Here is a 112,895-nt window from a genome sequence, read left to right on the forward strand (position 1 = left end):
CGGGTCGTGGTTCGGTGCCTACGCGCTGACCGCCTGGGGCTACGCGATCTGACCCACCGCCCCGACGGCGGGTGATCCACAGCTCTGACAGCCTGGGGCCATGCGATCTGACTCACGCCGAGCCGTACAGCGGCCCGAGCCCCCCGCCGACCTCGACCCGCTGCTGCGCGACCGCTGGAGCCCGCGGGCGCTCGACCCGGACGGCGCGGTCACCGAGGCTGCCCTGGTGCGGATGCTGGAGGCGGCGCGCTGGGCGCCGTCGTACGGCAACACCCAGCCCGCCCGCTACCTCGTCGGTCCACGCGGGACGGACACCTTCGACCGGATCCTCGCCCTGCTGGTCCCGGGCAACCAGGCGTGGGCGCACAACGCCGGTGCGCTGGTCGTCGCCTGCGCCGAGACCGAGAACGACAAGGGCCCGGTGCCGTACGCGGAGTACGGCGTCGGTTTGGCCACCGAGAACCTCGTGCTCCAAGCGGTCGCCGAGGGCCTCGTCGCGCACCAGATGGCGGGCTTCGACGCGCCCGGCGTGACCGCCGCGTTCGACCTGCCCGCGACGATCCGGCCGCTGGTGGCCGTGGCCATCGGCGTGCTCGGCCCGGTGGAGCTGCTGCCGGAGGACCGGCGCGAGCGGGAACTGGCGCCACGGCACCGGATCCCGCTCGCCCAGACCGCGTTCACCGGCAGCTGGGGTCACCCGTTCGTCCCGGACAACCGGTAAGGCCTAGCCCAGTCGCCGGACCAGCCTGCTGACCACACTGGACACGGTGAGCCAGAACGCCGCGGCCAGGCTGTAGTTGACCAGAACGCCGAGCTTGCTGTCCGCGGGCGTGAAGAGGTTCTTGAACGCCAGGGAAAGCGGCTCGGCCAGTTCGCGCATCGCCGTGCTGATGGGGTTGTCCGGGTTGGCGTTGCCCATCACCAGCACGACGTGCACCACGATGACCAGGGCGATGAGCGAGCCCGCCCAGCGGACCAGCCGAGCCAGGAAACCGACCGCCGACGAGCGCAGTTCCGCGCCGCGGTGCCGGGTCCCGCTCGGCTGGTCCACAGTGGGCTCGGGCTCGGCCACCCCGGTCGGGCGGCGGGAGCGGCCCAGTGCCGCGCCGAAGACCACCGGTGCCGCCTAGCGCACGAGCCGCGCGACCAGGCTGGCGACGACCAGCCAGAACACCGCGGCCAAGCCGTAGTTGACCAGGACGTTGAGCGTGGGGTTGGCGATGGGGAACAGCCCGGGGAAGAACAGCGCGAGCGGTTCCGCCAGGGACTTGATGAACTGGACGAACGCGTTGCCCGCGTTCGCGCCGAGGACGACCAGTAGGATGTAGACGACCTCGATGATCGCGAAGAGCGCGCCGATGCCGGTGATGATCCGCGCGGCGGACCCACGGGTGCTGGTGCCGTGCCACCTCCGAGTAACCATGCTGGGAAAGTGCCCCTGACCTCGGGTGTCGTAACTGCTCCGAATGGCCCAACGCGATCACCGGTCCACCATGTGGACTTCTGATTCCACATCCATCCGCGCGTCGGTCTAGTCTGGCCTCGTGGCGCGCGTGCTCCTGCTTCTCCGCCGCGACGGGGTCTGACCAGACCGGCTCCCCGTCGCGGAGTTCGGTGTTGCCGCCGGTCGCCGTCCCCTGGACGAACCACCGACCACAACGGAGAACCCCGTCATGAGCAGCGACCCCGCGGCCATATCCACCTCCAGCAGGCTGCGCACCCCGACCCGCCCCGCGCCCGCCGACCAGGCGCCGTGGAACCCGCAGCGCGGCAGTTCGATGCCGGTGCACCGCTACCGCCCGTTCCACGAGCTGGTGGAGCCGATCGAGCTGGCCGACCGCACCTGGCCGAGCAAGCGCATCACCAAGGCACCGCTGTGGTGCGCGGTCGACCTGCGCGACGGCAACCAGGCGCTGATCGACCCGATGTCCCCGGCCCGCAAGCGCCGGATGTTCGACCTGCTGGTGCGCATGGGCTACAAGGAGATCGAGGTCGGGTTCCCGGCCGCGAGCCAGACCGACTTCGACTTCGTGCGCGAGATCATCACCGAGGGCGCGGTACCGGAGGACGTCCGCATCCAGGTGCTGACCCAGGCCCGCGCCGAGCTGATCGAGCGCACCTTCGAGTCGCTGGAGGGGGCGCACAGCGCGGTCGTGCACCTGTACAACTCCACCTCGATCCTGCAGCGGCGGGTGGTGTTCCGGCAGGACCGCGCGGGCATCAAGAAGATCGCCACCGACGGCGCGGAGACCGTGCTGGCCTTTGCCGAGAAGTACGGCGAGACCGACTTCCGGTTCGAGTACTCGCCGGAGTCCTACACGGGCACCGAGCTGTCCTACGCGGTCGAGGTCTGCGACGCGGTGGCCCAGGTGTGGCAGCCGACGCCGGAGCGGCCGATGATCGTCAACCTGCCCGCGACCGTGGAGATGGCGACGCCGAACGTCTACGCCGACTCCATCGAGTGGATGCACCGCAACCTGCCCAACCGCGAGTCGCTGATCCTGAGCCTGCACCCGCACAACGACCGCGGCACCGGTGTGGCCGCCGCCGAGCTGGGCTACCTGGCGGGCGCGGACCGGATCGAGGGCTGCCTGTTCGGCAACGGCGAGCGCACCGGCAACGTCGACCTGGTGACGCTGGGCATGAACCTGTTCAGCCAGGGCATCGACCCGCAGGTCGACTTCTCCGACATCGACGAGATCCGGCGCACGGTCGAGTACTGCAACCAGCTGCCGGTGGCCGAGCGCCACCCGTGGGGCGGCGACCTGGTGTTCACCGCGTTCTCCGGCAGCCACCAGGACGCGATCAACAAGGGCCTGGACGCGCTCGACGCGCAGGCCGAGGCGGCGGGTGTCCCGGTCGGCGAGCACCCGTGGGAGGTGCCGTACCTGCCGATCGACCCGAAGGACGTGGGCCGCTCGTACGAGGCGGTCATCCGGGTCAACTCGCAGTCCGGCAAGGGCGGCGTCGCCTACATCATGAAGACCGAGCACCAGCTGAAGCTGCCGCGCAGGCTGCAGATCGAGTTCTCCCAGGTCGTGCAGGCGGTCACCGACAGCGAGGGCGGCGAGGTCAGCCCCAAGGAGATGTGGGACGTCTTCGCCACCGAGTACCTGGACCGGGTCAGCCCGCTGCGGCTGCGCCGCAACAAGGTCTCCGCCGACGGCGACGGCCGCGACGAGATCAGCGCCACGGTCGAGGTGGAGGGCGAGGAGCACGACGTCACCGGCACCGGCAACGGGCCGATCGCGGCGTTCGTCGACGCGCTGGCCACCGTCGGGTTCGACGTGCGGGTGCTGGACTACTCCGAGCACGCCCTGACCTCCGGCGACGACGCCCGCGCGGCCGCGTACGTGGAGTGCGCGGTGGGCGGCAAGGTGCTGTGGGGCGTGGCCGTCGACAGCTCCATCGTCACCGCGTCGCTGCGCGCGGTGGTCTCCGCGGTGAACCGGGCCAACCGGTAGCGAGCACTCCCCAGCGGGCCCCGGGACGTCGAAGTCCCGGGGCCCGTTGTGCATTAACCAACATTTCCGGGAATCGTTGAAGATCCACTAAGGACAAATCCTGGACAACGGGTCGGTCACCACGCCGCTTCGTTAACACCTCGCTGCGGCTGCGCGATCGAGCAGGTGGCGACGGCGCACGGGCATTCACGCACTACGAGCACTCGTAGTGGAAAAGAATGGCCGCCGCAGACTCGCCACGGGCATTCTCGCGGCGAGGTGGTGCACATGGGCGAGCACGGCGTGAGCCGCGTGTGGCGGCGCGGGCGCAACTTCCTCGGCAAACCGGTCGAGGACTTCTGGAACCGCACCGGCGACGCGGGCGAGGCCGTCGTCGTGGAGCGGGTGTCGAACGCGCTGCGGGTGGCCGCGACCCGCGGGGACGTGTGGCACCCGACGGTCGTGGTGCGGCTGAGCGCGGGCGACTACGACCTGCTGGAGGGCAGCTACGACGAGGTGCGCGGCAGGCTCAGCGGGCTGATCTGCGGCCGCCTCGACTACCGGGGCGTCTCGGTCGGCGTGGTGCGGATCGTGCTGGAACCCGTGGGCCTCAGCGGAAGCGAGTCGTTCACGATCCTCACGGCTGGCGACCGGGACGCGGTGTTCACCCGCGCCGAACCGCCGCCGCAGCCCGACCCCGCACCGCGGCAGCAGTCGTTCCCCCGGCAGCGACCGCGCCCCGACGGCAGGCCGACCCACGCCCTGCGCTCCTTCTCGGACGGTTCGCGGATCCCGCTCGGCGGGGTGCCGGTCACCCTCGGCCGGGCGCAGGGCGCGCCGGGGCGGCTCGACGACCCGAAGGCCAGCCGCAGGCACTGCGAGTTGGTCGTGCGCGCGGACGGGCGGCTCACGTGCACCGACCACTCGTCCAACGGGACCAAGGTGGACGGTCAGCGAATAACCGGAACCGTGACGCTTTCCGTGGGACAGGTACTTCGCGCGGGCCGCACGGAGTGGGTTGTCGAACATTGGTGAGCGACCGGTCTCGAAATACCGCGCTACCGATGTCGAAGTACGAACACTCGTAATCGCCCACCTGGTAGCGGATACCGAATTCCGTGCCACGGTGTGTCCGTCACCCGAGAAGAAGCCCGCCGACAACCAGGGAGTTGAGCGAAATGCCGCTGCGCCGGTCGGGCGACTTCCTCTACTGGTGCGCGGGCGCCGACCCGACGGTGGTCGACCACGCGCACCTGGGCCGCCCGGAACGGGTGCGCTACGGCAGCATCGGCATGTCCGTGCTGCTCACCGGCACCGCGGGCGGGCTGTCCATGCTCATGGTGCTGGGCATGGTCAGCCACGGGTTCCGGCTCTGGCACCTGCCCGCCGCGCTGTTCTGGGCGCTGTTCATCTTCAACACCGACCGCTGGCTGGTCAGCTCGATCAACTACAACGACCCGAAGCCCGAGGGCGCCACGTCCAAGCGCGACACGCGCGGGGACTTGATCAAGCGCCGGTTGGGCAGGCTCTGCACGGTCCTGGCGCGCATCGCGATGGGCGTGCTGATCGCCTTCGCGGTGTCCGAACCGGTACTGCTGACGATGTTCGAGAGCGAGATCACCCACCAGCTCAGCATCACGAACCGGCAGAACGAAGAGGCGACCAAACAGGCCATCGAGGCCAAGTACGCGGGTGACTTCGCGACCATCGAGGCCAAGTACAAGGCCACGCAGGACGCGGTGGACAAGGCCGCCGCCGAGCTCAAGACCGCCGAAGCGGAGCTGACCAAGGAGAACGCGGACGGCAACAACACCGGGCAGGGCTGCTCGCTGAAACGGGGCAGCCCCTGCAAGGCGTACCAGGAAGCGGTCGAGCTCAAGCAGGCCGAGCTGCGGAACGCGCAGGCCAACCGCGACACCGCGCGCGAGACCTACACGCGGGACACGGCGGCGACCCGGGCCAAGGTCGACGGCGAGATCGGCGCCAAGAAAGCGGATGACAACCCCGACGGCCTGCTCGCCCGGCAGAAGGCGCTGGCCGACCTGACCGCGGCCAACCCCGAGTTGGGCACCCGGGTGTGGCTGATCCGCGGGGTGTTCCTGCTGGTCGACCTGCTGCCGATCCTGCTCAAGACCTTCGCCTCGACCAGCATGTACGAGCGTTTCGTGCGCACCGCCGCCGCCGACCTGCTCGCCGGGAAGCAGCGCGCCCGCGCAACCGCCGACGCCGCCGACACCCGGCGCGCGGAGGCCGACCGCGTGATCGACCGGGCGCGCATCGACGCCTTCCAGGACGTCCGACTCGAAGAGGTCGCCGCGAGCCGCGACCTGGACCTGTCCGGGATCAAGCTCGACCTCGACCAGCAGCGGATCCAGCTCGAACTGGACCACGAACTCGAAGTGCTCCGGATGCGCTGGCGGCACCGGGAACGGGTGGACGCCGAGGGGCTGCTGTTCGAGGGCACCGAGGTCCACCCCGGCAAGCACGACCCGGCCCTGCACGACGTCACCGAGCCGGGCGATGACGGCGACCCGTCGGGCGGTGTCCAGGGCGACCACCCGACGGACCCGCTCGGCGGCCCGTCCGGCGGTGCGGGGAAGCGGCCGAAGCCGGACCCGCGCAGCGTGCTCAACGACCGCTGGGTCATCGTCGGCCCGCTGCCGGACTCCGACCAGGCCGGGTTCAGCGACCTGAAGCTGGCCTACGACCTGCACGAGCCCGAGCGCGAGGTGGTCGTGAAGCGGGCGCTGACCATCGGCGCCAACCGGCGGGCGGCCGCGTACTCGATCAAGAAGGACCAGCACTTCCACGCCAAGGTGCGCAGCAGGCACGTGGCACCGCTGCTCGACCTGGGCGAGCACGAGCTGTTCGGCCCGTTCGTGGTCACCCCGCGCTACCCGACCACCCTGGTCAAGCGGCTGCGCGACGAGCCGCTGACGCTGGAGTGGTCGCTGCGGATCATGGAGCAGGTGCTCGGCGGGCTGACCGACCTGTGGCGCACGGCGAACTGCGTGCACCTCGACATCAAGCCCGCCAACATCGCCCTCGACGACAACGACGACGTGAAGCTGATCGACTTCGGGCTGGCCAAGGCAGTGCGCGGCACCGACGACCTGGTCAGCGGCGAGGAGTCCAAGTTCACCCGCTGGTACGCGCCGCTGGAGCAGATCCTGCGCGCGCCGAACTGGGTGTCCAGCGCCTGCGACGTGCGCGCGGTCGGCGCGGTCTGGTACGAGATGCTGACCGGTCTCCGGCCGCTGCACCGGGAGGCGCGGGCCACGGGCACGAGCCCGCTGCGGATCACCACGGAGCAGTTCGTCGAGCTGCTGCGCACCACCGACCCGATCCGCCCCAAGCGGCTCTACCCCGGCCTGCCCGCCTCGGTGGACTCGCTGGTCATGCGGTGGCTCAGCCGCGACCCGGTCGACCGGGTCAGCGGGCCGCTCGGCGACCGCTCGCACGCCGAACTGGCCCGCGAGGCGCTGGCCGCGGTGCGCGCGGACGTCGAGGCGCGCGGGCAGCTGTTCGACCTGATCCCGGGCGTGCTCGGCGCCCAGCGGGTCGGCTCGTCCACCGACGTGTACCGGCGCGGCGCCGACGAGCAGCAGACCCGTCAGCGCTAGATCGCGAGAGGAGAGCCGGATGGACCTGCTGTCTTTGGTTGTGGGCTTCGCCCTCGGTGTCGGTGCCGCCGTGGCGGTCCACCTGGTCCGGGCGCGCGTGACCCGCCCACGCCCGGTTCCGCCGCCGCGCGTCGACGAGGAGCTGGACGTCCCCGAGGTCGTGCGGCCCAAGGAGTCGGGGCCCGCGGCGGAGTCGGTACCCGTGGCTCCGGTCCCCGCGGAGTCGTTGCCCGCCAAGGAGTTGGCGTCCGCGGAGTTGGAGCCCGCCACCGAGTTGGCGCCCACGGTCACCGAGCAGCTGCCGGTGGAGACCACCGAAGTCATCCCCGCGGACCCGGTGACCGAGGCGCTGGCGGTAACGGAGTTCACCCCGGGCACGGGCCTGGCCTGGCTGCGCGGCGACGGCGACTTCCTGATCAGCCGGGCGACGACGCTGGTCGGCCGCAGCGCCACCTGCGACCTGGTGGTGGACGAGGACTTGGTCAGCCGCAGGCACTTCCGGGTGGTGCGCGACGAGCGGGGCTGGTGGCTGGAGTCGTTCGACACGCCCAACGGGACCTACCTCAACGACCGGCCGATCCGGCCGAACACCCCGGTCCGCCTCCAGGGCGGCGACCGGATCGGCCTGGGCGACACCGAACTCACCCTGATCCTGCCGACCACCGACACCCCGGCGGAGTCCGGGATCGCGTTGTCGTTCAACAGCTTCGGCGCCAGCATCACCGGCGGCAGGCGGTCGAACCAGGACGTCTGCCACTGGGACAACACCATGGTGGCGGTCGCCGACGGGGTGGGCGGGCGGCCCGCGGGCGGGCTGGCGGCGAAGCTGGCCGTGGATGGCATCCGGGACGCGGGCCAAGACCAGGACCTGCTCGCCACGGCCCGGCGGGTCAACGAGGTCGTGCGCGCGACGGGCGAGGAGAACGTCCTGGCGACGGGCCTCGCGACCACCCTGGACGTCGCCGTGCTGCGGCCCGGCCCGGAGGGGTACCTGGTGGCGGGTCTGCACATCGGCGACGGCACGGTGATCGTCCAACTCGGCGCGGAACTGGAGGACCTGGTCGAGGCCCACTCGTCGACCGCGGTCGGCTCGGGCGCGGGCGGGAAGCTGCTGCGCGCGGTCGGTCTGGACGAGACGATCCGCCCGGACCGGTGGGACCGACCCGCGCGGCTCGGCCAGCGGTACCTGCTGGCCAGCGACGGGCTGGTGAACGCCCTGGGGCACCAGCCGTTGCGGCGCGCGCTGGTCCGGCTGCGGGCGGACGAGCCGCGCGAGTGCGTGCGCAGGCTGCTGGAGCTGGCGGACCGCGCGGGGGCGGCGGACAACGTGACGGTGGTGGTCGCCGATGTGACTCCCACCGAGGACCGGTGATCGAGGTTGGCGACCCTGACCATCTTCACCGGCACCAGACCGCCGTGGCAGGTTCCGGTGGACACCGTGGTCTACCTGGACCGGTTGTACCTGACCGGTTTGCCTGGCGACCCGACCATCTCCCGGCAACCGCACGCCCCGAGCCTCTGCCACCGCGCCGGGGATTGGTGGCTGGACAACTACTCGCAGGCGCACAACGCGTACGTGGCGGTGCACCCGCGCCACGAGCAAGGCCGGATCGTCGTGCCGCTGCGGTGTTCGGTGCGCCTTGGGGACGGGGATTCGGAGGTGTGGGTCTGGAGCCCGCAACACCGGTTGCGACTGCGGGTGGCAGGCTCGGCTTTCCTTTCGGCGCAACGGGAACAGGAGGACGATGTGTCCACAGAGGTGGGTGTGCCCGGAGCGCACGACCGCGTGACGGAACTGTGGAAGCGGGTGCCGTTCCACCGGGTGGTGCTCGCGGCGTACTACCGGCCGTACTTCGCGCCCGGCCTGGTCCGCCCGGCACCGCAGAACCGCGAACAGACCCGCCGGTGCGTCGGCCAACCGACCTGCACGCGGTTGGACAGGGCGTTGCGGGAGACCATGAACGCGATTTGGGGGGAGCAGGGGCACGCGGCGGAACTGCCCGAATACCTGATCAGCCAGCGGTTGTTGAACGCCACCGACCAGGGCCTCGTCCCCCACACCGACTGCGCCCACCGCCGCAGCCAGTGACCGCGCCCGGATTCTTGGAGGGGACCTGACGCCACTGCGTGTTTGGCCGGTACTTCGCCCGCATCGGCCGCAAGTCGGCGAGGTTCGCCGGGTTGATCAACGTATGCCTCCGGCCCCCGGAATCCACTTTAGTCGGAGGCACCGACAGTTCGGTGTGGAAACGATCCAGCCCTGTGGACAACTCGCGATCAAGGGGCGGGGTGCGCCGGATGGGGCGAGTTGTGCACAGGGCTAGATCATCATCAGGCGGTTCTGTCAGGGGACGCCGGTAGAATGGTTACCGGGGGCCGGAGGCGTGCCATCAGGCCGGAGCCGTCAAGCCGGATCCGCGGTCGCGGCGCCGGTGGGGTCGACGGTCAGCTCGTCCTTGTTCTCCGGGAAGTGGCAGGCCGCCTGGTGGCCGGGGGCCAGGGAGATCAGTGGCGGCTCGGTCGCCTTGCAGACCTCTTGCGCCTTCCAGCACCGCGTGTGGAAGCGGCAGCCGGTCGGGGGGTTGATCGGGCTGGGGACGTCGCCCTGCAACCTGATCCGCTCGCGGTTGCCGCGCCGGGCCGTGTCCGGGATCGGGACGGCCGAGAGCAGGGCCACCGTGTACGGGTGCATGGGCCGCTCGTACAGCGCGGTGCGGTCGGCGATCTCCATGATCTTGCCCAGGTACATCACCGCGACCCGGTCGGACACGTGCCGCACCACCGAGAGGTCGTGGGCGATCATCACGTAGGTCAGGTCGAACTCGTTCTGCAGGTCTTCCAGCAGGTTGACGACCTGGGCCTGGATGGACACGTCCAGCGCGGACACCGGCTCGTCCGCCACGATCACCTTGGGGCGCAGCGCCAGCGTCCTGGCGATGCCGATGCGCTGGCGCTGGCCGCCGGAGAACTCGTGCGGGTAGCGGTTGTAGTGCTCCGGGTTGAGGCCCACCAGCTCCAGCAGGTCCTGCACCGCGCGCTTGACGCCGTGCTCGGTCTCCACGTTCTGCAACCGGAACGGCGCGCCGACGATCGTGCCGACGGTGTGCCGGGGGTTCAGCGAGGAGTACGGGTCCTGGAAGATCATCTGGATGTCGCGGCGCAGCGGGCGCATCCTGGCGGGCGTCAGGTGGGAGATGTCCTGGCCGTCCAGCTCGATCGTGCCGCCGGTCGGCTCGATCAGCCGGGTCAGCAGCCTGCCCGTGGTGGTCTTGCCGCAGCCGGACTCGCCGACCAGCGACAGCGTCTCGCCGCGGCGGACGGAGAAGGTCAGGCCGTCCACGGCCTGCACCGCGCCGACCCTGCGCTGCAGCAGGCCGCGGCGGATCGGGAAGTGCTTCTGCAGCTCGTTGACGACCAGCAGGTCTTCGCCGAGGCGGCGGTCGGCCGCCGGGTTGTCGGTCTGGGTGCTCACGGCGTCCTCGCTCACAGCTTCGGCCTGATCTCTTCGTCCCAGATGCGCAGGCGGTCCTCCGCACCGAGGTGGCAGGCGATGTGGTGACCGCCGCCGAGGTCGCGGAACTCGGGCCGCTGGGTGAAGCTGAGGTCCCCGTTGCGCCCGGCGTAGGCGCAGCGCGGGTTGAACGGGCAGCCCTCCGGCACGTTGATCAGGCTGGGCGGCGAGCCCTTGATCGGCTGCAGCCGCTCGGAGCGCTCGCGGTCCAGCCGCGGCATCGAGCCGAGCAGGCCCCAGGTGTAGGGGTGCTGCGGGGAGTTGAAGATGTTCTCCGCCGAGCTGTACTCGACCGCGCGACCCGCGTACATGACCATGATGTCGTCGGCGAGCTCGGCGACCACCCCGAGGTCGTGGGTGATGATGATGACCGCGGAGTTGAACTCGGCCTGCAGGTCCCGGATCAGGTCCAGGATCTGCGCCTGCACGGTCACGTCGAGCGCGGTGGTCGGCTCGTCGGCGATCAGCAGCTCGGGGTCGCAGGACAGCGCCATGGCGATCATCGCGCGCTGCCGCATACCGCCGGAGAACTGGTGCGGGTAGTCGTCGACCCGGCTCGTCGGGTTCGGGATGCCGACCCGGCCCAGCAGATCGATCGCGTGCTTGCGCGCCGCGGCCTTGCTGACCCGGTTGTGCACCCGGTACGCCTCGATGATCTGCGTACCGACCGTGTAGAACGGGTGCATCGCGGACAGCGGGTCCTGGAAGATCATCGCCATCCGCTTGCCGCGCAGCTGGCGCACCTTGTCCGGGTGCAGGCCGACCAGGTTCTGGCCGTCCAGCAGGATCTCGCCGGTGATCTTGGCGGTACCCGCCTTGTGCAGCCCCATGACCGACAGGCTGGTCACGCTCTTGCCGGAGCCGGACTCGCCGACGATGCCCAGGGTGCGGCCGCGGTCGACGTCGAAGCTGAGGTTGTCGACCGACCGGACGACGCCGTCGTCGGTCGGGAAGTGCACCCGCAGCTCGCGCACCTGGAGGAACGGTCCGCCCGCCGAGGCGGGTCGGGTCTCGACGCCGCCTTCGAGGCTGTTCTCGGAAATCTGGCTCACTTTGCGCGCACCCTCGGGTCGACGACGGCGTAGAGGAGGTCAACGACCAGGTTGGCGATGACGACGAAGAACGCGGCGAGGATCGTCACGCCCATGACCTTCGGCAGGTCGTAGTTGGTGATGCCCTCGATGGCGTACTTGCCCAGGCCCGGCAGGCCGAACGCGCTCTCGGTGAGCACCGCGCCGCCGAGCAGCAGTCCGACGTCGAGGCCGAAGATGGTCAGGATCGGGGTGAGCGCGCCGCGCAGGCCGTGCCGGACCACCACCGTGCGCTCGGGCAGGCCCTTGGCCCGCGCCGTGCGGATGAAGTCCTCGTTCATCGTCTCCAGCATCCCGGCCCGGGTGAGGCGGGCGTACTGGGCGGAGAACAGCAGGGCCAGGGTGATCCACGGCAGCAGCAGGTTGTACGCCCACTCCCCCGGGTCCTCGCCGAGCGGGACGAACCGACCGCCGGGGGCGGTCCAGCCCAGCGAGTAGCTGAAGATCGACAGCGCCAGCACGCCGGTGAAGTAGATCGGCAGCGACACGCCCGCGAGCGAGACGCCCATCGCGAAGCGGTCGAAGATGGTGCCCTTGCGCAGCGCGGACAGGGTGCCGACGGCGATGCCGCCGAGCAGCCACAGGACCGCCGCGCCGACGGCCAGCGACAGCGTCACCGGCATCCGGTCGAGCAGGTCCGGCCACACGGGCTGGTAGTTGCGGAACGAGTACCCCAGGCAGGGCGCCGGGCAGTGCTCGACGCCGGTGCCGTAGTTGAACTCGGCACCCGCGAAGATGCCCTTGAGCCAGTGCCAGTACTGCACCGGGATCGGGTCGTAGAACCCGAGGTTGTGCGCCGTCTCCCGGACGGTTTCCGCGGTGGCGGCCCGACCGACGTAGCGGGTGGCCAGCGTCTCCGGGGTGGCGCCGATCCACTTGGGCAGCACGAAGAAGATCGAGAACGTGACCGCGCTGACGATGATCAGCAGGACCAGCGCCGCGAAGAGCCGCCGGATGATGTATGTGATCACAGTGGCCGGCACCGGCGGCGGGCCGGGGAGGTCGTCCCCGGCCCGCCGCCTATCGCCTTCACCTGCCTAAATCCGATGGGGTTTGCCGACGCCTACTGCACGCCGAGGGACAGGTAGTCGTACTGGCCGAAGGCCTCGCTGACGAACACGTTCGTCAGGCCCTTGCCGCGCAGCAGCAGGCTCTTGCCGTGCACGCCGGGCAGGATGACCGCCTCTTCCATGACGCGCTTGTCGATGGCGCCCCAGTCGGCCTCGCGCTTGGCCTTGTCGGTCTCGCCGATGGCCGCGTCGAGCATGGTGTCGACCTCGGGGACGCGCACCGAGAAGTTGGTGGAGCCACCGGTCTCCCGGATCACCCGGCTGTCGACGATCTCGGCGAGGAAGCCGTAGCCGTCCGCCCAGTCGGCCTGCCAGCCGTTCTGCGCGAGGCCGAGCTTGTTCGCCACGGTGTAGGGCGGGTTGCCCGCGAACTGCGCGAAGTAGTCGCCGCCGGGGTACGCCTTCAGGGTCAGCTTGATGCCGACCCGGCCCAGCGCCTGCTGCAGCGCCTCAGCGGTGGCCTTCTCGCGCGGCCGCTCCGAGCGGTAGGCGATGTTGGTCTCGAAGCCGTCGGGCTGGCCGCACTCGGCCAGCTTCTCCTTGGCCTTGGCCACGTCGCCCTTGTTGTCCGCGCCCGCCGGGTACAGGTCGAACTTCTGCGAGCCCGGGATCGACGGCGGGATCATCTGGGTGGCGATGTCACCGCCGGAGAACTGGCCGCCGAACGCGGTCTGGTACGCGGTGCGGTCGGTGGCGTAGAGGACGGCCTCGCGGCACGCCTTCTTGTCCAGCGGCGCGACGGTCGGGTTGATGCTGGTGTACCACAGGCGCGTGGTCGACGGGTTGTCCGCGGTGGCCTTGAGCGCCGGGTCGCCGAGCACGCGGCTCAGCGAGGCCGCCTGCACACCGGTGCCCTGCACGTCCAGGTGCAGGTCGCCCTGGATGAGGCGGTTGTCGATGTCGTCGGCGTTGACATTCATCGAGACCTCGTAACCGTCCGGCAGCGCCTTGCGGTTCGGGTCGGTCGACGCGTCCCACTGGTCGTTGCGGACCAGGGTGAAGCCCTTGTCGATCTCGTTCTTGTCGAACTTGTACGGGCCCGTGGAGACCACGTGCTCCTTGTACTTCTTGCCGGTGTCCTTGGCCTCGGGGACCGGGACGGTCTGCGGCAGCATGGCGAAGTAGTCGAACCCGCCGAACGGCTTCTTCAGGTGGAAGACGATCGTCTGGTCGTCCGGGGTCTCGATCGCCGAGTCGACGTTGACGCCCTTGTCCTTGTACGGGCCCTTGTAGCCCTCGGGGAACGCCAGGTTGCTCTTCAGGTAGGACGGTCCGTTGGGCAGGACCTCCTTGTCCGTGGACCGCAGCACCGCGTACTTGACGTCCTTCGAGGTGACGGCGCTGCCGTCCTCGTACTTGACGCCCTTGCGCAGCTTGTAGGTCCAGGTCTTGCCGCCGTCGCTCGGCACGCCGAGGCTCTCGGCCAGGTCGGGAACCAGTTCCTGGCTCGCCTTGCCGGGGCCGGGCTTGAACATCACCAGCGCGCGGCCGTAGAGGCGGGCGAAGTTCCAGCTGTAGCCGTAGTAGGTGTCACCCGGGTCGACCGAGTCCCACTTGTCGGCGTTGGCCAGCTTGATCACGCCCCCCTTCTTCTCGGAGGCGTTGAAGACACTGGTGAGTGCCGCGTTGAAGGCCGGGGTGCTGGTGCTGCCACCACCACCGCTACCGGGGTTGCTGCCGCCGCCGGTGCTCGTTCCGCCACAGGCGGAGAGCCCCATCACGACAGCCGCGCCCGCGGCGACCGCGGTGACCACGCGCTTGCTGTTCATAGTGCTGTTGCACCCTTTCTTTCCGAAGCGAATCGAGACACCGGTTGAGTGCGATTCCCTAGCGGGCACGAGGATCGAGGGCGTCGCGCAGTCCGTCGCCGAACAGGTTGAACGCGAGCACGGTGATGAAGATGGCGAGACCGGGCCAGAGCGCGAAGTGCGGCATCGTGTAGAAGCGCGAGGCCTCCGACAGCATGCCGCCCCAGGTGGCGGTCGGGGCGTTGATGCCGACCCCGAGGAAGGAGAGCGCGGACTCGAACAGGATGTTGGTCGGCACCAGCAGCGTGGCGTACACCAGGATCGGGGCGACCAGGTTCGGCAGCAGCTCGCGGAAGAGGATGTACGGTCCGCGCGCGCCCAGGCTGCGGGCGGCGTCGACGAACTCCCGTTCGCGCAGCGACAGCGTCTGCCCGCGGACGATCCGGCCGATGTAGGGCCAGTTGAAGAAGCCGATGATGAAGATCAGCATCCCGATGCGCACCATCTCCGGCGAGAGGCCGAAGACCGAGTCGGGCAGCACGCCGACCAGCGCCATGGCGAACACCAGCAGCGGGAACGCCAGGAAGATGTCCATCGCGCGGCTGATGAGCGTGTCGACCCAGCCGCCGAAGAACCCGGCGATGACGCCGAGCGTGGTGCCGATGGCGACCGAGACCACGGTGGCCAGCAGCGCGATCAGCAGCGAGATCCAGGCGCCCGAGAAGATCCGGGCCAGCAGGTCGCGGCCGTTGACCGGCTCGATGCCCAGCGGGTGGTCGGGGCCCATGCCGCCGAAGAAGCCGATCGGCGCCAGGGTGCCGTTCTGGGTGTCGATGAGGTCCTGGTGGAACTCGTTGGGGTGTACCCAACCGAACACCCGGTCGGCGAGCAGGCCCGCGACGGCGAACAGGACCAGCAGGACGATGACGATCGCGCCCGCGATGGCGACCTTGTCGCGCTTGAGCCGCAGCCACGCGATCTGACCGAGCGACCGGCCCTGGATGGCCTTGGCGCTCACGCCCTTGAGCGCGGCCTCCGGGTCCGCTTCGGCGGCCGATCCGGTGACCTCGGGAGGAGCCGTCATGCCGCCGACCGTCCCCGTCCGGGCGTCTGCGCGACAAGTCGAGAGCGGCGCGATTCGCCGTTCTGTCGACCAAGTCGCGCGGATCGCTGGTAAGCCATCACGCACTCCTCGTGTCCGGTCTCACTGTCTCCGGGATCTCACCGTGTGGTGGCAGACCCTAGCCGCTCAGCTGTGCATCCCTCAGACACATGAGGTCACGATCCGGCCAACTGCCATACACAGAATCACCGAATCGCCACGGTGACGACACGGCGCGTGACATTCGGGCGAGTTTTGTCCGCTGAACGGACGGACGACGACAGTGAGCGGTCACACAGTCACGCGGATCGACGCTCGGTGACGGGTCCGATCGACCGCGAACCACCCCTCCTCGAACCGCTGCCACCGCAGCAGCTCCGCCCGGGACGCCTCGCCGTCACGCGCGACGGCACGCGCCAACCGGGCCCGCGGATCAGCCAATTCGCACCAGAGCAGTGCGGACAGCTTGTCCGCTATGGACAGACGACCGGACGAGACACCTTCCAGCACCAGGGTGTCCACGAGGGGGATTTCCACCCAATCGCCCGGTTCGGGAATCCCGTTCCGCCAACGAACCCTTTGGTAGCGGCCGGGGTCGCCCGCGGCGAACGGATCCAGGACGCCGCGGGCCAGTCGCGGCCACCACGAGACGGGGTCGTCCCAGGTGGCGAACTCGTCGGTGGAGACGACGTGGGCGCCCGGGATCCGCGCGGCGAGGGTGCTCTTGCCCGAGCCGGAATGGCCGTCGACCGCGATGAGCCGCACGCCGCCCAGCCGGGGCGGGGCGCGGAGCAGGTCGAGCACCTCGGTGGGGCACTCCGTCCCCACGGTGGTCAGACCGTGCGGCGGCCGGACAGCGCGCGGCCGAGGGTCAGCTCGTCGGCGAACTCCAGGTCACCGCCCATGGGCAGGCCGGAGGCCAGGCGGGTGACCGTCAGACCGGGGAAGTCGCGCAGCATCCGGACCAGGTAGGTCGCGGTGGCCTCGCCCTCGGTGTTCGGGTCCATGGCCAGGATGACCTCGGTGATCTCCTGCGCGGAGATGCGGGAGAGCAGCTGGCGGATGCGCAGCTGCTCCGGGCCGACGCCGGAGAGCGGGTCGAGCGCGCCGCCGAGCACGTGGTAGCGGCCCTTGAACTCGCGGGTGCGCTCGATGGCCAGGACGTCCTTGGGCTCCTCCACCACGCAGACCGCGGTGGGGTCGCGCCGGGCGTCGCGGCAGATGCGGCAGGTGGTCTCCTCGGAGACGTTGCCGCAGACGTCGCAGAAGACCACGCCCTCCTTGACCTTCTGCAGCGCGTCCTGCAACCGGGACACGTCAGCCGGTTCGGCGGCGAGCAGGTGGAAGGCGATCCGCTGAGCGCTCTTCGGGCCGACGCCGGGCAGCCTGCCCAACTCGTCGATCAGGTCTTGGACCGGGCCCTCGTACAACGCGCCCTCACAGCCCCGGCAGGCCGAGGCCGCTGCCGAGCCCGCCCGCGAGCGGACCCATCTTCTCCTCGGCCAGGCGCTGCGCGTTGCCGCCCGCGTCGCGGACCGCGGCCACGACCAGGTCGGCGAGGGTCTCGGTGTCCTCGGGGTCGACCACCTTCGGGTCGATGACCAGGCCCCTGAGCTCGCCCGCCCCGGACACGGTCGCGGTCACCAGACCGCCGCCCGCGGTGCCGATGACCTCGGCGTCGGCCAGCTCCTGCTGCGCGGAGAGCAGCTGTTCCTGCATCTTCTGCGCCTGGGCCAGGATCGCCTGCATGTCGGGTGCGCCGCCTCCGGGAAACACCGCGGCCCCTCTCATCTCGTCGATGGTGCCGACACCAGCTTAGAGGTCGCTCGACCGTGGCAGGCGGGGGCGGTGTGCCAGAGTTTACCGGTGCTGACACGACGTGCGGCGGGTCTGGTCTTCGCCTGCGCCATCGCGGTGTCCGCGTGTGGCGCGGAACCGACGGCGACCCCCGGATCACCGGCAACCGTTCCGACGACGAGCACCACCGTCGCTCCTACGACAACAACGGCTGTGGCGCCGACGAGCACAACCACGGTCACGACTACTACTACGACCACCACCGCTGCCGCCAAGCCCAAGACAGCGACCACGCAACCACCGGTGTTCAACGGTGACAAGGTCGTCGTGCTCGACCCGGGCCACAACGGCGGCAACGCGAGCCACGCCGCGGAGATCAACCGACTGGTGCCCGCGGGCCGCGGCAAGTCGAAGCCGTGCAACACGACCGGCACCGCGACCGGGTCGGGCTACGCCGAGCACGCCTTCACCTGGGACCTGGCCGGGCGGGTGCGGGACGTCCTCGTCGCGCACGGCGTCAAGGTGCTGCTGACCCGGCAGGACGACCGCGGCGTCGGCCCGTGCGTGGACAAGCGCGCCGCGTTCGGCAACGACTCGGGCGCGACCGCCGTGGTGTCGCTGCACGCCGACGGCTCGACCGCGGCGGGCGCGCACGGCTTCCACATCGCCTACTCGGCGCCACCGCTCAACGCCGCCCAGGGCGAGCCCGCGCTGCGGCTGGCCCGGCAGCTGCGCGACAGCATGGTCGGGGCGGGCCTGGCGACCTCCACCTACATCGGGTCCGGGGGCCTCTCGCCGCGCGACGACCTCGGCGGGCTGAACCTGTCGACGCGCCCCGCGGCGCTGGTGGAGTGCGGCAACATGCGCGACCAGGCGGAGGCCGCGGTGCTGGCCAGTCCGGCGGGCAGGCAGCGGTACGCGGAGGCGATCGCGAACGGGATCCTCGAATACCTCGGATGAGCTCGCTGTGACAGGCTGGAGATCATGTCCGGGATGCGGGTGCTCGACATCGACGACCAGGGTCGGCTGCTGATCGCGGTGACCGACGGTGACCGGCGCAGGCTGGTCGAGGCCGGTGGCAAGGGCGCGGCGGGTGAGCTGACCGCCGCCACCGACCTGACCGCGGCCCGCTACCTCCCGGGCGAGCGCAAGGTCGTCGTCCAGCACGGCGACCCGGGGCAGCTGTCCCTGCTGAAGATCGGCGGCAGGCTCAGGCCGCTGGTCGGCTCCCCCACCCACGCGACGGAGCTGCTGGCCGTCCTGCCGGGTCGGATCGTCTACCGCACCAACCGCAAGCACCGGCTGCTGTACACGGTGGCCATCCGCAACGTGCTGGTCGGCGAGGAGGTCGCGGTGTACGACCGCGGCGGCGCGGTGCTGGAGGCGGCGGTGAGCCCCAACAGCCGCTACATCGCGATCCGCCTGCCCCGCAAACTCGTCCTCGTCGACACCATGCCGGTGACCGAGGACGACCACGTCCGGCTGATCTCCCCGGAACCCGCCGAACGCGGCAGGCGCAACCTCCGCTGGCTCCCCGACTCGACCCGGCTGGTGGCCACCGAGTACGAGGCGGACACCGCCCGCGTCGTGCGGTACGACGTGGCGAGCGAGAGCTGGCACCCGGTGGTCGTCTCCCTCGCCGCGGACACGACCGGGTGGGTGGCCCCCGACGGCCGCCGCGTGGCGGTCGCGTCGGCCAACCGCTTGGCGTTCCACCAGACCGAGAACGGCCGCTTCCTGCGCGCGGCGGAGCTGCCGGCGGAGATCACCGAGGACGGGTTCCTGTGGTCACCGGACTCGCGCGCGGTGGCCGCCACCACGGCGACCGGCGAGATCGTGCGGGTGACGGCCGACTCGGCGGGCGTGGAAACGGTGAGTGCCTGAATTTTGTCGCACAGAGCGCCCGAACGGGTGGACACTGACGCCCATGGTGGACAACGGCCCACGGGACCTCGACGAGCTGACCGCGTGGCTGGACCAGGGCAAGGCGGTCAAGTACCTGCACTTCTGGGGCCACCGCCCGAACCCGGACGGCAGCGTCGGCAAGGGTTGCCTCAGCCAGTGGTGGCCCACCCCGTTCACCCTGGACGGCCGCCGCTTCGCGTCGGCGGAGCACTACATGATGTGGCGCAAGGCAGAACTGTTCAACGACCCCGAAATCGCCACACGCGTCCTGACCGCCCGAACCCCAGCCGAAGCCAAAGACCTGGGCCGCCGAGTCCGTGGCTTCGACGACGAGCGGTGGACGGCCGCGCGGTATGAGGTGGTGCTGACGGCGAGCATCGCGAAGTTCGGCCAAAACCCGGAACTCCGCCGGTTCTTGCTGAGCACGCGGGGGCGGGTGCTGGTCGAGGCCAGCCCGCTGGACCGGATCTGGGGAATCGGCCTGGCCGCGGACGACGCGCGAGCGGCGGACCCGAAGACTTGGCTGGGCCTGAACTTGCTGGGCTTCGCACTGGGTGAGGCCCGCGCGGTCCTCTCGTCGACGGTGTGATCTCCACCAGCAGCACGCCATTCGACGAGCCCGGCGCGAGCAACGACTGCAAGTGATCGTCCACCGCGAGCCCCAAAGGACGGCCCCCGCCTTTCCGCGGGTGTGTTCAGGTCGGTGTGCTCACGTTGACAGTGGCCCGCCGGAACATGAGTCACACGGTCGTGGCCGATCTTGTCGGCGTGAGTCAACCCACGGTCTCACGGGTCTTCCGTCGGTTCCTCCCACTGATCGGCCAAGCGTCATGCCTTCACGTCCCATCTTTTCCTGGGGTGTTGACCGGCCGCGTGGGGATCATCGACGGCACCCTGCTTCCCACGGGCGACCGCGCGGATCACAGGGACGACCACTCCGGAAAACGGCGCCGATCCGGGCCGAACGTCCAGGTCATGTCCGACCTCGACGGCCAACTCCTCGCGGTCTCCATGCCGACCAAGGGATCCACCCCCGACCGGCGAGCATGCACAATCACCGGATGCGAGGATACGCTCGCCGAGTACGACATACTCGGCGACAAAGCCTATCGCGGCACGAGCGTGATCGCGACCATTCAAAAACCGTACCGAGGCGACTTCTCACCCGGCCACATCGACCACAACCATCAACACTCGGCCAGACGAGCAGCGGTTGAACGATGCATCGCCCATCTCAAACACCGGAAAATGACCTCAACCCGATATAGAGGCCCTTACAAGGAGTTCCCCGCGGTCATCCGGATCATCACAACACTCGAGTTCTACCGACTCGGCTGGTAAGCCAGATGAATAGCGCTCTGAGTCAGCGGGGCGTGCTTGCCGGGGGTTCGCGCGGTCAGGACTCGACCGGGCGGGCGCCGAGGGTGTCGGCCAGGAGTTTGAGCATGACCGCCTCCGGATCCGCTTGGCGGGCGCCCGGTTCCGGCTTCTGCGCCGCCTGCGCCATCATCTCTTCCTCGTCTTCCGGTTCCGGGGGCAGATCCGGTTCCGGTGGGGGTGGGATTTCCTCCACCGGCGGGCGCGAGGGCTGGGTCGGGGCCGCGACGCGGCTCGGGGGTTCGAAGGTGCGCGCGGGGGGTTCCGGGGCCGGGCGCGCGGGTTTGGCCGCCGCCGCGGGGGCGCTGCCCGGTTCGGCGTGGATCACCCGGACCTGCCACCGGCCACCCAGGACGGAGCTCAGGGCGGTGGCGATGGCGTCGGTGTTGCGGGGTTCCGCGAGGCGGCGGGCCAGAGGGGCGGCGGGGTGCCCGATGACGACCGTGTCGGCTTCCACCGAGTGGACGGTCGCGTTCGTCAGCATGGCTTCGGTGCTGCGGCTGGACTTGCGGACCGCGGCCAGCAGCTCCGACCACACCCGACGGACACCCGCCGCGTCCATGCCGCCCGCGCCGACCGGTTCGGCGGCGGGCTCCGGCTGGGCGGGGGTGGCGGGCGCGGGGGGCGGCGGTTCGGCGGCGCGGGGTGGCGCCTGCTCGACGCGCGGCGCGGGCTCCGCGGCGCGCTGCGACGGGCGGGTGATCACCGGGCGGTTCGACGCGGCGGGCGCGGATGCGGCAGGCGCGGGCGGTGGGGTAGCCGCGACCGGCGCGGGCGGTCGGGCCTCCGCCGCCGCGGCGACCACCGGGGCGACCGCTCCCGCGCCGGTGACCAGGCGGCGCTCCACCTGTTCCAGGCGCTGCAGCAGGGCCGAGTCGGCGGCGGCGTCCGTGGGCACGGCGGCGGGCAGCAGCATGCGGGCGCACAGCAGCTCCAGCAGCAGCCGCGGCGCCGTCGCGCCGCGCATCTCCACCAGGCCGGTGTGGACGATCTCCGCGTAGCGGGCGAGGGTGGCGGCGCCCAGGCGCTCGGCCTGGCCGACCATGCGGGCCAGTTCGTCGTCCGGGGCGTTGACCAGCCCCTTGCTGGCGGCGTCCGGGACGGCGCGCAGCAGGACCAGGTCGCGCAGGCGGTCGAGCAGGTCCGAGGCGAACCGGCGCGGGTCGTGGCCCGCTTCGACCAGGCGGTCGACCGTGCCGTAGACCGCCGCCGAGTCGCCCGCGCCGAGGCCGTCGACCATGTCGTCGATGAGGGCGACGTCGGTGACCCCCAGCAGCGACACCGCGCGGTCGTAGGTGACGCCCTCGGGGCCCGCGCCCGCCAGCAGCTGGTCCAGCACCGACTGGGTGTCCCGGGCCGAGCCGCCGCCCGCGCGGATGACCAGGGGGAAGACCGCCTGCTCCACCTTCGCGCCCTCGGCCGCGCAGTTGCGCTCCAGCAGGTCGCGCATGGCGCTGGGCGGGATCAGCCGGAACGGGTAGTGGTGGGTGCGGGAGCGGATGGTCGCCAGCACCTTGTCCGGCTCGGTGGTGGCGAAGATGAAGACCAGGTGCTCCGGCGGCTCCTCCACGATCTTCAGCAGGGCGTTGAAGCCCTGCGTGGTGACCATGTGCGCCTCGTCCACGATGAACACCCGGTAGCGGGAGTGGGCGGGCGCGTAGAAGGCGCGGTCGCGCAGCTCGCGGGCGTCGTCGACACCACCGTGGCTGGCCGCGTCGAGCTCCACGACGTCGACCGTGCCCGGCCCGTTGGGCGCCAGGCCGATGCAGGACTCGCACACCCCGCACGGCTCGTCCGTCGGCCCCTGCTCGCAGTTGAGCGAGCGGGCCAGGATGCGCGCGCTGGACGTCTTGCCGCAGCCGCGCGGGCCGGAGAAGAGGTACGCGTGGTTGACCCGTCGGGCCGCGAGCGCGGTGCGCAGCGGGACGGTGACGTGTTCCTGCCCGACGACCTCGGCGAAGGTCGCCGGCCGGTACTTGCGGTAAAGGGCGAGCGCCACGCTCTGACACTACCGGTCACCGCCGACACTCCCCGTCGGGGGAATCGGACTGCCGGGAATCCCCCGCGCGCGCACCGCGTTGCCCGGTAGGTGCCCATCCCGTACTCGGTCCTCGACCTCGCGCCCGTGACCAGCGACTCCACGGAGACCGCGGCCCTGCGCAACAGCCTCGACCTCGCCCGGGTCACCGAACGCCTCGGCTTCCACCGCTACTGGGTGGCCGAGCACCACAACATGCCCGGCATCGCCAGCTCCGCGCCCGCCGTGCTGCTCGCGCACATCGCGATGGCCACCGAGCGGATCCGGGTCGGCTCGGGCGGGGTGATGCTGCCCAACCACGCGCCGCTCGTCGTGGCCGAGCAGTTCGGCACGCTGGAGGCGCTGCACCCCGGTCGGGTCGACCTGGGGATCGGGCGGGCGCCGGGCACCGACCAGGTGACGGCGCGGGCGCTGCGCCGCACCGGGGGGCCGCTGTCGGTCGACGACTTCCCGGAGCAGCTCACCGAGCTGGCGAACTACTTCACCGGCCGCGACGCCAACGGCGTGGCGGCCGTGCCCGCGCTGGGCAACCAGCCCGCGATCTGGCTGCTCGGCTCCAGCGGCTACAGCGCCCAGGTGGCGGGCCACCTCGGCCTGCCGTTCGCCTTCGCGCACCACTTCAGCGCGGAGAACACGCTGCCCGCCCTGGCGCTGTACCGGGAGCGGTTCCGGCCGTCGGCGGTGCTGTCCGAGCCGTACTCGATGATCGCGGTGAACGTGGTCTGCGCCGAGGACGACGAGACCGCGCGGCGGCTGGCCGGGCCCGCGCTGTTGCAGTTCCTGCAGCTGCGCAAGGGGAAGCCGGGCCGGATGCCGACGCCGGCGGACACCGCGGCCTTCGCGTACACGGACCTGGACCGGCTGTTCCTCGAGGAGCGCCTGGCCAACCAGGTCGTCGGGGGTCCGGAGACGGTGCGCGCCGGGCTGGCGGAGCTGGTGGCGACGACCGGGGTGCAGGAGCTGATGATCACCACGAGCGTGTACGACCACGCCGACCGGGTGCGCAGCTACGAGCGCGTCGCGGAACTGGTCGGCCTCACGCCCGCCGCTGACGCGGTCGTCCGGGCATAAGGCGGACCCCGCGCACCTGCCAGAGCCCGCTTATCCTTGCTGCCTTCCGGCCCTGGGGAGGTTCGCGAGATGAACACCGCACGGGGTCCGCGTCCAGTGTAGCGGGAAGGCTTCCCGGCACCGGTCGCGGACCCCCGGCGGGGTCAGTACGACGGCCGCAGCCACGCGGACGTGTTCGAGCCCGCGGCCTGGGCCAGGCTGATGGCCGGGATCGCGGTGAGCAGCAGCGCGCCGATGATCGCCACAGCCTTGACCTGCTCGAACAGGTCGAAGTTGAACGTCGGGATGATGCTGAAGATGGCCAGGTAGACCAGGCCGATGACGATCTCGACGATGTTGCCGCCGATGAGCAGGCCCCTGCCGGTGCCCTTGAGCACCTGGGCACCGCCCACCGCCAGCAGGCCGACGCCCGCGAACTGGACCAGCACGATGAGCACGGCGACCGCGATGCCGTCGGACTTGCCGTCGAAGGCGCTGATCGCGATCAGCAGGGTCAGGATGCCGGTGATGGAGGCCTGCACGAAGGCCAGCACGGCGGCCGAGGTCGCCGAGCCGGGCCGCGACCGGGGACCGACCGCGCCGACCGGGTACTGACCGGGCGGTGGCGGCGCGGGGAAACCGCCAGTCTGCGGGTAGGCGGGGGGCTGCTGGGGGTATTGGGGCGGTTGCGGGTTGAAGTTTCCGCCGCTGTAGTCCTGCGTCATGACGTTTTCCTCGACTGGTCGCCAGGGCCGATCCGGTTAACCATGAGCATCGCTGCGGCACGGAGTTTGTGACGGTTCGCGGCCGGATTGGCTCCGGACAACTAGTGGACAATCCGGCCACCGGGGTGTGATCGGGACCACGCGGCGGGCCACACCGGTTGTACTCTGTACGCCGTCAATCCGGCTTTCGGGGAGCGGAGCGGATGAGACGACCACAGGACCTGCACACGACCATCCTCGCCGTCGACGTGGAGCGCTTCGGCGACCCGCGGCGCACCGACCGGGACCGGTCGATCGTGCGCGCGGGCCTGCACGACGCGCTGCGCCGGGCGATGGACCGCGCCCGGATCCCGTGGGGCGAGCACGAGAACACCGGCGACGGCCTGTTGATGCTGCTCTCCGGGGTGGCCAAGGGCGAGCTTGTCTCGTCGCTGCCGCACGAGCTGGCCGCCGCGCTGCGCGAGCACAACGCCGACCACAACCCCGAGGCGCGCATCCGGCTGCGGGTGGTGGTGCACGCGGGCGAGGTCGGCACGGACGCCGAGGGGCGGGTCGGTAACGACCTCAACCACGCCTTCCGGCTGCTGGACTCGGCGGCCCTGCGCAAGGCGCTGGCCGACTCCCCCGGCGTGCTGGCGGTGGCGGTTTCGGACTGGTTCCACGAGCACGTGCTAAAGCACCAACCGGCCGCGAATCCGGCCATTTACCACCCGAGCACGGTGCGGAAGAAGGAAACCCGGACCACCGCTTGGATCGCCACGCCGGACTACCCCACGATCCGCAGCACGCGACCAAAAGTGCATTTTCCTCACCTTAGAGTCCCGGCTTTGCCGAAGATTTCGTTGCCCAGGCCGAAATGGGAGCCGGTGGGGCTGGCGCTGCTGCTGTGCCTGGCGCTCACCACGAACGTGCTCGCCAGCGCCACCGCCCCCGTGGCCGCGTGCGCGAACCCGGTGCAGCTCAACGTGTTGACCTCCACCGAGCTGGCGCCGACGCTGCGGCAACTGGCGCTGGAGTTCGAGCGCGTCGCCAACCGCGCCGACGACGACGGCTGCCGCAAGGCGCGGGTGCTCGTCGTGGCCGACACCTACAGCGGCGCGGTGGACGCCCTGGGCCGCGGCTGGGCCGGGATCAACGACGCGCGCGACCACGGTCCCGAGCCGCACGTGTGGATACCGGACTCCAGCACGGACGTCGCCCACGTCACGGCCCGCCTGGCGGCCGCGGCCGGGATCGGCGCCGTGCCGCAGCCGCGCCCGGGGATCGCCCGGTCGCCGCTGGTGCTGGCCGTGCCCCCGGACGTGGTCGGCGACCTGCGCCCCGACCGGCAGCGGTTCGACTGGGCGAGCGTCGACCGGGCGCGCGACACCATCGCCTTCGCCCGACCGGACCCGGACGCCTCCAGCGCGGGCATGCTGGCCACCATCGCGCTGTACCGGCACCGGCTCGGGCGCGGCGTGCTGGACACCGCCGCCATGTCCGACGCCGACGTGCCCCGCCGGGCGCACGACGTCGAGCTGACCGTGCCCGCGACGGAGCAGGCGGACAGCGGCGCGCTGCTGTGCGCGTTGCGCTCCTCCCCCGGCCGGATGGCGGTGCTGGTGTCGGAGAAGGCCGCGCTGGACTACAACCGCGGCGCGCTGGTGAACACCCCGTGCGCGGGCACGAAGCCGGACCGGCCGCTGACGCTGCTGTACCCGAGGGACGGCACGCCGGTGCTGGACCACCCGTACGTGGTGATGCGGTGGACGGACCGGCCGGAGAACCCGCGCCGCGCCCAGGTCATCGACCAGTTCCACGGCTACCTGCTGGCGCGGGCGGCCCAGGAGACGCTGCGCAACGACGGATTCCGCAACGTCAACGGTCGTCCCGGCCCGTACGAGGGACCCGTGCAGGAGTGGCCCGCGGCGTTGGAGGTCGGCGCGGACACCGACGACGAGGCCGTGCTGCGAACGGCGCGGAAGGCCCGCGTGCCCGCTCGTGTCCTCTTCGCGGTGGACACCGCGGCGTCGATGTCCCAACCGTCCGGCGACGGCACCCGCGGGCAGGCGGCGGCGAACGCGATCCGCGACCTGCTGCCGCTCTTCGGCGCGCGCGACGAGGTCGGTCTGGCCACGTCGTCCGGTGTGGTCGTCGAGCTCGGCAGGGGCAACTCGACGGCGGTGCGGTCCACACTGCGACCCACGCCGCCACCGTCCCCCGGCGCGACCGACGTCTACGGACTGCTCAACGCGGGTGTCGACCACCTTCGGGCCAAATCCGAACAGACGGACAACGACCTGCTCATCCTGTTCACCGACGGCGCCACCGCTAACCAGGCGCTGGTCGACCTGACCGAGCTGAAAAGGCGGGTGTCCGCGCCGAGCCCGAGCACCGAGGTGCTGGTGGTGTCGCTGTCCACCGACCGCTGTTTCCTGACCGGGCTGCGCGAGGTGGCGGACGCGACCGGCGGCTGGTGCCTCGACGCCGCGGGCGCGGCCGCGCTCGCCGACCTCCCGTCCCGGGTGGCGGCCGGTCTCTGGAGGAGGGACTGATGATCAGGCTGCGCTACGCGGTGCTCGCGCTGGCGGCCACCGCCGGGCTGGTGGCGAGTTGCCTGGACTCGACCGGGCAGACCGACGACCGGGTGGACGCGCGCGGTCCGATCACGTTCGTCGACGGGCGGGACAACACCCGGGGCTCGCAGATCAAGCAGATGGTCGAGCGGTGGAACAACGGCCGCGGGTTCAAGGAGCAGGTGACGTTCGTCGAGCAGTCCCCGGCCTCCGACGCCCACCGCGCGTCGCTGGTGGCCGCGGCGGAGGACGTGGCGCTGCCGGGTTCGCGGAGCCGGTGCAACGACGTGATCATGGTGGACACGGTGTGGACGGCCGAGTTCGCCCGCGCCGGGTACCTGCGCCCGCTCAACGGCGCGGAGTTCGGCATCAACCGGTTCATCGAGTCCGCGGTGGTCAACGCGACCGTGGACGGCACCCTGTACGCGATCCCCGCCCGCTCCGACGGCGGACTCATCTACTACCGCAAGGACATCCTCGACGCGGAGCACCTGCCGCCGCCGAACACCTGGGCCGAACTGGCGGGGATGGCCAAGCGGCTGGGGCGCGCGCACGGCATCGGCGGCTACGTCGGCCAACTCGCCCGCTACGAGGGCCTGACGGTGAACGCGATGGAGGCGATCTGGGCGGCGGGCGGCAACCTGGTCGGCTCGGACGGTCGCATCGCGATCGACTCGCCGCAGGCCAAGGCCGGGGTGCGGACGCTGGCCGCGGGGTTGAGCGAGGGCTGGATCCCGCGCGAGACAACGGGGTTCGCCGAGGAGGAGAGCAGGCGGTACTTCCAGGAGGGGAAGGCGCTGTTCCTCCGCAACTGGTCCTACGCGTACCCGCTGCTGAACGCGCCGGGGTCGCCGGTGGCGGGCAAGGTCGGTGTCACCTGGCTGTCCAGCCCGAGCGCGCTCGGCGGGTGGAACGCGGCGATCTCGCCGTGTTCGCGCCACCAGCGCACGGCCCGCGACTTCATCCGGTTCCTGACCAGTGAGGACGAGCAGCGCGCGCTGTTCACCGAAGGCGGTTTCGCGCCGTCGGTGAAGAGCCTATACCAGGACCCGATGCTGCTCAGCCAGTACCCGCACCTGGGCGTGCTGTACGGCAGCATCCGCGGCGCGCTCGACCGGGTGCGGACCCCGGACTACGACCGCGTCTCGGACATGATGCAGGAAAGCCTCCACCGGGCGCTGGACCGCGTGGTAGCGGTCGACCCGACAATGGACGGCCTGGCCGAGGAGATGCGTTCCACGCTGCACAGCGGATAGTTCCCGGAATAGCGGAACGAGTCCGAAGACCGCCGAGTTAGCAAAGTGCTAATAAATTCAGCACATCTTTAGCGCGCCCGCCGGCAGCGCGGATACCCTGGGACACAAGGGGAGACAGGACAGGCCACCGCGGTTCTTTGGGGGATCCGCGCATTCTCGACCGCGTCCCGGTCGACATTTCCGCACGCCTATCCCGTCACCCCTCGCACGCAGAGCGATCCCCTGCGTGACGCTTCATGGAATGAGGGGATGAATGACCACCACAGAGTTTTCCGAGAACTTCGACGTCGGTGACGTGGCCAATCCGGACGCACCGGACCCCACCCCGGAGGAGATCACCGACCCGACCCACCCCGACCACGTCGAGCCGTTCACCGCGGCCACCCCGGTGCCGGAGGGGGTCTGACATGAGCCTGCTCAGCGGCTACGAGCCCGCGCGGTCCTGCACCGGGTCGCCCACCACGGGCGCCCGCGCGCTGATGTCCTGGTACCTCGGCGCCTACGCGGGCCGCGGCGGCCGGAACCTGGGTATCTACAACTGCCGCAGCGTCGCGGGGACCAGCACCACCAGCCTGCACGGCGAGGGCCGCGCGGACGACCTCGGCGTGCCGGTCGGCGCGTCGTGGGCGCAGGGGCTGGCCGACCAGTTGCGGCTCAACTCGGCGGAACTGGGCGTCCAGTGCGTGATCTACAACCGCCGCATCTGGTCCGGCGCGCACGCCGCGGCCGGGTGGCGCCCGTACACCGGCGCGAACCCGCACGTGGACCACCTGCACGTCGAACTGTCCTGGAACTCGGCCCGCGGCCTGACCCCGGAACGCGTGCAGCAGGTGCTGGGCGGCCAACCGGCACCGCCGTCCACACCCCCGACCACGCCCCCGCCCTCGGCACCCCCCGGCCACCCCACCATCCGCCGCGGCGCCAAGGGCGACCCCGTCCGAGAACTCCAGCGCATCCTGAACGCCTGGTACCCGACCCTCCCGCAGCTCGCGGTGGACGGCGACTTCGGTCCGGCCACCGAGGCGAGGGTCAAGCACATGCAGGAACGCGCGGGCCTGACCGTCGACGGCATCGTCGGCCCCAAGACCTGGGCCCGCCTCCTGGGCGGGTGACAGGTCCCGGTGGGCACCACCCAGACCGCGGGTGGCGCCCACCGGGATCCACCTGGTCGGGGGACGCGCAACCCACCGGAGTCGACGGGGTGAAATCCCGCCCCCACGAGCGAAGCGCGCCGTGGCGCTGCGCAGAACCGTTGGTAGCGCGCCGGTCGCGCCCACCCCGCGGTCGAGGCCGGGGCGTTCACGCTGGTGGTAACCATGCCAGGGCCCCGTTTTGGCCGGTCAGTCCACCATCCGGTACCCTCTCCCACGGAGGATTCGCATAGTGGCCTAGTGCGCACGATTGGAAATCGTGTTGGGTGTTAAAACCCTCGGGGGTTCAAATCCCCCATCCTCCGCTCCGACGGAACACCGGTCGCCCATTGTGGTGGCCGGTGTTTCTCGTTTCCGGGGGTCAGCCCGCCACTCGGGGGTGGGGGTGCAGGTCGGCCAGGTCGGCGGCGGTCAGGCCCGCGGTCCAGCCGGAGGTGTTGGTGATGGTGGCGCGGCGGGTCCGGATACCTGGGTAGAGGGTGTCGAAGCGGGTGTCGACGGCTCGGCGGCGGGCGGTGAGGACCGGGACCAGGGCGGTCGTGGCCAGGCGGGTGTGGTCGCCCGCTTCGGTGAGGCGCTGGTGGACCCGGTGGGCGTAGGCGACCAGGAAGGCGTGGCGGTACGCGCGGCCGGTGTCGGGGGCGTGGGACATCGCGCGGGTGGACTGGACGTGCAGGGACGTCGCGAGGAGTTCGGTGATCTCGAGGTCGGTTTCGTGGCCGACCAGGCCGACGCAGCCGAGCCGGGGGTAGAACACCGAGCGGCAGCGGTTCGCCTCGGCGACGGCGTCCACAAGCTGTGCCTTCGGCGCCAGGTACGGGCCGCGCAGCCACAACCGCCGAGCCGCCGCCTCCTGCGGTTCGGCGGCGGTGACCACCGCCTGCTCGAACGCGTACCGGGCCATCAGCTCCTGCGCCTTGGCCGAGAGCGCCTCCGCCTCGGCCGCGTACGGTGTGGACTCCGCCTTGGCCAGCAGGCCGCGGACCCGGGCGAGGACCCGCTGGTCCACCCCCGGTGCCGCGACCTCGGTGGCCGGGTCGAGCGGACCGGGCACCAACCGGGGCAGCTGCGGCAGGCCCATCAGCGCGCCCAGCAGTTCCACGACCCGCCGCAACGCGGACTCCAGGGGACCCGTCAGCCGGACCGGTCCCGCGCCCGCCAGGGACGCCAGCTGGCGCCGCCACACGGGGTGCAGGTCGCGGTAACGCGCGCACTCGGCGACCACCGCCGAGCTGGCCAGCGGCACAGCCGACCGGGGCACCGCCGCGACGACCTCGGCGGGCTGCCAACCGCGCCGCCACAGCAGCTCCAGCGCCCGGTCCAGCGCGGACGCCGCCGCCGCCGTCGCCACCTCGCCCCCCGCCGCGGCGACCACGCGCACTTGGTCGAGCCCGCCGCTGAGCGCGGCCTCGGTCAACCGGGCCGCGAGCACCGCGGGCACGGCTCGCTCTCGACCATATGTTCGCACGGACCACATCATGCACCCCGGACACGCCAAGGCGCCGACCACCCCGGGGGTGGTCGGCGCCTTGTCCAGGTCGGACGCTACTCGTCGTCCTCGGCGGCGTGGTCCGGCTTGCCGGGGTTCGGGTCACGCGAGAGGTCGATCAGCGGGTGCCGCTCCGCCCCCTCCGGTGCCGCGTGCCTGCCGGTCCCCTCCGGACGCTCGACGCGTTCGGTCACGACGTTCCCTCCTTCAGCTCCGCTGTCTACAGAGGAACCGAGGCTACCCCCGGTGGGCACGAACCCACTCGGAGATGCCGTCGGCAGTGATCGGCAACGCATCGGAGATGACCCGGGCACCGGTGTCGGTGACCACCAGGTCGTCCTCGATGCGCACCCCGATGCCGCGCAGCTCCGGCGGCACCGTCAGGTCGTTCGGGTGGAAGTACAGGCCGGGTTCCACGGTCAGCGCCATGCCCGCTTCCAGGGTGCCCTCGTGGTAGGCCGACGCGCGGGCCCGGGCGCAGTCGTGCACGTCCATGCCGAGGAAGTGGCCGACGCCGCAGACGATGTAGCGGCGGTGGTGCTGGCCGTTGACCTCAAGGGACTTGTCGACCGAGCCGGGCAGCAGGCCCCAGTCGTGCAGGCCCTCGGCGAGGACCCGCATGGCGGCGTTGTGGAAGGCGCTGTACTCCGCGCCCGGCTTCACCTCGGCCATGGCGGCGAGGTGCGCGTCGTGGACCAGGTCGTACACCTGGCGCTGGGCGGCGGAGAACTCGCCGGAGACCGGGAACGTCCGGGTCACGTCGGCGGTGTAGAGGGTGGTGACCTCGACACCGGCGTCGAGCAGCAGCACGCCGTCCTCGGGCACGGTGCCGTCGCAGCGGGTCCAGTGCAGCACCGGGGCGTGTTCGCCCGCGGCGACGATCGAGGCGTAGCCGGGGCCGTTGCCCGCGGTCCGCGCGCGCCGGTCGAAGGTGCCCTGCAACCAGCGCTCACCGCCGCCGCGCACGGCCTCGCCCAGCTCGCGGGCCACATCGGCGAAACCGAGCACGGTCGCGTCGACAGCGGCCTGGAGCTGGCCGATCTCCCAGTCGTCCTTGATCCGGCGCAGCTCGGCCAGGGTCGTGCGCAGCTCCGGGCTGTGCGCGCCGACCAGGGCGTCCAGCAGCGGGTCGGCGCCCTTGGCGACGTGCACCTCGGGCAGCTGACCGCGCAGCGCGCGGGGCAGGTCCTCCAGCGGCCGGACGTCGACGCCGAGCGCCGCGGACCACTCGGCCAGGCCGGGCACGGCGCCGTTCCACAGCTCGCCGTCGCGGGCGTTGGCGAAGAAGTCGGCCTCGCTCGGGCCCGCGGGCTCGCGCAGGTGCAGCACCGCGTCGTGGCCGCCGCCGGAGGGGGTCATTACGAGCACGGCGCCCTCGGCGTAGCAGCCGGTCAGCCAGGCGAAGTCGCTGTCGGCGCGGAAGACGTAGTCGGTGTCGTTGGACCGGGTCGGCGCCAGCCCGGCGGCCAAGGCGATCCGTTTGCCGGGGAAGGCCGCGGAGAGCCGGTCGCGGTGCGCCTCGGCGGCTTCGGCCGCACCCGCGACGCCGCGCACCCGGCGGTCGGCCGGGCCCCAGTCGTCGCGCACGAACTCGCGGAACCCCTCGGCTTCCACCAACCTCGACGGATCGCGTCGAGCCGGACGGTCGCTCATCAGGACACCTTCCTTCTTCCTCGTCTCCCTCGCGGCGGCACAGCACCACCCAGCCGAGGGTATAGAAGCAGGCCACCGGCGCAGCCCGGAGAAGCGGAGAGCGCCGGCTCCCCCTGGGAACCGGCGCTCTGCGTACTGCGAAGTTTGGCGGTGGCGGTGGGATTTGAACCCACGGAGGCTTTCACCTCACACGCTTTCGAGGCGTGCTCCTTCGGCCGCTCGGACACGCCACCGCAGAAGAGATTACAGATCTCCACCGCCCAGGCCCAACCCGACCCCCTGGAGCGGGGAAAGCCCGCCTCCCGGGGGATAGGAGGCGGGCTCTCTGCGGCAAGGAGACCGCGGCGCCGTTCAGTGCCGGTTACGCAGGTGATCCTTGGCGTCGTGCACGGCCCCGGCTGCCTTGTCCCGCAGGTCGTGGCCTGTTTCCTTGGCCTCGCCGCTGACCTGGTCCGCCTTGCCGGAGTTCTCCAGGTCGCGGTTGCCGGTGGCCTGGCCGAGCTTCTCCTTGGCCTCGCCGACCACCTGCTCGGCCTTGTCCTTGACCTTGTCGAACACGCCCATAGCCGGTCCTCCTTCGTTCGCTCTCGCCCCCATGGGGTGTCCAGCCGGGCCGAACAACCCACTCGTTTGTGACTCAAGTCACAAATTGCGTCGAGCGGCGAAGAACCCCTCCAGCAGGGCGGCGCACTCGGCCTCCAGCACGCCGCCGATGACCTCGGGGCGGTGGGTGAGCCTGCGGTCGCGGACCACGTCCCACAACGACCCCACCGCACCTGTCTTGGGCTCCCAGGCACCGAAGACCACACGGTCCACTCGGGCCAAGACGAGCGCTCCGGCGCACATGGTGCACGGTTCGACCGTCACCGCCAGGGTGCAGCCGGTCAGGCGCCAGCCGTCGTTGTGTCGTTTGGCGGCTTCCCGCAGCGCGAGGACTTCCGCGTGCGCGGTGGGGTCGGCGAGGGCTTCCCGCGCGTTGCACGCCGAAGCGAGCTCCGTCCCGTCGGGACCGAAGACGACGGCGCCGATGGGGACGTCACCGGTGGCCTCGGCGCGGCGGGCGGCGGTGATGGCCGCGCGCACGAGCCCGTCGAGGTCCACCGGTGGCCCGCTCGGGCTCACTGGAGGATCGTGTCCAGGTGCTTGGTGAACTCGGAGGCGAAGCCGAGCCGCTGGGCGATCATCTGCAGCTGCTCGTCCGGGTACAGGTCGATCTCGTCGATGATCACCTGCAGCTCCGGCGCGGGCAGCCCCAGGTCGGCCAGGATGTCCAGGGACCCCTCCGGCCAGACCTCCTCGTCGTCCTCCGGCGGGTCGACCCGCAGGACGTCGAGCGCGTCGGCGGCGATGTCGTAGTCCAGCGCGGCCGCGGCGTCCGAGAGCAGCAGCGACACCCCGCCCGGACTCGGTCGCAGCAGCAGGAAGAACTCGTCATCGATGGCCAACAACCCGAACACGGCACCCGTGGTGCGTGTCTTGCGCAGCTCGGTGATCGCCGCGTCGAGTTCGCGCAGGGCGGTGGCGTCCATCGGATCGCACCGCCATTTGCCGTCCTCGCGGACGACCGCAACCCCGAAGCCCGGTACCGGCTCCTCTCCCGACATGCACACACCGTATTCCGCGCGGAGGTCACCCGGAAGAAGCAGTCCCCCATACCGACGCGCGATGACACTATCGAGAAATGACGACCCAGGCCGTATCCACCTCACCGCGGGCGGGCGATCCCCGTTTCGGCGGGCTGTTCGACGCCGCGCACGCGCTGCAGCCCAAGACCGTCGCCCTGCGCAGGCAGCTGCACACCCACCCTGAGCTGGGGCTTGACCTCCCCCGCACGCAAGCTGCCGTAGTGGCGGCTTTGCAGGGGACAGGGCTGCGGCTGCACACCGGCAAGAACGTCAGCTCGGTCGTTGGGGTGCTGGAGGGTGAACGGCCCGGTCCGACCGTCCTGCTGCGGGGAGACATGGACGCGCTCCCACTGCAAGAGGACACCGGTTTGGCCTATGCGTCGGAAGTCGACGGGGCGATGCACTCGTGCGGCCACGACACGCACGTGGCCATGCTCGCCTCCGCCGCGCGGCTGCTGTCCGAGCGGCGAGCGGACCTGGCCGGTCAGGTCGTGTTCATGTTCCAGCCCGGCGAAGAGGGTTTCTACGGCGCCCGGTACATGATCGAGGAGGGCGTGCTGGAGGCCGCTGGTCGACCGGTGGAGCGGGCGTTGGCGCTGCACATCACGTCGAAGGAGACCTCCGGGATGCTGCGCTGCCGACCGGGGCCGATGATGGCCAGCGCCAACTCGTTCACGGTGATCGTCACCGGCAAGGGCGGGCACGCGTCGAACCCGTCCGACGCGATCGACCCGGTGCCCGCGGCGGCGGCCATGGTCGGGGCGCTGCAGACGCTGGTGACTCGGCGGATCAGCGTGTTCGAGCCGACCGTGGTGACCATCGCCAAGATCGCCGCGGGGACCACGTCGAACATCATCCCGGAGACCGCGGAGCTGCAGGGCACGCTGCGGACGCTGTCGGAGGCGGCGCGGGCGACGATGCTCGCGGAGATCCCCAAGGTGTGCACGCAGATCGGCGCCGCCCACGGTTGCACCGTCGAGTTCACCGTGGACGCCGGGTATCCCGTGACCATCAACGACGACGCGGTGGCCGCACAGCTGCAAGAGATCGCTGCGGCGGCTGTTGGCCCCAACCACGTCGGTCTTATGCCGAACCCGCTCATGGGCGCCGAGGACTTCTCTTACGTCCTGCAACGCGTCCCGGGCGCGATGGCGTTCCTCGGCGCGTGCCCCCCGGGTGTCGATCCGGCGGAGGCCGCGCCGAACCACTCGAACCGGGTGCACTTCGACGAGGCGGCGCTGCCGTACGGGGTGGCCACCTACGCGGCCTTCGCGCTGGACGCGCTGCGCTGATCGGGTGATCGATAGGGCACTATCTTTGCCCATGCGATCGGTGTGCGTTGTCGGCCTCGGGCTCATCGGCGGTTCGGTCCTGCGGGCGGCCTCGGCCGCCGGTCGGGCGGTGTGGGGCACGGCGGGCTCGGCGGAGGACGTCCAAGGCGCGATCGGCGAGGAGTTCACCGTCACCGACGTGGACTCCGCGCTGCGCCGGGCCGCCGAGGAGGACGCGCTGGTGGTGGTCGCGGTGCCGCTGCCCAACGTCGACGCGGTGCTGCGCAAGGTCGGCGACCTGGCGCCGAACTGCCTGCTCACGGACGTGGTGAGCGTCAAGGGGCCGGTCGCTGCCGCGGTCGCCCGGTACGCGCCGGACACCCGGTTCGCGGGCGGCCACCCGATGGCGGGCAAGTCCGCGTCCGGCTGGTCGGCGAGTTTGGCGGCCCTGTTCAGCGGCGCGGCCTGGGTCGTCACCGCCGACGAGGAAACCACCCTCGAGGCCTGGCGCGAGGCCGCGCAACTGGCCCTGGACTGCGGCGCGGGCGTGGTCCCCACGACGACCACCGAGCACGACGCGGCGGTCGCCCGGATCTCGCACCTGCCGCACGTCATGGCCGCTGTCCTGGCCGCCTGCGGCGCCGACGGCGGTCCCCTGGCCATGGCCCTGGGCGCGGGTTCGTTCGCCGACGGCACCCGGGTCGCGAGCAGCAGGCCGGAGCTGGTGCTGGCCATGTGCGAGGGCAACCGCGACGCGCTCCTGGGCGCCGTGGACGACGCACTCGGCAGGCTCGGCGCCGCCCGCGGCGCCCTGGCCTCCACCGGCGCCCTCGGCGCCACCATCCGGTCCGGCCACGCGGGCCGCGAGGTCTTCGAGGGCCAGCGCGACGCGGCCAAGGCCCAGGCGATGGTCGACCTGGCGGGCCAGGACCCCCTGGCCGAACTCCGGCTGATCGGCGCCCAAGGCGGCCGCGTCACCGGCTTCGACGGCGACCTGGCCATCGCCGCCCTGCCGGTACTCGCCGACTGACAGGTATCGGGTAGCTAACGAAGCGGTGACCGGCGTCACCGCGCGCCCTACGTTTGGCGGGTGGATCTCCCAGCGCCGTTACCACCGCCGCCGCCCAACCGGGTGCGGCGGTTGGCGGGTATCGCCGGGGGTCTGGTGCTGCTCGGGGCCGCGATCGTGGTGCTGCGGACCCCGCCCGAGGCCGGTGAGGAAGGGCCCGCGCCGCCGCCGCCCGCGCAGACCGTGGTGCGGCAGTACGCGGCCGATGGCGTGGTGGTCCCGCAGCCGGGCTCGCGCCCCGACCCGCCCGCCAAGGTGGTGGCCGTAGTGGGGTTGCGGCGGCTACAGCTGTGGTGGGGCCCGAACGTAGCCAGTGTGCCGGAGCCCAAGGGCGCGGCGGGCTACGAGGTGACCTGGGGCCGCATGGGTACGGCCGAGTACACCCGGCTCGTGGCGGAACCGTCCGTCCAACTCGACGCACTCGACAACAACACGCCCTACGACGTCGAGATCCGCACCATCGACTCTTACGGCCAGCGGTCGCAGCCCGCCAAGACGTCCGCGACACCGCAAGACCCCGCAGACAACCCGCCTTGGTCGTTCAACGACCGGTTCATGACGCGGGTGGTTCCGGACCCGCTGAACTGGCGGTTCGCGAGCACCGACGACTGCGGGCGGGCGACCCGGGGCGACGGCGACGACGGCAGCAGGCTGGTGATCAGCGCCCAGTGCGGCATCGAGCCGGTCGCGTTGCGGGCCAGGCCGCCGCTGCGGCTGCGGGACGCGCCGGTGAACGGCGAGCTGGGCCGGTTCGTCGTGGAGACCGACCACCCCGGTCAGCGCGGTGAGCTGCTGCTCGACCTGGTGCCCGGTCCCGCCGACCTGATCGCGGGCTCGCCCAACGGCGCCCCGCCGCGTGGACCGGCCGGTCTGGCGGTGGAGGACGCGTCGCTGCCGCCGGGCGCCATCCGGGTGCGGGTGGCCGGTAGCGAGGCGACCACCGAGGTGCAGGTCGTAGTGGCTCCGGGCACGCCCCGGCTCGGCAAGGCGGTCTCGACCTCCCCCGCTCCCCGGGCGGAGCTGGGGATGGCCGTGCGGTGGGAGGTCGTGCTGCGCACCGATGGCGTGCAGGTGCTGCGCAACGGGGTTGTAGTAGGTGGCGGTGACGTCGTACCCGCGTGGCGGGAGGCCACCGCGCTGGTTGGGTTCATCGGCGGCACCGGCGGTCTCTACGCGGGGGTGAGCCTTGTCGGCTTCATCGGTGCGCCTACAGCCGCTCCGGTGTTGGTGGTGCCACCGTCGATCGATAGCGGTCGTGTGGTGGTGGCGCCGGATTCGCTGTTGACGACGTTCGGCCCCGGGGAGCGCGTACCGGGCACGCGCGGCGGTCAGATCCGCCTGACGCTCGTCCCGCAGAACGGCCCGGACGAGCCCGCCACCGACACGTTCAGCGTCGAGGTGGGCGGATCCCTCTTCCCGGCCCGGCCCGCGGTGGCCGGGCAACCGATGGTGCGCAACGTGCGGTACCCGATCGTCGCCGATGTGCCGCCGGAAGCGCTCGTCTACGGCCCCGACGGCAAGACCCTCGTCATCCGCGTGCGCGGCCCCCAATACCGGCAACGCGCGGCGACAAGGGTGATCAGCGCGTCGGTCGAGTTGATCGCGCTGGAAGGCGCCGTCTCACCCGCGGCGGGCAGCGGCACCGACGTCCCCCTGCCGCGCGGGGCGTCGAGCCTGCCCCGCCCCGGAGCGGTGCTGCTCGACGCGGCGGGCAACCCCGTGCCGGAGGACGCGGTACTGCCCAGCGGCCGGACCGTCGTCGAGGTCTTCACCGACGGCCGCGCCGGTCAGCTGCGCACCGGGCGCCTGGCGAGCACGGCGGGCGTGGAGGTGTCGCTGGACGGGCGGCGGGTCGCGGGCATACCGACGGTCGTGGACGGCCCCGGGCTCGGCGGGCGCTGGCGGCTGGCGCTGACCACGGCCGACCTGCCGCCGGGCAGGCACAGCGTCGAGGTGAAGGTGCTCGGCACCGACCCGACCACGCCGTTCGCGGTCGCGTCCGTGCCGTTCCGGATCGCCTAGACGCGGCTGGCGACGCCCGGGTACTCGACGACCACGCCGTCGGCGTCGACGGTCAGCTCGGTGGTCACCTCGCCCTGGGTGAACTCGATGACCGCGCCGCGCTCGTCGACCGAGACCGTGCGGTAGCGCTGCCGGACCACCTGGACCTCCAGCTCGGGCATGCTCACGTAGACCACGGGCAGCTCGTGCTCGCCGGTCTGCCGGTGCAGGCCGAGGCGCCGGATCGGCAGCGCGGACAGGGTGACCATGCCCGCGACGTCGATGGTCAGCGCGCCGTCGAACTCCTCCCGCCGGGAGGCGTCGCCGTGGTCGACCAGCCAGGTGCCGTCCTCGGTCCGGTTGACCGAGACCTGCCGCTCCTGCGCCGCGGTCGTGCGCAGCAGCAGCCTGCCCGCCTCGGCGCCGCGCGCGGCGTCGTTGAAGGAGGCGTCGAACGAGGCGCTGAACGCCTCCCTGCCGGTGTCGGGGTGCGCCGCGGCGATGAGCCTGCCGGAGGCCCGCAGCCTGCCCTCGGTGAGCAGCAGGCGCACCGACTCGAGGGTCGCGGGTCGGCTGCCCTGCCAGGTGAACACGGACGGGTTGCGCGGTCTGCCGCCACCCTCGGCGAGCACGCGGTCGGTCGTGGCGTCGGTGCTCACGCCTGTTCGCCCGTCCGCTGGTTGCCGTCGATGCTCATGGTGCTCCTCACGCGCGACGCCACACTGCCGAGAAATCAACATACCGACCGTGGCGCACTTAGTGCGACCAGCGAGCGGCGGTCCGCGACCGTTGTTGCACCAGTCCTGGGCCACGCAAAGTGGCGTTTACCGCCGTCAACTCGGCTACTACGGGCTCAAGGCGTTCGTCTTCCGGCAGTTGGACACGCACAGGCGCACGCTCGCCTCTCACCGCCTCGGCCGCCTCCCGCACCGCCGCCACGAGGGTCCTGGTGTCGGCCTCGCTGACGGGCTCCCCACCACGGTCGATGGCGAGCGCGACTGCCGTGACCGCGTCGGTGAGCCGTTCCAGACCCACGATCACCGGCCACCACGCCGCCGCCTGCCGACCGGCCGCGAACGGCTCCACCAGGGACTGCTGGAACGCGGTCCGCACGTCCGACAGCGCCCGGTAGGACTCCCGGCGCAGCGGTGAACGCTCGTCACGGTGTCCGGACAGGGCGTGTTCCAGGTAGGCGGCGACGGTGTCGAGCGCGCCCGCCAGGTCCTCGCCGACGCGTGGGCGGCGGGCGCCCGGCCAGAGCAGGTAGCCGATGACCAGCACGATGGCACAGCCGATGCCGGTGTCGAGCAGCCGCGCGCCCACGAGCGACCAGTCGCCCGCCTCGGCCACGTCGAGCTGCACGAGCACCAATGGCGTCACGAACGTGCTGAACATGCCGTAGTTGCGCACTTGACCGATCGGCAGCGCAGCGGCGGCGATTGCCATCAACGGCACCAGGACCCACCCGGGCGGGTCTACCGCGAGCACGCCAGCACCTATGAGCACGCCGACTGCGGTGCCGACACCTCTTAGGACCGCGCGTCCGAACACGGACCCAAAGTCCGGCTTCAGCACGATCGCCACGGTCAGCGCGACCCAGTACGAGTGCTCCAGCGCGGCGAACCGCCCCACGGCCACCGCCACCCCGACGCAGACCACCAAGCGCAGCACGAGCATCCAGGTGCGGCGGCCCACGACCTCGCGGAGCCGTTCCCGCACGCCCACGGGCTCCTCGTCGGGCCGCAGGTCGGTATCGCGATCACCGCGCCGGAACTCGGCGACCGCGCGCAGCCCGGCGTGCAACTGGGCCAGGGCGCGCGCTCCTTCCGGTGGTTCGGGCGGTTCCGACAGGGGTTCGCGGACGCGGATGCGGTACGCGGCCTCGAACAGGTAGGTGACGAACTCGGGCGGTATCTGCTTCTTCGCATTGACCAGCGCTACCGACGCTTCGATTACCGGTGTCGTCTCGGTGAGCAAGACAAACAGTCGACGGTAAGAGCGGTCCCGGCCCGCAAGACGTGACCGTGCGTCCAAGAGCGCGTCATAGGCGGCGTTGATCGCTTTGGTGAGTTCCCGGCGCGCGTGGCGAGCTTCTGCGGTACCAGCCGCAGCGAGCATGACCGCGATGTGGTCGTACACCGTTGCCACCGCCGCCCGTTCCAGCGCGGCACCGCGCACCGGCCACGCGGCGATGGACAACACCAGCGCGAACGCGGCCCCAGCCGCGAAGCAGCCCGTGGCCAGCCAGGGATCGGCGGTCTGCCCGGAACCGAGGATGGCGAACACCAGCAACTGCAACCCGGCCAGCGACGCGGTGCTGCTGACCGCACTGACCACTGCGGACACACCGGCCACCAGCACGAGCGCCCAGGTCCAGGGTCCTTCGAGCAGCATGCCGACCCAATACCCGCCGACTCCGGCTATCGCGGCCCACACCGTCCTCTGTGCGCGGTAGCGGTATGGGCCGTCGGAATCGGCGAAGACGACGCACAAGGCGCCGATGGAGACCAGGACACCCAGGTCGATCCGCCCCACCAGCATCCCGATCGCGACGGGCGCGGCGATGGCCGTCGCGGCGCGCAGTGCCCGCTTCCACGGGATCGGGACCGGGCGCTGGCTCAGCAGCTCACGCAGCCAGTGGGGGGCCGAAAGATCGCTCACGGCACGACCGTAAACGCAGATCGCCTCCCGGGCCGCGTGGCCCGGGAGGCGATCTGGAGTGCTATCGGCTGACTACGCGGCGTTGCGGCGGTGACGCACGTAGAGGAGCGCACCGGCACCCGCTCCCAGCAGGCCGACGCCCACCAGGACCGGGACCAGGATGTTGGCACCGGTGTCGGGCAGGTTGTTGCTCGGCTGCGGCGCCGGGGCGACCGTGGTCGTGGTCGGCGGCACGGTGGTGGTCGGCGCGGTGGTGGTCGGCGCCGTCGTGGTGGTGGTCGGCGTGGTGCCCTTGGCCCAGTCGGCCTCGCCGACGGCCTTGAGCGGGACGGTCTCGGTGCCCGCCACGATCAGCGGCTGGGCTTCCTCGCCCTCGCGGTTCTTGCCGACGAAGAGGCGGCCGACCTCGATGGCCGGACCCTCACCGGTGACGCTGAAGGAGCCCTTGCCGTCCTTGGCGTCCGCCGGGATCTGGAGGTAGATCTCGGTGCCGTCCTTGACGGTCGTGATCGCCTTGCCGTCCTTGTCGACGACCTTGACGCCCTCGGGCAGGTTGACGTCCAAGCCCTTGATCGTGCCGTTGGAGGAGACCTTGAACGGCCCGATCTTGTCGCCCGGCTTGCCGGACCGCTTCGACGGGGCGACCTTCAGCTCGCCCTTCTCGGGCTCGCCGATGTCCTTCGCGTTGTCGATCAGGTACTTGTAGACCGCGTAGACGTCCTTGTCGTCGTCGGTCTTCGCGGTTTCGCCGGGGACGCCGCCGGAGGAGTTTTCCTCGTCGAGGTCGAGGCCGTCGCTGAAGTGCCAGATCGCGGCCTGCGTGGCGGCGATGACCTCAGCCCGCTCGATCGTCTCGCCCGCGGCGCGGTTCGGGAGGTTCTTAGCGTTGAAGTAGGCTTCGTCGTTCACCGGGTAGCCGTTGTGCAGCACCCAGTTGATCTTTCCGGCGTACTGCTTGAACAGCGAGTCGTCCGCACCGGGGTAGGAGTCCCACGGGACCTCCTTCATGATGTTCGTCTCGTGGCTCCAGGCGATCTCGGCGCCGACGCAGTACACCTGCAGGAACTTGCCGTCGCTCAGCTCGAACTTGAGCAGGTTGGCGCGCAGGTCGAACTTCTTGCCCCCGTGCGTCAAGTGGACGAAGAGACCCTGCTCCGCGGCTTCCTCGTGCAAGGTGCCCTTGGCGGCCTCGGCCGATGCCGGAATTGCGGCAATCGCGCCGAAGACGGCGGCAGCGGCCACCGCGGCGCCCACACGGGCCAAGTTCCTACGACTCGCCATGACTCTCCCTCTGCGGATCCGAACGTCGATCGCGGTTGTGCGGACGCGGCCGGAAACCCCAGAGCCCGCCCCCACTGACCGGCGAAGATCCACTCCCCCCAAAGAGTGGTCACCCACCATGTCAGCGTGCGCGGACTCTACTAAGCGCTGATTTTGAGTCACCCACCGGGGTGACGCCGAAACACATCCGAGTCCTAAGCGTTGTGTTTCGTTCACGCATCGCGCGGATCTACTGCGGACAGTGACCACCTGAAAAGACGATCAGCGCCGCCCGAATGGCGCTATCGAGGCGCGCGGGACCGACTCGCCGGCGGCGAATCGACACGCCGGTCGGGCGTCCACCGCGCGGAGATCACCGCAGGTCAGCGGGCGCGGACGACGATCAGCGGTCCACAGGGGACCGCGCGCGTCCACCACGGTCCGAATCGCGTTCGGATTCGCTTTGGTGAACAGCAAAAGAACTCGCGGGTGGCTACTCGATCTTGAAACGCGAGCCCGCGTGGTTTGTCGCTTTCACATTCGGCGAAAGCGGCGGCTCTTCCTAACCGCGCCACTCGGCGACAACCTCGCCGAGCACCTTCAACGGCAGCGGCCCGCCGCCGAGCACGAGGTCGTGGAACGCGCGGATGTCGAAGTCGGCGCCCAACCGCACCTCGGCGGCGGCGCGGGCGCGCTGGATCTCCAGCCGACCGACCATGTAGGACAGCGCCTGCCCCGGGTACGCGATGTACCGGTCGACCTCGTTGCCGATCTCCAGCAGCGACAGCGGGGTGTTCTCCCGCAGGTAGGACACCGCCCGCTCGCGCGACCACCCCTTGGCGTGCAGGCCGGTGTCGACCACGAGCCTGCCCGCGCGCATGGAGTCCATGGCGAGCATGCCGAAGCGGGCGACGTCGTCGGAGTACAGGCCCATCTCCTCGGCCAGCCGCTCCGTGTAGAGGCCCCAGCCCTCGGCGTAGGCGTTGACGTCGGCCAGCCTGCGCAGCAGCGGCAGCTCGGTCAGCTCCATGGCCAGCGCCAGCTGGAAGTGGTGACCGGGCACCGCCTCGTGGAACGCGGTGACCTCGGCGAGGAAGCGGTCGCGCTCGTGCGCGCGGTCGGTGTTGGCGTAGTAGACGCCCGCGCGCAGACCGTCCAGCGACGGCGGCATGTAGTACGCGGCGGGCGCGCCCGGCGCCTCGGCCGCCGGGACCGGCTCGACCCGGCAGGCCTGCGCGGGCATCCGACCGAACCAGCGCGGCGCGGCCTCCTCGGCGCGGGCGATGGCGTCGCGGGCGTGCTCGAGCAGCTCGTCGGCGTCGCGCCAGCGCATGGCCGGGTCGGTGGTCAGCCGGTGGAAGACCTCGGCCTGGTCGGCCGTGCCGAACACGCGCTGCCCCAGCTCGGCGTACTCGGCGCGCAGCCCGGCGATGATGTCGAGGCCGGTCTGGTGCAGCTCGTCCGGGCTCAGGTCGGTGGTGGTGTGCACGCGGGAGAGCGCGGCGTAGGCGGCCTCGCCGTCGGGCAGCGCGCACAGGCCGGGGCGGTCGTCCGGCCTGCCGACGGCGGCGATCTCGTCGACCAGCAGCTGCCGGTACGCGGCGAAGGCGGGCCGCACGACCTCGGCGACCACGCGCTCCCGCTCGTCGAGGAACGCCTGGTCCTCGACCGCGGGCCGCTGGGCCAGCAGCGGGTCCGCGGCGAGGTCGGTGGCCAGGTAGCGGTCGAGGTGGGCGATCGAGGAGTCGACGAGCCTGCGCACCGGCAGCCGCCCGGCGGCCACGCCCGCGCGGTGCCGCGCGCCGACCTGGGCCAGGTGCGCGGGCACGGCACGGAGCCTGGTCAGGTACGCGGCGGCGCGGTCGGCGTCGGGCAGCACGACCATGGGCAGGAAGGTCAGCAGCGAGGCGGCGGGGCCGACGAAGATGTCGGTGACCGTGTACTCGACCATCCGCGCGTCGATCCGGTCGACGACGGCGCCCGCCTGCTGGGCGATGACCTTGGCGGTGACGTCGCCACCCAGCCGCTCGTCCAGCGCGTCGGCGCGGCTGGCGATGTCGACGGCGGCGGCGCGGGTGGCCTGCTCGGCGTCGGCGGACACGTCGGCCAGGCGGTCGTCGTGCCCGGGCAGCCCGAGCAGCGTCGCGGACAACGGCTCGGCGTCGAACTGCAGGGCCAGCAACTCCTCGGCCAGCGCCAGCACGTCGCCGTTCACCTGGTCCGCTGTGGTCATCCCCGGCCCCTATCCCCGTCGCGGTACCCGGCCCCGGTGTGTGTGGCCGGACTCTGGGGAGGCTACGCCCATCCGGGGGTGGAACGATTTGCGAGAACGCAATCGCCGGACCCGGGAGCCAGCCGATGGTCGAACGCCAGCGCACCTTCGCCTTCGAGATCGCCGTGAGCAGCAGCGCGGACGCGCCGGAGCTGTTCGCGATGGTCAGCGACGGCAGGCGGTGGGCGGAGTGGGCGCGGCCGGTGGTCACCGAGGCGTACCTGGAGCGGGAGGGCGACCCGGCACCGGGCGGGATGGGTGCCGTGCGGGTGGTGGGGCGCAAGCCGCTGCTGTTCCGCGAGGAGACGGTCGAGTACGAGCAGGACCGCAGGCACGCGTACCGGTTGCTGTCGGCCGCCCCGTTCCGCGACTACCGCGGCGAGATCACCCTCATCCCGCTCGACGGCGGCGGCACGGACCTGGTGTGGCGGTGCAGCTTCGTGGAGCGCGTCCCCGGCACCGGTCCCGCCCTGCGCGCGGGCCTGCGCTCGTTCATCAACGACCTCACCAAGCGCCTGCTGCGCGCTGCCGAGCACTAGCCGAGCCCCTTCGCCGCCAGCTCCGCCCGCCAGCGGTCGCCCAGCGTCTCCATCTCCCGGCGCATGAACTCGAAGAACAGCTGGGTCATGGCCAGGCGCTTGCCCGCGCGCGTGTCCCGACCGAGCAGGTCCGCGCCGTCGGCCATGGCCACGGCCCAGGCGGCGAGCAGCTTGTCGCGGTGGGCCATCAGCTCGAACCAGGACTCGTCGGCGAGGGCGTAGTGGTCGCGCCGCTCGCCGGGCTCGCGGCCCCTCCTGATCATGTTCACCTGCTCCAGGTAGCGCACCGCGCCGGAGATGGCGGCGGGGCTGACCTGCAGGGACTCCGCGAGCTCGGTGGCGCTGAGCCTGCCCGCCTCCGTGGTGAGCAGGCAGGTGAACACCCGGGCGGGCATCCGCTGCATGCCCGCGTCCGACAGGAGCAGGGCGAAGCGCTCCACGAACCGCGCCACGGGGTCTTCCTTCACGACTTCACCCTATTCGGTCGACGAGCGGACGTTAACGCTTTCCTAACGTTCACAAAGTTGTGAAGCAAGAGTACGTTCTGAAGCATGACAACGGCAATCTCGGTGTCCGGCCTGGTCAAGACCTTCGGCCGGACCCGCGCGCTCGACGGTCTCGACCTGACGGTGCGGACCGGGGAGGTCCACGGCTTCCTCGGGCCCAACGGGGCGGGCAAGTCCACCACCATCCGGGTGCTGCTCGGCCTGATGCGCGCCGACTCCGGCGACGCGTCCCTGCTCGGCGGCGACCCGTGGCGCGACGCCACGGCGCTGCACCGCCGCCTCGCCTACGTGCCCGGCGACGTCTCGCTGTGGCCGAACCTCTCCGGCGGCGAGGTCATCGACCTGCTCGGCAGGCTGCGCGGCGGGCTGGACCAGCGCCGCCGCGCCGACCTGCTGGAGCGCTTCGACCTCGACCCGCGCAAGAAGGGCCGCACCTACTCCAAGGGCAACCGGCAGAAGGTGGCCCTGGTCGCCGCGCTGTCCTCCGACGTCGAACTGCTGATCATGGACGAGCCCACCTCGGGGCTGGACCCGCTGATGGAGGCGGTGTTCCAGGAGTGCGTGCGGGAGGAGCGGCAGCGCGGGCGCACCGTCCTGCTGTCCAGCCACATCCTGGCCGAGGTCGAAACCCTCTGCGACCGGGTGAGCATCATCCGCGCGGGCCGCGCGGTGGAGACCGGCACGCTGGCCGACCTGCGCCACCTGACCCGGACCAGCATCACCGCCGAACTGGCCGGTCCGCCCAACGGCATCGGCGACCTGGCGGGCGTGCACGACCTGGTGGTCGAGGGCAACCGGGTGCGCTTCGACGTGGACACGCGTGAGTTGGACTCGGCGCTGCGCGCGCTGAGCCAGTCCGGGGTGCGCTCGCTGACCAGCCAGCCGCCGACCCTGGAAGAGCTGTTCCTGCGGCACTACCAGGACGCGTCGTGATGACCGGGCTCACCGGCACCGGACCGCTCATCCGGCTCGCCCTGCGTCGCGACCGCGTGATCCTGCCGATCTGGATCCTGCTGCTCAGCGTCATCCCGGCGTCGACGGTCAAGGCGTACGAGCAGCTGTACCCGACGCTGGCCGACCGGATGTCGCTCAACAACGGCACCGCGACCAACCCGTCCGTCGCGGTCCTCTACGGGCCCGCCTACGACCTGACGACCCCCGGTGGCTGGATCGCGTGGCGGTACGGGTTGTTCATCGCCCTGTTTGTGGCGTTGATGGCGGTCTTCACCGTCACGCGGCACACGCGCGCGGAAGAGGACACCGGACGGTTGGAGTTGCTGGGGTCTGCCGTAGTGGGGCGGTTCGCGGCTCTTACCGCCGGGGTCGTGGTGGCAGGTGGCGCGAGTGTGCTGATCGGCGTCATCACGTCTGCCGGGTTGGTGGGTGCCGGGCTGCCCGCCGCCGGGGCGTTCACGCTGGGGCTGGGCATCGCGGGCGCCGGGCTGGTGTTCACCGCCATCGCCGGGGTGACCGCGCAACTCACCGAGTACTCGCGCTCGGCCAACGGCTTGGCCATCTGCGGCATCGGCGTGGCGTTCCTGGTGCGCGCGTTCGGCGACTCCACGGCGTCGGCGCACTGGGTGTCGTGGCTGTCGCCGCTGGCGTGGCCGCAGCAGGCGAAGCCGTTCATCGACGACAAGGGATGGGTCGCGCCGTTGGCGGTCGTTGTCGCCGTAGTGGTGGCCGCGGTTGCCTACGCCCTCGTGCCTCGTCGTGACATCGGTGCCGGTCTGTTCGCGGGACGGCCGGGTCCGGCAAACGCACCGCGCTCGCTGTCGAGCCCGTTCGGGCTGGCGTGGCGGTTGCAGCGCGGGTCGCTGCTCGGCTGGGCGATCGGGTTCGTGGTCATGGGGGTGATCTTCGGGTCGTTGGCCGACGGCATCACCGGGTTGATCGGCAACAGCGAGCAGGTCCGGGAGATCTTCGCGCGCATGGGCGGGACCCAGGGGCTGGTGGACGCCTACCTGTCGGCCATCGTGGGGCTGTTCGGGATGCTCGGCGCGGTGTACGCGGTCCTGGCGACCCTGCGCATGCGCACGGAGGAGACCGCGGGGCACGCGGAGCCGGTGTTGGCGGCTGGGGTGAGCCGGTACGGCTGGGCGGCTAGTCACTTGGTGTTCGCCGTAGTGGGACCGGCGGTGCTGTTGGTCATCGCGGGCGTCAGCGCCGGGTTGGGCCATGGGGTGCACGCGGGCGACCTCGGTCACCAGATCTCGCACACGCTGTCGGCGTCTCTGGTGCAACTTCCGGCGGTGTGGGCTGTCGCCGCTGTTGCGGCGCTCTTGGCCGGGTTCTTGCCGCAGGTGTCCACACCGGCCTCTTGGGCCGTAGTGGGTGTCGCGGTCGTGATCGCCCTCTATGGACCCGCGGTGGGTCTTGCGCAGGCAGTGCTGGATGTATCGCCGTTCGTGCACGTGCCGAAGCTGCAACCGGGCACGGACTTCAACGCCACACCGCTGTTGTGGCTCACCGGTGTCACCGTGGTGGCGGCCGCTACGGGGCTGTTCGGCTTCCGCAGGCGCGACATCGGGTGAGGTGGGGGGACGGAGGCCGGGCACGGTACGCGCGCCCGGCCTCCGCGCCGTCAGACGCGACCGGAGTCCGCCTCCACGGGCAGACCCGCGGCCTCGCGGACGATGCGCTGGGCGAGTTCGAGCCCGGCGGCCTGGCCCTCGCGGTAGGACTCGTCGGCGGTGAGCGCGCGGGCGTCGCGCTCGGCCTCGGCGAGCTTGGCCAAGAGCGGTACGACCTCGACGGTGTCGAGCGGTTGTGACATGGGCGGTCCTTCTGCAGCGGGCACGGTCGGAACGGGGTTCGCGTCCCTCTTGGCCCCCACGTACCCCGTGGTGACCGCACCTTGTCGGGGTTAACCCATTTGGGTGGTGTGCACCTATACTTCGCAGGGCTAAGTAGTGGCACTGGGGAGGCTGGGCGATGTCGGGTACGCGTGCGCCCAGCGGCGGTCTCCCGCGCGAGGTGTGGGTCATCGCGTCCGCGAACTTCGTGATCGCGCTGGGGTTCGGCCTGGTCGCGCCCGCGCTGCCGACCTTCGCCCGCAGCTTCGACGTGAGCGTGACCGCGGCGTCGGCGGTGGTGAGCGCGTTCGCCTTCGCCCGGTTGGCGTTCGCCCCGATCGGCGGGCGGCTGGCCACCCGGCTCGGGGAGAAGCGGGTCTACCTGACCGGCATGCTGATCGTCGGGGTGACGACCGGCGCCTGCGCGTTCGTCGGGAGCTACTGGCAGCTGGTCGCACTACGTGCACTCGGCGGCACCGGCTCGACGATGTTCACCGTCTCGGGTGTCGCCCTGTTGATGAACCTGACGCCCGCGCACCTGCGCGGCCGCGCTTCCGGCCTGTGGAGCACGAGTTTCCTGCTCGGCACCGTCGCGGGTCCCCTGGTGGGCGGTGGCCTGATCGGGATCTCGCTGCGCGCGCCGTTCCTCGTCTACGCGGGTGCGCTGGTGGTGGCGGTGCTCCTCGCGTGGCTGCTGTTGCGCAAGTCGACGCGCATCGCGGCACCGGGTAGCGACACGACGCCCGCTTTCCCGCTGCGGAAGGCGTTGCGCGACAGCGGTTATCGGGCATCGCTGGCGTCCAATTTCGCCACCGGGTGGATCGTCTTCGGCGTCCGCGTGTCGCTGGTCCCGCTGTTCGTCGTCGAGGTGCTGCACAAGGACGGCGCGTTCGCGGGCACGGCGCTGGCCGCCTTCGCGGTCGGGAACGTGCTCGTGCTGATGGTGTCCGGTCGGATCGCGGACCGCTGGGGCCGCAAACCACCCGCGCTGCTGGGGCTCGTGGTGTCGGCGACGGGCACCGTCTGGTTCGGTCTGACCGACGCGGTCCCGGAGTTTCTGATCGCGACAGTCGTGGCCGGAATGGGCACCGGGCTGCTCAGCCCGCCGCAGCAGGCCGTGGTGGCCGACGTCATCGGCACGGCGCGCGGCGGACCGGTGCTGGCCGTGTTCCAGATGGCCGCGGACGTGGGGGCCATCGTGGGACCGGTGGTCGCGGGTGCGCTGGCCGACCGGCTGTCGTACGGCTGGGCCTTCGCGGTCACGGGCGGCCTCGCCGCGCTGGCGGTGCTGGTGTGGTTGCCCGCCCGCGAAACGCTGCCAAGCAGAGCTCGGGTCGTGCCCGTCGAGGTAGCAGAGGTCGACCAGGGACAACAAGCCACCAAGTAACCGATTGGGGGATTGTTTTGGTCACACTGCGTGGATTCATTGCTCCGTTGGGGCGGATTCCACTCGGCCAGGTGGCCAAAGTAGGGCCCACGGCTGCGCTCGTGTGAATGAGGTGGGAGCCTTTGGGGTACCTACCCCGCCATGCGGGTTGGCAACGGCTGATGCGGAGTGATCCGATGGCTACCGCACTGTGGATCGTGGCCGCGGCTTCGGCCGCGGCGTTCATCATCTGGCGGCTCAAACACGCGGGCGCACGGTTGGAGACGATTTTTCGCGAGGAGCGCGAACGCACGGAGGCGGAGTCCGGCCCTGCGGAAGAGTTCTACGACGAACTCGACCAACCCCACCGCGTGGGCTGGAACCGCCGCTCCCGCTAGCCGCAAGTCCCCCGATCGGGGCTGTGGATAACTTTCGGCACGCCCACCGCTCGACCACCTAGATTCTGCCGCATGACATTCAACCTGGAATACCAGAGCAAGCGGCAGGACGTCCTCTACACGCTCACTGTCACCACGGACGACAGCGGCGAACTCGGCATCGGCCTCACCGGCGCCGACCCCGACGGCACCGTCGTGGCCGAGGGCATCCTGCGCCTACCGCCGGGCGGCGCCACCGAAACCGCCAAGCTCCTCCGCGAATCCCTCGACGCCATCTCCGGCTTCGAAGGCAGGCGCACCCGCCGCAAAACCGGCAACTCGCACCAACCGTGGACCATCGAACAGGACACCACCCTCCGCGAGGCCTGGCTATCTCACCCCCCAAGCACCCAGGCCCCGGAACTGATCCGCGAACTGGCCGAAGACCGCGCCCGCACCCCCGCCGCCATCCGCGCCCGCCTCCCCCGCGTCGGCTGCGATCCCGATGTACCGGGCCGACTGCTCACCAAGGAATCCGCCGCCCTAGTAGGCCGAGACGCCATAGCCACGACCGCCTAGCCCACACCCGTCACCTCACCCACCTCCCAAGTGGAGCATCACTCCTCACCCCACCGCCCAACCGCCCAACCGCCCAACCGCCCAACCGCCCAACCGCCCAACCGCCCAACCGGAATTCGACCCCCACCCACCAACCCCTTCACCCCCCAATCAACCCCAACCCTCGCCCGCACACCTCCACACCCACACTCCGCATGTCTCCCCTGCACCTCTCAGTCCGCCCACACCTCCGCTCTCTCATCGCCACACATCTCGCTTCCACCTTCCCCCCAGGCACCCCGGCGCCAACACCACACATCGCCAGTCCTCACCCGGATCGCCACACCGCCACCACGCCCACACCTCGCTTCCACCCTTCAGTTCTCGCCCCTCCACCGCCCACCTTCGCCCCACACCCACACTCCTGCCCGCCACGCATCCCTCCCTGCGCCTGTTCTCCCATCGCCTCGCACCTTGCCGCCCTCCTGCACCCAGCGAACCCCGCGCGCCACCACCGCACCTCGCACCCGCTTGGCCACACCGACCCACGCTCGCACTTCCGGCCCTCACACTCACGCCTCCGCCCTTACGCCCACACCCGATCCACACTTCGGCCCCTCATCACCCGCGCCCCACCTCCATGCTTCACGCCTGCACCTCCACGCCCTCGCACCCGCCCCTATCCACCCTTTGCGCCCACTTCCGCCCTTACCAAGTGGAAACCCGACGCGATTCCTGACCCTCGACACGCGACAGGTCCCCCTCACGCCATCGCCCGCACTCTCGCGCCTCGCCCCTGCACACCCTCCACACCTCACATACCAAGAAGGCCAATCCCCATCGGGACTTCCCAACCAACTCCGCATCCACCGGCCGCTCACCCCGCTTGTCCAACACACCGACCAACCCAGGCCATCACTCAAACCGCCAAAGCCCAGCCAGTGCCGACATTCGACGTACAACTCGAACAGTCGGCCCCGGCCAACCGACACGGCCGAACCCAATCCACGCGCGTCCACCCAACGAAGGCCAACAACCCATGTCCCACCACAAACCACACACAACCACTCGCCACCGTCACGCGGGCACGCAGCGATTACCAGCGAGTCGACCGCCATCGAATGACCCCGACCCGACACGCAATCGGTCAACTGAACGGAGCACATCAGCGCAATTCCCACGAGATCACGCCGCACGCCCGGCGGCCCCTTGAGACCAAGAGCCGCCTAGGGCTTGATCGCCGAACTGTTCACCGGGGCCAAATCCTCGCTTGTGGACAACGGGACGCCGGAGGTTGAGCGGATCATCCTCTTGCCCCGTCGGCGACCAACCCGAGAAATCGTGTGCCGGTCGACCACATTCCGTTGCGGGGCGACTGGGCTGTCCGAGTGATTGACGAGGCGCGATGGGGGTTCCTATGGTCTAGACCATATTGTCCGACTTGTCGGGGAGGGCGTATGCGGAAGTCGTGGCGGACCGCGGTGATCGCGGTGGCCGTGTTGCTCAGCATCCCGGCCGCGGCGGCACCCGCGTCGCCGGTAGCCACGGTGGTGCCCGGTGTCGAGCGGTTGTTGCCGAAGCCGGTCGAGGCCAAGGCCAGTGGGCGGGCGCCCTTCACCATCACCGAGGACACGCGCGTGGTGGCTCGGGGTGGGGCCCGGCCGGTGGGCGACTACCTGGCCGCGCTGTTGCGGCCCGCCACGGGCTACCGGTTGCCGGTGACCTCGGGACACCCGGGACGCGGGGACATCGTCCTCGACCTCGGGCGGGGCAAGGCACCCGAGGGGCATGGGGGTGAGGGGTACCGGCTGGTGACCGACGAGCGGTCGGCGACCATCTCCGCCGAGACGCCCGCCGGGTTGTTCCTCGGGGTGCAGACGCTGCGCCAGTTGCTGCCCGCGTGGGTGGAGAGCCGGGTGCGGGTCGACGGGCCGTGGCGGGTGCAGGCCGCGACGGTCAGCGACTACCCCCGGTTCGCCTACCGCGGGGTGATGCTCGACGTCGCGCGCAGCTACCTCAGCGTCGCCGAGGTCAAGCGGTACATCGACAACGCGGTGCGGTTCAAGATCAATACGCTGCACCTGCACCTGACCGACGACCAGGCGTGGCGCATCGCGATCAGCACGCCGCAGGACAACCCATCGGGGCTGGACTACGAGGCGTTGACGCGGGTCGGGTCGCAGGGTGGCAGCGACCGGTTGGGCAACGGCACGCCGCTGGGCACCGGGCCCGCGATCCGCGGCTCCTACACCCAGCGCGACTACGCCGAGATCGTCGCGCACGCCAAGTCCCGCTTCGTCACGGTCGTGCCCGAGATCGACGGTCCGGGGCACACCAACGCCGCGCTGGCCGCCCTCCCGCGGCTGAACCCGGACGGCGTGGCCAAGCCGATGAACAACACCGCCGACGTCGGCTACTCCACGCTGGACGCCAACTCGGAGATCACCTACGAGTTCACCCGCACCGTCTACAGCCAGATCGCCGCGCTGACCCCCGGCCCGTACCTGCACATCGGCGGCGACGAAGCGCACGTCACCGGGCACGAGAACTACCTGACCTACATCCGCCGCCTGCTCCCGCAGGTGGCCGCCCTGGGCAAGACCCCGGTCGGCTGGAACGAGTACGCCGACGCCGACCTGCCCCCCGGCGCGGTGATCCAGGTGTGGCGGGCCGCGTCGATGGAGAAGGTCCTGCGCCAGGTCGCGCGCGGCGCGAAGGTCGTGATGTCCCCGGCGCCGACCACCTACCTCGACCAGAAGTACGAGCCGTCGAGCCCCATCGGCCTGAGCTGGGCGTGCCGCAACGCCTGCGACTTCGACACCTACTACAACTGGGAACCCGTCCGCGACGGCCTGACCGAGTCCGACGTCCTGGGCGTCACCGCTCCCCTGTGGTCGGAAACCATCCGCGGCCTCCCCCAGGCCGAGTGGCTGACCTACCCCCGCCTGGTCTCCGCCGCCGAGATCGCCTGGTCCCCCCGGTCGGCCCGCGACCTGACGGACTTCACCGCCCGACTCGCCACCCTGGGCAGCAGGCTGACCATCGCGGGTGTCAACTTCCGCCCCAGCCCCGCCATCGCCTGGACCACCGACATCACCACCCCCGACCGCCACACCCGCGGCCCCCTCCGCGGCGAGATCGGCCACTTCACCGCCCCGGCCACCACCCCACCCACCGCCACCCTCACCTACGGCGACGGCACCTCATCCCCCGCCACGGTGTCCCCGGCGACCCCGGCAGGCCCACTAGCCGCCCCAGGCCTGTGGACGGTCACCACCCCCGACCACCGCTACCCCCATCCCGGCAGCTACCGGGCAACCCTCACCGTCACCACCCCCACAGGCACCGCAACCACCCACTTCACCGTCACAGTCCGCCGCTAACCCAGCTCACCCCCGTGGCCGCGCAGGCCCTCTCCACCGCCCCGCCTGCGCGGCCACGCCCTTTCCTTAGGCACTACCGAGTCCCCACTGCCGGGAGCGCGTTGCGTTGGAGTGGGTAGGAGGGGACAAACCTTGGCTGGGTGGGGGCCCACGCAAAGCAAGTTCGCCCAAGCGAGGCCGCCCCTCTTTTCCGCGAACAGCAGGACAAACCCAACGCGCCCAGCCCACCCAGGCCCGCCTGACGCCCAGCAGCCCACCGCACGTCCAGCAGCCACACCTCAGAAGTCGACGAGCTCCAAGCTCACCGCGACCACGTCACCGACCGCCAACTCCTCCGCCACCCGCACCGCCTTCTTCACCGGCAGCACGTAGCACCCGCTCCCCTTGTCCGGGAAGATCGACGTCCGCCACGCGGTGGCCCCCACCCGCACCCGAACCCGCACCGACCCGAACCCCCGCCGCGGCTCGGCGGACACCTCCCGGATCTCCTCCGACGCGTCCTCCGGCACCGTCACGAAGGTCCAGCTCTCCTCCCGCGCCTCCCACAACCACAACGCGGACTCAAAGTCGACAACCACACCCGAAGCCTCGCACGGGCACCCGACAACCGCGCCGCCCCGGAATGCCGAAACCGCCGCCGGGTGGGTACCCGGCGGCGGTTTCAGTGGCGCGCCCGAAGGGATTCGAACCCCTAACCTTCTGATCCGTAGTCAGATGCTCTATCCATTGAGCTACGGGCGCTTGTTCAGTTGTCCACCCGGCGAACCGGGTGTACAGCGGAGGCTCCGGGATTTGAACCCGGGAGGGCTTTTACACCCAACCGCATTAGCAGTGCGGCGCCATAGACCAGACTAGGCGAAGCCTCCCGGGGCCCCTGGCCGCTCGGGAGGTAAGACTACACAGGGGTGGGTGCGGGGAGCAAAACACCCCCCTCCTAACTGCGCAAGACGGGTAAAAACGCTGGTGGGTGGCCCCATGGCGGTCGGCGGCCGAGGGCGTGGGCCTGGTCGGCGCGGGCCGGCGGGTGGGGCCGGGGCGACGGGGTGGCCGCGACCATGTCGGGCGGCCGGTTTGTGGCGATTTCGAACACAACGATCACCCGGTCCGCCCCGCTAGAGTCGCCCTTGCCACACCCAGAAGGAGGGGCACACATGGACAAAGTCGTCCCCAGCGCTGCTGACGCGGTAGCCGACATCCCCGATGGCGCGAGCCTGGCCGTAGGCGGGTTCGGGCTCTGCGGCATCCCGAGCGTCCTCATCCAGGCGCTGCTGGCCAAGGGCGTGACCGGGCTGGAGGTGACGTCCAACAACTGCGGCGTCGACGACTGGGGGCTGGGCCTGCTGCTCCGCGAGAAGCGGATAGCCAGGATGACCAGCTCGTACGTCGGCGAGAACAAGGAGTTCGCCCGCCAGTACCTCGCGGGCGAGCTGGAGGTCGAGCTGACCCCGCAGGGCACCCTCGCCGAGCGGCTGCGCGCGGGCGGCTCCGGCATCCCCGCCTTCTACACCCGCACCGGTGTCGGCACCCAGGTCGCCGACGGCGGCGTGCCGTGGCGCTACGACGACGCGGGCAACGTCGCGGTCGCCTCCCCGGCCAAGGAGGTTCGCCAGTTCGGCGGCCTCGACTACGTCATGGAGACCGCGATCGTGGCGGACTTCGGGCTGGTCCGCGCGTGGAAGGGCGACCGGCACGGCAACCTCGTGTTCCGCGACTCCGCGCAGAACTTCAACCCGCTGTGCGCGATGGCGGGCAAGGTCAGCGTCGCCGAGGTGGAGGAGCTGGTCGAGCCGGGCGAGCTGGCCCCGGGTGAGATCCACCTGCCGGGCATCTTCGTGCAGCGCGTGGTCCCGCTGACCCCCGAGCAGGCCGCCGAGAAGCGCATCGAGCGCCGCACCGTCCGCACCGCCGCGAAGGAGGCCTGACATGGCACTGACCCGTGAGCAGATGGCCGCCCGCGCCGCCGCGGAGCTGTCCGACGGCTCGTACGTCAACCTGGGCATCGGCCTGCCCACCCTGGTGCCCAACTACGTGCCGGACGACGTGGAGATCGTGCTCCAGTCCGAGAACGGCATCCTCGGCGTCGGCGCGTACCCCTTCGACGGCGAGGAGGACGCCGACCTGATCAACGCGGGCAAGGAGACCGTCACGATCCGCCGGGGCGCGTCCTTCTTCGACTCCGCGCTGTCCTTCGGCATGATCCGCGGCGGCAAGGTGGACGCGGCGATCCTGGGCGCGATGCAGGTCTCGAGGGTCGGCGACATCGCCAACTGGATGATCCCCGGCAAGATGGTCAAGGGCATGGGCGGTGCCATGGACCTGGTGCACGGCGCCAAGCACGTGGTCGTGCTGATGGAGCACGTGGCCAAGGACGGCTCGTACAAGATCGTCAACGAGTGCAGCCTGCCCTACACGGGTCTGCGGGTCGCGCAGCGGATCATCACCGACCTCGCGGTCATCGACGTCACCGACTCCGGCCTGGTGCTGCGGGAGCTGGCGCCGGGCGTGAGCGTGGACGAGGTGCGCGAGAAGACCGAGCCGGAGCTGACCGTCGCCGACGAGCTGACCGAGATGCCCGCCGCGGTCTGAGGTCGGAGCGCCGTCCACTGGGCACCCCGCGGTGCTCAGTGGACGGACGCGACCAGGTCCCGCAGCCGCTGCGCGAGCCGGGGGGTGTCGGCGGGGGCCAGGGTCAGCCAGTCGACGCCGTCGCGCCGGGTCGGCAGGGCCAGGTAGCGGCCCGCGGTGGTGTCGAACCAGTTCACGACGTCCGTGCGGTTCTTCCGGCCCACCTGGTCGACGCTGTTCGCCGCGACCTGCCCCCCGCCGTGCCGGGAGTTCTCCACCAGCGTGGCGATGGTGCGCATGTCGCGGCCGCTGATCCCGCCCTGGTTGAGCGCCGTCTCCAGGCCCGCGAAGCCGGTCTCGACGTAGGCGTCTATCGCGTTGTTGAACACCGACTTGGGCAGCGTGACCGAGGTACCGGGCCCCGGGTCGGCGTCGGGGACCAGCCCGACGATCTCCCCGACGATCGCCACCGCCCCGGTCAGCTGCCCGATCTTGATCCGCTCGCCGGTCTGCACGGCCAGCGCCGCGCGGGCGGGCCGACCCGCGCCGAGCAGCCGCACGTGGCGGCCGACGGAGAGCAGCCCGTCGACGCTGTAGCTGTGGCGGGCGAGCAGGGTGAGGTCGTCCTCCAGGTGCCGGTCCAGGTCACGGCCGTCGTGCAGGCCGCGCGCGGCGAGACCGTCCACCACTTCCTTGCGCAGCCGGTCGCGGTCGTCGGTGGTCTCCCCGAACGAGGGGATCTCCAGCGGGTACGGGCGGTCGGTGAACCCCAGTGACTCCCACACAAGGTCGAACTCGACCAGGGTGAGCGATATCGGCCTCACCGCAGGTGGGCGTCGAACCAGTTGAGGGCGCGCGCCCAGGCCTCGGCCGCGCCCGAGTCGAACCGGTAGCGGACCACGTCGGTGGCGATCTTGGCGGTGCTCGCCGCCTCGCGCAGCTTCTCCACCTGCTCGGCGCTGATGTCGTCGTCGCCGTCCTCGCGGTAGAGGCCCAGCCACGGCACCCGCAGGTCGCCCGCGACCTCGATCAGCGCGGGCAGGCCGTCGGACAGCGGTTCCAGGATGCCGCCGCCGGAGACCGAGACGGCGGCGCCGATGTCCCGGCTCGCGCCGACCACCAGGGCGACCGCGCCGCCGAGTTCGAAACCGATGACGCCGATCCGGTCGGCGGTGAGGCCGTGGCCCGCGAGCCAGGCGAAGGCGATGTCGGTGGCGGCCAGCACGGACTCGCCGGACAGGCCGCTGACCTTGTCGCGGGCTTCGTCGTGGCCGACCTCGGCGGAACCCGACTCGCCCGGGTACAGGTGCGGGACGACGACCAGCCAGCCCTCGGCGGCGAGGCCGTCGGCGATGCCGGTGACCGTCCCGGTGATGCCGCGCGCCTCGTGCAGGACCACGAGCCCGCCGCGGGTGACGCCGTCGGGTTCGGCGTAGGTGAGGCGCAGCGCACGACCGTCGTCGAGCCGGAAATCCTCTGTGCGTGTCTGGGCCATGACATACCCAACCATGCGGGGGTTAATAGCAGTCAACGTGATCACACGCTCACCCATCCGCAGGAAAAAGGCCATTTTCGGCGGATCGAGCACGGGGAACGAACACTTGTGTCCGGTGGGTAGCATCATGGGTGCCGCTGACTTGGATCGATGAGGAGCCCCGATGACCGTGCGTACCCGCGCCGACCTGGAATCGCTGCCCGGCTACGTCCCCGGCCGCAGCGTCCCCGGGGCCATCAAGCTGGCCAGCAACGAGGACTCCCTCGACCCGCTGCCCAGCGTGGTGACCGCCATCGCGGAGGCGGCCTCCCGGATCAACCGCTACCCGGACAGCGGCGCGGGCGAGCTGACCGCGCGGCTGGCCCGCAAGCTCGGCGTGACCGAGGAGCAGGTCTCCCTGGGCTGCGGCTCGGTGACCCTGTGCCAGCAGCTCATCCAGGCGACCTGCACCGAGGCCGACGCGGTGCTGTTCCCGTGGCGCTCGTTCGAGGCGTACCCGCTGGTCACCCAGGTGGTGGGGGCCGGTCAGGTCAAGGTCGGGCTGACCCCGGGGCACGCGCTCGACATCGACGCGATGATCGCCGCGCTGACCCCCGAGGTCCGGATCGCGTTCGTGTGCACGCCGAACAACCCGACCGGCACGGCGCTCACCCGCGCCGAGCTGGAGCGGTTCATCGAGGCGGTGCCGTCGGACGTGCTGGTGGTCGTCGACGAGGCGTACCGCGAGTTCGTGTCCGACCCCGAGGTGCCGGACGGCGTCGAGGTGGCCAAGGAGCAGTGGGCGCGCGGGCGGGACAACGTGGCGGTGCTGCGCACGTTCTCCAAGGCGTACGGCCTGGCCGGGCTGCGCGTCGGCTACCTGGTGGCGCCGGAAGCGGTGACCGCGGCGGTGCGCAAGGTTTTCGTGCCGTTCGGTGTGAACGCGCTGGCGCAGGTCGCGGCGCTGGCGTCGCTGGACGCCGAGGACGAGCTGCTGGAGCGCTGCCGCGGCGTGGTCGCCGAGCGGAGCCGGGTGCACGCGGCGCTGGTCGAGGCCGGGTACGAGGTGCCTGCGAGCCAGGCCAACTTCGTGTGGCTGCCGCTGGGCGAGCGCACGGCGGAGTTCAACGAGCACTGCCTGGCGAACAAGGTCGTGGTCCGCGCGTTCGTCGGCGACGGCGCGCGCGTGACGATCGGTACGCCGGAGGAGAACGACACCTTCCTCGCGGTGGCCCGCTCGTTCCCGCGGTGATCTAGCGGGTCAGCAGGATGACGACGGCCGTGAGGCCGACGACGACGATGACCCCGCGCAGCACCACCGGCGACAGCCTGCGCCCGACCTTGGCCCCGACCACGCCGCCGACCACGGACCCGGCGGCGAGCAGGGCCACGGCGGGCCAGGCCACGTCGGCGACGAAGATGAAGATGACGCCGGAGACGAGGTTGACCAACGCCGCGAGGACGTTCTTCGCGGCGTTGAGCCGCTGCATGGACTCGTCCATCAGGATGCCCATAAAGGCGAGCAGCAGGATGCCTTGCGCGGCACCGAAGTAGCCGCCGTAGACACCGGTGGCGAAAACGGCGACGAGGAGCCCGACACCGCCGTGCGGGTGGCGTTCGCCTTGGCGCGCGGCGAGCCAGCGGGCGATGCGGGGTTGCAGGACGACCAGGACCAGGGCGAGGACGATCAGAACCGGGACGATCGCCTCGAACGCGCCGGGGGGCAGGACGAGCAGGAGGACGGCGCCCGCGACACCGCCGAGCGCGGAGGCGGTGCCGAAGCGGAGCAGACGGCCGCGCTGGCCCGCGAGCTCGCGGCGGTAGCCGATCGCACCGGACACCGACCCGGGCACCAGCCCGAGCGAGTTGGACACGTTCGCCACGACGGGCGGGTAGCCGACGGCGAGGAGGACGGGGAAGGTCACGAGGGTCCCGGACCCGACGACGGTGTTGATGCCACCGGCGAAGACCCCGGCGAAGAGCACGGCCACGCCTTCCCAGAAGGTCACCGCGGACATCCGATCATCGGCGTGGACATGGCCAGACCCTAGCCCGCACAGGTGGGTGGCGCGTGGCGGAGGAGTCGCCGATCACCTCGTGGGCGGGCTCGGGAGGTGGCGTCGATGATCATGGCGCGCCTCCGGCCCCCGAGATCCAGTTTACCGGCGGGGACCGACAGTTCCCGGCAAAGATGATCAAGCCTGTGCACAACCGGCGGGCTGGGGTGTGGGCTGGAGTGGCGAGCCGACCTGGTGCTTGACGCAGGCCCGGGCGAACGCGCCGTGCGCATGGCAAATCCGCTGCCGGCAAGGCCGGTTCAGGCTCTTGGCCGCCCGCGCGGGCACTTCGTTCGCGGCCGGGGCACGGGTGGAGCCAGCGGGTGCCGGACCCGGCTCGGTGCCTGGAGTGGAGTCGGGGCCGGACACACCGCTGCTCGTCACGCCATCGGCTTGGCGGGTCCGCCGCAGGCAAGGCTCGCTGGCGGCGGCTCGGCGCTGGCACTGGGACTGGGGCTGGCGCTAGGACTGAGGCTGGCACTGGGACTGGGGCTGACACTGGGACTGGGGCTGGCGCTAGGACTGAGGCTGACACTGGGACTGGGGCTGACACTGGGACTGGGGCTGACACTGGGACTGGGGCTGGCGCTAGGACTGAGGCTGACACTGGGACTGGCGCCGGGGCTGGGGCTGGCGCTGAGGTTGGGGCTGGGGCTGGGGCTGGGGCTGGGGCTGGGGCTGGGGCTGGGGCTGGGGCTGGGAAAAGGCGACCACAGGTCGGTTGGCCGTGGCGCGCGAACGGGGGCGTGGCGTTGATCTTTGTGTGCCTCCGGCCCCCGATGACCATTCTACCGAGGTGGGGCGACGGTTTCGGGTGGAGATGATCAAGCCTGTGGACAACCTCGGCCCGCGGCGCGGAAGGCGGTGGTCATCTCCCGCTCGGCGTCGTCCAGGTAGGTGGTCAGGAGGGTGGTGGCCCGCGCCAGGTCGCCGTTCGCGGTGAGGGTGGCGATCTCGTTGTTGCGGTGCAGGTAGCTCTCGTGGAAGGTGCGGGGGTCGCCCATGCCGTGGAAGGCGAGGCGGAGTTCCGCCGTCAGTTGGCACATCAGCTCGTCGAGCCTTCGGCTGCCTGCGGCGGCCACTATGGCTTGGTGGAAGCGGATGTTGGCGGTGCCGACCTCCGTCCACTCGCCGCGGGTGGCGGCTGTTAGGCCGGTTTGGACGGCTTCGGTCATGGTCGACCAGTCTTCGGTGGTCGAGTTCGCGAGGGCTGGGACCTCGATGAGCCTGCGGACCCGGAACAGGTCCTCCACGTCGTTGGCGTCCACGGTGCGGACGAAGACGCCTCGGTTGAACTGGTGTTCCAGGAGTTTTTCGTGGGCCAGGAGGCGGAAGGCCTCGCGGAGGGTGTTGCGGGAGATGCCGAGGGGGCGCAGGAGGTCTTCCTCCGCGACCCGCTCGCCCGGTAGCAGTTCGCCGAGCATGATCGCCTCGCGGAGCGAGGCCGCGGCCAGTTCCGCAGCGCTGCGCTGGGGTTGAACCAAGCCCGCCAGCCGCTCGCCTAGCCTACCAGCACGCACCGGCGCCTCCGTGTCCAGTTTTTGTCCAACGAATCGACAGCTTAATCGTCCGATTGGGCTCTTGTCGTATTGTTGAACGATCCCCACACTGAACATCACTACATGTGAACCACACTACAACTCAACCCTAGTGTGAGGTGAGTCATGGCGAACTCTGTCAAGCGGCGTAGTCCCGGAGGTCTCGCGTGGTTCCGCGAGCTGCCGGGCAAGGGGCGACGGGCCTTCGTCGGCGCGTTCCTCGGGTACGGGCTCGACTCCTACGACTTCTGGGTGCTGCCCCTCGGACTGACCGCCATCGCGGCCACCTTCGGGCTCGACACCGGCCAGACCGGCCTGCTCTCCACCACGACCCTCGTGTTCTCCGCGGTCGGCGGTGTGGCCGCGGGCGTGCTCGCCGACCGGATCGGCCGCGTCCGCACGCTGATGATCACTGTCGCCACCTACGCGCTGTTCACCGCGCTGTGCGGGCTCGCGCCCAACTACGACACGCTGCTCGCCTTCCGGGCCCTTCAGGGCCTTGGCTTCGGTGGTGAGTGGGCCACCGGGGCGATCCTGGTCGCCGAGTACACCGCCGCCAAGCACCGGGGGCGGGTGGTCGCGGTGGTGCAGAGCTCGTGGGCCGTCGGGTGGGGCGCGGCGGCGCTGGTCTACGCGCTCGTGTTCAGCCTCGCCGCCCAGGACCTGGCCTGGCGGTTGCTGTTCCTCACCGGCGCCCTCCCCGCGGTCCTGCTGGTCTACCTGCGCCGGGGCATCGAGGACGCACCGGTGTTCACCGAGCAGCGGGAGCGGGCGCGCGGGTCGCTCAAGGCGATCTTCAAGCCGGACCTGCTGCGGCACACCGTCTTCGCGTCGCTGCTGGCCACCGGCTGCCAGGGCGGTTACTACACGCTGGCCACCTGGCTGCCCACCTACCTGAGCAAGCAGCGCGGCCTCACCGTCATCGGCACCGGCGGCTACCTCGCCTTCCTCATCGTCGGCGCCTTCCTCGGCTACCTGACCGGCGGCCACTTCGCCGACCGGTTGGGGCGCAAGAACACCTTCCGGATCTTCGCCGTGCTCAGCGCGGCCCTGCTGCTGCTCTACACCCAGCTGCCCGCCTCGGCCGACGCCTACGTGCTGTACCTGGGCTTCCCGCTCGGCTTCTGCTCGTCGGCCATCTTCAGCGGCTTCGGCGCCTACCTCGCCGAGCTGTACCCGAGTCGGGCCCGCGGCGCGGGCCCCGGCTTCACCTACAACTTCGGCCGCGCGGTCGGCGCGTTCTTCCCCGCCGCCATCGGCTTCCTCGCCGTGGAGTACGGCATCGGCGGCGCCATGGCCTTCGGCGCGCTCGCCTACGCCCTGGCGTTCGTCTCCCTGTTCTGGCTACCGGAAACCCGCGACCGCGAGCTGTCCTGAAAGGACCAAACATGCTCGACGACCCGAGAGCCGCCCGTGCCGCGTTCCGCGCGGGCACCGCCGCGAGCACCTCCGGCTGGGCCGACGGCTACGCGCAGGCCAACCTCGTCGCACTCCCGCGCGAGCACGCCTACGACATGCTGCTCTTCGCCCAGCGCAACCCGAAGCCGTGCCCCCTGCTCGAGGTCACCGACGCGGGCGCGTGGCACACCAGGACCGCCGACGCCGACCTGCGCACCGACCTGCCCCGCTACCGCGTGTGGCGCGGCGGAGAGCTGGTCGACGAGCCGACCGACGTCCGCGCGCACTGGCGCCCCGACCTGGTGACCTTCCTCATCGGGTGCAGCTTCTCCTTCGAGGCCGCGCTCGTCGAGGCGGGGATCGGTCTGCGGCACGTGGAGGAGGGGGTCACGGTGCCGATGTACCGGACCAACCGGCCGTGCGCGCCCGCGGGCGCGTTCAGCGGACCGCTGGTGGTCACCATGCGGCCGGTCCGCGCCGACCTGGTCGCCGCCGCGGTGACCGCGACCGCCCGGGTACCGCAGGTGCACGGCGCCCCGGTCCACATCGGATCGCCGGAATCCCTCGGCGTGGTACTGGAAAAACCCGACTACGGCGACCCGGTGACGGTCCGGGACGGCGAGGTCCCGGTGTTCTGGGCCTGCGGCGTGACACCCCAGGCCGCGCTGGCGGCGAGCGGCGTCCCGTTCGCCATCACGCACGCGCCGGGCCACATGTTCATCACGGATATCCGGGAATCAGCGCTCCGGACGGGGTGACCGGGGCAGGCAAGGGGGAAGACATGGACAACCTGGGACTGATCGCCTTCGGCGTGCTCGTCTCCTGCCTCGGCGTGCTGTGGCTGATCGGCCGCGCGGAGCTGTTCGGCAGGCTCGCGGTGACCGGCTTCGTGCTCGGCTCGCTCTCGACGCTGTCGGTGTTCCTGATGATGTCCTGACAACGCCGCTTCCACAGGCGAAAGCGGGGCGGTGCCGACCAGGCACCGCCCCGCTTCACTTACCGCTCAACAGAACCAGCTCATCCGGCGCCCGCGCGACACGACCAGCGAGCTGAGGGGTACCCGTCAGCCCAGGTTCCGGGTGCCGAAGGTGTCGCAGGTGGTGGGGTTGCCGCCGTTGATCCCCGCCAGGAACCACTTCTCGCGCTGCGCGGAGGAGCCGTGGGAGAACTGCGACTCGTCGACCTGGCCGCTGCCGAGGTTCTTCTGGATGAAGTCGTCGCCGATGCGGGCGGCCACGTCGAGGGCCTGGTCGACATCCTGCTGCGTGATGGATTTGATCAGTGGCCTGCCGTTGGACGCGGGCGTGTTCACCGCGTTGTTGGCCCACACCCCCGCGTAGCAGTCGGCCTGCAGTTCCAGGCGCACGCCGTCGGAGGTCGGGCCGGTTCCCGGGCGGACCTTGTCGGAGGTGCCGAGCAGGTTCTGCACGTGGTGGCCGTATTCGTGGGCGAGCACGTACGCCTCGGCGAAGGTGCCGCCCTGGGCGCCGAACTTGGTGCGCAATTCCTTGTAGAAGGTCAGGTCGATGTACACGCGGCCGTCGGCCGGGCAGTAGAACGGGCCGACGTCCGCGGTGGCGCCGCCGCAGCCGGTGTTGACCGAGCCGCTGAAGAACGTGGTGGTCGCCTGCCGGTAGGTGCGGCCGGAACGGGCGAACTCGTCGGACCAGTAGCCCTGGATCGAGTTGATGATGGCGACCAGCGCGCAGTCGTCCTTGGTGTTGGCGTCCTTGCCGGTGCGGCACTCCTTGGCCAGGTCGCCGCTGTTGAGCGTTTGACCGCTGCCGACGCCGTCGATGCCCAGCGGCACGCTCGCGGGCAACCCGCCGAGCTGGTTGAGCACGAAGTACACGATGAGCCCGATGATGCCCAGCCCGCCGCCACCGAGGGCGACCCGGCCGCCGACGCCACGGGCGTCCTGCACCTGGGAGGTGTCCAGCGCAACGTCGTCGTCGAACTCCACGGCAACTCTCCGCGTCCGGGGCCGGTGACTGCTGTCCCCGGAGACGATAGTGCGCCCGGCGGCGCCGCGCGTAACGCGGGCCGGGCGCGGTGCCGCGAACGCGGCATGGGGGCGGCGTTGCCGTGACGCGGCCCGGGGGCGGCGTTGCCGTGACGCGGCCCGGGGGCGGCGTTGCCGTGACGCGGCCCGGGGGCGGCGTTGCCGTGACGCGGCCCGGGGGCGGCGTTGCCGTGACGCGGCCCGGGGGCGGCGTTGCCGTGACGCGGCCCGGGGGCGGCGTTGCCGTGACGCGGCCCGGGGGCGGCGTTGCCGTGACGCGGCCTGGGTGCGGCGCCTTCGTCGGCTGCCGCACCCAGGGTCCGTCACGTCGTGGTGGCCTACCGTTTCGGCGGTTGGCGTGGAGCCCGGCCGAGTGGATCAGGAGACGCACTCGATGCGGGGTTCAACATCGTCGATGTGCTTGACCCGACGCGTGTCGCGCGTCGCGCACTCGAAGAACCCGTCGAGCTGCCGCCCTCGTCCACGGCTGGTCCGCGGTATCGGCTCAGCCGCGGGGTCGCGGCAGGCGGTAGACGACCACGGATGGTCTCTGCTTCGCCACGGCACCACCTAACCCCTTCCCGACGGGCACGGTGACCATTTCTGGTTCGGCGTTCCTCGGCGTATCGCGTCGTCCCGGGCCGGTCGTCCCCTCCATCGTGCGCCGCGACCGGCGTTCGGACAACCCCGAACGGCTCCCCGAACCGGTGAATCCGGCGCGGGTGCTGTCCGATCAGGACTGTGTCAACCGGAGGGTGGGGCCCGCGGAAAGCGTGCGGGCGGCTGCCGATGAGCCGGCAGCCGCCCGAGTACCCCGGTGCTCAGGTGGGGGTTACGGCACCACGGTGACGCGGTCGGCGGGCGGCGGGGCCAGGTCCGGCTTGGTCGCCAGGTACGCGGTCAGCGCGTCGAGGTCGACGGGCCCACCGGCGAGGTCACTGCCCTTGGCCAGCTCGGCGAACCCGTCGCCACCGGCGGCGAGGAAGTTGTTCACCGATACCCGGTACTTGCCGTTCGGGTCGACCGGCACACCCGCGACGGTGATGTCGCGGACCCGGTTGCCCTGCGGCGCGGACTGCGACCACGAGTAGTGCAGCGTCGACGAGACCTGGAGGAAGCGGATGAGCGTGGTGCCGTTGGGCTGCGGCTGCCACTGCTGCTCCAGCACCGTCTTGAGCTGGCTGCCCGAGAGCGTGATGGTCTGCATGACGTTGCTGAACGGCTGCACGGCGAACGCCTCGCCGTAGGTGACCACGCCGTTGCCCTCGCCCGCGGGCGAGGACGCGTAGCTGAGGTCGGTGCGGATGCCGCCCGGGTTGGTCATCGCGATCTGCGCCTGGTTGCCCTGCGTCGCGGCGAGCTGCGCGTCGGCGATGACGTCACCGAGCGGGCTCTCCCCCGACGGCGCCGCCGCGCGGACCAGGTCGGCGGTGATGCTGCCGATGCGCCGGTTGGCGATCGGACCGGACTTGGCGACCGCCTCGTCCACCAGCGCCTGCACCGCCGGGTCCGGGGTGACGGTGCGGGTGACGACCTCGTTGTGCGCCACGGTCGCGGACCGGACCACGTCGCGGGTGCGCTTGTCGATCTTGAGGTCGACGACCGAGAGCAGCCTGCCGAAGGAGGCGCCCTGGATCAGCGGGCGGGGGTTGCCCGCCGGGTCGGTGACCACGCAGTTGTACTGCTGGTGGCTGTGGCCGGTGAACACCGCGTCCACCGACGGCGAGGCGGCGGTGGCGATGTCGCGCGCGGGGCCCGCGGCGGTGCGGCAGTCGTCCGGGCCGCCACCCTCGGTGCTGTCGCCCTGGTGCAGCAGCACGACCTGGGTCTGCACGCCCGCCAGGTCCAGCAGCCGCGACGCCTGGTTGATGGCGCGGACCTCGTCGGTGAACTTGAAGCCCTTGATCGCCTCGGGGGTGACCACCGAAGGCAGGTCCTTGAGCGTGGCGCCGATGATGCCGACCGGGATGCCGTCGACGAACCGCACGGTCAGCGGCAGCACCGCGGGCCAGCCGTTGTCGCGGGTGATGTTCGCGCCGAGGAAGGGGAACTTCGCGCCGCGGAAGGGCGTGTGGAACTGGCAGCCGTCGGTCGGGTGGCAGCCGCCGAACTGGATCCGCAGCAGCTCGGCGAAGCCCTCGTCGAACTCGTGGTTGCCGATCACCGAGGCGGCCACGTCGAGCTTGTTCAGCAGCTCGATGGTCGGCTCGTCGTGGAACAGCGCCGAGGTGAGCGGGGAGGCGCCGATGTTGTCGCCCGAGGCCAGCACCAGCGAGTTGGGCGCGGCGGCGCGCAACTGCGCGACGTGCGTGGCCAGGTAGGCGGCACCGCCCGCGTCGACGGTGGAACCGTTGGGCAGGGTCACCCGGCCCGACGAGCCCGCGGGCGGCTGCAGGTTGCCGTGGAAGTCGTTGAAGGCGATCAGCCGCAGGTCGGTGGTGGCGGGCGGCTTGGGGGCCGCCGCGGCCGTACCCGCGAGCCCGCCGAGCGCCACTCCGACCGCGGCGACCACGGCCGCGACGCGCTTGGTAAGGATCATCTGCTCCTCCGTCCGTGCGCCGGGGACCGGGTCGGCCCCGGCGCGAGCGGACAGCAGTGTGCCCGCTGGAGATGGCTAGGACCAGGGCCGGGAGGTGAACGCCGTAACCTGGACGCGTGACATCAGTGCGGGCCGAACCCCGGTGGCTTGAACCGGACGAGATGCGGGCTTGGCGCGCATACGTCATCGGCAGTGAACTGCTGCGCCAGCAGCTGAACCGGGAACTCCAGGACAAGCACAACCTCGCCCTGCCGGACTACGAGGTGCTGGTCCGGCTCTCCGAGCGCGAGGGCGGCCAGATGCGCATGAGCCAGCTGGCGGGCCAGCTGGCGTCGTCCAAGAGCAGACTCTCGCACCAGATCTCCCGCCTGGAGAAGGCGGGCCTGGTCCGCCGCGCGGGCTGCGCCGAGGACGCCCGGGGGGTGATCGCCGAGCTGACCCCGAAGGGCATGGAGGTCCTGCGCACCGCGGCGCCGGTCCACGTCCAGGGCGTGCGCGAGCACCTGGTCGACCTGATGACCCCGGAGGAGCAGCAGGTCATGGCGGGTCTGTTCGAGCGCGTCATCGAACGGCTGGACCTGGCCTGAGTCAGCGGGGCCGGACGCGGTGCAGCGGGGTGGCCAGCGGGTCGACCCAGTGGCCGTGCGCGGGCTGCTCCGCCATCGGGTCCGCCCACCGGACGCGCACCCGGTCGGGCCGGGCCTCCTGGATGCGCACCTCCCGCCAGTCGCCCGGGGTGCCCTCGAGCCACCACGGGTCACTCAGCGAGGTCATCCCGTCACGGCGGAGCACGTCCTCCGCCGCGTCCCGCTCCGACGGCTCAGCCAGGACGGCGTGGAAGACGGTGGTCGGCTGCCACCGGTCGGCCACGGGGCGCAGGTACCCCAGGATCTCGTCATCGTCGTCGTCGCGGCGGACCACGACGGGCTGGTCGGTCGTCATCCGACCAAGGTAGGGACGCGATCGCGTTGTGGCACCCGGTTTTCCGGCTGCCCGCCCGCGCGATCCGCGGCGGCGGGCACCGGCGCGGACGGCCGATCTCCCGCCCGCCGATGACCACGGTCGGCTAGGCTCGTCGGCGGTAGCGTGCCCGAGCGGCCTAAGGGACACGTCTTGAAAACGTGCGAGGGTAAAACCTCCGTGGGTTCAAATCCCACCGCTACCGCGTACCGGAAACGCCCCGCACCCACCCGGGTGCGGGGCTTTTCCGCTTCCGGGAAAGGCGCGCACCGGCCAAGGGGCGCCCGGACCCCGACGTGCGGGCTCCCCTACTGTGAGTCGGTCTATCGGTTGCCCGAACAGGCGGCCGGTAACCGAAAGCCTGAGTCTGGGGGGTCACATGGTCGACGTCGCCACCGACGTCACCACCGCACCCGCACCCGGCCCGGCCACCGAGTGGTGGCGGCGACCGCGGGTGTGGACGGGGGTCGTGTTCGCGGCCGTGCTGCTCGTCTTCCTGTTCCTTGCCTGGCAGCGCCGGTGGATGAGCGACGACGGGCTCATCGTGCTGCGGACGGTGCGCAACATCTTCGAGGGCAACGGCCCGGTCTACAACGCGGGTGAGCGCGTCGAGGCGAACACGAGCACCCTCTGGACCGTGCTGGTCACCCTCGGCGGGCTGCTGCCCGGGGTCCGGCTCGAGTGGGTCGCGGTCATCGAGGGCCTGCTCTGCGCGGTCGCGGGTCTCGGCTTCGCCATGGACGGCGCGCGGCGCCTGCACCCCGGTGACGGCCGCGCGGTGTTCCTGCCCGCGGGCGCGGTGCTGGTCGTGGTCCTGCCCCCGTTCCGCGACTTCGCCACCTCCGGTCTGGAAACCGGCCTGATCTCGCTGTGGCTCGGGTTGTCGTGGTGGGTGGTGGTGCGGCTCGCCGTCAGCCGCGGCGTCACCGCGGCCACCGGCCCGGCGGTGGCCGACGACGCGCCGCCGCGTGCGGTGCGGACCTGGCCGGTGGCACTGGTCCTCGGTCTCGGACCGCTGGTGCGCCCGGACCTCGCGCTGTTCAGCGCCGTCGGGTTCGCCGCGGTGCTGTTCATCGCCTGGCAGGGCTGGCGGCGCGCGCTGGCCTGGGTGGGCGCCGCGGCGGCGATTCCGCTGGCGTACCAGGTCTTCCGCATGGGCTACTACGGCGTCCTCACGCCGAACACGGCCATCGCCAAGGAAGCGGGTACGGCGCACTGGCTCCGCGGCTTGGGCTACCTGCACGACTTCGCCAAGCCCTACCTGGTGTGGGTACCGGTGCTGCTGCTCGCCGCTGGCGCGCGCCTACTGGTACGCCGCCTGCCGCGCACCCGGCCGATGACCGTGCTGCTGGCGTTCCCGCTGGTGGCCGGGCTGGCGCTGGCCCTGTACGTCATCCGCATCGGCGGCGACTTCATGCACGGCCGCATGCTGCTGCCCGCGCTGTTCACCCTGCTGCTGCCGGTCATGGTGCTGCCCGTGGCGAAGTGGCACTCCGCGGTGGTCGCCGGGGTCGGGGCGTGGGGCGTGGTCGCGCTCGGCTGGTTCCACGTGCCCCACGACGGCGACGGCTACATCAACGGCGGCGGCATCGCCGACGAGCGCGGCTACTGGGCGGACTTCACCGGCCACGACTACCCGATCACCGCGGACGACTACCGCGGCCTGCCCGCGCCGGTGCTGTCCGAGAACGTGGCGCTGATCGAGCGGCTGCCCGGCTCGCGGGTGGTGCTGCGCACGTCGACCGGCTGGCACGAGTTCCCCTCCGACCGGCCGTACTCCTCCTACGCCACGACCAGCATCGGCGCCGCGGGCATGCTGATCGACGTCGACGTCCGCATCCAGGACGTGTACGGGCTGGTCAACCCGCTCGCCGCGCACACCGAGATGGTCAAGGCGACCCGGCCCGGGCACGAGAAGCAGCCGACCATGGCGTGGACGGTCGGCGAGGCGGGCACCGGTGAGCTCGCCGCGACCGGTCCGGTCCCCGAGGTGGCGGCGGCCGACATCCAGGCGGCCCAGCGGGCGGTCGCGTGCCCGGAGATCGCCGAGCTGATCGCGTCCTACCGCGAACCGCTGACCGCGGGCCGGTTCTGGGACAACCTGACCGGCGCCTTCCACCGCACCGGGGTCCGCTACCCGGCCGACCCGAAGCTCGCCGCCAACTGCGGCGGCTGAGGCGATCCGACAAAGGAGAAGGGCCCCGCCGGTCGGCGGGGCCCTTCCTTTCGTTCCGGCTCAGCCGAACACCGCTCAGACGGCGACCTCGGCGTCGTGCGAGCAGCCCGCGCCGTGCAGACCCTCGTGGGTGTCGACGACGGCGAGCGAGCGGGCCTTGGCCTTGGCCGCGACGCGGGCCTTGGCGCGCAGGTCGCGCGGGGGCACGCCGTTGATCTCCTCGGTGCTGATCGCGTAGGACGCGGTCACCCAGGCGATGGCGTCGGAGTTGCGGTCCAGGGCGACGCGGTCGATGTTGCCCAGGTTGTCACCCTTGGCGTGGTAGTTCTTGTCGTAGGCGACACCGGCCTGGCCACCCCACTTGTCGGCCTGCGCCTGGGTCTTGACGCCCTCGGCGCCGGTGAACAGGCCACCGGCCGGGATGCCGTTGGCGATGAACTCGCCGTAGTCCGAGCGGCCGGTGAAGTCGGTGCCCTCGGTCGGGGTGCCGGTCGTGTTGAGGAAGTTGGCGAACGCCGCCTCGATCTGCGCCGAGCCGTACGGGCCCTCACCGGCGCCGACGCCGTCGGAGTTGTCGCCGTCGTAGATGAAGTAGCCGGTGTTCGGCGAGGCGATCATGTCGAAGTTCAGGTACAGCGCGATGTCGAGCTGCTGCTCGAAGCTCAGCGACTGCACGTAGTTCTTCGAGCCGACCAGGCCCAGCTCCTCGGCGCTCCACCAGGCGAAGCGGACCGCGTTGTTCACCTTCGGCGAGCCGCCGAGCTGGATCGCGGTCTCCAGCAGACCCGCGCTGCCCGAGCCGTTGTCGTTGATGCCGGGGCCCTGCACCACGCTGTCGAGGTGCGCGCCCGCCATGACGACGTTGTTCTTGCGACCGGTCTTGGTCTGCGCGATGACGTTGTAGGTCTTGCGCTCCTCGCGCAGCGCGCGCAGCTCCAGGGTCACCGTGGCGCCGTTGGACGACGCGGCCAGCGCCTCGCCGTCGGCCTTGGTGATGCCGCCGGTGGGCAGCTTGGCCGCGGCCGGGTCGCTGAGCGTGCCCGCCAGCGGTCCGTCGACGTTGTTGTAGATGATCGCGCCGACCGCACCGGCCTCGAAGGCGGCCTGCTGCTTCTGCGCGAACGGGCAGGCGCCGCGCTGCACCAGCACGATCTTGCCGGTGACCGCGGTGTAGTCGGCGGCCTCGCAACCGGGGGTCGCGTCCCCCGCGCTCGGGATCACTGCGAGCGGCGCGGTGACGCCACCGGTCGGCGTGGAGAGGCTGTAGGTCATGATCGTGATCGGCACCGCGCGGCCACCGGCGGTCAGCTTCTCCGCGAGGGTCTGCACGAAGGTGAACGGGAACTCGTGCCGGGTCACGTCGAAGCCCGCCTCGACCAGCTTGGCCTCGACGTACTCCGCGGACTGGTTGAAGCCGGGGGTGCCCGCGGCGCGCGTGCCGCCGTTCTTGTCGGCGATGCGCTGCAGGGCGATCAGGTGCCGGTTGACGCCCGCGCCGGTGACCTTCTTGGTCAGGTTCTTCGCCAGGGCGGGGCCGTCCGGCAGCTCGGCGGACGCGGTCGGCGCGGCCGAGGACGGGATGGTGGTGAACGCCAGTGCGCCGGTCGCCGCGAGGATGGCGGCCCCGACGCGCAACGTCTGACTTCTCGACATGCAGGTCCCCTCATTGACCAGTGGTGACAACCGCGAACCGTGACCTCCCCGACGCGGACCGTGTCGCGGCGTGAGTGCCACCCTCACCTGCTCGGACGGCCTGGTCAAGAGCCGTTGTTTGCCAACTTGGACGGTCGCGGTCGAGATAGTGCGGAAAGGCCCCGTGGCGTGGTCGCCACGGGGCCTTTCCTTAGGCTGAATGCCGCAACAGCGGCGGATAACGATTTGTCAGCCGGTCACTTCAGAGGGAAAGACCGTGCGTGTGCTTACCGGCCTTGGCCTTCTTCGCCACGTTCGTCTTGGCCGCCTTGCGGGCCGCGGCCTTGGCCGCCTTGGCCGCGGCGTTCTTCGGCGGCACGCCGTTGATCTCCTCGGTGCTGATCGCGTAGGACGCGGTCACCCAGGCCAGCGCGTCGGCGTTGCGGTCGAGCGCGACCCGGTCGAGGTTGCCAAGGTTGTCGCACTTGGAGTGGTAGCACTTGTCGAAAGCGACACCCGCCTGACCACCCCACTTGTCGGCCTGCGCGGCGGTCTTGATGCCCTCCGCGCCGGTGAAGATGCCACCGGCCGGGATGCCGTTGGCGATGAACTCGCCGTAGTCCGAGCGGCCGTCGAAGTCCGTGCCCTCGGTCGGGGTGCCGGTGGCGTTGAGGAAGCCCGCCAGCGCGGACTCGATCTGCGCCGAGCCGTACGGGCCCTCACCCGCGCCGACACCGTCGGAGTTGTCGCCGTCGTAGACGAAGTAGGCCGCGTTCGGCGACGCGATCATGTCGAAGTTCAGGTACAGCGCGATGTCGAGCTGCTGCTCGAAGGTCAGCGACTGCACGTACTTGGTCGAGCCGACCAGGCCCAGCTCCTCGGCACCCCACCAGGCGAAGCGCACGGAGTTGCTGACCTTGGGCGACGCGCCGAGCTGCAGCGCGGTCTCCAGCAGCGCGGCGCTGCCCGAGCCGTTGTCGTTGATGCCCGGGCCCGCCTCGACGCTGTCGAGGTGCGAGCCGACCATGACCACGTTGTTCTTCCGACCGGTCTTGGTCTCGGCGATGATGTTGCGCGCGGGCTTCTCGACCACGTGGAACCGCATGTCCACGGTGGTGGACGCGCCGTTCTTGCCGAACAGGGTGTCGCCGTCGGCCTTGCTGACGCCGCCGGTCGGCAGCACGCCGCCCTCGCCGAGGGTGACGCCCTGGAGCGGGCCGTCGACGTTGTTGGCGACCAGCACCGCGACCGCGCCCGCGGCGGCGGCGTTGGCCTGCTTCTGGTTGAAGGTGCAGGCACCGCGGCGGATCAGCACGACCGCGCCCTTGGTGGGCAGGCCCGCGAAGTCACTGGCCTCGCAGCCGGGGGTGGCGTCCTGCGGGATGGTCACCAGCGGACCGGTGATGCCGCCGACCGGGGTCTGCGGGGACTCCTCGAGGGGGAACGCGTCGACCTTGGTGCCACCCGCGTTGGCGAAGGCCGCGTCGGTGATCTGCACGGGGTAGGTGAACTCAGGGGTGCTCACCTCGTACCCGGCGTCCCGCAGCAGGCCCGCGACGTAGTCGACGCTCTGGTCGTAGCCCTTGGTGCCGACCGCGCGGTTGCCGCCGTTCTTGTCGGCGATGCGCTGCAAGGCGATCAGGTGCCGGTTGATCCCGCTCGCGGTGACCTTCTTGGTCAGGTTCTTGGCCAGCGCGGGCCCGTCGGGCAACTGGACCTGGGCGGTGGCCGGTACCGCGGCGAACGCGAGACCGGCACAGGCGGCGAGCGCGATGGCGCCCGCGCGAACCGGTGTCCTGGGGGACGACATGGGCAACTTCCCTTCGTGGGGGTGAAAAGTGCCGGTGCGCCGAACCCCCGACCGGCATATCCGGCGTGCGTGACTCTTGCTCGCAATTCGGCGCTGGTCAAGAGTTCATTTCGGACTGTGACCATCCGACCGTGCCTGCCCGCCCATTCCCCCGATCCGAAACGCATTCCGTGACCGCCGGTCACCCCCATCGGGCAGCACCTCCTGCCCGGTGGGGATCTCCGGGCAGCGTTACCTTTGGCCCATGCGCGCCATCACGATCAGCGAACCCGGCGGTCCCGAGGTGTTGCGGTGGGCCGAGGCCCCCGATCCGGTCCCCGGTCCGGGCGAGGTGCTGCTGCGGGTCGCGGCGACCGCGGTCAACCGGGCCGACCTGTTGCAGCGCAAGGGCTTCTACCCACCGCCCGCGGGAGCCAGCGACATCCTGGGGCTGGAGTGCTCCGGCACGGTCGAGGAACTGGGCGACGGGGTCACCGGCTGGTCGGCCGGCGACCGGGTGTGCGCGCTGCTCGCGGGCGGCGGGTACGCGGAGAAAGTCGTTGTGCCGGTGGGACAACTGCTCCCGGTTCCGTCCGGAGTGGACCTGGTGATCGCCGCCGGACTGCCCGAGGTGGCGTGCACGGTGTGGTCGAACGTGGTGCAGACGGCGGGACTCACCGACGGTGAGACCCTGCTGGTCCACGGTGGCGCGGGCGGTATCGGCACGCACGCCATCCAGGTGGCCAAGGCGCTCGGCGCGACCGTCGCGGTGACCGCCGGTTCGGCCGAACGGCTGAGCCGGTGCGCCGAACTGGGCGCCGACATCACGCTGAACTACCGCGAAACCGCGTTCGAGGACGAGGTGGCCGCGGACGTCATCCTGGACAACATGGGCGCGAAGTACCTGTCGCGCAATGTCTCGGCGCTCAAGCGGTACGGGCGCCTGGTGGTCATCGGCATGCAGGGCGGGGCCACGGCCGAGCTGGACCTGGGCGCGCTGCTGCGCAAGAACGCCACCGTGACCGCGACCGGGCTGCGGCACCGCCCCGTGGTGGAGAAGACCGCGATCGCCGCCGAGGTGGCGGAGTACGTGTGGCCGATGGTCGCCGACGGCCGGGTGCGCCCGGTGACGCACGAGGTGCTGCCGCTGGACCGCGCGGCCGACGCGCACCGACTGCTCGACGGAGGCGGCGTCTTCGGCAAGCTCGTGCTCGCGGTGCCCGCCTGAGCCGGGGGCAGGACCTCAGGACCTGAGGTCCGACACGGCTTCCACGAGCTGGTCGACCTCGACGCCGTTGGTGTAGTGGGCGAGCCCGACGCGCACCGCACCGCCCACCTCGCCGACACCGAGGGTGGCGAACACGCCGCTGGGGCTGTCGTCGGCGAACGCGCAGATGCCGCGCTCGGCCAGGCGCACCACCGCGTCCTGCGCCTTCATGTCCGCGACCGTGAAGGCCAGGGCGGGGATGCGGCGCATGGCGTCGCCGATGACCATCACGTGGCGCTGCACCCGCAGGTCGCCGATCAGCCGGGACAGCAGGCCCGCCTGGTAGGACTTCGCCGAGCTGAGCGAGGTGACCAGGCGCTCGCGGCGGGTGCCGGTCGCGGCGTCGTCGAGCAGGGCCAGGTAGTCGACCGAGGCGACCAGGCCCGCGAGCAGCGGGTAGGCGTGCGGGCCGAGTTCGAGGCGCTCGGGGCCGTTCGCGCGCGGCTCCAGCGAGGTCGCGGGCAGGCGCTCCAGCATGGCCGGGTCGGCGAAGGCCAGCGCGGCGACGGCGGGACCGCCCCACGCGCCCGCGGACACCGCCACCACGTCCGCGCCCGTCGCGGTCATGTCCAGCGGCACGAACGGCGCGGAGGAGGAGGCGTCGACCACGACGACCGCGCCCGCGCCCTTGGCCGCCTCGGCGATCTTGTTCAGGTCCGGCCGGGTGCCGACCGCCCCCGACGCGGCGGTGACGGCGACGACCTTCGTCCGGTGCGACACCAGGTTCTCGTACTGCCAGGCGGGCAGCTCGCAGGTCTCGATGTCGATCTCGGCCCAGCGCACCGTCGCGCCCGCGCGCTGCGCCACCCGCAGCCAGGGCGCGGTGTTGGCCTGGTGGTCCAACCGGGACAGCACGATCTCGTCGCCGATGAGCCAGCCGTCGCCGAGCGCCTCGGCGAGCCGGGCCAGCAGCACCGCGGTGTTCGGCCCGAGCACCACCCCCGCCGGGTCGCAGCCGACCAGGTCGGCCACCGCCCGGCGGCCCGCGTCGACGATGGCCTCGGCGCGCTGCGAGGCGGGGAAGACACCGCCCGGACCGGACACCGGAGCCCGCAGCGCGGTCGACACCGCGGTCGCCACCTGCTCGGGTACCTGCATGCCCGCGGGCGAGTCGAGGTGCACCCAGCCGTCACCCAGCGCGGGGAACAGCCCGCGAATACGAGCGACGTCGAAGGCCATGGGCCACACCGTACGAGAGGGCGGTCACCGCACGGTCCGGGGGTCCGACGTGCGACTACCCTGGCTGGGGTGACACACCCCACCAACGCCGCGGGCGGCCGCGACGAGGCCGAGCAGGCGCACCACGTGATGGTCGTCGGCCCGGACGGCTCCCCGCTGGGCACCGCCAGGATCCCCGACGGCGACGCACCGGCCGAGTCCGTCGGGGACATGGTCGAGCAACCCGCCAAGGTCATGCGGATCGGCACCATGATCAAGCAGCTGCTGGAGGAGGTCCGCGCGGCACCGCTGGACGAGGCCAGCCGCAACCGGCTGCGGGAGATCCACAAGCGCTCCATCGCGGAGCTGGAGGACGGCCTGGCGCCCGAGCTGCGCGAGGAGCTGGAGCGGCTGTCGCTGCCGTTCACCGAGGAGCACACCCCCTCGGACGCCGAGCTGCGCATCGCCCAAGCCCAGCTGGTCGGCTGGCTGGAGGGTCTGTTCCACGGCATCCAGACCGCGCTGTTCGCCCAGCAGATGGCCGCCCGGGTGCAGCTGGAGCAGATGCGCCGCGGCCTGCCGCCCGGCGTCGGCGCGGGTGACGCGCAGGAGTCGCCGCTGCGCCCCGGGAACACGGGCCAGTACCTGTAAGCAGCGCAGTGCCACGGGCCGCGGGCGGGACATCCCGTCGGCGGCCCGTGCCGCGCCGACTACTTCTCCGACTCGCGGCTCGGGGTGGGTTCGGGGATGGCGGCGGGCTCGGTGGCGTGCTCCAGCCGGGCGATGCGCTCCTCGTACCGGGCCACCAGACCGAGGCGGGTGCGGACCCGGGCGTGCTCGACGCGGATCTCCTCGACCAGCGCGGCCACCGGGCCGATCTCCTCCTCGGACACCGGCGCCTCGACCCCGGTGTCCGCGTCGACCCGGCCGCGCTCGAGCTCGGCCAGCCGGGCCTCCAGCGCCGCCAGCTGCGGCGCGTAGCGGCGCTGCTCGCCGTAGAGCCAGTCGATGTGGCCCTGTAATTCCTCGACCCGGCGGTCGACGTGGTCCGCGCGGACGCGCAGCTCGTCGAGCTCGCGGTGGACGTCGTCGAGCCGCTCGCCCATCCGGTGCTCGGCCTCGGCGCGCACCGCGTGCGCCTGTTGCCGGGCCAGCTGCTCGAAGCGCGGGCGCAGGCGGCTCCAGACCGGACCGCCGACCGCCTTGGCGGCCGTGCGCAGGCGGGCGCTCAGGTCCTCGTTCACGGGATGACCTCGATCCTTCCGTCGTGCACCCAGCGGCGCAGCAGGCTCGCCTCCGCGGCCAGGCGGTGTTCCGCGGTGACGTCGACGGCCGCGCCCCAGGCGTGGGCGAAGCTGGTCTGCTCGGGCTGGTCGATGATCGACATGCCGGTCATCAGCACCCGGGCGTCCGGGAACAGCTCGGTGACCAGGTACGCGGTCAGCGTGCCGGTCGTGGACCAGGTGGCGGCCGTGGCGGGGAACCCGAGCAGCCGGTTGAGCGGCAGGGTGAACTCCCGGTTCGGCACCGGGAGGAAACCCAGGTCGGCGGGCCACCAGTCCGGCAGCGTCTCCGGCTCCCAGTGCAACCTGCCCGGCTCCACGAGCAGGTAGAGCCTGCTGGTGTAGTCGGTGAAGGTGTGCGGGCTGGCGACCAGCCCCCGGTGCAGCATGACCACGTCGGTCCGGCGGCCGAGCGCGGGCGCCCGGTCGTCGGTGTCGACGGCGAAGCTGGTCATCCGGATGACCAGGTCCGCCCCGTCGACGGCGGCGGCGCGGCCCGGGTCGGGGTCGACCGGGGCGTTGCCGACGATGGCCACGGAACCGGGGGGCGAGCCGGGCTCGCCGCGCGAGTACGCGGCGAGCAGAGCGGCGAGCAGTTCCCTGGTCTCCGGCACGGGCGGCGCCTCGCTGGTGGTGTGCAGAACGCTCATTCGACTTCGTTGGCCTCGCGGGGGTGTCGCGGTGGGGACGATCCGATCACCCGGTGCGGCGGATCGGACACTGAACACAGGGTGAGCAAGAGTAGAACGCCACGCTCCCCCGGCCGAACAGGAGATCGACAACTCCGGCGTTCAGACCCGGCGCAAGCGCTTGCGGGGCGCCTCTTCACCCGGGAAGACCCGCTTGACACCGTCACCCAGCGCGGTTTCCACGATCCGGATGTCGCGAACCAGCCTGCGCAGACCCTCCGGTTCCAGCGAGGCGGCGTGGTCGGAGCCCCACATCGCGCGGTCCAGGGTCACGTGCCGCTCGACCACGCACGCGCCCAGCGCGACCGCCGCGATGGAGACCTGCAACCCGCGCTCGTGGCCGGAGTAGCCGACCGGCACGCCGTAGCGCTCGCGCAGCGTGGCGATGCCGCGCAGGTTCGACTCCTCCGGCGGGCACGGGTAGGTCGACGTGGTGTGCAGCAGGACCAACTGCTCGGTGCCCAGCACCCCGACGGCCCGGTCCACCTCCTCGATGGTCGACATACCGGTGGAGGCGATGACCGGTTGACCGGTGTCGCGCAGCGCCTCCAGCAGCGGGATGTCGGTCAACGACGCCGACGCGACCTTGTGCAGCGGCACCGAGAACCGCTCCAGGAACGCCACGCTCGGCACGTCCCACGGCGAGGCGAACCAGGCGATGCCGCGCTCCTTGGCGTGCCGGTCGACCTCCTCGTACTGCTCGACGTCGAACTCGACGCGGCGGCGGTACTCCAGGTAGCTCATCTCGCCCCACGGCGTGTCCCGCCGGGTGTCGCGCATGTCCGGCGGGGTGGCGATCTCGGGGGTGCGCTTCTGGAACTTCACCGCGTCGGCGCCCGCGTCGGCGGCCACGTCGACCAACCGCTTGGCCAGCTCGACGTCGCCGTTGTGGTTGATGCCCGCCTCGGCGATCACGTAGGCCGGGTGCCCGTCGCCGACCAGCCGCCCGCCTAAGGCGATCACCTGCCCGGTGCTCCGCTCTGCCGTCGTCATCGCCCCGTCCTCGTCTTCGCGTCGTCCTCACCTCGCGGCGAGGATCAGGTCGGCCACCTCTCGTACCGCGCCCGCGCCGCCCGCGTTGGTCAACACGACCCTAGCCACAGCGCGCACTTCCGGCCGGGCGTCGGCCACCGCCACGGGCCACCCGACCAGTTCCAGGCACGGGATGTCGCGCAGGTCGTTGCCCACGTACGCCACCCGGGCGGGATCGAGACCACGTTCGGCCAGCCAGGCCAGCAGCCGCGCGGCCTTGTCCGACACCCCGTGCGCCACCTCGACGCCCAGCTTCGCCGCGCGCGCGGCGACCACCGGGTTCAGCTCGACGGAGAGGATCATCACCGGCACGCCCGCGGCGCGCAGCGCGGCCACCCCGGCGCCGTCGGAGCGGCTGACCACCACGGCCTCGGTGCCGTCCTGCAGCACGATGGCCCGGTCGTCGGTGTGCACGCCGTCGAAGTCGGTGACCAGGGCGTCCACGTCGATCGCGGCCGCGGGCGCCCGGCCGTCGGCCAACCGGCGGGCCAGCGCCAGGTCGTCGGGGGTGTCGATCTCGATGGCGTCGGACTGCGGCACCTCGACCAGCCCGACCCGGCCGAAGAACCGGTGACCCGCGGCCCGGAAGCCGGGCACGGCCATCGCGTAGACCGCGCCGCTCTCCCGGAACTCCGGCTCGCGGTCCTGGCGGCGGGGTCGGTGCGCGGGGTCGTGGTTGACGCCGTCGGCGGTGCCGTCGCCGGTCACCCGCCACAGGAACTCGTGCACCCGGACCGCGGTGAACGCGGCGTCGTGGCCGCCGTCGCGGACCTCGGCGACCACCTCGTCGACGGTCCCCGGCGCGATGAACGGCGAAGTGCACTGCACCAGCAGCACGGTCTCGGGGTCGACGGGGTACTGGTCCAACGCGTGCAGCACGGCCGACTCCGACGACGCGGTGTCCCCCGAGATCGCCGCGGGCCTGCGCACCACCCGGGCGCCCGCAGCGGCGGCGACCGCGGCGATGTCGTCGCTGTCCGTACTCACCACGACCTCATCAACCCGCTCCGCGGCCACCAGTGCCCGCACCGCGCGGACTACCAGCGGCACACCACCTACCGTGGCCAAGTTCTTCGCGGGCACGCCTTTCGAGCCGCCACGCGCGGGAACAACAGCGATTACAGTGGGTGGCGGGGAGGGGAATCCGGTCACGGCGGACATGCTCCCACGGTGCCCACCACCCGACCGCCGCCTTACATAGGCGGGGAAACGCGCCGGTACGCTCAACCACCGTGCAGGCAACCAGCGCCACCGATATACCTCCGACGCCCGTCGTCCACTCCGGCCGCAACATGGCCCGAGCCATGCGCGACATCCGCGAGGGCGCCGCCGCCCGCCAGTTGTGGGGCCACCTGGGCTGGCAGGACATCAAGCAGCGCTACCGCCGCTCGGTCATCGGCCCGCTGTGGATCACGCTGAGCATGGGCGTCACCGCCGCCGGGCTGGGGCTGCTCTACTCCCAGCTGTTCGGCATCGAGGTCCAGACCTTCCTGCCGTACCTGACCGTCGGGTTCATCGTTTGGGGCTTCATCCTCGGCTGCCTGACCGAGGGCTCGGACACCTTCGTGGCCAACGAAGGTCTGATCAAGCACGTGCCCGCGCCGCTGACGGTCTACGCGCTGCGCACGGTCTGGCGCCAGACGCTGATGCTCGCGCACAACATGCTGGTCTACCTGGTCGTGCTCGCGCTGTTCTTCGGCCCGCTGAGCACCCCCGGTTACCTGCTGTCCCCCCACGGCGCCCCGCAGCCCGGACTGAGCTGGTCGGTCCTGCTCGCCATCCCGGCCTTCGCGCTGCTGGCCGTCAACGGCGGCTGGGTGACGCTGCTGTTCGGCATCATCAGCACCCGCTACCGCGACATCCCCCAGGTCATCAACGCGCTGACCCAGCTGCTCTTCTACGCGACCCCGATCGTCTGGCCGGTGGACATCCTGACCACCAAGCTCGGCCCGGGCGACTGGAAGCACCTGATCCTGGAGCTGAACCCGCTCTACCACTTCGTGCAGATCCTGCGCGCGCCGCTGATCGGCAGCACGCAGAGCTGGCACCACTGGGCCGTGGTCGGCGGGTTCACCGTGGTCGGCTGGACCCTGGCGCTGCTGGCCATGCGCAACTACCGTGCCCGAATCTCCTACTGGGTCTGAGCGAGGCGGAGCAGATGGTCAGCATCCAGGTACGCGACGCCTGCGTCGACTTCCCGATCTTCGACGCCAAGTCCCGCTCGATGAAGAAGGCCGTGCTCGCCAAGGTCGGCGGCAAGATCGGCACCGATGCCCGGGTGCCGATCATCGAGGCGCTCAACGCGATCACCCTCGACCTGCGCGACGGCGACCGGGTCGCGCTGGTCGGGCACAACGGCGCGGGCAAGTCCACGCTGCTGCGGCTGCTCGCGGGCATCTACGAGCCGACCAGGGGCACCGCGGACATCCACGGCAAGATCGCCCCGGTGTTCGACCTCGCGGTCGGCATGGACCCGGAGATCAGCGGTCTGGAGAACATCCTGATCCGCGGCATGTTCCTGGGCATGTCCCGCAAGCAGATGCTGGACCGGGTCGACGACATCGTCGAGTTCTCCGACCTGGGCAACTACCTCAACCTGCCGCTGCGCACCTACTCCACGGGCATGCGGGTGCGGTTGGCGCTGGGCGTGGTCACCTCGATCGACCCGGAGATCCTGATCCTCGACGAGGGCCTCGGCGCGGTGGACGCCGAGTTCATGGCCAAGGCCCGGGGCCGGCTGGTCGACCTGGTGAAGCGGTCGGGCATGCTGGTGTTCGCCTCGCACTCCGACGAGCTGCTCTTCGAGCTCTGCGACACGGCCATCTGGATGGACGGCGGCCGGATGAAGATGCACGGCTCGCTGCGCGAGGTGCTGACGGCCTACAAGGGCCGCGACCCGTTCGAGTACATGAGCGCGGAGACGCTGGAAAGGCTCGGCGAGAGCACATGACGAGGTTGCCCGCGGGCGCGGTCGTCGCGGTGGTGGTCACCCGACACCGGCGCGCGCTGCTGGCCGACTCCCTGAAGGTGATCGCGGCCCAGACCCGGGCCCCCGACCACCTCGTCGTCGTGGACAACGGCCCCGAGGACGAACCGGCCCGCGACGTGGTCGAGTCCTGCCCGCTGCCCACCACGTACCTGCCGTCGCACCGCAACCTCGGCGGCGCGGGCGGGTTCGCCCTCGGCATGCTGCACGCGCTGGCGATGGGCGCGGACTGGCTGTGGCTGGCCGACGACGACGGCCGACCGGCCGACGAGAACGTGCTGGCGACCCTGCTCGACGTCGCCGAGCGGCGCGGCCTGGCCGAGGTGTCGCCGGTGGTGACCAACATCGACCAGCCGGAGAAGCTGGCCTTCCCGCTGCGCCGGGGCCTGAGCTGGAAGCGCGGCACCGACCAGCTGGGCACCGAGTTCCTGCCCGGTATCGCGTCGCTGTTCAACGGCGCCCTGTTCCGCGCCGACACCCTCGACGTGGTCGGCGTCCCGGACTACCGGCTGTTCTTCCGCGGCGACGAGGTGGAGATCCACCGCCGCCTGGTCCGCTCGGGCCTGCCGTTCGGCACCTGCCTGACCGCCGCCTACCTGCACCCGGACGGCTCGGACGAGTTCAAGCCGATGCTCGGCGGCAAGCTGCACGCGCAGGACCCGGACAACGCGGTGAAGAAGTACTACACCTACCGCAACCGCGGCTACCTGTTGTCCCAGCCGGGAATGCGCAAGCTCGGCATGCTGGAGGTCTTCCGCTTCGGCCTCTACTTCCTCGGCACCAAACGCGACCCCAAGGCCTTCCTCGACTGGCTGCGCCTGGTCCGCAAGGGCAAGCGGGAGCAGTTCTTCCGGCACTGAGCCGAACTGGGTGGGCGACCGCGCGGTCGCCCACCGCCGGTCCCCAGTGGACCGACGAGCCGCGCGTCCGGTCGACCACTTCGACCGGACGAGACCGACCGATCACCACCACTCGTCGTCCCGCGTCACGGGTGCAGGCGCTCCAGGGCCTCGACGGCGGGCAGGCTGGCGTGACCGGACCAGGTGGTCAGGCGCGACCGCAGCTCGACGGCGTGCCGCTTGCGCAGCGACGGGTTCTGCGCCATCACGTCCAGCTCGGTGGCGAAGGTGAGTTCCACCAGGTCCCGCACCAGCGGCGAGTCGATCCGCACCTGCTCCCCGGTGAACCGGTCGCGCACCACTCCGGACAGCAGCCGCGGGTAGCTGAACCGCCGGTCCAGCGCGCAGTAGGCGTAGACGATGGCCTCGGCCTCCGGGCCGAGCAACCGCACCAGCCGGGGTCGTTCCGCCACCGCGACCAGGGGGTGCGGGTAACCGTCCGTGCCGTACACGGCGTGGGTGAGGCCCGCCAGTTGCAGGACCGGGCGGGCGCCCCAGACCGCCAGCGAGTCCCGGGTCCGGGCCAGGTGGGCGAGCAGCGTCCCGCCCGGGTGGGCCTGCTCGCGGGCCCCGCGCCCGACCAGGAACTCCTCGATCACGAGGTCGAGGCTACGCCCACCGATCAACCCGGTACGCCGACGGCGAATCCGCCGATGGTGAACTTCCCTTGCGCGGCAAGGGGTCGCGTGTTGTGGTCGACGCATGAACGAAACCCGACACGCGCTGATCCTGCACCTGGCCTCCGGCGGCGAGCCGCTGGTCTACGCCCTGTCCGACCGCGCCGCCAAGAGCCTCGCGCCGCGGCTGCCGGTGCTCATGGCCTCCGCCGGAGTGGACACCCCGGAGTTGGCCGACGGCACCAACGCCGCGATCAACTTCGGCCACGTGGCCAGCGCCCACCTGGACACCCTGCCCGCGCACGTGCGGGTCTACGGCTCCCCGGACCGGGGTGTCGGCTTCGGCAAGTAGCGGCGGCGGCCGGGGTCAGCTGCGGAACACGACCGTGCGCAGCAGCACGAAGTTGATGGCCGTGCCCAGGCCCTGGGCGATGACCCAGGCCACCGCGTACCGGAAGTCGAACTCCGGCAGCACGGCCAGCATCAGCGCGTTGGTGCCCACGTTGACGAAGAACGTCACCGTGTACAGCAGCACGAACCCGCCCGCCTGGCCGACGCCCCGGTCGGCGGCGTCGGTGAAGGTGAACCGCTTGTTGAGGAAGTAGGCGGTGGTGGTGCCGAGGATGAAGCTCAGCGCCTTGGCCAGGTGCACCCACAGGCCCAGGTGCAGCAGCAGCTGGTAGGTGCCGTAGTCGACCACGGCGCAGAACCCGCCGACCAGCACGAAGCGCAGCAGCTGCGACAACAGCCCGGCGCGGGAGTTCTCGCCGACCACACCGGTCCTCGGGTTCTCGCTGACCTCGGCCATCTCGCCCGTCCCCTCCTCAGGTCCCCCCGGCGCGGACCCCTCGGGGCCCGTGGCGGGGACCAGTCTAGGAGCGCCCGCGAGCCCGGATACCCTGGGTCGGTGGAGCCAGGACAGTACGAGACCCGTGCCCTCACCGGTTGGGGGCGGACCGCGCCCACGGTGGCCACCGTCGCCACACCGACCGACCCCGACCAGGTGATCGCCGCCGTCGCCGCGGCCGGTCCGCGCGGGGTCATCGCCCGCGGCCTCGGCCGCTCCTACGGCGACCCGGCGCAGAACGCGGGCGGTCTCGTCCTGGACATGACCCGGCTCAACCGGATCCACTCGATCGACGCGCACACCGGTCTGGTGGTGCTGGACGCGGGCGTGAGCCTCGACCAGCTGATGCGCGCCGCGCTGCCGTTCGGGCTGTGGGTCCCGGTGCTGCCGGGCACCCGCCAGGTCACCATCGGCGGCGCCATCGGCTCGGACATCCACGGCAAGAACCACCACTCGGCGGGCAGCTTCGGCAACCACGTCCGGTCGCTGGAGCTGCTGACCGCCGACGGCCAGGTGCGCAGCCTGACCCCGGACGGCCCCGAGTCGGAGCTGTTCTGGGCCACCGTCGGCGGCATGGGCCTGACCGGCGTGATCATCCAGGCCACGGTCGCGCTCCAGCACACGGAGAGCGCCTACTTCATCAGCGACACCGACCGCACCGCGGACCTGGACGAGACGCTGGCGGTCTTCACCGACGGCTCGGACGACACCTACGACTACTCCATGGCGTGGTTCGACTCGATCAACACCGACGGGCGGCTGGGCCGCGCGGTGTTCTCCCGGGGCTCGCTGGCCAAGCTCGACGAGCTGCCCAAGAAGTACCGGGGCAACCCGCTGCGCTTCGACGCCCCGCAGCTGCTGACCCTGCCGGACGTGTTCCCCAACGGCCTGGCCAACAAGCTGACCTTCCGGCTGCTCGGCGAGGCCTGGTACCGCAAGGCGCCGAAGAAGTCGCGCGGGCAGGTCATGAACCTGACCGCCTTCTACCACCCGCTGGACATGTTCGGCGAGTGGAACCGGGCCTACGGGAGCAACGGCTTCCTGCAGTACCAGTTCATCCTGCCCTTCGACGCCGAGGCCGCGCTGCGCTCGATCGTGCGGCAGATGGCCGAGTCCGGGCACGTGTCGTTCCTCAACGTCCTCAAGCGGATGGGCGAGGGCAACCAGGCGGCGCTGTCGTTCCCGCGCCCCGGCTGGACCATCACCGTCGACTTCCCGATCAAGGCCGGGCTGCTGGAGTTCTGCACCCGGCTCGACGAGCAGGTGCTCGCCGCGGGCGGTCGGCTCTACCTGGCGAAGGAGTCGCGGACCGACCCCGACACCTTCCGGCGGATGTACCCCCGGCTCGACGAGTGGCGCAAGGTCCGCCAGTCGGTCGACCCGGACGGCCTGTTCACCTCGGACCAATCGCGAAGGCTCGGACTTTGATCAACGCAGTCGGTTCCCCGCAGTCCCTGCTCCTGCTCGGCGGCACGTCCGAGATCGGGCTCGCCATCGCCGAGAACTACGCGAGCCAGGCGGGCTCGGGCTCGCTGGCCGTGACGCTGGCCGCGCGCCCCTCCGAGCGGCTCGACGCCGCCGCCGAGCGGCTGCGCGCCGCGGGCGCCACCGTGCGCACGCTGGCCTTCGACGCCCGCGACCTGGACTCGCACCCGAAGGTCGTCGCCGAGGCGTTCGCCGACGGCGACGTCGACGTGACGGTGCTGGCCTTCGGCCTGCTCGGCGACGCGGAGCAGGCCTGGCAGGAGCACGCGGCGGGGGTGGAGCTGGCCCAGGTCAACTTCACCGCCCCGGTGTCGCTGGGCATCGCGCTGGCCGAGCGGCTGCGCGCGCAGGGCCACGGCTCGGTGATCGCGCTGTCGTCGGTGGCCGGTGAGCGGGTGCGCCGGTCGAACTTCGTCTACGGCGCCACCAAGGCGGGCTTCGACGGGTTCTTCCTCGGTCTCGGCGAGGCGCTGCGCCCGGAGGGGATCAACGTCACGGTCGTGCGGCCCGGGTTCGTGCGCACGAAGATGACCGAGGGCATGAAGGCCGCGCCGATGGCCACCACCCCGGAGAAGGTCGCCGAGATCGCCGTGGCCGCCGTGCGGCACCGCCGCGAGCTGGTGTGGGCGCCCGGCCAGTGGCGGCTGGTGATGTCGGTGCTGCGGCACATCCCGCGGCCGATCTTCCGCAAGCTGCCCATCTGAGCGGACCCCCCGGGTCCGGTTCTCGCACCCCGGTTCGCGGTCGCGCCGCGTGCCCGACCGCGAACTCCGGTGGTGACGAACGCGCCGAAGAAGTCGATTATGGAGGCGAGCACACTCACCTGGGGGTAGGACGTGCGCATTCTGGTGCTGGGCCCGGTCGAGGTCAGATCGGGTGAACCGGGCGGTGCAGGCGACGAGTCGGTGAACCTGGGCGGACCGAAACCCAAGGCGCTGCTGTCCGCGCTGCTGCTGCAACCGCGCCAGGTGGTCGCCACCGAGCGGCTCATCGACCTCATCTGGGACGAGCACCCGCCCGCCTCGGCCACCGCGCTGGTGCACACCTACGTCTCGCTGCTGCGCCGGGCCTTCGCCGGGCTCCCGCACAAGGCCGCGCTGACCACCCGCTCCCCCGGCTACCTGCTCGACGTCGACCCGACCGACAGCGACCTGGAGAGCTTCGAGAACCACCTCTACGCCGCCCGGCACGCGGAGCGGCAGATGGACCACGACGCCGCGGCGGGCCTCTACCAGCAGGCGATCGGCCTGTGGCGCGGCCCGGCCTTCGGCGGCGTCGAGGCCGAGTTCGCCCGCGCCCAGTCGGTCACCCTGGTGGAGGACCGGCTCAGCGCCGAGGAGGGCCTGGCCCGCTGCCTGCTGCACCAGGGCCGCGCGGGCGAGGTGGCCACGAACCTGCGCAGGCTGGTGGCCGCGCACCCGCTGCGCGAGCAGGTGCGCGGGCTGCTGATGCGCTCGCTGTTCGAGAGCGGCAGGCAGGGCGACGCGCTCGCGGCCTACCGGGAGGGCCGGGAGCGGCTGCTCGACGAGCTGGGCGTCGAGCCGGGCCAGGAGCTGCGCGAGCTGCACGCCGCGGTGCTCGACGGCACGCTGCGCCCGCTGGGCAGCCCCGAGGCCAAGCGCCGGATCTCGGTGTCCACCGGGCCCCGCGCGGGCACCCGTCCCGCCGCGCACGCCGCCCCGGGCGCGCAGCGGCGCGCGGCGGCCGTGCCCCGGCACCTGCCCCCCGACATCAGCGACTTCACCGCGCGCGAGGAGCAACTGCGCACGATCACCGAGCTGGGCGGGTCCGACCGGGCGGCCAGCCCGACGGTCGTGGTGTCCGGCTTCGCGGGCGCGGGCAAGTCGGCGCTGGCCGTGCACGCCGCGCACCAGATCCGGGCCAGCTACCCCGACGGCCAGCTCTTCGCCGACCTGCGCGGCGCCGAGCGCGACCTGGGCGCGTTCGAGGTGCTCGGCCGCTTCCTCGGCGCGCTGGGCGTGGACAGCCCGGACTTACCCGGCGACACCGAGGACCGGGTCGAGCTGTTCCGCAGGCGCGTGGAGGGCAAGCGGCTGCTGATCCTGCTGGACAACGCCCGCAGCGAGAGCCAGGTGCGCAGCCTGCTGCCGGGGTCCCCCGGCTGCCTGGTGCTCGTCACCAGCCGGTCCCGGCTGACCGGCATCGCGGGCGCGATCGGGGTGGAGCTGGACCTGCTGTCGGCGTCGGCGTCGGTGCGGATGCTGGCCAGGATCGTCGGCGAGTCCCGGGTCGGCGACGAGACCGACGCGGCCGAGACGATCGCGGCGCTGTGCGGTGGCATCCCGCTGGCCGTGCGGGCCGCGGGCGCCAAGCTGCTGGCCCGGCCGCACTGGCCGCTGCGCGCGCTGGCCACCCGGCTCTCCGACGAGCGGCGCAGGCTCGACGAGCTGGCCGTCGGCGACATCGCGGTGCGCTCCAGCCTGCGGCTCAACTACGTCGAGCTCGACGACCTGAACCGGCACGCGCTGCACCTGCTGGCCCTGCTCGACCTGCCGGACTTCGGCTCCTGGCTGGCCGCGCCGCTGCTGGAGATCGCCCTCGACGACGCCGAGGACGTCGTCGAGCAGCTGGTGGAGCTGCGGCTGGTGGAGGTCGCCGGCATCGACGCGATCGGGCGGGTGCGCTACCGCTTCCACGACCTGGTGCAGCTCTTCGGCGCCGAACACGCGCTGCGCGAGGAGCCTGCCGACGCGGTGGCCGCCGCGGTGTGCCGGACCCTGGCGACCTGGATGGCGCTGGTCGACGCGGGCGCGGGCAAGCTGCCCCGGGTGACGCTGGGCCTGCGGCCGAAGCTGGCCGCGGCCGTCGACCTGGACCCCCGGCTGGTGGCCGAGGTGGAGCAGGACCCGTCCGGCTGGTTCAAGTCCGAGACCTCCGCGGTGGTGCGGGCCGTGGAGCGCGCGCACGAGCTGGGCATCGACGAGATGACCACGATGCTGATCACCTCGCTGCTGTCGTCGCCGTTCGCGGTGCGCAACGAGTTCGACGGCTGGCAGCGCACGCACGAGGTGGCCCTGGCCGCCGCCCGCGACAGCGGCGACTCGCAGGCCGAGGCCACCGTGCTGGCCGGGCTGGGCCAGCTCTACTACGAGAAGGACGAGTTCCCGGCGGCCTTGGCCTACTTCATCCAGGCCGCCGGGGGCGCCGAGCGGGTGGGCGACGAGGCGACGCTGGCCGTGGCGCTGGTCGGCATCGGCACCGTGCACCGCGACCTGGCCGACTTCACCCGCGCCCGGGACCACCTGGCCAGGGCGAGCGCGATCGCCGAGCGGCTCGGCGACCGGGCCGTGGTGGCCGCCGCCGACTACGGCCTGGGCGCCAGCTGCCGCGACCTCGGTGACCTCGACGCGGCCGTGACCTGGTTCCAGCGCTGCACCGAGACCTACCGCGAGCTGGGCGACCAGCGCGGCGAGGGGCTGGCGCTGCGCGGGCTGGGCCTGTGCCACCGGGCGCTGGGCGACGCCGACACCGCCGAGCGGCTGTGCGCGCGGGCCCAGTCGGTGCTGCTGGCCGCGGGCGACAAGCTCGGCGCGGCCTACGCGGCCCAGTCGCTGGCCAAGGCCCGCATCCGGCAGGGCCGGTTGGCGGGCGTGGCCGACATCCTCGACGAGTGCCACGCGCTGTGCGGCGCGCAGGGCGACCGGTTCGGCGTCGCGCTGGTCACCCGCACCCAGGGCGAGCTGGCCCTGGCCGACGGCGACCTGGCGACCGCGCGGACGCGGCTGGCGGACGCGCTGACCAAGTGGACGGCGCTGGCGCTGCCGCTGTGGCAGGCGCGCACGCTGCGCGACCTGGCCGCCGCGGAGTCCGTCGACGCGCCCGCCGCGGCGGGCGCGCACTGGGCCGAGGCGGTCGAGCTGTTCCGGGCCGCGACCACCCGCGAGTCCGCCGAGCTGGCCGGTCTCACCCCGGCGAGCTGGCTCTCCGCCGTCCGCGCCCCCGTTCTATAGGAAAGCTATAGGCGACCCCTCGGCGCTTAAAGGTTTCCTGAACCCGTACACCGCATACTTCACCCCGGAAAGATCGCCTTTCCGTGGCCGGCGACACCCGGCGCGGCTCGGAGTCCGGGAGTGGTGACGGTGGTGGACGATCAGGGGGAAAGCGCGCTGGGCCCGCTGGTGACCAGGGCGGCGGTGCTGAAGCGCGCGTACAGCTGGGTGGACGAGAACGTCCCGCACAACGGCCGGGAGTGGTGGTCCAACGAGTTCGGCTGCTACCGCACCGACTCGGCGGGCTACCTGGCGATGGCCTGGCAGTTGCCCGAGTCGGTGGCGGGCATCGAGGCCGTCGCCGAGGTCAGCGACCCGATCGAGAAGGCCATGCTGCTGCCGGGTGACGTGCTGCTGCGCCGCGAGGGCACGCCCGTGACCCGGCACGCCGCCATCTTCGAGGACTGGGTCGAGACCGCGAGCCGGATGAGCTTCTGGGGCCTGGAGCAGCGCACCGGACTGGGCGCGGTGCGCAGGCGGATCAGGTACCCGTACGAGAACTCGTCCACCCGCTACGAGCCGTACCGGTACCGCAACATCCTGTGACGTCAGTGGCCTGGGGGTACGCGAAACCGGGCCCTGGTGCTCGACCAGGGCCCGGTTTCGCGGCTCGTGACTACAGGTAGATCGTCAGCGCGACGCAGCTGATCCAGGCCAGGCCGAGGACCTGGAGGATGCGGTCCTTGAGGACGATGTCCTCCGGGGAGCCCGCCTCGCCGCCGTCGATGTCGACCGCGTAGCGCAGCACGGCGACCACGAACGGCACGATGGAGATCATCGCCCACACCGAGTTGTCCGGTGCCCGGTCGCGGATGCCCGGCGCCCACAGCGCGTAGCTCATGATCATGATGGCCGCCGAGGTGGCCCACACGAAGCGCAGGTAGCTGGCCGAGTACTTGGCCAGCGAGGCCCGGATCTTCGCCCCGGTCTTCTCGAACAGCATGATCTCGGCGTAGCGCTTGCCGGAGACCATGAACAGCGAGCCGAACGCGGTGACCAGCAGGAACCACTGCGACAGCGGGATGCCCGCGGCCACACCACCGGCGATCGAGCGCAGCAGGAAGCCCGAGGCCACGATGCACAGGTCGATCACCGGCTGGTGCTTGAGGCCCAGGCAGTAGCCCAGCTGCACGGCCGCGTAGACCGCCAGCACGATGACCAGCGGCCAGCCCGCCAGCACCCCGATGCCGATCGAGGCCAGGAACAGCACCGCCGAGGCGATGTAGGCCACCCGGACCGGCACGATGCCCGCGGCGATGGGCCGGAACCGCTTCTTCGGGTGCGCCCGGTCGGCCTCGACGTCGATGGCGTCGTTGACCAGGTACACCGCCGAGGACACCAGGCAGAACGCGACGAAGGCGATGGCCGCGTCGACGAGCACCGCGCTGTCGAACACCCGGTGGCCGGTGAACGGCGCGGCCAGCACCAGCACGTTCTTCACCCACTGGCGCGGGCGCGCGGTGCGGATCAGCCCGGTGACCACGTTCGTGGGCAGCGGCTTGGCCGGGGGCTCGGGTGCCAGGGAGTCGACGGCCTCGGGGTCCACGTCGTCGGCCTGGGTGGCCGCCGCTTTGGCGCCCTCGGCCTTGACCTTGCCGCCGCTCACCGCTTGCCACCCCGCAGCTTGCGCCGCAGCAGCCCGCCGACGACCGCGCCGAGCGCGGAGCCCGCGAGGACGTCCGAGGGGTAGTGCACGCCGAGCACGAGCCGCGACACCAGCATCGGCGGCACCAGCACGGGCACCAGGCTGCGCCCGGTGAGCCCCGAGTACAGCACGGCGGCGGCGGTGGTGGAGGTGGCGTGCGAGGACGGGAAGCTCAGCTTGCTCGGCGTCCCGACCAGCACCTGCACGGACGGGTCGTCCGGCCGGGGCCTGCGCACGACCCGCTTGATCGCGATGGACGCGGCGTGCGCGGCGACCACGCCACCGGCGGCCACCAGCCAGTCCTTGCGGCGCTTGCGGTCGACGACGGCACCGAGCACGCCGATGGCGAACCACCCGGCGCTGTGCTCGCCGAACAGGGACAGCCCGCGGGCCGCCGTCACCACCGGTGGTTTCCCGATCGCGCCCTGCACCCGGCTCAGCGCCGCGGTCTCCCGCCCAACGGCGGACGCGCTGCGGTCCACTTGCCTACCTCCCAGTTTCGACCGGCTCCCGGCCCGAATCCCCCGTCGGGAATCGGCGAAGGCGGCCGTCATGTTTCGTCTAGCCGTCGAGAGAACCGTCGAGCGGGGCGCCGTCACGCAGGTGGGGAGCCACCTTGTTGTCGAACACCGACAACGCCGAACCGATCGCCATGTGCATGTCCAGGTACTGGTACGTGCCGAGCCTACCGCCGAAGACGACGTTCTTCGTGGCGGCCTCCGCCTTCGCCAGCTCGCGGTACGCGGTCAGCTTCTCCCGGTTCTCCGGGGTGTTGATCGGGTAGTACGGCTCGTCGTCGTCCTTCTCGGCGAAGCGCGAGTACTCGCGGACGATGACCGTCTTGTCCGTCGGGTAGTGCGTGCGCTCCGGGTGGAAGTGCCGGAACTCGTGGATGCGGGTGTAGGGCACTTCCGCGTCGTTGTAGTTCATCACCGCGGTGCCCTGGAAGTCGCCGGTGGGCACGACCTCGGTCTCGAAGTCGAGGGTGCGCCAGCCGAGCTTGCCCGCGGCGTAGTCGAAGTACCGGTCGAGAGGTCCGGTGTAGACGGTCGGGGTACCGACCGGGATCCGGTCGCGGACCTCGAAGTAGTCGGTGTCCAGCCGGACGTCGATGTTGTGGTGCGCGGCCATCTTCTCCAGCCACGCGGTGTAGCCGTCGACCGGCAGGCCCTCGTAGGTGTCGTTGAAGTACCGGTTGTCGAAGTTGTAGCGCACCGGCAGCCGCGTGATGATCGACGCGGACAGTTCCTTGGGGTCGGTCTGCCACTGCTTGACGTTGTAGCCGCGCACGAACGCCTCGTAGAGCCTGCGGCCGATGAGCGAGATGGCCTTCTCTTCGAGGTTCTGCGCCTTGTCGGTCTCGTACTCCTTGGCTTCCTCGGCGATCAGCGCCCGGGCCTCGTCCGGGGTGTAGCTGCGGCCGAAGAAGCTGTTGACCAGCGCCAGGTTCATCGGGAAGGCGTAGACCTGCTCCCCGGCCTTGGCGAACACCCGGTGCTGGTAGCCGGTGAACTCGGTGAACTCGTTCACGTAGTCCCACACGCGCTTGTTCGACGTGTGGAACAGGTGCGCACCGTAGCGGTGCACCTCGATACCGGTCTCGGGTTCCGGCTCGGAGTAGGCGTTGCCGCCGATGTGCGACCGCCGCTCCAGTACCAGGACCCGCTTGTCGAGTTGGCTGGCGGTGCGCTCCGCGATGGTCAGGCCGAAGAAGCCCGACCCCACCACGACCAGGTCGTACCCGCTGTAATTGACGTCATTGGTTTCTGCAACCGCGCTCACGGTGGCTCAGGCTACCTGTGGCCTTGCACAACCCCGCGCACCGGGATACGGGGGCCGCCCCGGCACCGCCCGGCAGACGTGCGGGGGCCCCGGCGCCGCTCCCCCTGGCACCGGGGCCCCGTGGACAAGCCCCCTCCGACCTGCCTCGCCCTAGGAGACGCCCAAGCCCCCTGGCGCGTTGCCCGGCGGCGTGGACCCGGCCGGTTTCGCGGCCCGACCGCCCAGCAGCGGCAGCACGTCCGCCGCCACCTGCTCCAGCACGGTCTCGCGGCCCGCGTACGGGCCGTCCGGGCGCGGCCAGTGGATGACGACGTCGGTGAAGCCCGCGTCCCGCGCCTGGCCGACGTGCTCGGTGAACGCGTCGACGCTCGCCAGCGAGAACAGCGGGGAGGCGTCGACGCTGACGTAGCGGTCGATGGTGGCGGGGTCCCGGTCGTGCTCGGCGAGCACCTGGTCGAACCGCTCGGCGCGCTTGGTGACGTCGCGCCACCACTCGTCGGCGGACTCGGTGCCCGGCCTGCCGGTGGTGACCCAGCCCTGGCCGAACCGCGCGGCCGCGGCCATCGCGCGGGGCCCGTTGGCCGCGACCAGGAACGGCACCCGCGGTCGCTGCACGCACCCAGGGGCGCTGCGGGCCTCCTCGCTGCGGAAGTACGCGCCGTGGAAGGTGGTCCGCGGGGTGGCCAGCAGGCTGTCGGTCAGCTCGACGAACTCGGCGAACCGGTCGGCCACCTGGGCCGGGGTCAGCGGGACGTGGGCCTCGCCGACGGCACCGCGGTCGTAACCGCCGACACCGGTCGCGCCGGAGCCGAGGCCGAGCTGGAAGCGGCCGTCGGAGATGTCGTCGACCGCGAGGACCTGGCGGGCCAGCGGGGCCGGGTGGCGGAAGTTCGGGGACACGACGAAGGTGCCGAGCCGGATCTCGGTGGTGACCATCGCGGCGGCGGTGAGGGTGGGGAAGGCGTCGAACCACGGCCCGTCGACCAGTGAGCGCCAGCCCAGGTGGTCGTAGGTCCAGGCGTGGTCGAAGCCGTACTCCTCGGCGGCCCGCCACTTCGGCTCGGCCGCCCACCAGCGATGCTCGGGGAGGATGACGATGCCTACGCGCACCCGTCGAACATAGCGCTCAGGCCCGACACAGCCCGTGGTGGCCACCTCACGGCGCGTCAGGAGCGCTCCCAGGGGTGGACACCCGCCCGGGGCCGGGAGCGCGTGCCCCCGGCCCCGACGGGGCTCACAGCTGGTAGAGCCGCTTCCAGTTCTCGCGGCTGGTCAGCTCGGGCATGGCCTGCTTGTACTGGTCCTGCACCGCGTTGCCCTCGGCGATGAACCGCCGGAACAGGGTCACGGCCTCCTTGCCGAGGCGGAACATGGTCTCGCGGTCGTACTTGCGGATCCGCACGCCCTCCTGGGAGGCGTCGGTGACGACCGCGGTGTCGAACAGCGACAGGTGCCACCAGGTCGCGTCCTCCGCCGAGACCGCGCCGCGCGCGTGCACGTGCCTGCCCAGCAGCCGGTACGCCAGCCGCTTGATCAGCACCGCCCGCTTGAGGCTGGGGGTGTCCCCCGCCGGGATCAGCTGGAGCTCACCGCTGCGCAGGCCGGGCACCTCGGACGCCGGGTGCCGCACGGTCTCGGGGTACTGCGCGCGCAGCGCCCGGATCGCCGGGACCGCCGCCGCGCCGCCGTCGTGCAGCATCTCGGGGCCCGCGAGGTAGTCCTCGACCGCCTTGAGCAGGGTCGCGGCGAGCCCGTACTGCAGCGAGAGCAGGTAGCGGGTCATCTGCGCGGTCAGCACCCGGGCGATGTGCTTGGTGTCGAACCGGCTGTGCAGCGCCGCGGTGATCATCGAGTTGCGCAGGTTGAAGTACCGGTGCCAGTCGTCCCAGTCCTTCCAGCCGAAGTCCGCGTGCCAGACGCCCGCGCCCGGCAGGGTGACGGTGGCGAACCCGGCCGCCTTGGCCCGGTAGCCGTACTCGGCGTCGTCCCACTGGAAGAACAGCGGCAGCGGGTAGCCGATGGCCTGCACGATCTCCGTCGGGATCAGGCACGACCACCAGCCGTTGTAGCCCGCGTCGACCCGCACCTCCTGGCGGTTGGGCTTGCCGGTCTCCTCGTCGACCCCGGTGAGGTCCGCGGCGTGCAGCGCGCCCTTGGTGACCTGGCCGGGGGCCAGGTTCTCCAGGTCGGCCCACTCGGCGCCGACGTGCAGCTGGGTCGGGTGCAGCAGGTTGAGCATCTGCCCGCCGACGATCGCGGGCTCCGCGGTGCGGTTGGCGAAGGAGTTGAGCCGGATCGCGATGTCCGGCTCCAGCAGCACGTCGTCGTCCATGAACAGGACGTTGGCGTGGTCGGACTCCTTGGCCGCCTCGTACAGGCCGCGGGTGAAGCCCGCCGCGCCACCGAGGTTCGGCTGCTGGATGTAGCGCAGCTTGGCCCCGAGCCGGGCGCTGACCTCGGCGAACTTCGGCCGCGAGTCGACCGTGTCGCTGCCCTGGTCGGCGACGTAGATCGCGTCCAGACCGGCCAGCGCCTCCGGGTCGTCGGCCAGCGCGGTCAACGTGGCGATGCAGTCGTCGGCGCGGTTGCAGGTGCAGATCACGACCGCCGCCGGGCGCAGCCGCTCGGGGGGCTGCACGGTCCAGCGGACGGACTCGACGGTCATCCCCTCGTGCACGTCGGTGCGCAGGTCCAGCCACAGCGCGCCGCCGTCGTTGAACCGGTCGATCTTGGCGCTGATCGACACCGAGCGCGCCTCGGCGTCGGTGACCTGCTCGACGGCGATCGTGCGGGACACGCCTTCGCTGTCGGAGGCCAGCACCGACAGCTTGCCGGAACCGGTGACCACCAGCTCGGCGGTGACCTCGCGGACCACGGTCCAGCGCTGCCAGTAGCTGGCCGGGAACCGGCCGAAGTAGGTGTTCATCGACACCAGCGAGCCCGGCTCCACGACCACGCGGTCGCGGCGGCGCTGGGCCGCGCCTTGGACGACCTCGGCGTAGAGGTCCTCGGTGACGATGGGTGACGGCCCGGCGAACAGGCCGCGCTGGGTCACGAGGCGGCCGACCGGGACGTGGTCGACCAGCTTCCCGTTCGACGTAGGCCCCGACGACGCGTCCGGAGCATCCGGGCTCTGAACTCGTGCTGGTCCTGACATTACGCCTCAGTCCTCCAAGAACCCGCCGCCGAGGTCATCGACCTGGGCATCAGATGTCATTGTCACGTCGGTTGTACGTCGGTCGTCACGGCAGCCGGTTACCACCGGTCGCGCACTCACGACGGTACCCAGGACGGCCGCCCGGGGGGTGACCGCCCCGGTGGGGACGAAGGGGCACCCGCCTCTGCGCGGCCCCCCAGGGGGCGCCCGCAGACTGCGCCCGTCCATTGTGACGCCCACGCGATCCGGCGGCCCGACCACCTCCGCTCTGGGAGAGTGGCGGGTGTGCAGAAACCCAGCCTGATCGCCTCCGACATCGACGGCACGCTGCTCGGACCGCTGGAGGAGATCACCCCGCGCACCGTGGGGGTGATCTCCCGCGTGCGCGCGACCGACACGCCGTTCGTGTTGGTCAGCGGCCGCCCGCCGCGCTGGATCCCGCCGGTGGCCGACAGCGCGGGGCTGCGCGGCTACGCGGTGTGCGCCAACGGCGCCGTGATCTACGACATCACCACCGGGCACGTGCTCTCCGCCCACGGCCTCGACCCCGTGCTGCTCAACGACGTCGCGCACACCCTGTCGCACGCGCTGCCGGGCAGCACGATGGCCACCGAGCGGGTGGACATCGGCGCGCAGGTCGACCGGGCCCCGTTCACCGCCGAGGCCGGGTTCGTCAACCCCTGGGGCGACTCCACCGGCGAGCTGGTCATCCGCCCGCGCGCGCAGGTGCTCGGGTTCACCGCGACCAAGCTGCTGGTCCGGCACGAGGGCATGACCAGCGCGCAGATGAGCGCCGCGGCGGTGGAGCTGCTCGGCGACACCGTCGACGTCACCTACTCCACCGACCGCGGGCTGATCGAGATCTCCGCGCGCGGGGTCACCAAGGCCAAGGGGCTGGCCGAGGTGGCCGCCATGGTCGGCGCCGCCCGCGCGGACGTGGTCGCCTTCGGCGACATGCCCAACGACATCGAGATGCTGCGCTGGGCCGGGCACGGGGTGGCCATGGCCAACGCGCACGACGAGGTCAAGGCGGCGGCCGACGAGGTCACCGCGAGCAACGCCGACGACGGCGTGGCGCTCGTGCTGGAGCGCTGGTTCTGACGACCGGGTCCCCGGAGCCCGCTACCCCTGCCCGGGGGCGCTCTTGGCGACGTGTTCGCGCAGGGCGATCGGCGCGCCCGCCAGGTCCTCCTCGTTGCAGAGCAGCTTCACGTCGTAGTACGGCCGGTTCTCACCGTCGTCGTAGTCGAGGTGGATGGCGATGACGTCCACCGGCTCACCCAGCCACTCCTGCGTTCGGCGCAGCCACGACGCGGCCCGCTCCAACGCGGTGGGCAGGTCGTCGTCGCGGAACTCGACGGGGCGGTACGGCACGCCCTGGACCTGGTCCCCGGCGTGGGCCGGTCGGGGTAGGTCGACGGAGACCCCGGCTTCGTCGAGGTGGAGTGCGATGGACTCGGTGTTGTCACTGGCGAGCTCGCTCACCTTCCCAGCGTCTCCCAGCGGGTGGACCACCGCAACCCCCGCCTGGGCCGCGCCATGCGGGTGCGGGGTCGATCAGGTGTGTGGTTGACTGTATCCGGTCGTGAATTTTCTTGAGTACGTGTTAGATCACGCTCGCGAGAGATCGTTGCGGGCGCGCGGGTTTCCTCCAGGTCAAGCCGGAGAAGTCGCCGTCTGAAACCGACCAGGGTGTGCGCGCCCGCGCAGGCCCAAGCGGTACCTGTTGAGGAGATAGACGTGGCACAGGGCACAGTCAAGTGGTTCAACTCCGAAAAGGGCTACGGGTTCATCAGCCCCGACGACGGCGGCGCCGACGTCTTCGTGCACTACTCGGAGATCCAGGGCAACGGGTTCAAGAGCCTGGAGGAGAACCAGCGCGTGGAGTTCGAGATCGGCCAGGGCCAGAAGGGCCCGCAGGCCACCGGCGTCCGCGCCGTCTGAGTTCTAGCGTGAGGTAAGCCGAAACGGCGCCCGGCCCCGCGAGGGACCGGGCGCCGTTTCACGTCTCGGCCACCCGCTCACCCCCGGGGGTGAGATACCAGTTGTCCGTTCGACCCGGCCCCGGCCTGTGCGCCGGTCTCCAAGGCCGCGACGCGCGCCTCCAACTCGGCGCGGGTGCGCTCCAGCTCACAGCGCAGCAGCGCGATCTCCTCGACCGCTGTGCGGGTCTCCTCCTCCAGGTGCCCGACCTCGCTGCTCAGGTGCAGGCAGACCACCCCGAGCACGGCCCCGGCCAGGAAGAAGACCAGGTTGGACCCGGTCTGCACGCCCACCAGCCGGGCCAGGCCCTCCGCGCTGCCCGGAAACACGCCGAAGACCACCACGCCGAGCCCGACGAGCAGCCACATGCCCGCGTACTTCTCGCGCAGCTTGCGGCGGCGCAGCATCTCGAAGACGAACAGCAGCACCAAGCCCGCGACGACGATGCTGAGAATGCGCCATCCAGCCATTGCGACCTCCTTATGACCGCGTCGCCGTCAGGCGGCGTCGGCCGACTCGACCGAGGGACGGCGGCGCACCAGCGCCAGCAGCAGGGCCAGGCCGGCGCGCGCGAGGTACACGGCGGCCCGGATCGGGGTCTGGCTCGGCGTACCGCCGCTGCGCTCCCGCATCGCCACCGGGATCTGCCGCACCACCAGCCCGCCGCGGATGGCCAGCACCAGCGACTCGATGGTGTCACCGAGGTACTCCGCCGGGTAGTACTGGGCGAACATCTTCACCGCGCGCGGACCGGCGGCCTTGAAGCCCGACGTCACGTCCGTGAGCTTGGTGCGGGCCAGCCGGGAGATCACGAAGGCCAGTACCACCATGGCCCAGCGGCGCGGGCCACCCGCCTTGTAGTCGCCACGGCCCGCGAACCGGGCGCCGATGACCACGTCCGCCGAGTCGAGGCCGTCGATGAGCTCGCGCACCTGGTCGGGGTCGTGCTGGCCGTCCGCGTCGACCTGCACGACCACGTCGTAGCCGTTGGCCACCGCGTACCGGTAGCCGGTGCGCATGGCGCCGCCGACGCCGAGGTTGACCGCGAGCCGGGCCACGGTGGCACCGGCCTCGCGGGCGCGCAGCGAGGTGGCGTCGGACGAGCCGTCGTCGACCACGAGCACCCCCGCCTCCGGCAGGGTCTCGCGCACGTGGGTGACGACCGCGGCGACGTTCTGCTCCTCGTTCAGCGCGGGCAGGACGATCAGGACCCGACGGGTGGCAACCTCAGCCATGGGAAAACCTAACCTTGTCGACGCGGTCTAGCTGGTTCGTCACTTGCTGCCCGCGGCTTGGCCGCGCGGTTCCGGCGCACCGGTGGTGCCGGACAGGTCGTAGATCATCGCCTGGTTGTTCTCGAAGACCAACCGGATGCCCGGCAGGTCGGGCAGGCCGACCAGGCCCGGCGCGCGGGCGCGGCCCGCGCGCACGTAGCCGGAGCCGAGGACCACGTAGCGCACGCCGAGCCTGCTGACGGCGGCGCGCACGTCCGGGTCGGTCTCGTACTCGTTGAGCCCGTTGGTCAGCCGGTGCGGGTCGGAGTCGACCTTGCTGCCGTAGAAGGTCCACTCCACCGGGGTGACCTTGTTCAGCGCGTACATCCAGACCGAGCCGTCCTGCACGTCGTTCATCACGCGCTCGCCGGGCGCGGTGTGCGCGGCGAGCCAGGCGTAGGCCTCGCGCTCGCCGGAGTTGACCGTGGGGCCGTCGTTGTAGTTGCGGCCGAGCCTGGCCACGTTGCTGTAGATGTACGCGCTGCTCATCAGGGCCATCACCAGCACGACGACCGCGGCGGTGCCCGCGGCGACCAGCGGGGTCTTGCGGGAGCGCTCGGCGAAGACGTGCCACTGGGCGACGGCGGCCTCGCTGATCGTCCAGACGAACTCGCCGACCGCGATGGCGCCCGCGAGCGGCAGCAGCGCGGCGAAGCGCCAGGCGTCGTTGTAGAAGGGGCCGGTGATCATCGCGATCAGCGGCGACTCCTGGGAGACCGTGATCGCGTACACCCCGGCGAGCAGGATGTAGGACAGCGCGAGCCAGAGGATGCGGCGGTGCCGGAACATCAGCACGAGACCGATGAACGCGGGCACGCCGAGCCACCACTGCGGCAGCCCGTTGGACGGGGTGAACAGCACGGCCTGGCCGAACGCCTCGGCTGGCGTCGCCTCCGAGGGCCACTCCGCCGCGGTCACCCCCGCCGCGCTGGACAGCGCCGGGAGCATCTGGAGCACCACGAACACCAGGCTCAACCCACCGGCGACGGCCAGCGGTACCCAGGCGCGGCGCCAGCGGATCGGTTCGAGCTTGAACACCGCGCACAGCGCGATGACGACCAGGTAGGCGAACAGCACGAACGCGAGGCTGGTGTGCAGGCCGACCAGACCGGCGGTGGCCAGCGCCAGGGCGAGCGGGCCGCCGAGGCCGCGGGAGATGAACAGCAGCCGCAGCACCGCGAGCACGGCGGGCACCAGCGCGACACCGGCCACGTACGGCCACAGCGGGCCGCGCCACAGCGAGTCGTACGGGAAGGCGGAGAACCAGGTGGACACCGCGGCCGCGACGGCGGTGCCGACCGCGGGCATCCGCCACGCCACACCGAGCGCGGCCACGCCCAGCGGCCAGGCGAGCACGCCCGCGAGCGCGGCCAGGTTGAGCAGGTGGGCCATGTCCAGGCCCGCCTTGTCCAGCAGCAGGGCCAGCAGGGCGTGGTAGGTGTCCGGGTAGAAGTAGTTGGTGGCGTCGGCGCTGTTGGCGATGGCGCCGACCGTCGACGGGGTCGCGTTGGCGTGCTCGGCGATCCAGCGGACCAGGTTGCCGTGGAAGCCCGCGTCCCAGTCCTGCTGGACGTAGCCGAGGTCCTTGACCCCGCGCAGGAAGACGGTGAAGCCGACGGCCAAGCCCGCCAGCACGCCGACCGCGATGACGCCGTGGCCGCCGGGGCTGAGCTTGCGGGGCGCGAACCGCGGGTCGTCCGCGTCGGTCTCCGGACCGCGGCGGGCGACCAGCCACGCGGCGACCCCGCCGACCGCGGCGAGCGCGAGGAACCAGAGCGAGACGTTGAACAGCGTCCAGGAGAGGCCGAGCTTGCCGAACAGCGTCACGCCCATCGCGACGCCGCCGAAGGTCAGCGCGGGCGCGATGGCTGCGAGCGTCCACCCCCGCAACCGGATGGCGGCACCCACGACGAGACCGGGCAGCCAGAAAGCGAGCAGAACGACAAGAACACTCATCCGCTAGGTACCCACAGTCATCCGATAGCCGATGTCCGATTGCCGATGATGGCTTGTTCGCGCCTCCAGACGGCCCCTACCAGGCCCGGCACGGCCAACACCATAGCGCGGGACGAGTGCCCCGAATCAGGCGGGCATCCGCTCGACCACCGAGGGTTCCGACCTCGCTACCAGCACCGCCGCGACGAGCACGCCCAACGTCGGTCCGACGACCAGACCCAGGACCGCCCGCGCGACGTGGTCGCCGGGACCCACCACGAGCACCACGGCGGAGGTGACCGACACCACGGCCCAGGCGAGCAGCACCGCGCCCGGGCGGACCCGCGCGACGAGCACCGCCGCGAGCAGCTGCACGACCGCGATCAGCACCGACGACCACACCAGACCGGCCACGACCCAGCCCGCCACGTCGTACTTGGCGCCGAGCATGAACCGCACGGCCCACGGCCCGATCAGGAGTCCGACCACCGCGCCGAGCCCCGCGAGCCCGACCGCGCCGAGCGTCCCGACGGCGAGGACCTTGCGGAGCCTGCGCAGCCCCTCCGGGGTCGACGACATGCGCACGACCACCGGCACGGCGAGCGCCTGGACGGCGGCGAAGAGCAGCAGCGGGATCCGCGCGACGGCCAGCGCGGCGTAGAGCGAACCGAGCCGGTCGGGGTCGCCGCCGGGGGCGAGCAGACCCACCATCGCCGGGTAGCCGGTGACCACGCTGGCGGTGAGCGCGGCGGAGGAGAAGAGCATCAGCATCCGCCGCACGACCGCGCCGGACGGGTCGCCGGGCAGGTGCCGGTCGACGCGCGCGCCCGCGCGGCGGCCGAACAGCAGCCAGGCGAACGAACCGACACCGGCGGCGACGGCCAGGGTCAGGGTGCTGTGCAGGGCGGCGACGACCAGCGCCACCATGACCACCGGGCGGACCGCGGCCTCGACGATGATCAGCCCGGCGTACGGGTCGACCTGGTTGTCGCCGACGAGCAGACCGCGCACGGCGAACTGCACGGCGAAGGCGAGACCGCCGACGAGCACCACCGCGCCGAGCCAGTAGTCGTCGCCGAAGAGGCGGGTGTTGACCCCGGGGACGAGCGTGACCGCGCCCGCCACACCGACCGCGACCAGGCCGACGACCAGCGCGGTCACCGCGTTCGACCCGAGCTTGCCGCCGTGGGTCTTGGCGACGGCGGACTGGCGGGACAGCTCCTGCTCCAGCGGGGACAGTGCGCTGCCGAGGCCGAAGAGCAGGCCCCAGAAGGTCATGAAGACGACGTAGTCGGGCTTGTCGAGCAGCCTGCCGGTGAGGATGACGACCGCGTAGCCGAGCGCGGACCCGGCGAGGATCGCCAAGGTCACCCGGCCGACGGACCGGCCCCCGACCCCCGTCCCGCCGGGTGCGTCCGGTTCGGCCACGGTCGGCTCGGTGCCGGTCACGGGTTCGCCGGTCATTTGCGCAGCTTGGCGCGCAGGGCGAGGACGAGGCCGCGCAGCACACCGAGGCCGAAACCGCCCGCGAAGAGCGGCAGCAGCGTGCCGACCGCGCGCGCCTCACCCGGGGTGGCGCCGCAGCGGCGGACCACGGCACCGGCGGCGGCGGAACCGACCGCGCCGACCGCGACGGTCTTGACGGGGTGCTTGACCAGCATGACCGCGGTGACCGCGCCGACGCCGAGCGCGCCGAAGAGCGCGGTGCGGGCCGGGCCCGCGGAGGTCAGGTAGCTGTCCACGTAGGTGGTGCCGCGGTAGTAGGACTGCGCGACGAACTTCCGGAGCGTGTCGCGGCCGTTGTAGACCGCGGCGAACCCGGGGGCGAGGTGGATGCGCTCGCGCTCGATGATCCAGCGCAGCACCTTGGTGTCGTCGCTGGCCAGCGTGACGTCGTCGTAGAGCGAGTCGAACGCCTCGACCGAACCCGCGAGCAGGTCGCGCGGGGCGGCGAAGAAGCCGGTGCCCTTGGGGTAGAGGTCGAACTCGTCCGGGCCGAAGGAGGTCAGCTTCGGGTCGGCGAAGTAGCGCCGCCACGGGACCTTGACCAGACCGGCGAGGAAGCCCGCGTACGGGTTGCCCTGGGAGGCGACCTCGATGTGCCCGTTCCACACCCGCCGCTCGGGGTGCTCGGTGACCTGCTCGCGCAGGAAGCCCAGCGCGCCGGGCTCGACGATGACGCGGCTGTCGAGGAGCAGGACGAACTCACCGGTCGCCTTCGCCAACCCGGCCTTGCGCGCCTCGAACCGCCCCGCGTTGACCTGGCTCACAACGGTGATGTCGTAGCGGTCGGTCAACTCGGCCAGCCGGGCGCCGGTGGCGTCGGTGCTGCCGTCGTCGACGACGACGACCTGGGCGGCCCACCGGCCGCGCGCCAACGACTCCATCAGCGCGTCGATACAGCGGGAGATCCAGTTCTCCTCGTTGTACACCGGGATGACGACGCTCAACGTGGGCGCGGTGGTCACGCCGGTGACCATACCGGGGCCCCGCCGCGGCCCTGCTCGGTGTCGCGGGCAAGGCCGCCCCCGCGCTTGGTGATCATCGGCGGCGGTCATGCTTGGCGGTGCGGGGAGCGGACATTCGGCTGGGAGCGAGGACAAGCCCGTGCGCAAGGTGATCATGGTGGGTGGCGGCATCGTCGGGCTGGCGGCCGCGCGGGCGCTGGCCGGGCGGGGCTGGGCGGTGACGGTCCTGGAGAAGGAGGACCGGTGGGGCGCGCACCAGACCGGCCACAACTCCAACGTCGTGCACGCCGGGCTGTACTACAAGCCGGGATCGCTTAAGGCGGCGATGTCGGTCGCGGGCAACCGGTCGATGGTGGAGTTCGCGCGGGCCAACGGGGTGCCGGTCGAGGTCTGCGGCAAGCTCGTGGTCGCCACCGCCGAGTCCGAACTGCCCGCGCTGCGCGTGCTCGCCGAGCGCGCGGAGGCCAACGGCGTACCCGCGAAGCTGATCACGCCGGAGGAGGCCCGCGAGTACGAACCCGAGGTCGCCGCGGTCGCCGCCCTGCGGGTGGAGAGCACCGGCATCATCGACTTCCCGGCGGTCTGCGCGGCCATGGTGCGCGAACTGACCGAGGCGGGCGCCGACCTGCGCCTGTCCACCCCGGCCCTGGGCATCCGCGCCGGTTCGGGGGGTGGGGTGGAGGTCGCGACCGGCACGTCGGTGCTGCGCGCCGACGCCCTGGTCAACTGCGCGGGCCTGCACAGCGACCGGGTGGCCCGCATGGCGGGCCTCACCCCGAGCGCCCGCATCGTCCCCTTCCGCGGCGAGTACTACGAACTGCGCCCCGACCGCTCCCACCTGGTCCGCGGCCTGATCTACCCGGTACCGGACCCCACCCTGCCCTTCCTGGGCGTCCACCTGACCCGGATGCTCGACGGCAGCGTCCACGCGGGCCCCAACGCGGTACTCGCCCTGCGCCGAGAGGGCTACCGCTGGCGCGACCTCTCCCCCGCGGACCTGCTCGACACGGCCCGCTTCCCCGGCACCTGGCGGCTGGCCCGCAAGTACGCCTTCCCGGTCGGCTACGACGAGGTCCGCCGCTCCCTGTCGAAGGCCCGCTTCGCCGCCAGCCTCGCCCGCCTGGTCCCCGCCGTCACGGCGGACGACCTGGTCCGCAGCGGCGCGGGCGTACGAGCCCAGGCCCTGCTGCCCACCGGCGCCCTGGTGGACGACTTCCTGATCGAGTCGACCCGAAACCAGATCCACGTCCTCAACGCCCCTTCGCCTGCCGCGACCAGCGCCTTGGAGATCGGCGCCCACATCGCCGCCAGACTCGTCGAGGTCAGCTAGCCCGCCCTCTCACCCACACAGATGAAATCCATCCACAACCCGCGCCTAGCACCGCATTTCCGCAGGTCGCACTTGTCCACATACCCCCGAACCATCCACAACTCCTTCGCCCCAACCGAACAACCCCCTCCCCGCACTAAACTGGAGCAGGGTCGCCCCCCCAGAGGTGGGTGGGGGCTGCCCTGGGGTCGGGGCGGTGGCTTGCCGCGATTGGTTGTGCCGCAACGGATTCGTTGGCAGCCCAAGACATTCGGTCGCCTCGGCCGCCAGAGGGTCGAGGCGATGCGGGGTGCGAGGTCGGTCGGCTAGGAGCCTCAAGAACCACGCACGGGAACAGCACAGACGGGCGGTTGGAACTGGCCGCTGCGCAGCCACGCGTCCCTGACCGTGCGCCGCAGAACACGCACACGTCGCACGACCAGGTTGCGGTCGATCAAGCCGGCGCGATCGAGGCGCCGCTGGCAGCTCCGTCCTGCTCCTCACCGTGCCCAAAGCCTCGACCGCCCTGGGCACCATCGCCCGCGCTCTCGCCGAGGCGGCACGCGGCAGCAAGGCACTGCTCGCCGCTCAACCCCACGCCGCCTCGGCCAGGTCCACCGGCACGGACACGGCAGGCGCGGTCGCGCCACCGGTGGCCGACGTCGCCACCGGTGGGCAGGTGACCCGGTGAGCACCCGGACCACGATGAACGCCGCCGAGTGCGAGTTCGACCGGGACCTGCTGTGCGCGGAGGACCCAGCGCGCGATCAAGCTCCGCTGGCCTCTGGTCGCCCTGACCGTGCTCATTCTCGCGGCTACGACCTACCTGATCACCCTTAACCCGGACAAATGCCATCCCCCGTTGCGACAGCTCTCATGATGCTGGTAGCAGCACCGATCGCTGCACTCCAACTCGACCGCCGACGGTCCCGTGAGAGCCAGCCGGACCAGGACTAGCTGCCCAAGACCGCGTCAGCGGGTCGACTGCCAGCGCGATCGAGCCGTCGCTGCCTGGTTGTTGCGGCGGTGGCCACAACGCGACCGCCCCGACCACCGGGGTGGTCGGGGCGGATGAAGAGCGGAACTCAGGCGATCGGTTCGATGACCTCGAGGCCCAGGTACGGGCGCAGTGCCGCCGGGACCACCACGGAGCCGTCGGCCTGCTGGTGGTTCTCCAGGATGGCCACCAGCCAGCGGGTCGTCGCGCCGGTGCCGTTCAGGGTGGCCACGACCTGGGGCTTGCCGTTCTCGTCGCGGTAGCGGATGTTGAGCCTGCGGGCCTGGAAGGTCGTGCAGTTCGACGTCGAGGTCAGTTCGCGGTACGACTGCTGCGTCGGCACCCACGCCTCCGTGTCGAACTTGCGGGCCGCGCTGGTGCCTAGGTCGCCGGTGGCGGTGTCGATGACCCGGTACGGCACCTCGATCTTGGCCAGCAGCTCCTTCTCCCACGCCAGCAGCCGCTGGTGTTCGGCGGCGGCGTCGGCGGGAGCGCAGTAGGTGAACAGTTCGATCTTGTCGAACTGGTGCACGCGGATGATGCCGCGGGTGTCCTTGCCGTACGAGCCCGCTTCCCGGCGGAAGCAGGTCGACCAGCCCGCGTACCGGCGCGGGCCCGCGGACAGGTCGAGGATCTCGTCGGCGTGGTAGCCGGCGAGCGGGACCTCGGAGGTGCCGACCAGGTAGAGGTCGTCCTCCTCCAGCCGGTAGATCTCGCTGGCGTGCGCGCCGAGGAAGCCGGTGCCCGCCATGATCTCCGGGCGCACCAGCACCGGCGGGACCATCAGGCTGTACCCGGCTTCGGTGGCCTGCGCGGCGGCGAGGTTGAGCAGGGCGAGCTGCAGCCGCGCGCCGATGCCGGTCAGGAAGTAGAACCGCGAGCCGGACACCTTGGCGCCGCGCTCCATGTCGAGCGCGCCGAGGCGGACGCCCAGGTCCAGGTGGTCGAGCGGGGTGAAGTCGAACTCGCGCGGGGTGCCGACGTGTTCGAGGACGGTGTAGTCGTCCTCGCCGCCGACCGGGGCCGCTGTGTCGACGAGGTTCGGCAGCGCGCGGTGGGCCTGGTCGAGTTCCTTCTCGGCCTCGGACTGCTCGGCCTCGGCCGCCTTGACCTCGGCGGCCAGCTCCTTGCCCTTGGCCAGCAGCGCGTCGCGCTCCTCGCCGCGCGCCTTGCCGACCTGCTTGCCGAACTGCTTCTGCTCGGCCCGCAAGGTGTCCGCGCGGGAAACCGCGGACCGCCTGCGCTCGTCGGCGGACAGCAGGGCGTCGACCGCCCCCCCGTCCTCGCCTCGGGCGCGCTGCGACGCGCGCACGGCCTCCGGGTCCTCGCGCAGCACCTTCAAGTCAATCACGGTTCGTGAGCGTAGTCGGCCCGCTGCGGGGCGCGCGCCCGACATACCACCGGGGGCCACCGCGCGTGGCGATGGCCCCCGGTGCGAAGAGCGCTACTACGAGATGGCGACGGCCACGATCAGGCCGAGCGCGATGTGCGCCGCGGCCACGACCACGCTGGCCGGGGCGAACTTCTCGTCGTCGATGGTCTGGCCGATGTCGAGGCGGGTGACCCACTCCAGGGTCCGCACCGCGAGCACCTGCACGATGATGCCGATCAGGCCGTAGACCACCGAGGTGATCAGGCCCGCGGTCAGGTCGTTGGCCGAGAAGAAGATCGCCACGACGATGATCAGCGCCATGCTGAGCATGCCGGAGGCGGTGATGATCACGGCGTTGGGCTTGCCGGTGCGGACCAGCTCGGAGAGCTTGCCCGGAGTGGTCCAGTCGATGGCGTAGAAGCCGATCAGCATCAGGACCAGGCCGATGATGGCGTAGAGGGCGATCGCGCCGATGCCCTTACCCAGGTCGGCGCCGAAGCCTGCGGGGAGCGCCAGGTTCGTCACCGCGGCGAGCTGACTGGTCACGAGTCCTCCATGGACGTGCCGGTGGAGCGGTTGTGGTCGGGGAGGTCCCCGGGACGGGTACTCACTGCGGGATCCGGTGCGGGACGAAGGCGGCGCCGTCGTCGGTGACCAGTCCCGAGGTCTCGCGGATGCCGAGCCCGGCCGCGCCGTCGCCGACGATCCACGCGCCCAGCGCGGGCCGGTAGCCGTCGAACTCGGGCAGCGGGTCGAACGCCTGGTAGACGTAGCCCTCGGCGCCGTAGACGCCGCCGGTCTGGGTCTCGTAGCCGGTGGCCACGATCTGCACGTTGCTGCCCTCGCGGCCCAGCTTCGGCTTGCGCACGTACTCGGTGAGCAGGCCGGGTTCGTCGAGGAAGGCGGGCAGCAGGTTCGGGTGCCCGGGGTACATCTCCCACAGCACCGCGAGGATGGCCTTGTTGGACAGCAGCATCTTCCACAGCGGCTCGACCCACAGGGTGCGCGGCTGCGACTCCACCACGCGGGTGCCGAAGTCCTCGGCCACGACCCACTCCCACGGGTAGAGCTTGTTCACCGTGGCCATCGGCGACTCGGCGAGGTCGACGAACCGGTTGAGCGCGCTGTCCCAGCCGATGTCCTCGATGGCCAGGCCGACGGTGTCCAGTCCGGCCTCGGCCGCGGTCTCCTGCAGGTAGGCGGTGGTCAGGTGGTCCTCGCCGGTCGGGTCGGCCGACGACCAGGTGAAGTGCACCTCGTTGGACGGCAGCAGCGCCGCCACCTCGCCCCACCGCTCGACCAGCCGCTCGTGCAGCGAGTTCCACTGGTCGTCGTCGGGGTAGACCTCGGTCTTCCAGTACCACTGCACGACGGCCGCTTCCAGCAGGGAGGTCGGGGTGTCGGCGTTGTACTCGAGCAGCCGGGCCGGGCCGGAGCCGTCGTAGCGCAGGTCGAAGCGGCCGTACACGTGCGGGTCGCGGCGCTTCCAGGACTCGGCGATGTGCGGCCAGGTCCACTCGGGGATGCCGAAGGCGCGGTAGCGCTCGGTCAGCACGATGTTGTCGACCGCTTCGAGGCACATCGAGTGCAGCAGTTCGACGTCGGCTTCGAGCGAGAGCACCTCGTCCATGTCGAAGGCGTAGTGCACCGACTCGTCCCAGTACGGGCGGGAGCCGCCGTCGCCGTAGCGGGCGGGGCTGCCGAACACCAGGCCCTGCGACTCGATCTTGGCCCGCCAGTCCGGTCGGGGGGTGGAGCGTTCCCGACGCACTCAGCTGCCCCCGCTCTTGCCGCCGCCGCTGACGCCGAGGCCGCCGCGCGAAACGGACTTGCCGGAGCTGGTCTTGACCGAGGTGTCGGCGGACGGGGCCACGTAGGTCCCGCCGGTGGCCTTCTGGCCCACGGACCCGGAACCGCCGTAGTTGTAGCGGTAGGAACTTCCACCGATGTAGATGAACCCGCCGCTGTGGTAGCCACCGTGCGAGGTGGCGTAGCCGTCGTCGCAGTAGTCGTCGTCGACGACGACGCCGTTCCCGTCGACGCAGCGCGCGGTCACCTCGTCCGGTGTGGACGCGGCGTAGATCACGGCGACCAGCGCCACGACGCCGACGGTGACCCCGGAGCCGATGAGGAGGCGCTTGCGCTTCTTGCGCTTGCGCTCGGCCTCGTCGATCGCGGCCTGCTCCTCCTCGCGCTGCTTGCGCAGGGCCTCCCGGCGGGCGCGTTGTTCGGCGACCGAGGGTTGCTTCGGCTTGGTGGTGCCGTCCTGGTAGTTGACCGATCCGCGCTTGCGCGGCTCGGTCGCGCCCTCCTCGGCCTCGGGCGGCACGTACGGCGGCGGGCTCGATTCGCCCCCCGCCGGGCCGTCGACCTGCGGTTTCGGCTCTGGCTCCGCGGGGACCGGCCGGTCGCCGGGGTCCTGCGGCCTGTCGTTGTCAGTCATGTACCACTCCCGGGGCGCACCCTAGCTGACCAGCGCCATCGACACCGGATGTTTGTCCTGATCGCAACCTGGGTGCCTCCCGTTCCGCTCCCGTGGCCGCGCCCGGGGAGCGGACACGGCATCATGGAGTAGATGTCTGGACGCGGCGACTGGTTTCGGTCGAATGACCCGACGGCGAGGACTCGGCTGATCATGGCCGGGGCGTTCGTCGGATCGCTGCTGCTCATGGGCAGCAGCACGGTGTTCTCGTGGCCCGTGAAACTGGGCTCCGCGCCGGTCAGCGCGGAGGAGGAGCGCCAGGCGGCGTTCGACTCGCCCGCGGGCAGCTGTCTGACGTGGACACCGCCGGACGGAACGGACATGAAGCGCGTCGACTGCGCGCAGCCCCACCTGTTCGAGGTGACGAGCAACGTCGACATCACCGGCGACTACCCGCCGGACGTGGCCCCACCCGACCTGGCGCGCTGGCAGCAGATCGCGAAGGCCAAGTGCACCCCGGGGGTGACGGCGTACCTGGGCGGCAAGCTGGACCCGTTCGGGAAGTACACGGTCAACGCGCTGAAGCCGAGCGAGGCCCAGTGGCAGGACGGCGACCGGAAGCTGCGGTGCGGTGTGCAGCGCACCACACCGTCGGGGGGGCTGCTGACGAGCACGGGTTCAGCCGCCGACGCGGACCAGTCCAATGTGCACGAACCGGGCACCTGCCTCGCACTGGACAACCAGAAGATCGGCGACCCGCTCCCGTGCGACCAGGAGCACGCGTACGAGATCGTGGGCACCGTGGACCTGGGTTCGGCCTTCCCGGGCGACTCGCCGACGAAGGACGCCCAACTGGAGAAGGCCGGTGAACTCTGCGTCGAGGTCACCAACACCTACACCGGCGGCACCGACCTCGCGGCGAAGGGCCTGACCCCGTACGCGGACGCCCTGGAACCCGAGAGCTGGGCGGCGGGCTCGCGCAAGGTCGACTGCAAGGTGGGCGCCCGCCTGGCCGACGGCTCGGGCCTGGCCCCGGTCACCAACAGCGTCCGCGGCACCCCGACCGAGTCGACCGCGCCGACCACCACCACCCCCGCCCCCACCACGACCCCGACGGGCTGAGGCGTGGACATGCCGCGCGACCGGTTCGAAGAGCTGGTCGCCGAAGCCCTGGACGAGATCCCCCGGGAGCTGGCGAAGGCGATGGACAACGTGGTGGTCCTGGTCGAGGACCGCGACCCGCACGACCCGACCCTGCTGGGCCTCTACCACGGGATCGCGCTGACGGAACGGACATCGCTGTACAGCGGTGCGCTGCCGGACCGGATCTTCATCTACCGGGAAGCGATCCTCGACATCTGCGAAACGGAAGATGACGTGGTCGAGGAGGTGGCAATTACCGTCGTACACGAAATTGCCCACCACTTCGGAATAGACGACGCAAGACTTCACGAATTGGGCTGGGGCTAGCTACCCTCGGCCTCGATGTCCATCGAGACCGAACTCGACGCCCTACGGACAACCCAAACCCAACTCCGCCGCCTGGCTCAGGCGGTCGGAGCAGCTGAAGCACACCTGAACGAGACCATCTACGGGGTTCTGGCAGTCCTGGGCAAAGCCGAGTGATCCTCACCCTTGAGGCGATCCAGGCCAGGTTCGTCGAACTACGCGACCTCCTCACCCGAACCGACCACCAACTCTCAACAGCAATCGCCCACCACGCCGGCACCACCACACCACCGCCCCCGGCCGCCCCCACCCCGTCATACACCGAGAACAAACACGGAGACCGGTACCCCGAAGAAGCAAACCCCTACCACGACTGGCTCCCACCAAGAGTCAGCCGAACCGACGTGAACCCACCGATGACCGGCTACGTTT

At 71.3% G+C, this 112,895-nt stretch carries 108 protein-coding genes, 5 tRNA genes and 1 other RNA gene (2 of these 114 cut by a window edge); 54 read left to right on the forward strand and 60 right to left on the reverse strand.

Translation table 11 applies throughout. The annotated features are described in order from the left end of the window. Both CLV40_RS21900 and CLV40_RS21905 read left to right on the forward strand, forming a co-directional pair. Positions 1-52: the final stretch of a hypothetical protein gene (locus CLV40_RS21900; RefSeq protein WP_104480834.1), read on the forward strand. Its footprint begins 1,160 nt before the window's first position; 52 of the gene's 1,212 nt are visible here — the last part of the coding sequence; its start codon lies beyond the left edge, outside the window; it ends in the stop codon at positions 50-52. A 48-nt stretch (positions 53-100) separates the two neighbouring features. Further along, positions 101-721, forward strand: a complete 621-nt coding sequence (locus tag CLV40_RS21905) for a nitroreductase family protein (RefSeq protein WP_104480835.1) — start codon at positions 101-103, stop codon at positions 719-721. Between the two features lie 3 nt (positions 722-724). Here CLV40_RS21905 and CLV40_RS21910 read toward each other — a convergent pair whose 3' ends face one another. Both CLV40_RS21910 and CLV40_RS21915 read right to left on the reverse strand, forming a co-directional pair. Next, entirely contained in the window at positions 725-1,117 is a 393-nt protein-coding gene (locus CLV40_RS21910) for a hypothetical protein (protein WP_104480836.1), read from the reverse strand. A gap of 9 nt (positions 1,118-1,126) precedes the next feature. Then, the gene (locus CLV40_RS21915; protein ID WP_104480837.1) at positions 1,127-1,423 is read right to left on the reverse strand and encodes a hypothetical protein; all 297 of its coding nucleotides are present in this window, start codon (positions 1,421-1,423) and stop codon (positions 1,127-1,129) included. 250 nt (positions 1,424-1,673) lie between these two features. Between CLV40_RS21915 and leuA the strand changes: the two genes are divergently transcribed. The 5 genes from leuA to CLV40_RS21940 all read left to right on the forward strand — a co-directional run bounded on the left by leuA (position 1,674) and on the right by CLV40_RS21940 (position 9,155). Further along, positions 1,674-3,464: a 2-isopropylmalate synthase gene (leuA, locus tag CLV40_RS21920; protein WP_104480838.1), complete on the forward strand. Its 1,791-nt coding sequence runs from the start codon at positions 1,674-1,676 to the stop codon at positions 3,462-3,464. A gap of 267 nt (positions 3,465-3,731) precedes the next feature. Continuing rightward, positions 3,732-4,478 carry an FHA domain-containing protein gene (locus tag CLV40_RS21925; RefSeq protein WP_104480839.1) on the forward strand — a complete coding sequence of 249 codons (747 nt, stop codon included), beginning with the start codon at positions 3,732-3,734 and terminating at the stop codon, positions 4,476-4,478. Between the two features lie 143 nt (positions 4,479-4,621). Next, entirely contained in the window at positions 4,622-7,066 is a 2,445-nt protein-coding gene (locus CLV40_RS21930) for a DUF4407 domain-containing protein (protein WP_104480840.1), read from the forward strand. Between the two features lie 19 nt (positions 7,067-7,085). After that, on the forward strand, positions 7,086-8,438 hold the full coding sequence (locus CLV40_RS21935; RefSeq protein WP_104480841.1) for an FHA domain-containing protein: 1,353 nt from the start codon (positions 7,086-7,088) through the stop codon (positions 8,436-8,438). Positions 8,439-8,444: 6 nt separating this feature from the next. Then, on the forward strand, positions 8,445-9,155 hold the full coding sequence (locus CLV40_RS21940) for a hypothetical protein (RefSeq protein ID WP_104480842.1): 711 nt from the start codon (positions 8,445-8,447) through the stop codon (positions 9,153-9,155). Positions 9,156-9,470: 315 nt separating this feature from the next. Here CLV40_RS21940 and CLV40_RS21945 read toward each other — a convergent pair whose 3' ends face one another. The 8 genes from CLV40_RS21945 to CLV40_RS21980 form a co-directional block, all read right to left on the reverse strand. Further along, positions 9,471-10,538, reverse strand: a complete 1,068-nt coding sequence (locus tag CLV40_RS21945) for an ABC transporter ATP-binding protein (protein ID WP_245931459.1) — start codon at positions 10,536-10,538, stop codon at positions 9,471-9,473. An 11-nt stretch (positions 10,539-10,549) separates the two neighbouring features. After that, on the reverse strand, positions 10,550-11,629 hold the full coding sequence (locus CLV40_RS21950; RefSeq protein ID WP_104480844.1) for an ABC transporter ATP-binding protein: 1,080 nt from the start codon (positions 11,627-11,629) through the stop codon (positions 10,550-10,552). Then, positions 11,626-12,639 (reverse strand): ABC transporter permease, encoded by a 1,014-nt coding sequence (locus CLV40_RS21955; protein ID WP_104480845.1) that lies wholly within the window; start codon positions 12,637-12,639, stop codon positions 11,626-11,628. The genes CLV40_RS21950 and CLV40_RS21955 overlap by 4 nt, the downstream gene beginning before the upstream one ends. A 92-nt stretch (positions 12,640-12,731) precedes the next feature. Then, positions 12,732-14,507, reverse strand: coding sequence for an ABC transporter substrate-binding protein (locus CLV40_RS21960; RefSeq protein WP_104480846.1), 1,776 nt, complete (start codon positions 14,505-14,507; stop codon positions 12,732-12,734). Between the two features lie 58 nt (positions 14,508-14,565). Next, positions 14,566-15,570: an ABC transporter permease gene (locus tag CLV40_RS21965; protein ID WP_104480847.1), complete on the reverse strand. Its 1,005-nt coding sequence runs from the start codon at positions 15,568-15,570 to the stop codon at positions 14,566-14,568. 309 nt (positions 15,571-15,879) lie between these two features. Next, on the reverse strand, positions 15,880-16,353 hold the full coding sequence (locus CLV40_RS21970; protein ID WP_104480949.1) for a nucleoside/nucleotide kinase family protein: 474 nt from the start codon (positions 16,351-16,353) through the stop codon (positions 15,880-15,882). Positions 16,354-16,421: 68 nt separating this feature from the next. After that, positions 16,422-17,018, reverse strand: coding sequence for a recombination mediator RecR (recR, locus tag CLV40_RS21975; RefSeq protein ID WP_104480848.1), 597 nt, complete (start codon positions 17,016-17,018; stop codon positions 16,422-16,424). A gap of 7 nt (positions 17,019-17,025) precedes the next feature. After that, entirely contained in the window at positions 17,026-17,379 is a 354-nt protein-coding gene (locus tag CLV40_RS21980; protein WP_104480849.1) for a YbaB/EbfC family nucleoid-associated protein, read from the reverse strand. A 75-nt stretch (positions 17,380-17,454) separates the two neighbouring features. Between CLV40_RS21980 and CLV40_RS21985 the strand changes: the two genes are divergently transcribed. From CLV40_RS21985 to CLV40_RS22000, 4 genes are all read left to right on the forward strand, one after another. Then, positions 17,455-18,345: an N-acetylmuramoyl-L-alanine amidase gene (locus CLV40_RS21985; protein ID WP_104480850.1), complete on the forward strand. Its 891-nt coding sequence runs from the start codon at positions 17,455-17,457 to the stop codon at positions 18,343-18,345. A gap of 24 nt (positions 18,346-18,369) precedes the next feature. Further along, a complete protein-coding gene (locus tag CLV40_RS21990; protein ID WP_146108171.1) occupies positions 18,370-19,269 on the forward strand; it encodes a hypothetical protein in 900 nt (299 codons plus the stop codon). 43 nt (positions 19,270-19,312) lie between these two features. Further along, positions 19,313-19,879: a riboflavin biosynthesis intermediates N-glycosidase gene (locus CLV40_RS21995; RefSeq protein WP_104480852.1), complete on the forward strand. Its 567-nt coding sequence runs from the start codon at positions 19,313-19,315 to the stop codon at positions 19,877-19,879. A 284-nt stretch (positions 19,880-20,163) separates the two neighbouring features. Continuing rightward, complete coding sequence (locus CLV40_RS22000) at positions 20,164-20,631, forward strand: transposase family protein (RefSeq protein WP_181043647.1); 468 nt, start codon at positions 20,164-20,166, stop codon at positions 20,629-20,631. 55 nt (positions 20,632-20,686) lie between these two features. On the opposite strand, the gene CLV40_RS22005 is transcribed toward CLV40_RS22000, so the two are convergent. Beyond that, on the reverse strand, positions 20,687-22,666 hold the full coding sequence (locus CLV40_RS22005) for a DNA polymerase III subunit gamma and tau (protein ID WP_104480854.1): 1,980 nt from the start codon (positions 22,664-22,666) through the stop codon (positions 20,687-20,689). Between the two features lie 96 nt (positions 22,667-22,762). Between CLV40_RS22005 and CLV40_RS22010 the strand changes: the two genes are divergently transcribed. Continuing rightward, positions 22,763-23,776: an LLM class flavin-dependent oxidoreductase gene (locus CLV40_RS22010; RefSeq protein ID WP_104480950.1), complete on the forward strand. Its 1,014-nt coding sequence runs from the start codon at positions 22,763-22,765 to the stop codon at positions 23,774-23,776. On the opposite strand, the gene ffs is transcribed toward CLV40_RS22010, so the two are convergent. Next, an RNA gene (gene ffs, locus CLV40_RS22015) (signal recognition particle sRNA small type) lies at positions 23,773-23,869 on the reverse strand. The two genes, CLV40_RS22010 and ffs, sit on opposite strands and share 4 nt — an antisense overlap. Positions 23,870-23,919: 50 nt before the next feature. Beyond that, entirely contained in the window at positions 23,920-24,480 is a 561-nt protein-coding gene (locus CLV40_RS22020; protein ID WP_104480855.1) for a hypothetical protein, read from the reverse strand. 203 nt (positions 24,481-24,683) lie between these two features. Between CLV40_RS22020 and CLV40_RS22025 the strand changes: the two genes are divergently transcribed. From CLV40_RS22025 to CLV40_RS22040, 5 genes are all read left to right on the forward strand, one after another. After that, positions 24,684-27,014: a vWA domain-containing protein gene (locus tag CLV40_RS22025; RefSeq protein ID WP_104480856.1), complete on the forward strand. Its 2,331-nt coding sequence runs from the start codon at positions 24,684-24,686 to the stop codon at positions 27,012-27,014. Then, the gene (locus CLV40_RS22030) at positions 27,014-28,291 is read left to right on the forward strand and encodes an ABC transporter substrate-binding protein (protein ID WP_104480857.1); all 1,278 of its coding nucleotides are present in this window, start codon (positions 27,014-27,016) and stop codon (positions 28,289-28,291) included. The genes CLV40_RS22025 and CLV40_RS22030 overlap by 1 nt, the downstream gene beginning before the upstream one ends. 253 nt (positions 28,292-28,544) lie before the next feature. Further along, positions 28,545-28,697, forward strand: coding sequence for a hypothetical protein (locus CLV40_RS38190; RefSeq protein WP_181043648.1), 153 nt, complete (start codon positions 28,545-28,547; stop codon positions 28,695-28,697). A 1-nt stretch (position 28,698) separates the two neighbouring features. Next, positions 28,699-29,403 (forward strand): peptidoglycan-binding domain-containing protein, encoded by a 705-nt coding sequence (locus CLV40_RS22035; RefSeq protein ID WP_104480858.1) that lies wholly within the window; start codon positions 28,699-28,701, stop codon positions 29,401-29,403. A 257-nt stretch (positions 29,404-29,660) separates the two neighbouring features. After that, positions 29,661-29,747 (forward strand) — tRNA-Ser (locus CLV40_RS22040). 56 nt (positions 29,748-29,803) lie between these two features. On the opposite strand, the gene CLV40_RS22045 is transcribed toward CLV40_RS22040, so the two are convergent. The 7 genes from CLV40_RS22045 to CLV40_RS22075 all read right to left on the reverse strand — a co-directional run bounded on the left by CLV40_RS22045 (position 29,804) and on the right by CLV40_RS22075 (position 34,188). Then, positions 29,804-30,910, reverse strand: coding sequence for a DUF2786 domain-containing protein (locus CLV40_RS22045; RefSeq protein ID WP_146108172.1), 1,107 nt, complete (start codon positions 30,908-30,910; stop codon positions 29,804-29,806). Between the two features lie 77 nt (positions 30,911-30,987). Then, positions 30,988-31,125, reverse strand: coding sequence for a hypothetical protein (locus CLV40_RS22050; protein ID WP_104480860.1), 138 nt, complete (start codon positions 31,123-31,125; stop codon positions 30,988-30,990). A gap of 43 nt (positions 31,126-31,168) precedes the next feature. Beyond that, a complete protein-coding gene (locus CLV40_RS22055; RefSeq protein ID WP_104480861.1) occupies positions 31,169-32,584 on the reverse strand; it encodes an aminopeptidase P family protein in 1,416 nt (471 codons plus the stop codon). 145 nt (positions 32,585-32,729) lie between these two features. Further along, a tRNA-Ser gene (locus CLV40_RS22060) sits at positions 32,730-32,817 on the reverse strand. A gap of 118 nt (positions 32,818-32,935) precedes the next feature. Continuing rightward, on the reverse strand, positions 32,936-33,148 hold the full coding sequence (locus CLV40_RS22065) for a CsbD family protein (RefSeq protein ID WP_104480862.1): 213 nt from the start codon (positions 33,146-33,148) through the stop codon (positions 32,936-32,938). Between the two features lie 78 nt (positions 33,149-33,226). Further along, positions 33,227-33,706 (reverse strand): nucleoside deaminase, encoded by a 480-nt coding sequence (locus CLV40_RS22070; RefSeq protein WP_245931461.1) that lies wholly within the window; start codon positions 33,704-33,706, stop codon positions 33,227-33,229. Then, complete coding sequence (locus CLV40_RS22075; protein ID WP_104480864.1) at positions 33,703-34,188, reverse strand: tRNA adenosine deaminase-associated protein; 486 nt, start codon at positions 34,186-34,188, stop codon at positions 33,703-33,705. Before CLV40_RS22075 ends, CLV40_RS22070 begins: the two co-directional genes overlap by 4 nt. A gap of 77 nt (positions 34,189-34,265) precedes the next feature. Between CLV40_RS22075 and CLV40_RS22080 the strand changes: the two genes are divergently transcribed. From CLV40_RS22080 to CLV40_RS22090, 3 genes are read left to right on the forward strand one after another with little or no spacing between them, the layout of a single operon-like run. Beyond that, a complete protein-coding gene (locus CLV40_RS22080) occupies positions 34,266-35,501 on the forward strand; it encodes a M20 metallopeptidase family protein (protein ID WP_104480865.1) in 1,236 nt (411 codons plus the stop codon). Positions 35,502-35,532: 31 nt separating this feature from the next. Continuing rightward, positions 35,533-36,510 carry a prephenate dehydrogenase gene (locus tag CLV40_RS22085; RefSeq protein ID WP_104480866.1) on the forward strand — a complete coding sequence of 326 codons (978 nt, stop codon included), beginning with the start codon at positions 35,533-35,535 and terminating at the stop codon, positions 36,508-36,510. 60 nt (positions 36,511-36,570) lie between these two features. Then, entirely contained in the window at positions 36,571-38,571 is a 2,001-nt protein-coding gene (locus CLV40_RS22090) for a hypothetical protein (RefSeq protein ID WP_146108173.1), read from the forward strand. On the opposite strand, the gene CLV40_RS22095 is transcribed toward CLV40_RS22090, so the two are convergent. From CLV40_RS22095 to CLV40_RS22110, 4 genes are all read right to left on the reverse strand, one after another. Further along, positions 38,568-39,209, reverse strand: a complete 642-nt coding sequence (locus CLV40_RS22095) for a putative glycolipid-binding domain-containing protein (RefSeq protein ID WP_181043649.1) — start codon at positions 39,207-39,209, stop codon at positions 38,568-38,570. The two genes, CLV40_RS22090 and CLV40_RS22095, sit on opposite strands and share 4 nt — an antisense overlap. A gap of 97 nt (positions 39,210-39,306) precedes the next feature. Beyond that, positions 39,307-41,211 carry an FUSC family protein gene (locus CLV40_RS22100; RefSeq protein ID WP_104480869.1) on the reverse strand — a complete coding sequence of 635 codons (1,905 nt, stop codon included), beginning with the start codon at positions 41,209-41,211 and terminating at the stop codon, positions 39,307-39,309. Positions 41,212-41,283: 72 nt separating this feature from the next. Then, positions 41,284-42,492, reverse strand: coding sequence for a thioester domain-containing protein (locus tag CLV40_RS22105; protein ID WP_181043650.1), 1,209 nt, complete (start codon positions 42,490-42,492; stop codon positions 41,284-41,286). A gap of 541 nt (positions 42,493-43,033) precedes the next feature. Next, on the reverse strand, positions 43,034-44,704 hold the full coding sequence (locus CLV40_RS22110) for a DUF885 domain-containing protein (RefSeq protein WP_104480871.1): 1,671 nt from the start codon (positions 44,702-44,704) through the stop codon (positions 43,034-43,036). Positions 44,705-44,829: 125 nt separating this feature from the next. On the opposite strand from CLV40_RS22110, the gene CLV40_RS22115 reads away from it, so the two are divergent. Next, entirely contained in the window at positions 44,830-45,282 is a 453-nt protein-coding gene (locus CLV40_RS22115; protein WP_104480872.1) for an SRPBCC family protein, read from the forward strand. Here the strand turns inward: CLV40_RS22115 and CLV40_RS22120 are convergent. Further along, a complete protein-coding gene (locus tag CLV40_RS22120) occupies positions 45,279-45,749 on the reverse strand; it encodes a GbsR/MarR family transcriptional regulator (RefSeq protein ID WP_245931462.1) in 471 nt (156 codons plus the stop codon). The two genes, CLV40_RS22115 and CLV40_RS22120, sit on opposite strands and share 4 nt — an antisense overlap. 84 nt (positions 45,750-45,833) lie before the next feature. On the opposite strand from CLV40_RS22120, the gene CLV40_RS22125 reads away from it, so the two are divergent. Together CLV40_RS22125 and CLV40_RS22130 are read left to right on the forward strand one after the other, a co-directional pair. Continuing rightward, on the forward strand, positions 45,834-46,721 hold the full coding sequence (locus CLV40_RS22125; protein ID WP_104480873.1) for an ABC transporter ATP-binding protein: 888 nt from the start codon (positions 45,834-45,836) through the stop codon (positions 46,719-46,721). Continuing rightward, positions 46,721-48,322 carry an ABC transporter permease gene (locus CLV40_RS22130; protein ID WP_104480874.1) on the forward strand — a complete coding sequence of 534 codons (1,602 nt, stop codon included), beginning with the start codon at positions 46,721-46,723 and terminating at the stop codon, positions 48,320-48,322. The genes CLV40_RS22125 and CLV40_RS22130 overlap by 1 nt, the downstream gene beginning before the upstream one ends. A gap of 50 nt (positions 48,323-48,372) precedes the next feature. Here CLV40_RS22130 and CLV40_RS22135 read toward each other — a convergent pair whose 3' ends face one another. Then, positions 48,373-48,564, reverse strand: a complete 192-nt coding sequence (locus CLV40_RS22135) for a hypothetical protein (RefSeq protein ID WP_104480875.1) — start codon at positions 48,562-48,564, stop codon at positions 48,373-48,375. Positions 48,565-48,722: 158 nt separating this feature from the next. On the opposite strand from CLV40_RS22135, the gene CLV40_RS22140 reads away from it, so the two are divergent. From CLV40_RS22140 to CLV40_RS22155, 4 genes are all read left to right on the forward strand, one after another. Beyond that, positions 48,723-49,970 carry an MFS transporter gene (locus CLV40_RS22140; RefSeq protein WP_104480876.1) on the forward strand — a complete coding sequence of 416 codons (1,248 nt, stop codon included), beginning with the start codon at positions 48,723-48,725 and terminating at the stop codon, positions 49,968-49,970. Positions 49,971-50,146: 176 nt separating this feature from the next. Then, positions 50,147-50,347 (forward strand): hypothetical protein, encoded by a 201-nt coding sequence (locus CLV40_RS22145; RefSeq protein ID WP_104480877.1) that lies wholly within the window; start codon positions 50,147-50,149, stop codon positions 50,345-50,347. 72 nt (positions 50,348-50,419) lie between these two features. Continuing rightward, complete coding sequence (locus CLV40_RS22150; RefSeq protein ID WP_104480878.1) at positions 50,420-50,905, forward strand: hypothetical protein; 486 nt, start codon at positions 50,420-50,422, stop codon at positions 50,903-50,905. A 1,436-nt stretch (positions 50,906-52,341) separates the two neighbouring features. After that, on the forward strand, positions 52,342-54,267 hold the full coding sequence (locus tag CLV40_RS22155; RefSeq protein ID WP_104480879.1) for a beta-N-acetylhexosaminidase: 1,926 nt from the start codon (positions 52,342-52,344) through the stop codon (positions 54,265-54,267). 278 nt (positions 54,268-54,545) lie between these two features. Here CLV40_RS22155 and CLV40_RS22160 read toward each other — a convergent pair whose 3' ends face one another. From CLV40_RS22160 to CLV40_RS22170, 3 genes are all read right to left on the reverse strand, one after another. Beyond that, positions 54,546-54,845, reverse strand: a complete 300-nt coding sequence (locus tag CLV40_RS22160) for a DUF1905 domain-containing protein (protein WP_104480880.1) — start codon at positions 54,843-54,845, stop codon at positions 54,546-54,548. Positions 54,846-54,932: 87 nt separating this feature from the next. Then, positions 54,933-55,008, reverse strand: a tRNA-Arg gene (locus CLV40_RS22165). Between the two features lie 36 nt (positions 55,009-55,044). Further along, positions 55,045-55,133 (reverse strand) — tRNA-Ser (locus tag CLV40_RS22170). Positions 55,134-55,418: 285 nt separating this feature from the next. On the opposite strand from CLV40_RS22170, the gene CLV40_RS22175 reads away from it, so the two are divergent. Continuing rightward, positions 55,419-56,189, forward strand: a complete 771-nt coding sequence (locus CLV40_RS22175) for a CoA transferase subunit A (protein WP_104480881.1) — start codon at positions 55,419-55,421, stop codon at positions 56,187-56,189. Position 56,190: 1 nt separating this feature from the next. Next, a complete protein-coding gene (locus CLV40_RS22180; protein WP_104480882.1) occupies positions 56,191-56,853 on the forward strand; it encodes a CoA transferase subunit B in 663 nt (220 codons plus the stop codon). A 35-nt stretch (positions 56,854-56,888) separates the two neighbouring features. Here CLV40_RS22180 and CLV40_RS22185 read toward each other — a convergent pair whose 3' ends face one another. Further along, positions 56,889-57,656, reverse strand: a complete 768-nt coding sequence (locus CLV40_RS22185) for an ESX secretion-associated protein EspG (RefSeq protein WP_181043651.1) — start codon at positions 57,654-57,656, stop codon at positions 56,889-56,891. Beyond that, a complete protein-coding gene (locus CLV40_RS22190; RefSeq protein WP_104480884.1) occupies positions 57,653-58,327 on the reverse strand; it encodes a dienelactone hydrolase family protein in 675 nt (224 codons plus the stop codon). The genes CLV40_RS22185 and CLV40_RS22190 overlap by 4 nt, the downstream gene beginning before the upstream one ends. Positions 58,328-58,490: 163 nt before the next feature. Here CLV40_RS22190 and hisC point away from each other — a divergent pair, with 163 nt between their 5' ends. After that, positions 58,491-59,558 carry a histidinol-phosphate transaminase gene (hisC, locus tag CLV40_RS22195; protein WP_104480885.1) on the forward strand — a complete coding sequence of 356 codons (1,068 nt, stop codon included), beginning with the start codon at positions 58,491-58,493 and terminating at the stop codon, positions 59,556-59,558. A gap of 1 nt (position 59,559) precedes the next feature. Here the strand turns inward: hisC and CLV40_RS22200 are convergent, their stop codons facing one another. Further along, positions 59,560-60,324 carry a sulfite exporter TauE/SafE family protein gene (locus tag CLV40_RS22200; protein ID WP_104480886.1) on the reverse strand — a complete coding sequence of 255 codons (765 nt, stop codon included), beginning with the start codon at positions 60,322-60,324 and terminating at the stop codon, positions 59,560-59,562. Between the two features lie 863 nt (positions 60,325-61,187). Then, on the reverse strand, positions 61,188-61,883 hold the full coding sequence (locus tag CLV40_RS22210) for a GntR family transcriptional regulator (protein WP_245931464.1): 696 nt from the start codon (positions 61,881-61,883) through the stop codon (positions 61,188-61,190). A gap of 144 nt (positions 61,884-62,027) precedes the next feature. On the opposite strand from CLV40_RS22210, the gene CLV40_RS22215 reads away from it, so the two are divergent. From CLV40_RS22215 to CLV40_RS38195, 3 genes are read left to right on the forward strand one after another with little or no spacing between them, the layout of a single operon-like run. Next, positions 62,028-63,278, forward strand: a complete 1,251-nt coding sequence (locus CLV40_RS22215) for an MFS transporter (protein ID WP_104480887.1) — start codon at positions 62,028-62,030, stop codon at positions 63,276-63,278. An 11-nt stretch (positions 63,279-63,289) separates the two neighbouring features. Then, positions 63,290-64,057 (forward strand): putative hydro-lyase, encoded by a 768-nt coding sequence (locus CLV40_RS22220; protein WP_104480888.1) that lies wholly within the window; start codon positions 63,290-63,292, stop codon positions 64,055-64,057. A gap of 23 nt (positions 64,058-64,080) precedes the next feature. After that, positions 64,081-64,236: a hypothetical protein gene (locus CLV40_RS38195; protein ID WP_181043652.1), complete on the forward strand. Its 156-nt coding sequence runs from the start codon at positions 64,081-64,083 to the stop codon at positions 64,234-64,236. A gap of 126 nt (positions 64,237-64,362) precedes the next feature. Here CLV40_RS38195 and ypfJ read toward each other — a convergent pair whose 3' ends face one another. Further along, positions 64,363-65,262, reverse strand: a complete 900-nt coding sequence (ypfJ, locus tag CLV40_RS22225) for a KPN_02809 family neutral zinc metallopeptidase (protein WP_104480889.1) — start codon at positions 65,260-65,262, stop codon at positions 64,363-64,365. Between the two features lie 871 nt (positions 65,263-66,133). Continuing rightward, positions 66,134-67,840, reverse strand: a complete 1,707-nt coding sequence (locus CLV40_RS22230; RefSeq protein ID WP_104480890.1) for a bifunctional metallophosphatase/5'-nucleotidase — start codon at positions 67,838-67,840, stop codon at positions 66,134-66,136. Between the two features lie 116 nt (positions 67,841-67,956). Between CLV40_RS22230 and CLV40_RS22235 the strand changes: the two genes are divergently transcribed. Continuing rightward, positions 67,957-68,427, forward strand: a complete 471-nt coding sequence (locus CLV40_RS22235) for a MarR family winged helix-turn-helix transcriptional regulator (protein ID WP_104480891.1) — start codon at positions 67,957-67,959, stop codon at positions 68,425-68,427. Position 68,428: 1 nt separating this feature from the next. Here the strand turns inward: CLV40_RS22235 and CLV40_RS22240 are convergent, their stop codons facing one another. Beyond that, a complete protein-coding gene (locus CLV40_RS22240) occupies positions 68,429-68,782 on the reverse strand; it encodes a hypothetical protein (protein ID WP_104480892.1) in 354 nt (117 codons plus the stop codon). 138 nt (positions 68,783-68,920) lie between these two features. On the opposite strand from CLV40_RS22240, the gene CLV40_RS22245 reads away from it, so the two are divergent. After that, positions 68,921-69,005, forward strand: a tRNA-Ser gene (locus tag CLV40_RS22245). 174 nt (positions 69,006-69,179) lie between these two features. Further along, entirely contained in the window at positions 69,180-70,976 is a 1,797-nt protein-coding gene (locus CLV40_RS22250) for an arabinofuranosyltransferase AftB family protein (protein WP_245931465.1), read from the forward strand. Positions 70,977-71,051: 75 nt separating this feature from the next. On the opposite strand, the gene CLV40_RS22255 is transcribed toward CLV40_RS22250, so the two are convergent. Then, a complete protein-coding gene (locus CLV40_RS22255; RefSeq protein ID WP_104480893.1) occupies positions 71,052-72,629 on the reverse strand; it encodes a M28 family metallopeptidase in 1,578 nt (525 codons plus the stop codon). A 241-nt stretch (positions 72,630-72,870) separates the two neighbouring features. Then, the gene (locus CLV40_RS22260) at positions 72,871-74,418 is read right to left on the reverse strand and encodes a M28 family metallopeptidase (RefSeq protein ID WP_104480894.1); all 1,548 of its coding nucleotides are present in this window, start codon (positions 74,416-74,418) and stop codon (positions 72,871-72,873) included. A 244-nt stretch (positions 74,419-74,662) separates the two neighbouring features. Here CLV40_RS22260 and CLV40_RS22265 point away from each other — a divergent pair, with 244 nt between their 5' ends. Then, the gene (locus tag CLV40_RS22265; RefSeq protein ID WP_104480895.1) at positions 74,663-75,625 is read left to right on the forward strand and encodes an NAD(P)H-quinone oxidoreductase; all 963 of its coding nucleotides are present in this window, start codon (positions 74,663-74,665) and stop codon (positions 75,623-75,625) included. 15 nt (positions 75,626-75,640) lie between these two features. On the opposite strand, the gene CLV40_RS22270 is transcribed toward CLV40_RS22265, so the two are convergent. Then, positions 75,641-76,843 carry a cysteine desulfurase-like protein gene (locus CLV40_RS22270; RefSeq protein WP_104480896.1) on the reverse strand — a complete coding sequence of 401 codons (1,203 nt, stop codon included), beginning with the start codon at positions 76,841-76,843 and terminating at the stop codon, positions 75,641-75,643. Positions 76,844-76,972: 129 nt separating this feature from the next. On the opposite strand from CLV40_RS22270, the gene CLV40_RS22275 reads away from it, so the two are divergent. Continuing rightward, the gene (locus CLV40_RS22275) at positions 76,973-77,473 is read left to right on the forward strand and encodes a bacterial proteasome activator family protein (protein ID WP_104480955.1); all 501 of its coding nucleotides are present in this window, start codon (positions 76,973-76,975) and stop codon (positions 77,471-77,473) included. Positions 77,474-77,532: 59 nt separating this feature from the next. On the opposite strand, the gene CLV40_RS22280 is transcribed toward CLV40_RS22275, so the two are convergent. The 4 genes from CLV40_RS22280 to CLV40_RS22295 form a co-directional block, all read right to left on the reverse strand. Continuing rightward, entirely contained in the window at positions 77,533-78,066 is a 534-nt protein-coding gene (locus CLV40_RS22280) for a hypothetical protein (RefSeq protein ID WP_104480897.1), read from the reverse strand. Continuing rightward, on the reverse strand, positions 78,063-78,755 hold the full coding sequence (locus CLV40_RS22285; RefSeq protein ID WP_245931466.1) for a hypothetical protein: 693 nt from the start codon (positions 78,753-78,755) through the stop codon (positions 78,063-78,065). The genes CLV40_RS22280 and CLV40_RS22285 overlap by 4 nt, the downstream gene beginning before the upstream one ends. 141 nt (positions 78,756-78,896) lie before the next feature. Then, positions 78,897-79,787: an N-acetylneuraminate synthase family protein gene (locus tag CLV40_RS22290; protein WP_104480898.1), complete on the reverse strand. Its 891-nt coding sequence runs from the start codon at positions 79,785-79,787 to the stop codon at positions 78,897-78,899. Between the two features lie 27 nt (positions 79,788-79,814). Beyond that, complete coding sequence (locus tag CLV40_RS22295; RefSeq protein WP_104480899.1) at positions 79,815-80,987, reverse strand: acylneuraminate cytidylyltransferase; 1,173 nt, start codon at positions 80,985-80,987, stop codon at positions 79,815-79,817. Between the two features lie 131 nt (positions 80,988-81,118). On the opposite strand from CLV40_RS22295, the gene wzm reads away from it, so the two are divergent. From wzm to glfT1, 3 genes are read left to right on the forward strand one after another with little or no spacing between them, the layout of a single operon-like run. Continuing rightward, positions 81,119-81,970 carry a galactan export ABC transporter permease subunit Wzm/RfbD gene (wzm, locus tag CLV40_RS22300; protein WP_104480900.1) on the forward strand — a complete coding sequence of 284 codons (852 nt, stop codon included), beginning with the start codon at positions 81,119-81,121 and terminating at the stop codon, positions 81,968-81,970. A gap of 14 nt (positions 81,971-81,984) precedes the next feature. Further along, the gene (gene wzt / locus CLV40_RS22305) at positions 81,985-82,776 is read left to right on the forward strand and encodes a galactan export ABC transporter ATP-binding subunit Wzt/RfbE (RefSeq protein ID WP_104480901.1); all 792 of its coding nucleotides are present in this window, start codon (positions 81,985-81,987) and stop codon (positions 82,774-82,776) included. Continuing rightward, positions 82,773-83,672, forward strand: a complete 900-nt coding sequence (gene glfT1 / locus CLV40_RS22310; RefSeq protein ID WP_104480902.1) for a galactofuranosyltransferase GlfT1 — start codon at positions 82,773-82,775, stop codon at positions 83,670-83,672. The genes wzt and glfT1 overlap by 4 nt, the downstream gene beginning before the upstream one ends. A gap of 125 nt (positions 83,673-83,797) precedes the next feature. On the opposite strand, the gene CLV40_RS22315 is transcribed toward glfT1, so the two are convergent. Continuing rightward, on the reverse strand, positions 83,798-84,310 hold the full coding sequence (locus CLV40_RS22315) for a DUF6817 domain-containing protein (protein ID WP_104480903.1): 513 nt from the start codon (positions 84,308-84,310) through the stop codon (positions 83,798-83,800). A gap of 103 nt (positions 84,311-84,413) precedes the next feature. Here CLV40_RS22315 and CLV40_RS22320 point away from each other — a divergent pair, with 103 nt between their 5' ends. After that, entirely contained in the window at positions 84,414-84,680 is a 267-nt protein-coding gene (locus CLV40_RS22320; RefSeq protein ID WP_104480904.1) for a hypothetical protein, read from the forward strand. 15 nt (positions 84,681-84,695) lie between these two features. Here CLV40_RS22320 and CLV40_RS22325 read toward each other — a convergent pair whose 3' ends face one another. After that, positions 84,696-85,136, reverse strand: coding sequence for a GtrA family protein (locus CLV40_RS22325; protein ID WP_104480905.1), 441 nt, complete (start codon positions 85,134-85,136; stop codon positions 84,696-84,698). Positions 85,137-85,235: 99 nt separating this feature from the next. On the opposite strand from CLV40_RS22325, the gene dprE1 reads away from it, so the two are divergent. From dprE1 to CLV40_RS22345, 4 genes are all read left to right on the forward strand, one after another. Next, the gene (dprE1, locus tag CLV40_RS22330) at positions 85,236-86,603 is read left to right on the forward strand and encodes a decaprenylphosphoryl-beta-D-ribose oxidase (RefSeq protein ID WP_104480906.1); all 1,368 of its coding nucleotides are present in this window, start codon (positions 85,236-85,238) and stop codon (positions 86,601-86,603) included. Next, positions 86,600-87,364, forward strand: coding sequence for a decaprenylphospho-beta-D-erythro-pentofuranosid-2-ulose 2-reductase (gene dprE2, locus CLV40_RS22335; protein ID WP_104480907.1), 765 nt, complete (start codon positions 86,600-86,602; stop codon positions 87,362-87,364). Before dprE1 ends, dprE2 begins: the two co-directional genes overlap by 4 nt. Before the next feature lie 132 nt (positions 87,365-87,496). Next, positions 87,497-90,631, forward strand: coding sequence for an AfsR/SARP family transcriptional regulator (locus tag CLV40_RS22340; RefSeq protein ID WP_104480908.1), 3,135 nt, complete (start codon positions 87,497-87,499; stop codon positions 90,629-90,631). 132 nt (positions 90,632-90,763) lie between these two features. Beyond that, a complete protein-coding gene (locus CLV40_RS22345) occupies positions 90,764-91,216 on the forward strand; it encodes a hypothetical protein (protein WP_146108174.1) in 453 nt (150 codons plus the stop codon). A gap of 70 nt (positions 91,217-91,286) precedes the next feature. On the opposite strand, the gene CLV40_RS22350 is transcribed toward CLV40_RS22345, so the two are convergent. From CLV40_RS22350 to CLV40_RS22370, 5 genes are all read right to left on the reverse strand, one after another. After that, the gene (locus tag CLV40_RS22350) at positions 91,287-92,216 is read right to left on the reverse strand and encodes a decaprenyl-phosphate phosphoribosyltransferase (protein WP_374066639.1); all 930 of its coding nucleotides are present in this window, start codon (positions 92,214-92,216) and stop codon (positions 91,287-91,289) included. A gap of 56 nt (positions 92,217-92,272) precedes the next feature. Next, a complete protein-coding gene (locus tag CLV40_RS22355; RefSeq protein WP_104480957.1) occupies positions 92,273-92,755 on the reverse strand; it encodes a phosphatase PAP2 family protein in 483 nt (160 codons plus the stop codon). 121 nt (positions 92,756-92,876) lie between these two features. After that, complete coding sequence (gene glf / locus CLV40_RS22360) at positions 92,877-94,097, reverse strand: UDP-galactopyranose mutase (RefSeq protein WP_104480911.1); 1,221 nt, start codon at positions 94,095-94,097, stop codon at positions 92,877-92,879. A 150-nt stretch (positions 94,098-94,247) separates the two neighbouring features. Beyond that, positions 94,248-95,207: an LLM class flavin-dependent oxidoreductase gene (locus CLV40_RS22365; protein ID WP_104480912.1), complete on the reverse strand. Its 960-nt coding sequence runs from the start codon at positions 95,205-95,207 to the stop codon at positions 94,248-94,250. A gap of 124 nt (positions 95,208-95,331) precedes the next feature. Then, entirely contained in the window at positions 95,332-97,254 is a 1,923-nt protein-coding gene (locus tag CLV40_RS22370; RefSeq protein WP_104480913.1) for a glycosyltransferase, read from the reverse strand. 285 nt (positions 97,255-97,539) lie between these two features. Here CLV40_RS22370 and CLV40_RS22375 point away from each other — a divergent pair, with 285 nt between their 5' ends. Beyond that, positions 97,540-98,355 carry a Cof-type HAD-IIB family hydrolase gene (locus CLV40_RS22375; protein ID WP_104480958.1) on the forward strand — a complete coding sequence of 272 codons (816 nt, stop codon included), beginning with the start codon at positions 97,540-97,542 and terminating at the stop codon, positions 98,353-98,355. Positions 98,356-98,376: 21 nt separating this feature from the next. On the opposite strand, the gene CLV40_RS22380 is transcribed toward CLV40_RS22375, so the two are convergent. Continuing rightward, complete coding sequence (locus tag CLV40_RS22380) at positions 98,377-98,739, reverse strand: hypothetical protein (RefSeq protein ID WP_104480914.1); 363 nt, start codon at positions 98,737-98,739, stop codon at positions 98,377-98,379. Between the two features lie 255 nt (positions 98,740-98,994). Here CLV40_RS22380 and cspE point away from each other — a divergent pair, with 255 nt between their 5' ends. Next, positions 98,995-99,198, forward strand: a complete 204-nt coding sequence (gene cspE / locus CLV40_RS22385; protein WP_104480915.1) for a transcription antiterminator/RNA stability regulator CspE — start codon at positions 98,995-98,997, stop codon at positions 99,196-99,198. Positions 99,199-99,275: 77 nt separating this feature from the next. On the opposite strand, the gene CLV40_RS22390 is transcribed toward cspE, so the two are convergent. The 5 genes from CLV40_RS22390 to CLV40_RS22410 form a co-directional block, all read right to left on the reverse strand. After that, positions 99,276-99,707, reverse strand: coding sequence for a DUF2304 domain-containing protein (locus tag CLV40_RS22390; protein ID WP_104480916.1), 432 nt, complete (start codon positions 99,705-99,707; stop codon positions 99,276-99,278). Positions 99,708-99,734: 27 nt separating this feature from the next. Further along, positions 99,735-100,472 (reverse strand): glycosyltransferase family 2 protein, encoded by a 738-nt coding sequence (locus tag CLV40_RS22395; protein ID WP_104480917.1) that lies wholly within the window; start codon positions 100,470-100,472, stop codon positions 99,735-99,737. A gap of 39 nt (positions 100,473-100,511) precedes the next feature. Next, on the reverse strand, positions 100,512-102,467 hold the full coding sequence (locus CLV40_RS22400; RefSeq protein ID WP_104480918.1) for a DUF6541 family protein: 1,956 nt from the start codon (positions 102,465-102,467) through the stop codon (positions 100,512-100,514). A 126-nt stretch (positions 102,468-102,593) separates the two neighbouring features. After that, positions 102,594-103,910 (reverse strand): lipopolysaccharide biosynthesis protein, encoded by a 1,317-nt coding sequence (locus CLV40_RS22405; RefSeq protein WP_245931467.1) that lies wholly within the window; start codon positions 103,908-103,910, stop codon positions 102,594-102,596. Continuing rightward, positions 103,907-104,926 carry a glycosyltransferase family 2 protein gene (locus CLV40_RS22410; RefSeq protein ID WP_104480919.1) on the reverse strand — a complete coding sequence of 340 codons (1,020 nt, stop codon included), beginning with the start codon at positions 104,924-104,926 and terminating at the stop codon, positions 103,907-103,909. The genes CLV40_RS22405 and CLV40_RS22410 overlap by 4 nt, the downstream gene beginning before the upstream one ends. A 142-nt stretch (positions 104,927-105,068) precedes the next feature. Between CLV40_RS22410 and lhgO the strand changes: the two genes are divergently transcribed. Next, positions 105,069-106,244, forward strand: a complete 1,176-nt coding sequence (lhgO, locus tag CLV40_RS22415; RefSeq protein ID WP_374066637.1) for an L-2-hydroxyglutarate oxidase — start codon at positions 105,069-105,071, stop codon at positions 106,242-106,244. Positions 106,245-106,728: 484 nt separating this feature from the next. Further along, entirely contained in the window at positions 106,729-106,914 is a 186-nt protein-coding gene (locus CLV40_RS22420) for a hypothetical protein (RefSeq protein WP_104480921.1), read from the forward strand. Between the two features lie 394 nt (positions 106,915-107,308). On the opposite strand, the gene serS is transcribed toward CLV40_RS22420, so the two are convergent. The 4 genes from serS to CLV40_RS22440 form a co-directional block, all read right to left on the reverse strand. Next, entirely contained in the window at positions 107,309-108,571 is a 1,263-nt protein-coding gene (serS, locus tag CLV40_RS22425) for a serine--tRNA ligase (protein ID WP_104480922.1), read from the reverse strand. Positions 108,572-108,667: 96 nt separating this feature from the next. After that, on the reverse strand, positions 108,668-109,138 hold the full coding sequence (locus tag CLV40_RS22430; RefSeq protein WP_104480923.1) for a DUF350 domain-containing protein: 471 nt from the start codon (positions 109,136-109,138) through the stop codon (positions 108,668-108,670). Positions 109,139-109,199: 61 nt separating this feature from the next. Continuing rightward, positions 109,200-110,363 carry a glutathionylspermidine synthase family protein gene (locus CLV40_RS22435; protein ID WP_104480924.1) on the reverse strand — a complete coding sequence of 388 codons (1,164 nt, stop codon included), beginning with the start codon at positions 110,361-110,363 and terminating at the stop codon, positions 109,200-109,202. Next, entirely contained in the window at positions 110,364-111,035 is a 672-nt protein-coding gene (locus CLV40_RS22440; RefSeq protein WP_245931470.1) for a hypothetical protein, read from the reverse strand. Positions 111,036-111,227: 192 nt separating this feature from the next. Between CLV40_RS22440 and CLV40_RS22445 the strand changes: the two genes are divergently transcribed. The 4 genes in view from CLV40_RS22445 to CLV40_RS37380 are tightly spaced (at most 15 nt apart) and all read left to right on the forward strand, a layout consistent with a single transcriptional unit that may run on beyond the window. Then, positions 111,228-112,136 carry a septum formation family protein gene (locus CLV40_RS22445; protein WP_245931471.1) on the forward strand — a complete coding sequence of 303 codons (909 nt, stop codon included), beginning with the start codon at positions 111,228-111,230 and terminating at the stop codon, positions 112,134-112,136. Positions 112,137-112,145: 9 nt separating this feature from the next. After that, positions 112,146-112,484, forward strand: a complete 339-nt coding sequence (locus CLV40_RS22450) for a metallopeptidase family protein (RefSeq protein ID WP_104480961.1) — start codon at positions 112,146-112,148, stop codon at positions 112,482-112,484. Positions 112,485-112,499: 15 nt separating this feature from the next. Further along, a complete protein-coding gene (locus tag CLV40_RS38200) occupies positions 112,500-112,640 on the forward strand; it encodes a hypothetical protein (RefSeq protein ID WP_181043654.1) in 141 nt (46 codons plus the stop codon). Then, a protein-coding gene (locus CLV40_RS37380) for a DddA-like double-stranded DNA deaminase toxin (protein ID WP_146108175.1) crosses the window boundary here: on the forward strand, positions 112,637-112,895 show its start. The gene runs 341 nt beyond the window's last position; the window shows 259 of its 600 coding nt (coding positions 1-259); it begins with the start codon at positions 112,637-112,639; the stop codon falls past the right edge of the window. The genes CLV40_RS38200 and CLV40_RS37380 overlap by 4 nt, the downstream gene beginning before the upstream one ends.

It is taken from the genome of Actinokineospora auranticolor (assembly GCF_002934265.1).
Taxonomy (GTDB): Bacteria; Actinomycetota; Actinomycetes; order Mycobacteriales; family Pseudonocardiaceae; genus Actinokineospora; species Actinokineospora auranticolor.

Excerpts from the sequence above, each read along its gene's own strand:
- CLV40_RS21905 (WP_104480835.1), top strand. The coding sequence starts at position 101 with ATGCGATCTGACTCACGCCGAGCCGTACAGCGGCCCGAGCCCCCCGCC.
- CLV40_RS22250 (WP_245931465.1), top strand. The coding sequence starts at position 69,180 with ATGGTCGACGTCGCCACCGACGTCACCACCGCACCCGCACCCGGCCCG.
- CLV40_RS22175 (WP_104480881.1), top strand. The coding sequence starts at position 55,419 with ATGGACAAAGTCGTCCCCAGCGCTGCTGACGCGGTAGCCGACATCCCC.
- CLV40_RS21930 (WP_104480840.1), top strand. The coding sequence starts at position 4,622 with ATGCCGCTGCGCCGGTCGGGCGACTTCCTCTACTGGTGCGCGGGCGCC.
- CLV40_RS21960 (WP_104480846.1), bottom strand. The coding sequence starts at position 14,507 with ATGAACAGCAAGCGCGTGGTCACCGCGGTCGCCGCGGGCGCGGCTGTC.
- CLV40_RS22370 (WP_104480913.1), bottom strand. The coding sequence starts at position 97,254 with ATGTCAGGACCAGCACGAGTTCAGAGCCCGGATGCTCCGGACGCGTCG.
- CLV40_RS22240 (WP_104480892.1), bottom strand. The coding sequence starts at position 68,782 with ATGACGACCGACCAGCCCGTCGTGGTCCGCCGCGACGACGACGATGAC.
- CLV40_RS22110 (WP_104480871.1), bottom strand. The coding sequence starts at position 44,704 with ATGACCACAGCGGACCAGGTGAACGGCGACGTGCTGGCGCTGGCCGAG.
- CLV40_RS22405 (WP_245931467.1), bottom strand. The coding sequence starts at position 103,910 with ATGACCGGCGAACCCGTGACCGGCACCGAGCCGACCGTGGCCGAACCG.
- CLV40_RS22035 (WP_104480858.1), top strand. The coding sequence starts at position 28,699 with ATGAGCCTGCTCAGCGGCTACGAGCCCGCGCGGTCCTGCACCGGGTCG.
- CLV40_RS22200 (WP_104480886.1), bottom strand. The coding sequence starts at position 60,324 with ATGTCCGCGGTGACCTTCTGGGAAGGCGTGGCCGTGCTCTTCGCCGGG.
- CLV40_RS21925 (WP_104480839.1), top strand. The coding sequence starts at position 3,732 with ATGGGCGAGCACGGCGTGAGCCGCGTGTGGCGGCGCGGGCGCAACTTC.
- CLV40_RS21995 (WP_104480852.1), top strand. The coding sequence starts at position 19,313 with ATGGTGGACAACGGCCCACGGGACCTCGACGAGCTGACCGCGTGGCTG.
- CLV40_RS22440 (WP_245931470.1), bottom strand. The coding sequence starts at position 111,035 with ATGACTGACAACGACAGGCCGCAGGACCCCGGCGACCGGCCGGTCCCC.
- CLV40_RS22390 (WP_104480916.1), bottom strand. The coding sequence starts at position 99,707 with ATGGCTGGATGGCGCATTCTCAGCATCGTCGTCGCGGGCTTGGTGCTG.
- CLV40_RS21965 (WP_104480847.1), bottom strand. The coding sequence starts at position 15,570 with ATGACGGCTCCTCCCGAGGTCACCGGATCGGCCGCCGAAGCGGACCCG.
- CLV40_RS22105 (WP_181043650.1), bottom strand. The coding sequence starts at position 42,492 with ATGGCGAGTCGTAGGAACTTGGCCCGTGTGGGCGCCGCGGTGGCCGCT.
- CLV40_RS22030 (WP_104480857.1), top strand. The coding sequence starts at position 27,014 with ATGATCAGGCTGCGCTACGCGGTGCTCGCGCTGGCGGCCACCGCCGGG.
- glfT1 (WP_104480902.1), top strand. The coding sequence starts at position 82,773 with ATGACGAGGTTGCCCGCGGGCGCGGTCGTCGCGGTGGTGGTCACCCGA.
- CLV40_RS22275 (WP_104480955.1), top strand. The coding sequence starts at position 76,973 with ATGGTCGTCGGCCCGGACGGCTCCCCGCTGGGCACCGCCAGGATCCCC.
- CLV40_RS22085 (WP_104480866.1), top strand. The coding sequence starts at position 35,533 with ATGCGATCGGTGTGCGTTGTCGGCCTCGGGCTCATCGGCGGTTCGGTC.
- CLV40_RS22445 (WP_245931471.1), top strand. The coding sequence starts at position 111,228 with ATGGCCGGGGCGTTCGTCGGATCGCTGCTGCTCATGGGCAGCAGCACG.
- CLV40_RS22260 (WP_104480894.1), bottom strand. The coding sequence starts at position 74,418 with ATGTCGTCCCCCAGGACACCGGTTCGCGCGGGCGCCATCGCGCTCGCC.
- CLV40_RS21935 (WP_104480841.1), top strand. The coding sequence starts at position 7,086 with ATGGACCTGCTGTCTTTGGTTGTGGGCTTCGCCCTCGGTGTCGGTGCC.
- CLV40_RS22130 (WP_104480874.1), top strand. The coding sequence starts at position 46,721 with ATGACCGGGCTCACCGGCACCGGACCGCTCATCCGGCTCGCCCTGCGT.
- CLV40_RS22325 (WP_104480905.1), bottom strand. The coding sequence starts at position 85,136 with ATGGCCGAGGTCAGCGAGAACCCGAGGACCGGTGTGGTCGGCGAGAAC.
- CLV40_RS22320 (WP_104480904.1), top strand. The coding sequence starts at position 84,414 with ATGAACGAAACCCGACACGCGCTGATCCTGCACCTGGCCTCCGGCGGC.
- CLV40_RS22155 (WP_104480879.1), top strand. The coding sequence starts at position 52,342 with ATGCGGAAGTCGTGGCGGACCGCGGTGATCGCGGTGGCCGTGTTGCTC.
- CLV40_RS22450 (WP_104480961.1), top strand. The coding sequence starts at position 112,146 with ATGCCGCGCGACCGGTTCGAAGAGCTGGTCGCCGAAGCCCTGGACGAG.
- CLV40_RS22410 (WP_104480919.1), bottom strand. The coding sequence starts at position 104,926 with ATGGTCACCGGCGTGACCACCGCGCCCACGTTGAGCGTCGTCATCCCG.
- CLV40_RS22115 (WP_104480872.1), top strand. The coding sequence starts at position 44,830 with ATGGTCGAACGCCAGCGCACCTTCGCCTTCGAGATCGCCGTGAGCAGC.
- leuA (WP_104480838.1), top strand. The coding sequence starts at position 1,674 with ATGAGCAGCGACCCCGCGGCCATATCCACCTCCAGCAGGCTGCGCACC.
- CLV40_RS22230 (WP_104480890.1), bottom strand. The coding sequence starts at position 67,840 with ATGATCCTTACCAAGCGCGTCGCGGCCGTGGTCGCCGCGGTCGGAGTG.
- wzt (WP_104480901.1), top strand. The coding sequence starts at position 81,985 with ATGGTCAGCATCCAGGTACGCGACGCCTGCGTCGACTTCCCGATCTTC.
- CLV40_RS38190 (WP_181043648.1), top strand. The coding sequence starts at position 28,545 with ATGACCACCACAGAGTTTTCCGAGAACTTCGACGTCGGTGACGTGGCC.
- CLV40_RS22055 (WP_104480861.1), bottom strand. The coding sequence starts at position 32,584 with ATGAGCGACCGTCCGGCTCGACGCGATCCGTCGAGGTTGGTGGAAGCC.
- CLV40_RS22270 (WP_104480896.1), bottom strand. The coding sequence starts at position 76,843 with ATGGCCTTCGACGTCGCTCGTATTCGCGGGCTGTTCCCCGCGCTGGGT.
- lhgO (WP_374066637.1), top strand. The coding sequence starts at position 105,069 with ATGGTGGGTGGCGGCATCGTCGGGCTGGCGGCCGCGCGGGCGCTGGCC.
- CLV40_RS22215 (WP_104480887.1), top strand. The coding sequence starts at position 62,028 with ATGGCGAACTCTGTCAAGCGGCGTAGTCCCGGAGGTCTCGCGTGGTTC.
- CLV40_RS22125 (WP_104480873.1), top strand. The coding sequence starts at position 45,834 with ATGACAACGGCAATCTCGGTGTCCGGCCTGGTCAAGACCTTCGGCCGG.
- hisC (WP_104480885.1), top strand. The coding sequence starts at position 58,491 with ATGACCGTGCGTACCCGCGCCGACCTGGAATCGCTGCCCGGCTACGTC.
- CLV40_RS22180 (WP_104480882.1), top strand. The coding sequence starts at position 56,191 with ATGGCACTGACCCGTGAGCAGATGGCCGCCCGCGCCGCCGCGGAGCTG.
- CLV40_RS22075 (WP_104480864.1), bottom strand. The coding sequence starts at position 34,188 with ATGTCGGGAGAGGAGCCGGTACCGGGCTTCGGGGTTGCGGTCGTCCGC.
- CLV40_RS38200 (WP_181043654.1), top strand. The coding sequence starts at position 112,500 with ATGTCCATCGAGACCGAACTCGACGCCCTACGGACAACCCAAACCCAA.
- CLV40_RS21980 (WP_104480849.1), bottom strand. The coding sequence starts at position 17,379 with ATGAGAGGGGCCGCGGTGTTTCCCGGAGGCGGCGCACCCGACATGCAG.
- CLV40_RS21990 (WP_146108171.1), top strand. The coding sequence starts at position 18,370 with ATGTCCGGGATGCGGGTGCTCGACATCGACGACCAGGGTCGGCTGCTG.
- CLV40_RS22220 (WP_104480888.1), top strand. The coding sequence starts at position 63,290 with ATGCTCGACGACCCGAGAGCCGCCCGTGCCGCGTTCCGCGCGGGCACC.
- CLV40_RS22140 (WP_104480876.1), top strand. The coding sequence starts at position 48,723 with ATGTCGGGTACGCGTGCGCCCAGCGGCGGTCTCCCGCGCGAGGTGTGG.
- CLV40_RS22080 (WP_104480865.1), top strand. The coding sequence starts at position 34,266 with ATGACGACCCAGGCCGTATCCACCTCACCGCGGGCGGGCGATCCCCGT.
- CLV40_RS22400 (WP_104480918.1), bottom strand. The coding sequence starts at position 102,467 with ATGAGTGTTCTTGTCGTTCTGCTCGCTTTCTGGCTGCCCGGTCTCGTC.
- CLV40_RS22395 (WP_104480917.1), bottom strand. The coding sequence starts at position 100,472 with ATGGCTGAGGTTGCCACCCGTCGGGTCCTGATCGTCCTGCCCGCGCTG.
- CLV40_RS22190 (WP_104480884.1), bottom strand. The coding sequence starts at position 58,327 with ATGGCCCAGACACGCACAGAGGATTTCCGGCTCGACGACGGTCGTGCG.
- CLV40_RS22285 (WP_245931466.1), bottom strand. The coding sequence starts at position 78,755 with ATGAGCGTTCTGCACACCACCAGCGAGGCGCCGCCCGTGCCGGAGACC.
- CLV40_RS22295 (WP_104480899.1), bottom strand. The coding sequence starts at position 80,987 with ATGTCCGCCGTGACCGGATTCCCCTCCCCGCCACCCACTGTAATCGCT.
- CLV40_RS22025 (WP_104480856.1), top strand. The coding sequence starts at position 24,684 with ATGAGACGACCACAGGACCTGCACACGACCATCCTCGCCGTCGACGTG.
- CLV40_RS22150 (WP_104480878.1), top strand. The coding sequence starts at position 50,420 with ATGACATTCAACCTGGAATACCAGAGCAAGCGGCAGGACGTCCTCTAC.
- CLV40_RS22290 (WP_104480898.1), bottom strand. The coding sequence starts at position 79,787 with ATGACGACGGCAGAGCGGAGCACCGGGCAGGTGATCGCCTTAGGCGGG.
- CLV40_RS22145 (WP_104480877.1), top strand. The coding sequence starts at position 50,147 with ATGGCTACCGCACTGTGGATCGTGGCCGCGGCTTCGGCCGCGGCGTTC.
- CLV40_RS22020 (WP_104480855.1), bottom strand. The coding sequence starts at position 24,480 with ATGACGCAGGACTACAGCGGCGGAAACTTCAACCCGCAACCGCCCCAA.
- CLV40_RS22255 (WP_104480893.1), bottom strand. The coding sequence starts at position 72,629 with ATGTCGAGAAGTCAGACGTTGCGCGTCGGGGCCGCCATCCTCGCGGCG.
- CLV40_RS38195 (WP_181043652.1), top strand. The coding sequence starts at position 64,081 with ATGGACAACCTGGGACTGATCGCCTTCGGCGTGCTCGTCTCCTGCCTC.
- CLV40_RS22135 (WP_104480875.1), bottom strand. The coding sequence starts at position 48,564 with ATGTCACAACCGCTCGACACCGTCGAGGTCGTACCGCTCTTGGCCAAG.
- CLV40_RS22065 (WP_104480862.1), bottom strand. The coding sequence starts at position 33,148 with ATGGGCGTGTTCGACAAGGTCAAGGACAAGGCCGAGCAGGTGGTCGGC.
- CLV40_RS21915 (WP_104480837.1), bottom strand. The coding sequence starts at position 1,423 with ATGGTTACTCGGAGGTGGCACGGCACCAGCACCCGTGGGTCCGCCGCG.
- CLV40_RS22265 (WP_104480895.1), top strand. The coding sequence starts at position 74,663 with ATGCGCGCCATCACGATCAGCGAACCCGGCGGTCCCGAGGTGTTGCGG.
- wzm (WP_104480900.1), top strand. The coding sequence starts at position 81,119 with ATGGCCCGAGCCATGCGCGACATCCGCGAGGGCGCCGCCGCCCGCCAG.